The following is a 113249-nucleotide window of genomic DNA, read 5'->3' as shown; positions in this document are numbered from 1 at the left end:
TCATCCTCGAAGAGCTGAAGCCGGTCGAGCCGAGGGCGCTTCGCCGCGACGTGTCACTGATCGACCGCCAGCAGGCCTTCGGCTACACGCAGGAGGACACGAAACTCCTGATGTCGCCGATGGCGACGACCGGTCAGGAGGCAATCGGTTCGATGGGGACCGACACGCCGATTTCGGCGATGTCCAGCAGGCCGAAGCTGCTGTACACCTATTTCAAGCAGAACTTCGCGCAGGTCACCAACCCGCCGATCGATCCGATCCGAGAGGAGCTGGTGATGAGCCTCGTCTCCTTCATCGGCCCGCGCCCGAACATCCTCGACCATGAGGGCATGGCGCATGCGAAGCGGCTGGAAGTTCGCCAGCCGATCCTCACGAACGGCGACCTCGAAAAGATCCGTTCGATCGGCCACACGGAAGACCGGTTCGATACGAAAACCCTCGATTTCACCTATGACATCTCCCGTGGTGCCGAAGGGATGCCGGAAATGCTCGATCGCCTTTGCGAGCGGGCGGAAGCCGCGGTCAAGGGCGGCTATAACATCATCGTGCTTTCCGACCGGCAGGTCGGGCCGGATCGCGTCGCAATCCCTGCGCTACTCGCGACCGCGGCGGTGCACAACCACCTGATCCGAAAGGGCCTGCGCACGTCGGTGGGACTCGTGGTCGAGTCCGGAGAGCCGCGCGAAGTGCATCACTTCTGCCTGCTTGCCGGCTATGGCGCCGAGGCGATCAACCCCTATCTCGCCTTCGACACGCTCGTCGACATGCACAAGCGCGGCGAGTTCCCGAGGGAGGTGGACGCCAGCGAGGTCGTATACCGCTATATCAAGGCGGTCGGCAAAGGCATCCTCAAGGTCATGTCCAAGATGGGGATTTCGACCTACCAGTCCTATTGCGGCGCGCAGATCTTCGACGCCATCGGGCTGTCGTCGAAGCTGGTCGACAAGTACTTCTTCGGAACGGCAACCACGATCGAGGGCATTGGCCTCGAGGAAATTGCTGCCGAGACGGTTGCCCGCCACATGGCGGCCTTCGGCGCCGACCCGGTGCTTGCCAATTCGCTCGACATCGGCGGCGAATATGCCTTCCGCATGCGCGGCGAAAGCCACGCCTGGACGCCGGATGCGATTGCCTCGCTCCAGCATGCGGTCCGCGGCAATGCCGAGGATCGCTATCGCGAATTTGCGATGATGATGAACGAGCAGGCGCAGCGAATGAACACCATTCGCGGCCTGTTCACGATCAAGTGCGCCGAGAATGTCGGCCGCAAACCGATCCCGGTCGAGGAGGTCGAACCGGCATCGGAGATCGTCAAACGTTTTTCCACCGGCGCCATGTCCTTCGGATCGATCAGCCGCGAAGCGCACACGACGCTGGCGATCGCCATGAACCGCATCGGCGGCAAGTCGAACACCGGCGAGGGCGGTGAAGAGAGCGATCGTTATCTGCCGCTGCCGGATGGTTCGATGAACCCGGAACGTTCGGCAATCAAGCAGATCGCGTCCGGCCGCTTCGGTGTCACCACCGAATATCTGGTCAATGCCGATATGCTGCAGATCAAGGTGGCGCAGGGCGCAAAGCCAGGCGAGGGAGGCCAGCTTCCCGGCCATAAGGTCGATGCGACCGTCGCCAAGACCCGGCATTCGACGCCGGGCGTCGGGCTTATCTCGCCGCCGCCGCATCACGACATCTATTCGATCGAGGATTTGGCACAGCTGATCTTCGACCTGAAGAACGTCAACCCGGAGGCCGATGTCTCGGTCAAGCTGGTATCCGAAGTGGGCGTCGGCACCGTGGCTGCGGGTGTCGCCAAGGCGCGCGCCGACCACATCACCATTGCCGGCTTCGACGGCGGTACCGGCGCCTCGCCGCTCACTTCCCTGAAACATGCCGGCAGCCCGTGGGAAATCGGGCTCGCCGAAACCCAGCAGACGCTCGTCTTGAACGGCCTGCGCTCGCGCGTCGCACTCCAGGTCGACGGCGGCCTCAAGACCGGCCGTGACGTCGTCATCGGCGCGCTGCTGGGCGCCGATGAGTTCGGCTTTGCCACCGCGCCGCTGATCGCGGCCGGTTGCATCATGATGCGCAAATGCCACCTAAACACCTGTCCAGTCGGGGTGGCGACCCAGGATCCAGTGCTCAGAAAGCGTTTCAAGGGCACGCCGGAACATGTCATCAACTACTTCTTCTTTGTCGCGGAAGAGGTGCGCGAAATCCTGGCTTCGCTCGGGGTCAGGAAACTCGACGAGATCATCGGTCAATCGGAACTGCTGGAGCGCGACCGTATGATCGAGCACTGGAAGGCCAGGGGTCTCGATTTCTCGAAGATCTTCCATAAGGTAGAAGCGCCGAAGGAAGCGACCTACTGGACGGAGCGCCAGAACCATCCGATCGACGACATCCTCGACCGCAGGTTGGTCGAGAAGGCGAAGCTGGCGCTCGAAACGAAAGTGCCGGTTGCCTTCGAAGCCGAGATCAAGAACGTCGATCGCTCGGCCGGCGCAATGCTTTCGGGCGCGCTTGCCAAACGCTGGGGTCATAAGGGCCTCAAGGACGACACGATCCACGTGACGCTCAAGGGCACGGCCGGCCAGTCCTTCGGCGCCTTCCTCGCTCACGGCATCACCTTCGATCTCATCGGTGACGGCAACGACTATGTCGGCAAGGGTCTGTCGGGCGGCCGCATCATCGTCCGACCGCCGGAAAACGCCAGGATCGTGCCGCAGGAGTCGATCATCGTCGGCAATACGGTGCTCTACGGCGCTATCTCGGGCGAGTGCTACTTCAATGGCGTGGCCGGCGAGCGTTTCGCTGTGCGCAATTCCGGCGCGATCGCGGTCGTCGAAGGCGTCGGTGATCATGGCTGCGAATACATGACCGGGGGCGTCGTCGTCGTGCTCGGCGGCACCGGCCGTAACTTCGCGGCCGGTATGTCCGGTGGTGTCGCCTATGTGCTCGATGAGGCGGGAGATTTCGCCCGTCGTTGCAACATGGCCATGGTAGAGCTCGAGCCGGTGCCGGAGGAGGACGATATGCTGGAGAAGCTCCACCACCACGGCGGAGATCTGATGTACAAGGGCCGGGTTGACGTCTCAGGCGATATGACGCGCCACGACGAGGAGCGGCTTTATCAGCTCGTGTCGAACCACCTGCACTTCACCGGATCGGTTAGAGCCAAAGAGATCCTCGAACATTGGGCGGATTACCGGCCGAAATTCCGCAAGGTCATGCCGGTCGAATATCGCCGCGCCCTCGAAGACATGGAGCGCATGAGGATGTCGGAGGCGGCCGAGTAAAACCGGCCTTCGTGAAAGCGGCCCCCGATCCGTGGGGGCTATCACGCGCGCCGTCGTGGGTGCGGCTGTTTGAGATTTGAAGATATCAGGATCGCAAGATGGGCAAGGTTACTGGGTTTCTAGAGATCGATCGGCAGGTGGCGAAGTACCAGCCGGCATCCGACCGCATCCGTCATTTCCGTGAATTCACCATTCCGATGTCCGACCAGGAAGTGCAGAAGCAGGCCGCCCGCTGCATGGACTGCGGCATTCCCTATTGCCATGGGCCGACCGGGTGCCCGGTGCACAACCAGATCCCGGACTGGAACGATCTCGTCTACAACGGCAACTGGGACGAGGCGATCCGAAACCTCCATTCGACCAATAACTTCCCGGAATTCACCGGTCGCGTCTGTCCGGCGCCGTGTGAGGAAGCTTGTACGCTAAACCTCGAAGACGTGCCTGTGGCGATCAAGACAGTGGAGCAGGCGATTGCCGACAAGGCCTATGAAATGGGCTACATCGTGCCGCAACCGGCGGTCACCAAGACCGGCAAGAAGGTTGCGGTCATCGGTTCTGGGCCGGCGGGCATGGCGGCCGCCCAGCAGCTCGCCCGCGCCGGGCACGAGGTCCATGTCTATGAGCGCGAGTCGAAGGCAGGTGGGCTGCTCCGCTACGGCATCCCGGACTTCAAGATGGAGAAGAACTTCATCGATCGCCGCATCGAGCAGATGAAGGGCGAGGGGGTCACTTTCCACTGTGGTGTTAATGTCGGCGTGGACCTGCCAGTACAGCGGCTCCTCAATGAAAACGACGCCGTGCTCTATTGTGGCGGTTCCGAGACGCCGCGCGATGCAGCTATTCCAGGCGTGGAATTTGCCGGCGTTCACGACGCGATGCCTTATCTCGTCCAGCAGAACCGGCGCCTCGGCCGCGAGAATATCGACAGCGTCGGTTGGCCCTCCGAGCCGATTCTTGCCGGTGGCAAGCATGTAGTGGTCGTCGGCGGGGGCGACACGGCGTCCGACTGCGTCGGCACCGCCTTCCGCCAGGGCGCTGTCAAGGTGACCCAGCTCGACATCCGGCCGCAGCCGCCGGAAAAGGAGGACAAGCTCGCCGTCTGGCCGTTCTGGGCAACGAAGATGCGGACCTCCTCCAGCCAGGCGGAAGGCGCGGTTCGCGAGTTCCAGGTCGCGACGCTGGAGTTTGTCGGCGACGAGGATGGCAACCTGACCGGCGTCAAGTGCTGCCAGGTCGACGAACGCCGCAAGCCGGTCGCGGGCACCGAATTCGTCATCAAGGCCGATCTCGCCTTCATCGCCATTGGCTTCCGCGGGCCGTTCACCAACAGCGTCCTCAAGGACCTCGGGGACACGCTCAAGCTGGCGACCGACCGTCGCGGGTCGACGAATGTCATTGCCAACGAGCTGGACTATAAGACCTCCGTCGAGAAGCTCTGGACGGCTGGCGACGTCCGCCGCGGTCAGTCGCTTGTCGTCTGGGCCATCCGCGAAGGCCGTCAGGCGGCGCGCGCGATCGACGAGGAGTTGATGGGCGCGACGGTGCTGCCCCGGTAGGCAATGGACGCATTCTGCCCCTCACCCTGAGCCTCTCCCCGCGCGCGGGGAGAGGGGACTGAGACGCTGCGGCAGGCGGATGAGGGGCGCCGAAGCAGCGAACCTTTCAATGCGGTGATCACGGCCTGACCGGGATCGCTCAATTCCGCATCAGCGGCTGCTAATCACCGCCTTCGGCTTATCGAGGCGGAAATCGTCGACGCGGCCGGGTGGGGCTGCTACCACCTCGCCCTTTTCGACAAGCAGGTCCCTTGCGCTTTTGCCATTGCCTTTGGGCGGCTCTCTGGCGCCGAGGAGCGCGGTTGCGCCGTCGAGCGCCGGATCGGTGAGGCTGATCGGCGGCGTCCTTACGATGTCTTCGTTGGCAAGCGGAGCAGTGACGACGAGATCCTTCAGGCCGTCGGCACCGGGCATGTCGCTGTCGCTCGAGGCCGCCTCGCCGAGCAGCTTGCGGATATCCTTTTCGACGTAGAAGGCGAGCTTGCGCTTGCCGGCCTTTGTCAGATTGATGCCGTCCGAGCCGCGCAATCGGGCCTGTTGGCCATTAATGTCCGAACCGGTCAGCACGAACTTGCCTTGCTCGTCGACGAACCCGTCCCAGATGTCGATGAACTGTCCGCCGGCCTTTTCCACTTCCTCCCGATAGATGCCGTTGAATGTTACCATGTCGGCCGTCATCGCGGACGATTGGAAGGGCGGCATGCCGACCCAGAAGACCGGTAAATTGTCCTTTCTTGCGAGGGCCGCGAGCGTGCTGACGCGCCTGCGATATTCCTCTGTCCAGCGATCGGTCCGGAACTTTTCCTTGCTGTCGCCGATGCGCATCGTCTGGCGGTCATTGGCGCCGATGCTTATGACGATCGCCGCAGGATTGAGTTCGCCAATGTAATCGGGCAGGGTCTTCGGCCAGTCGAAATAGTCGTCGCGGACGAGGCCAGAGGAGCCACTGGCGCGGGTCTCGATCATGATGCCGGGTGTCTGCTCGAAAGCGACCTTCAGGCCGTCACCGAGGCTGTCGGCAACAAAGTCGCCAACGACCAGGACCTTCTTTGCATCCGGCGACTTCTCGACAACCGGCGCCGGCGGCGGCGTCTCGACGACGCGCGGCTTGGCGCGTGGGCGCCTTTGCTGGACGCCCGCGGGCTGTGGACGGCGTTTCTGTATCCGTCGTGGCCTTGGTGCCTCGGGATATAAGTATCGATCGTCGTAATAGATCGGTCGCTGACCGATGCCAAAAAGCCGCTGCAGCAGGTTACGTCGCGGAACGGGCTCCTGTGCCGCGACAATGGTGGTAAAGAGGCCGGCGACAAGCATCGCTGCAGCGCCTGTGAGGATCGGCGCAAAACGAAGCAGGCGCAAGAACTTGCCCTTTCCGCCGTGTCTGATCGTGAACATGCTTCTCACCGTCGGATGGCAGGTACCTCACCATACGCCGAATCGCGGCGATTTGGGACCACTCGATCGCAAAGCGCCGGGAACTTGCGCTTTGCGGTCACTTGCGCAATGCGCGCAGGACGTGAGGCGTCGGCTCTCCGTCAGGCGTCAGGCCGTTCTGTGCCTGAAATGCCTGGATCGCCGCCTTCGATCCCGATCCAAAATTGCCATCGACCTCGCCGCTGTAATAGCCAAGCTCCTTCAAGCGGTTTTGCAGTTCGAACTTCTCGCTGATGTCGAGGGAACCGTCCGGGCGTGGCCAGCGCTGCTGCATGCCGGCATAGCCGGCAATCTGGTCGGCGAGCAGCCCGACGCCGAGCGCATAGGAGTCCGACGCATTGTAGCGCTTGATGACAAAGAAATTCCTGGTCATCAGGAAACCCGGCCCACGACCGCCGCCTGGCAGCTTCAACTCGGCCCGCACGCCCGGGTTGAGGAAGCCTTTGCCGTTCGGGCGGACGAAACCGAGTGCCGCCCACTGGCCGAGCGTCTTCGTCTGGCCCGAAAACTTCGCAGCATTGGCCGGCGGGACCACTTCGTAGCCCCAGGTCTCGCCGGACCGCCAGCCGTTCTTCTTCAGGAGATTGGCGGCCGTTGCCAGCGCGTCTGGGACCGAGTTCCAGATGTCGCGATGTCCGTTGCCGTCCGCATCTACGGCGTAGAGCAGGTAACTCGTCGGAATGAACTGCGTATGACCCATGGCTCCAGCCCAAGAGCCGGTGAGCTCGCGTGGCGTCACATCGCCGCTCTGCAGGATCTTCAGCGCTGCAATAAGTTGCGTCCTGGCGAATTTCGCCCGTTTCGAGTCGGCATAGGCAAGTGTGGCGAGCGCGCGGGGAACATAGTGCAGCCGGTCATCCTTCTGGAGAATGGCACCGTAATTCGATTCCATCGACCAGATCGCCAGCAGCACGGTCTTGTCGACGCCAAAATGGCGTTCGATCGCATCGAGCGTGCGCCCATGTTTCACCGCCATCTCCTGCCCGATGCGGCGGGTATACGGATTGACTCGCGAGTCGATGTAGTCCCAAATCTTATGCTTGAATTCGGGTTGGTATTGGGCCTTCTCGATCACCGTCGGGTCGGGCGTCTTCACACCGGCAAAGGCCTTGCGGTAGGTTGCCTGGGTGATGCCATGCTTGGCCGCCGTCGCGTAGAAATCATTGATCCAGTTCTGGAAACCTGCATCTGCCCGCGCGGGCGAGGCACCGAGCGCGGCGGCAACCACGAGAGCGGCGGCAATATGTCGGAAGAACGTCCTGCGGTTTCTGATCATCTGCTGTCGGTTCCGTTTCTCGGCGGAGTGTTCAGCCGGCGTTCATGCCGGACCGACTACTCCGGATTTGGCGAATGTCGCCCGCAGCAATCCGCTGAAGGGGGCAGCATGCGGGGTCTTTTTGGGCCGAACGGCAGAGCCGTGTCGGACAGTGGAGAAGTCTACAGAAACGAAGTCAACAAAGTCTTTACCATGAAAATACCCAGGCGTCCTCCTTCGTAGACGATGGCAAACGGCGACCAAATCCAATTCAAATTTGCCTGTTCAGGCGAGACCAAAGAACCCACTGCAGGAGCTGTCCATGACCGAAAAGCGCAAAGTCCGCAAAGCCGTATTCCCCGTCGCGGGGCTGGGGACGCGTTTCCTTCCCGCCACCAAGGCTGTACCGAAGGAGATGCTGACGGTCGTGGACAAGCCGGTCATCCAGTATGTCGTCGACGAGGCGCTGGAGGCGGGCATCGAACATCTGATCTTCGTGACGGGCCGCAGCAAGGCGGTGATAGAGGACTATTTCGACATCCAGGTCGAACTGGACCAGACTTTGCGCGAGCGAAACAAGAAGGCGGAAATCGATCTTCTCGAAGCCATGCTGCCGAAAGCCGGTACAACCAGCTTCACCCGCCAGCAGGCGCCACTCGGCCTCGGACATGCGGTCTGGTGCGCGCGCGATCTCGTCGGCAACGAGCCCTTCGCGCTGCTGCTCCCCGACATGATCATGAAGGGCGAGAAGGGCTGCCTCAAGGGCATGGTCGAGCTATACGAGGAAAGCAACGGCAATGTCGTCGCCGTCGAGGAATGCGAGCCGGACCAGGCGCACAGATACGGCATCGTCGGCGTCGGCGAGCGGGTCGGCAACGGTTTCGGGATTACCAGAATGGTCGAAAAGCCCGCACCGGGCACGGCACCGTCGAACTTCTTCATCAACGGCCGCTATATCCTGCAGCCGGAAATCTTCCCGATCCTCGAACGCCAGGAGCGCGGCGCCGGCAACGAGATTCAGTTGACCGACGGCATGGTGAAGCTTTCTGAAACGCAGCCCTTCTCTGCCTATCACTTCCGCGGCGAGACCTTCGACTGCGGCGCCAAAGACGGCTTCATTCTTGCCAACGTCGCCTTTGCACTCGAGCGCGCCGACATTCGTCCCGTCGTGGAGGGGCCGCTCAAGGCGTTGCTCGAGCGGCTCAGGTGACCAGTCGCACGAAGCCGGCCACGTCTATGCCCGGTAGTTAGCGCCTCAGCGTGAGACCCAGCCCTACGCGGGCCGTCTCGCTCGACGGGCCGCTGTCCCTGTTGGTCCGCTCGTAGCTGACGTCTCCTGTAAGCGCGAGATAGCGGCTCATGTCATAGGTCAATCCGGCGCCGGTGCGCCAGGTCGTTTCGTCGGAGGCGGCAGCGCCCGCTGGAAAATTGCGAAGTGTCACGCTGTTCGAGAGTCTGGCGACGAGGTCTGACCTCAACCGATGCGTGACCACATTCGTCAGCTCGTAGTCGATCGATCCCGCCTCGCCGGCCGCAGTGGATGGATCGAGATAAGTCAGGAAACCAAGCAGGACATCAGTGCCGCGCTGAGGCGACCAATTGATGCGCCCGTCGACGGATAGGCCGCGAAGATCGCCAAGCCGCTCGTCGTCAAAACGGTATGTCTCGTACCCGACGGCCAGTTCGCCATTGAGTTTCTCGCCGAAATCGACCTCGAAACCGCCTCGACCGGCATAGCTCTGATAGGAGCGCTCGAAACCCGCCATGTCGCGCCGCCGGTCGTAAACCGATTTGCCGACGGAAGCCTCGAGGAAGGGAATGAGCGCAGGCGAAAGCTCATAGCCGAGCTGCGCGGTGAGCGTCGCCAGATTGCGGTCGCGGTCCTCCATCGAAAGCGTCGTGCCGTCGTCGAGCCTGACGTCGCCATAGGTATGCCGTTCGAAATCGATGCCGAGAGAGCCACGGATGATACCGAAGTCGCGCTCCGCTGCGGCGCCGACCCGATAGCTGTTGACACCTGACTGCGTCTCGGCACTCGCGATTGCGTTGGGGTCGTTGGTGTCCTCGCGCTCGAAGCTGTAACCGGCGCGCAGCCTTGCAATCGTTTCGTCGCTGAGGTCGAGGCGGAGTTCTGCTTCGAGGTCGGCGCGCGGCTCCTCCTCGCCTTCGCCCGAGACGTTGTGTTGCAGCACGCCTTCGCCAGTCACGCTCAATTGGTGACGTGACCAATCCGACGTGAGCGTTCCCTTGAGCCCGGTCTCGAGGAAGCTCCGGCTTTGGCTGGAGCCGCCGGTCTTCTGCCGTTCGTGGTTGATGGCTTCGCTGAGCGCCGGCTTCAGCACGAAAGTGCCGATGCGTATCCCCGTCGCCTCGTCGCCATAGGGATCAGGCCGTGCGCGCAACCCGTCGATCGTTTCCTCGCGACGGTTGAGGCGGTTGAAGTCCTCGTCGAGTGCGGGCGTGAGATCGGCACCGGAGACGGCGCCGGTCGTCTGTGGGTCGGTAATCGCCGGCGAGAGACGTCCGGTCTCATTCGCGGCGGGAGGCGCAAGAGCCGTCTCGCCGAGACTCTGCGCGGCAGCCGGCATGGCCGCAAGAACGGCAGCGCTCACCAATAGCCATTCCGGCATTTTCGCACGCAAAGCGCCCCCTGATCTCGAGCGTAAGGTATGGGGCGCCATCGATCGTCTGTCCGCGTCGCTGATTGCAATCCTTTCGCAATCGTAAAGGCACGTGGTTAAGCAATCGTTTCTTAAGAGAAAATCCGAAGACGGAGGCGCGCGGATGTCAGGCGCGCTCGACCGTCAGATGCCTTCCGCTGCTGGCTACGATGCGCACGCGCGTGCCCACGGGAAGATCCGGTCCCTGGACCGCCCAGGTCGTGTCGTCGAGACGCACGCGCCCATGGCCCTCCGCGATCGGCTGCTCGAGCACCGCGGTGCGGCCGACGAGACTTTCGGCACGCTTGTTGAGCAGAGGTTCGTCGCTCTCCTCCGAAGTGACGAAGAAGCGGCGTCCGATCAAGACCATGGTCAGCGAAAGAAGGGCGAAGACGATCAGTTGCACCTGCCACACCCACAGGGCGGCATCCCAAAGTAGCAGGGACAGAATGCCGGTCGCGAGCGCGGCAAGGCCTATCCACACCAGGAATACGCCCGGCACGACCACTTCTGCCGCTAAGAGCACGAGACCCAGGACCCACCAGCTCCAGGGGCCGAGTTCGAGGACGAGGCGGGCGATCATTGGTCTAACCTCAGGGCGTATCGGGGCCGGAAGCCGGACCGGTGCGTGGCGTGGACACACGTGGGCGCGAGGCGGCAGGCGGCTGCCCATCGGCGAACACCTCGCGGGCGATCGCGCCGATGCCGCCGAGCGTGCCGATCAGCGAGGCGGCCTCCATCGGCATCAGCACGATCTTCTGATTGTTCGCGGTGCCGATCGAAGCCAGCGCCTCGGTGTATTTCTGCGCGACGAAGTAATTGATCGCCTGAACGTCGCCAGCGGCAATCGCTTCGGAGACCATCCGCGTCGCCTTCGCTTCGGCCTCGGCCAATCGCTCGCGCGCCTCCGCCTCGCGATAGGCGGCTTCGCGCTGGCCCTCGGCCTGGAGGATCGCCGACTGCTTGGCGCCTTCCGCACGCAGGATCTGCGCATTCCTGGCGCCCTCCGCCTCCAGCACCTGTGCACGTTTCTCGCGCTCAGCCTTCATCTGCCGGGCCATGGCCTCGACCAGATCCGTCGGTGGCGCGATATCTTTGATTTCGACGCGCGTGATCTTGATGCCCCAAGGATTGGCGGCCTCGTCGACGACCCGAAGCAGGCGGTCATTAATCGTGTCGCGATTGGAAAGCAGTTCGTCAAGGTCCATCGAGCCCATGACCGAGCGGATATTCGTCATGGTCAGGTTGAGCAGGGCATTTTCGAGATTGGCCACCTGGTAGGCGGCCTGTGCGGCGTTCAGCACCTGGTAGAAGGCGACCGCATCGGCCGAAACGCTGGCATTGTCCTTGGTGATGACCTCCTGGGTCGGTACGTCCAGTACCTGCTCCATCACATTCATTTTCGCGCCGATCCGATCGAAGACAGGGATGATGATGTTTAATCCCGGCTCGATGGTCCTGATGTAGCGGCCGAAACGCTCGATGGTGTAGCGATAGCCTTGGGGCACGGTCTTGATCCCGGTGAGGAGGACGAGGACCACGAAGACCACGAAAGCGATGACCGCGATATCCATCCCACCCAATGCGATTCTCCGATTTTCAACTATAGCGTTTGGCGTGCCGCTGGAAATAACACGTGGCGATTCGCCGGGATATTTCAAGCCGCGGAAGGGGATTGCGAGACGTTTGGGCGAGAAAAGCTGTGCGTAATTCAGCGCGGCCTTAAGAAAGCTCAAACCAGTTTTCGCGCACGAGTGGCTTTCTCAAGAGCAGAACGCGGATGCTGCGCGTTCAATGGGATCTAGGGGCAGTCTGTCGGCAACCTTGCTTTCGTGAGTTTGCCGGGTTCAATGGGCGCATCTTTCGATCTGGTTTGCTCGCCTAGACCCAGCCCTGAAGTTCACGGCGTACGACATGATCGAGCACGGCCATCCCTTCGGCGCTATCGTTCAGGCAAGGGATATGGGCGAACTTCTCTCCGCCGTTGTGGAAGAAGCTTTCAGCCGCCTGGCCGGCAATTTCCTCCAATGTCTCCAGGCAATCGGAGACAAAGCCGGGGTTAAGCACCGCAATGCGCCTGACGCCGTTCTTAGCGAGTTTCTCGACCGTCTCATCCGTATAGGGCTGCAGCCATTCCTCCGGGCCGAAGCGGGACTGGAACGTGACCTTAAGCTTCTCTTCCGGCCAGCCGAGTCTTTCCCTGAGCAGGCGCGCCGTCTTCTGGCACTGGCAGTAATAGGGATCTCCGAGGTCGAAATAGCTTTTCGGAATGCCGTGGAAAGATGCAAGCACGACCTCCGGCTTCCAATCGAGCCCAGCCAGATGGCGCTCGATCGAGGTGGCGAGCGCATCGATATAGACCGGGTCGTCGTGATAGGGCGCAACGGTGCGCAGCGCCGGCTGCCAGCGCATCTTCTGGAGCGCCTCGAAAGCCTTGTCGTTGACCGTCGCCGTCGTTGCCGCCGCATATTGCGGATAGAGCGGGAAGACGAGGATGCGCTCGCAGCCCTGCTTCTGCAGCACCTCCAGCCGCGAGGCGATTGACGGCTGGCCATAGCGCATAGCCCAATCGACGATCACTTGCGGCTTGTCGGCGAAGCTTTCGGCCATCAGCGCCGCCTGGTTGCGGGTATAGGTGCGCAGCCAGCTTTCGTTTTTCTCCTTGTTCCAGATCAATTCATAGGCCTTGCCAACCTTTTGCGGGCGCGTGTTGAGCACGATGCCGTAGAGGATCGGGTACCAAAAGATGCGCGACCACTCGATGACACGCCTGTCGCTCAGAAACTCCTTGAGATAGCGGCGCATCGAGGCGAAGTCGGTGCCATCCGGCGTGCCGAGATTGACCAGTAGCACCCCTATCTTCCCGAAGTTCACGGGCGGATGAGCGGTGGTCGGTTCGGCGGTTGCGTCGGTCATCGTATTCCTCATGGGCGCTAATATGTTGAACGGCCCCTCTAGTTTCAAATCCTTCTAAAAAGAAAAGCCGGCGCGGGGAAGCCGCACCGGCGCCAAAACTTGAGGCAAATCGTCTTAGTTAGTCGGAATCTCAAGCTCGCGCCCGATTTCGAGCCTGCGCGGTGCCGGGTCGCCATTCGCGGCCGATATCCTCTTCCACTCCGCACCACTGCCGTAGAAGGACTCGGCAAGATCCCACAGCGTGTCGCCGCTGGCGACGACGTGCTTCTGCGGGCCGCCGGCGGGTGCCGTCGCATCGGGCGTTGCCATGGGGGGTGCGGGTGTGACGGCGGCGCCTTCGGCCGGCTCAGCCTTCTTCGCCGGTTCGCCCGTCGGCACGGCTGTCGCAGCGGCGATTTCCGTGATCCGACCGTCCGTGTACGGCTTGAACGGCTGATGCGTGGCGAGGTAATCGGCAAGCACCGTTTCCAGTCCCGGCCCATAGTCATAGGCGTTTTCACCCTTGCTCTCGAAAACGGAATAACCGTCTCCGCCGGAGCGCATGAAGTTATTGGTGACCAGCGAATAGGTCTTCTGCGGATCAAGGGCAGTGAAGTCCTCGCCCTCTTTCACTTCGACCGAAACCACCCGGTTTCCGGCCGGCTTGCCAGGATCGAACGTAAACTTGAGTCCCGCGACCTGGGGGAAGCGGCCGGCCCCTTCCTCGATTTGGCTAAGGCCGTTCTCCAGCGCCTCACGGATATCCGCGCCCTTCAACTGAAAGGTGGAAAGCGTGTTCTGGAAGGGGAGAACCGTGATCACCTCGCCCATCGTCACGTCGCCGGCGTCGATCGATGCCCTGAGGCCGCCGCCATTGGTGATGGCGATAGTGACCCCCTGGTCCTTGACACGGTCAAGCATGGCGTCGGCCACCAGGCTGCCCATCTCGCATTCCTTGGCGCGGCAATTCTCTCGCGACCCGTCGATCGGAGCCTCGGTCGTGGCGATGACCTTCGAGCGCAACTCTTCGATCGGTTTGGCAAGCTCCCTGACGCGGGCGACAACGGCTTCATCCGGCTTGACGGACGAGTCGATGAGGATCGGATCGCCTTTGGCGCTCTTCACGACGCCATTGTCGTCGAAGGTGACGACAAGATCGCCGAGGTATTTCGTGTACGCGCCCGCCTGCACGACCGGCACCTTGTAGCCGCCGGGATTGTCGACCATGGTCGGGTACAGCCCCTCCGCCTTCTCATCCGTGTTGGAAAGCAGACTGTGGGAATGGCCGCCGACCACGACATCGACATCCGGGATCTTGGCGATCGCCGCCAGATCGCGCGGATAGCCGACATGTGTCAGCGCAATAATCTTGTCTACGCCCTGCTTTTTCACCTCGGCCACGGCGCTGGTGATCGTCGCCACGTCTTCGCCGATCAGGATGTCCGGACCCGGAGAGGAAAGCTCGGCCGTATCGTTGGCGACAGCACCGACGATGCCGATCTTCTCGCCGCCGACATCGAGTACGATCGAGGGCTTGATCCGGTCGCCGATCTTCGATTTGCTGCTCGGCAGCACGTTGGCGGTCACGACTGGGAAGGTCACCTTGTCGAGGAAGCTTGCGAGCCCGTCCTCGCTCTCGTCGAACTCGTGATTGCCGACGGTCATCGCGTCGAATTTCATCAGGTTCAGGAACTCCGCCTCGGCCGCACCCTTGTAAGTCGTGAAGAAGAGCGATCCCTGGAAGTTGTCGCCGGCATTGAGCAAGAGCATGTTCTTGCCGGCGAGCTCCCGGCGCCTCTGTTCGATCAGGGCCTTCATGCGGGCGACGCCGCCGAAGCACTCGTTCTTTTCCTCTTCCTCGGCCGAGCAGGTTGAATCGAACTTGTTGATCGACTCGATGCGTGAATGGAGATCGTTGATGTGCAGAATGTTCAACTCGTAGTCGGCGAAGGCGGCGCCCGATGAAAGGGCGAGAAGGGATGCGGTGATGAGCCCGATCCGCACATGTCTGATCATGGTGTTCTCCTGTTTACCAGTCTTCTCGCCGAGCCGTTGCTACGCATCTCGTATAGCTTCGGCCGTTTGCCACGCCGGATGTTTTCACCAGTCATGGAAGACTGCAAGCGTTAAACGTGTCACGCTCCGTGCTGCTTCGAAGTAGAGTTAAGCGGCCAAGAAAAAGACAAAGCCCCCGGGTCGGAGGCTTTGGCGGCTGGCTGGTGGGGTTTGTTCGTTCAACCTTGACGCGCGAGTGAGAACTGGGCGCCGGAGTCCGTCGTGCAGTTCAACTGAGTGCTGGTCACCAGCGCGCAGTTGACCTTGGATTGGGTATTGCGCACCAGCGAGGTCATGTTGATCTCGACCAAGGTCGGGCTGACATTCACGTAGCTGCCGGAGGCGAGGAGCTGGTTCGTATCGGTGGTTCGCGTCGAAAACGTGCCGCCGGCGAAGGTGGAAACGATGCCGTTGGGGTCGACCCATGCGCCCTCCACGCCGGCCGGCCGGCTCGCCTGCGGTACCTGACGGACTTCTCGCGAAGTCGAATGGCACGATGCCAGCGCCGCGGCAGCGGCAAGGAGTGCAAGGGTGGCAAATGGCTTCATTGGCGTTTCTCCCGCGTCACGATTGGAGCGGATGCGAACGCAATACCGCTTCACACTTGTCCGCTCTAGCGCAAAAATCCTCAATCCGGAACCGGCTAAGAGTAAAATCAGGCAGAAATTCAAGGCGCTGCAGCGACGTTTTTGCACATGGGCAAGATGAGGAGCGCCGCCGCAGTGATGCGCAGACCATGCCGCGATCAGGAGTTGAAAGCAAGTGCGGGCGGAAATCCACCCGCACTGCCGCTTGGAAGCATGCGCCAATCCGCCTACAGCGCCGCGCGTCTTTTCAAACGCGCAAAGGCCGCTGTAACTCTTTGAATTTGCCCATCGAGCTTTCCGAAAATCGGGTAGATTTTCGGGCCGATGCGCTAGAGGCGCGGGGCGTCCTGACGCACAAAGCTCGCTCAGCATTTTGAGTTGCCGCGTGTCGGGCTCCAAGCAGGCATGCGGCAGGGTTTTCGCGGACGTCGTCAGCGAACGAGGATGTTCCTGAATTGCCAGGGATCCGCGGTGTCGATGTCCTCGGGGAAGAGGCCGGGGCGCCCGTCGAGCGGCGTCCAATCGGTATAGTGGCCTTCGACCGGACCGAGATACGGGAGTTGCACTTCAAGGCAGCGCTTGTAGTCCATCTCGTCGGCTTCGACGATGCCCGCAGCCGGGTTCTCCAGCGCCCAGACCATGCCGGCGAGCACGGCGCTCGTCACCTGCAGGCCCGTCGCATTCTGATATGGGGCGATGCGGCGGGTTTCGTCGAGCGACAGGCGCGAGCCGTACCAGTAGGCGTTCTTGGCGTGGCCGTAGAGCAGCACCCCGAGTTCGTCGATGCCGTCGACCAGTTCGTGTTCGTCCAGAACGTGCAGTTCCGGCTGCGCCTTGCCGCCATTTCCGAACATCTCATGCAGCGAGAGCACGGCGTCGTTCGCCGGATGATAGGCGTAGTGGCAGGTTGGTCGGTAGACGACGTCACCATTCTTGTCGCGGACGGTGAAGAAGTCGGCGATCGAAATCGATTCATTATGGGTGACGAGGAAGCCGTATTGCGGCCCGGGGGTCGGGCACCAGGTGCGAACGCGGGTGTTGGCGCCGGGTTGTTCGAGATAGATCGCCGCCTTGCAGCCCTTCTTGTGCCTTCTTGCGTTTTTCGGCATCCACTCCTCGTGCGTGCCCCAGCCGAGTTCGGCCGGTTGCAATCCCTCGGAGATGAAGCCTTCGACGGACCAGGTGTTCCAAAAGACGTTCAGCGGCTTTGGGTTCTTCGCCCGCTGGGTGTCGCGTTCGGCGATGTGGATGCCCTTGACGCCGACCTTCTTCATCAGCTTCGCCCAGCCTTCGCGGTCGTCCTGATGCGGCTCTTCGTATTTGATGCCGATATCTTCGGCGAGGTTCAGGAGGGCCTTCTTGACGAACCAGGAAACCATTCCGGGGTTGGCGCCGCAGGTCGAAATCGCTGTGGTGCCGCCGGGGTTCTTTTCCTTCTCACGGCGGACGGTCTCGCGCAGCGCATAATTGGTGCGGTCGGCATTGTCCATTTCGGCGTCGAAGTAGAAGCCGAGCCAGGGCTCGACCACCGTGTCGATATAAAGGACATCGAGCTTGCGGCAGAGCCTCATGAGGTCGAGCGATGAGGTGTCGACCGAGAGATTGACGCAGAAGCCCTGGCCGCCCCCTTCGGTGAGCAGCGGTTTCAGGATTTCTTTGTAATTCTCCTTGGTCACGTATTCGCGGACGTGGCGCACGCCATGCCGTGCGAAGATCTCCGCATCCTTCGCGTCTTCGCGGGGCTCCACCACGATCAGTCGGTTCTTGTCGTATTTGAAGTGGCGCTCGATCAGCGGCAAGGTGCCGTGACCGATCGAACCGAAGCCGATCATGACGATGGGACCGGTGATCTCGCCATAGACCGGGTAGGTGGTGTCTGACATTTTTGCGTGTCTCCTGGAAAAGCGGCTGAGGTGATGCTTGACCCGCAGAGATGCGAGCCGGGGTTAATCGGCCCTAGAGCACAGTTTCGTGTCACAATAAAGGGCCGGCGGGTCAACCGCGATCTCGGATCTTGCCGAACCGGCGATCGAGGCAAGCGCTGCGACGAGGGCATCGCGCTTGCTGACAAGGCCCTTGTAGGCCGCCTGAGGCAGCGTCAATTCATGGAGTTGGGCAATGAAGGATTGGGCCAGGGCGGGCGCATCCGATCGCCTTCTCAGTGCGGCAAGCGGATCGGAATAGATGCGGATGGTGAAGACGATTGCCCCCGTCTGCGGCAATTTGCGGAGCGTCTGCCTTTCGACGCGGATGAATGTCCGGTCCTCGGTGAGGGCGACGGCCCCGGTGCCTATACCTTCGGATTTCGACTTCGGCAGGTGCAGCGCGCCGTCGACATTGACCGCCCAGTTGAAGCGCTCGACGAAACGATCGGGTGACAGCCTGTCGAACATGCGGGTGATCAGTTCCGCGTTGCGCGTGCCCGCTTCGAAACCGGGAACAGGCGCATGGATTTCGTCCATTGAGCGGCCGAACTTCTCGGCAAGCGACCAGGAGGAGGGGAAGGCGACGTAGGCGGCGGTCAGACGCCATGCCCCTTCCTTCAATTCCAGGATGGCGAGGTCGTCCTGGATCAGCGAGCCGGCGGCGAGGATCGGTGCGTCACCGTCGAGCGCCACCTGGCGTCCGGCGATGACCATTCTGTTGCCCTCGCGCCGGTAGATGTGCGGGTAGCGGCGTACCAGATATTCGGTCAGATGCCAGAGCATTTCCTGCTGGGCAGCTTCGGTTCCGGGCTCCGCTGCAAAGACACTGTCCCGACGCGACGAGAGCAGCAGCTCCTTTTCCGACAAATAGAAGTCCAGTGCCTCGTCCGGCTCGATCCATCGGTCGGGATCGAGCTGGGTGAGCCCGATCGTGAAGGGCTTGGAGGAGCCGTCGAAGGGCGTATGGTTCATGAGCCTCAACTTTTCCTGCGCGTTTCGCCTTCGAAGGGAGTGCATGGTTTTTGCCCGCCATCCAGCGATAACTTCCGAAAATCGATCAAACGATTTTTACTCGATCCGACCCAAATCATCCTAATCATATGCGCTTGCTACGGGCAGTTCGTGCTATAGCTTAAAGGGAGCCGCCCGCTTCGCGCTCTGATTGGTGTTGTTCAAGCTGGAGCAGAACGACCGTGACCGGTGAACATGTCAAGGCCCTTATGGGTTTGCAGGCCAGAACGTCGGTGCTGATCTCGCTGTACGATCAGCACGGCCGCTTGCGATTTGCCAATGCGGCATTTCGTTCCGCCTATCATGTCGGCGTGGACGAAGCGCCGACCTGGGCGGAGATTACCCGCCGCAATCATGCGGCCCTCAGGGGGGAGGTGATCGAAACCAGCGACATAGAAGGCTGGATCATCTCTCATCTCGAGCGCCGCGGCAGCGCACCGTCATGCCAGGTGGAGACGGAACTGCACGACGGACGCGTGCTTTTCGCTACGGAGACGGTGGACGAAAATGGCTGGCTGCTCTCCATTGCGGTTGACGTCACTGCGATAAACGAGGAGGAGCGCAAGCACCGGCGGGATCGCGATTTCGCGCTGCGCGACTCGAATGTGGACGAACTGACAAGCGTGCCCAATCGGCGCCACACACTCGGCAAGCTCGCCGAGTTCATTCAGGATTGCGCCGAAAATCCGCAGATGTGGGGTTGCGTCGCCATTCTCGACATCGATTATTTCAAGGCCATCAATGACCGCCACGGCCCCCACCGCGCCGACGAGGTGCTGCTCGATTTCGCCCGGCAGATGCAGGGATTCGTGCGCCGAACCGACTGCTTCGGGCGAATCGGCGGCGAGGAGTTCATGCTGATCCTGCCCGATACCACTGTCAGTGAGGCAAATCTCATTCTCGATCGGCTCCTCGACAAGGTGCGTAACGCGCGGCCGCTCGCGAAAATTCCGGAATTCTATTACACCTGCTCGGCCGGGGTTGCCGAATATCGCGAGGGCGACAAGGTCAGCGATATCTATGCGCGTGCCAGCCGCGCGCTTCATCTCGCCAAGCGCGAGGGGCGCGATCGGGTGCGACGCTACACGCTGCCGGGCTCAGACCAGGAGTTCCGCCCGGATCAGACCTCGTAGCGAGTTGCCGACATAGAGGCTGCTGCCCGCCTTGAGAAGATCGGCCGGCGAGAGCCGTGCGACGCGGGCGCGCCGCGCACAGATGAGCTCATTGCGAAGAACGCCGGCAAGCAGGCCGCATGCGGTCGGCGGCGTCCTGAGCGTGCCGCTGCCGTCGTCGAGGAAGACCGAGCTGATGGTGCCCTCGCAGACCTCGCCCTTCTCGTTGAGCAGGATGACTTCGTCGGCCTCGGCAGGGGAGAACTCGCTGCGTGCGGCCTCGTAGACACCGCGTCGCGTCGTCTTCATCCGCAGCAGGCGATCGCCCGAATAGAGGTGTGTGGAGGCGATCCGCACGCGCCAAAGCGCATCGTCTGGTAGCGGTGTGAAGGGGGCGTTCGTCACCGCAATGGCGCCATCGCGATCAAGGGTGAGGCGGACGCGCAGCGGCCCGTCGGCCCCGGACACGGCCTCTTTGAGGCGCGCCTCGGCGGCTTCCGCACCCGCGAAACCCAAGCGCCCGGCCGAGCGCGACAAACGTGCAAGATGCAGGCGCAGCCGGAGAAACCCTGATTCCGGTTCGTAGCGCAAGGTCTCGATGAGCGAGAAATCCGTCATCGCGCTATCTCGGCACCGCCGACGGCGAAGCGGGCCTTCAGCAGGCATTCGTCATATTCGTCCTCGGCTTTGGAATCGAAGACGATGCCGCCGCCGACATTGAAGATCGCCCGGCCGTCTGAAAAGAGCGAGATGGTGCGGATCGCCACGTTGAAGCGCATGACGCCGTTTGGGGCGATGAGGCCGATCGCGCCGCAATAGGCATCGCGCGGGCCGCTTTCCAGCTCGTGCAGGATCTCCATCGCCCGCATTTTCGGCGCGCCGGTAACCGAACCGCAGGGGAAGAGAGCCGCGAAGATGTCGCCGATGCGGATATCGGGCAAAAGCTTCGCCCTGACGTGACTCACCATCTGGTGGACCGTCGGGTAGGTCTCGATCTCGAAGAGCTTCGGGACGTCGAGCGAGCCGACCTCGGTGATCCGCGAGATGTCGTTGCGCAGGAGGTCGACGATCATCCGGTTTTCGGCCTGGGTCTTCTCGTCGTCGCGCATCGCCCGGACAATTGCCGCATCCTCCTCGGCGTTCGCCCCGCGCGGCGCTGTTCCCTTCATCGGATGCGTCTCGATCCAGCCGTCCGCATCGACGCGGAAGAAAAGTTCCGGCGAGCGCGACAGGAGGACCGGCCCGTCGAGCGCCACCAGCGCGCCGTACTTCACCGGCTGGCGCTCGATCAGCGACCAGAAGGCGGCGAGCGGGTCGCCGGACCAGCGCGCGAAAATCGGCATCGTCAGGTTCGCCTGATAGCAGTCGCCCTGGCGCAGGTGCTGGTGGAGCCGCTCGAACCGTTGCCGATAGGCGGGGAAATCCCAGCCGGCGCGCGGTTCGGCGAGGAACGGCTCGTTCTCGATTCGCCGCTGCGGCACGGCGAGCGGGTGATCTTCCGCCGGTGCATCGAAAACGCCGAAGGACATGAGCGGCGTCTCGCGATTCTCCTCGGCAAACGGCGCGAGCTTCTGTTCGAAAAGGTGCCCCGCTTCATAGGCCATGTAGCCCGCCAGCCATTTGCCGGCGCGATGCGCGGTTTCGAGTTCGGCAAGGCCACGCCGGAACTCCGACCGCGTGCGCGCCGTGATCACGCGCAACGGTTCGGCGAAAACCGTCGTCCGGTTCTCGCTGTCGTCCCGGAAGAGGATGAATGGCGCGTGTTCGATCATCTGTCGTCGCTGTCAGTCGTCCCGAAGCTCCGCAGCGCGGGCGCTGCGGCGGGCTCACGCTCTATCAAGCGCCTCCAGCTCGTCGATCAGCCCCTCAACCATCGACAGGCCCTGTGCCCAGAACGACGGATCGGCGGCATTGAGCCCGAAGGGTGCGAGGAGCTCGGAATGATGCTTGGTCCCTCCGGCCTTCAGCATCTCGAAATATTTCTCCTGGAAGCCGCTCTCGGCATTCTGATAGACGGCATAGAGCGAATTCACCAGGCAGTCGCCGAAGGCATAGGCATAGACATAGAAGGGCGAGTGGATGAAGTGGGGGATATAGGCCCAGTAGCTCTCGTACCCCTCGGAGAGCCGGATAGCCGGCCCGAGGCTTTCGGCTTGGACGGAGAGCCACATCGCGCCAAGATCATCCGCGGTCAGCTCGCCTTCCTTTCGGGCGGTATGGACCTTGCGCTCGAATTCGTAGAAGGCGATTTGGCGCACGGCCGTATTGATCATGTCCTCCACCTTCTGCGCCAGCATCGCCTTGCGCTCGCGCCTGTCCGTGGTCCGCTCGAGGAGCGCACGGAAGGTCAGCATCTCGCCAAAGACAGAGGCCGTTTCAGCAAGCGTCAGCGGCGTTGAAGCCATGAGCGCCCCTTGTGCGCCGGCCAATACCTGGTGGACGCCATGCCCGAGTTCGTGGGCAAGCGTCATGACGTCGCGGGGCTTGCCCATATAGTTGACGAGCACGTAAGGGTGCACCGAAGGAACCGTCGGATGGGCGAATGCGCCGGGAGCCTTGCCGGGCCGGACGGGCGCATCGATCCAACGCTCGTCGAAGAAGCGCCTTGCAATCGCCGCCATTTCCGGGGCGAAGCCGTGATAGGCCGAGAGCACCGCGTCCTTGGCAGCATCCCATGGAATAAGCGCATTCGGGGTTTCGGGCAGGGGGGCGTTGCGATCCCAGAATTCCATCTCTTCCATGCCGAGCCACTTGGCCTTCATGGCATAGTAGCGGTGGGAAAGCCGAGGATGGGCTGCCTTCACCGCCGCGGCCAGCGCGTCCACCACTTCCCGCTCGACCCGGTTGGCGAGATGCCGGCTATCGGCGATGTCCTTGAAGCCGCGCCAGCGGTCGGAGATTTCCTTGTCCTTGGCAAGCGTGTTGGTGATGAGGGTGAAGGTGCGGATGTTCGCCTTGAACGTCTCGGCAAGTGCCAGGGCCGCCTTCTTGCGTTTCTCGGAAGATGGATCCTGCAGGAGGTTCAGCGTCACTTCGAGAGGCAGGGCTTCGCCATCGACCGAGAAGGTGAGCGAGGCGATTGTTTCGTCGAACAGCCGATTGAATGCGTTGGCGCCGGTCATCGACTTTTCGAGGAAGAGCTGCTCCAGCCTATCTTCGAGCTGATAGGGCTTATCCTTGCGCAGGTCGAGGATCCAGGGCTTGTAATGGGAAGCCAGGCCGTCGGCTTCAAGCGCCGCATCGATCACCGCGTCCTCGATGCGATTGAGCTCCAGCGAAAAGAACAGGAGATGCGCCGAGATGTCGGTCAGCTTCGATTGCACGTCGCCATAGAGCTTGCCATTGGCCGGGTTCGACGTATCGGAAAAATAGGTGAGCCCGGCAAAGGAGGCGATGCGGCCCATCAGTTCCTCGAGCGCCTCGAATTCCCTGACCGCCGCACCGATGCCGTCACCGCCGGTTTTCTCCGCGGCGGCTTGCGCAAGCCTGCCCTTCCACTTCGCCTCGAAGGCGAGCGCATCTGCCTCTGCCTTCGCCATGTCCGCGCGGAACGTTTCGGAGTCCGCGGCGGTATAGAGATCCTCGAGTCGCCAGGCGGGAAGCTCGCCGAGCCCTGCCGCCGCGCCCCCTGCCTGTCCTGGGTCGGGGTGCGCTGCGGAGCGGCCGAAGCCGGCGACAAGGGGGGAGGCGAAGTTCATCGGCGTTTCTCTCGTTTGGGTCTTCCGGCCGCACGGGCTGCTGGCAAGCGATATGGGGCCCATTGCTATCGCCGGCAATGGATAAAATGCAAGCGTTTCTCAAAACATGATGTTCAGCCCTCTGTGGCACGAATGATGGCATGAATTGGCACATGAAGTTGGCCAAGAGTACCCGCATGTCCAGAGCAGGAGGCTTTCGTGACATCCCATATTCTTGTCATCGATGACGATCCGGTGCAGCGTCGGTTGCTGACGAACATGATCGAACGGCTGGGCCATGTCGCACATGTGGCGGACAACGGCCGTAGCGGGCTCGAACTGCTGGGTCGCAAGGGCGGCATCGTCAACGTCATCCTGCTCGATCTCCTGATGCCCGAAATGAACGGGCATGGCTTTCTCGAAGCGCTCGCCGAACGCGGCGTCGATACCCCCGTCATCGTTCAGACGGGGCAGGGCGGCATCGAGACGGTCGTGCAGGCGATGCAGGCCGGCGCATTCGATTTCCTCGTGAAGCCGGTCTCACCGGAAAGGCTGTCGATCGCGATCGGCAATGCCCTGAAGATGGCAAGCCGCGACGGAAAGGTCAAAACCGCTCGCCGGCCGCGCGGCGGCGCGGTCGGCTTCGACGATATCGTCTCGGCCAGTCCGGCAATGATCCGGGTTCTCGATCTCGCGCGCCGCGCAGCACAATCGAACATCCCCATCGTGCTCGAAGGTGAATCCGGCGTTGGTAAGGAGATGGTGGCGCGGGCGATCCAGGCGGCAAGCGATCGGGCGAACAGACCGTTTGTGACGGTTAATTGCGGCGCCATTCCCAATAATCTCGTCGAGAGTATCCTCTTCGGTCACGAGAAGGGCGCATTCACCGGCGCCACGGAGAAACACGGCGGCAAGTTCGTAGATGCGGATGGCGGCACGCTGTTCCTCGACGAGATCGGCGATCTGCCGCTCGAGGTGCAGGTGAAGCTATTGCGTGCAGTCCAGCAGGGCGAGATCGAAACCATCGGGGCGCGTCAGCCGCAAAAGGTCGACGTGCGGCTGATCTCCGCCACTAACAAAGACCTGATCACCGAAGTGCGCGAAGGGCGCTTCCGCGAGGACCTCTACTACCGCCTCAACGTCTTTCCGATCACAATTCCTGCACTCCGCCGGCGCAAGGAAGACATCCCGGTGCTCGTGCGCGCCTTCGTGGAGCGCTTCGCCGCCGAACAGAGGCTCGATCAATGCCCATCGGTCTCGAGCGGAGCGATGGCATTGCTCACGGCCTATGATTGGCCGGGCAATATCCGCCAGCTCGAAAATGCGATCTTCCGCGCCGTAGTGCTTGCTGGAGGCAACGAGCTGACGGTGAAGGATTTTCCGCAGATCGCCGCCCAGATACCGGGCTATGTCATGGCTGATCGCGGCGGCATCTCCTGGGGCGAGGCGGGGCCGGAGCGGCGGGTGTTGGCCGAACTTTCCCCGGCTCCCCGGCCGGAGATGGCGGTGCCCGAAAAGCCCCGCCCGCGGGAACACATGCCGGAGGCGCGTCTCGAGAATGCCATCGCCAGCATTGACGAAGGCGGAAACGTGCGCAAACTTGCCGAAGTCGAAGAGGAACTGATTCGCTTTGCCCTGAAGTTCTATCGTGGTCAAATGAGCCAGGTTGCACGTAAACTCGGCATCGGTCGCTCGACGCTCTATCGCAAGCTCAAGGATTACGGCATCGATCCAGACAATCCACTGCGCGAAGCGGCCTAATACGAGCTATTCACAACCCGTTGCCGTGCCAACTAGCCACTACCCGTTTAGAGCTTGTTAGTAAACCGTTCACTATATTATAAGGAGCGGTGATCACTGTGGCATATATGCCATGCTGTCACCTTAATTGACAGTCATGTGACACAACAAAGCACGGTTGTCCGTCGGACGGGGATTGAATGCCATATTTGTTCGGTTTGGAGGAACCAGTCGGTTCCCTCGCGCGCAGACTCTGCTCGGCGGTCGTCCGAAAGGTTCCGCGGGTTCTCACCTCCATCGCCCTGGCATGCTCTCTGGTCACGCCCGGCATGGCACCTCCTGTGGAGGCTGCCGGCCAGACTCGCACCTTGAAGCTCTATTATATCCACACCGGAGAAAGGGCGCAGATCACCTTCAAGCGCAATGGCCGCTATGATCCGAAGGGCTTGGCTCAGATCAACCGGTTCCTGCGTGACTGGCGGCGCAACGAGCCGACCAAGATGGATGCGCGCCTTCTCGACCTCGTTTGGGAAGTCTACCAGAAGAGCGGTTCGCGGGATTACATCCACGTCGTCTCGGCCTATCGCTCCCCGGCAACCAACAGCATGCTGCGGTCGCGCTCGAAGGGCGTCGCCAAGAAGAGCCAGCACATGCTCGGCAAGGCGATGGACTTCTACCTGCCGGACGTCAGGCTGAAGACGTTGAGAGAGATCGGCATGAAGTTCCAGGTCGGCGGCGTCGGCTATTATCCGACGTCCGGCTCGCCCTTCGTGCATATGGACGTCGGCGGCGTGCGCGCCTGGCCACGCATGACGCGCAACGAACTCGCGCGGCTCTTCCCCGACGGAAAGACCATGCACATTCCGGCCGACGGCCGCCCGCTTCCGGGCTATGAGCAGGCCGTTGCCGATTACAAGCGGCGCGTCGGCGCGTCGGCAATCGAGGTGGCCGGCGGCGGTGCCAAGGGGCCGGGCGATGTGGACGGCAAGCGTCGCAACCTCTTCGCCATGCTCTTCGGGGGCGGGGACGAGGATGAGGAACCGACGGCAATCGCTGCGGGGCCCGCTGGCGGAGCCGCGACGACCCGTACTGCCGCATCGGAAGACCAGGAGGCTCTGCCGGGCGTCGCGGGTTCCGCGACCGCATCGGCCACCGAAGACCAGCAGGATTTCAATGCTCCGGTCCCGGCCGTACGCCCGGCCTTCAAGGAGGCACCGTCTGACAGCGGCGTAGCGGTCGCGCTCGTGGCGCAGCAACAAAACAGTGCCCAGGAGGCCCTGGCGGCAGCCATGCCGCAGACGGCGACCATTCCTTCGGAATTCACGGATCTCAGCACTCTTAAAGTGCCTGTTCCCCAGATGCCCGAGCGGCGTGACCTGAACGAGATCGTTGCCAACGAGACGCTTATGGCTTCCGCGGACACCGGGATTTCGGAACTGGGCTTCGTGCCTGTTCCCGGCATACGCCCTGCGGGCGAAGCGGCTCTTGCCGCCGTTGCCGGCGCCAAGATCGTGACCCCCGCTTTGACGGACCACCCGGTGGTCGCCTCGTTCGCTGCGCCGTCGCAGGAGCGGGCGAGCACTCAAGTGGCGCTGGCGGCGCCCGCTGTCGAAGAGCCGGCCGCTGCACCTCCGATCCGCTTGGCGGCCTACGCGCCGCAAAGCGAAAGCAACAGCCGCGCGTCGATCTTCGACAGCGCCTTCGACACCCAGGCGGATGCGCCGTCGAAGGGGGCGCGGCCGAAGAAGCACGACGCAGAAGCTCAGAGCCGGTCCCCCGTCCGCACCGAGCCGAAGCTTACGCAGAAGATAATTTCCGAATGGGCGCTCTCGACGGGCCGGGTGGCTACGCTCTCGAAGCCGGTCAAGGCCCCTCGCTTCGTCAGCAGCAAGCTCAGGGCCGCGCCGACTACCGTCTATGCCGCGGGCTTTTCGGCCGGTTCACAGACGGTTGATACCGCCCGCTTCAGCGGCACTGCCGTCAATTTCATGGAAGTGAAGCGGTTCAACTGAGCCGCGTTCGAAGAGCCCAAAAAAGCCCGCATCACGCGGGCTTTGTTATGGGCTTCGATGTGCTTTCGTCTTATGCGGCGTCTTCGGCAGCTGGGACCATGCCGAGCGCCTGCAGATAGGTGTCGAGGATCGCCTCCTGCTCCATGCGCTCGTCGTGGTCCTGCTTGCGGATCGAAATGACCTTGCGAAGGATCTTCGTGTCGAAGCCCATTGCCTTCGCCTCGCCGTAGACGTCCTTGATGTCGTCCGCGATGGTCTTCTTCTCTTCTTCCAGCCGTTCGATCCGCTCGATGAAAGCGCGAAGCTGATCGCGTGCGAAGCCTTGGGCATCCGACATGGTATCTCCTTGGGGAATTGTTTTCCGGGTGCCGTCACGTGCCGCGAACAGCAGCCAAGGTCAAGGCCCATTGCGCAACAGGCGGCGGTATTTCCTCGGAAACCCCGGTTTGCCGCCAGGCTATTCCTTGGGTCGATTGCGCTCGAAGGCCGCCTTCTGCTCGTCGGATGCATCTCTTTGATGGCGTGCCTGCCATTCGTCATAGGGCATGCCGTAGACGATCTCGCGCGATTCTTCCTTGCTCATCCTAATGCCCGAAGTCTCGGCCGCTTCGCGATACCAGTTCGACAGGCAATTGCGGCAGAAGCCGGCGAGGTTCATCAGATCGATGTTCTGGACGTCACTGCGCGTGCGCAGATGCGCAACCAACCGGCGGAACGCGGCGGCCTCGAGGGCGGTGCGCTGGTCCTCGCTGAGTTCGGTCATGACAGTTTCTCCTCTTCGTCCCCGTCATAGGCGCCCGTGCGCGAGGGGTGGCGCTCATAGGCATGGAGTTCCGGCATGGCGTTGAGCTCGGCGAGGATCGGGCCCAAGCGTTCGGCCCAGGTGGTAACACCTGCGTCATCGGCGATCAGGTCCTGCCGCACCTCTATGAGCGCATGCGGAATGCCCGCCATCATGCAGTGACGGTACATGGTATCGCCGCGCAGCGCTCCGTCATAGGGCTCATTGTTGCCGACCACAATGTCGCCGGCGGATTTCAGCCGTTCGACCAGCGGAAAGACGGCGCGCGGGTCATTGTCCCAGAGCACTGCCGTGTGCCATGGGCGCTGGTAGCCCTTCCAGGTGGGCGTGAAAGAGTGCAGCGAGATTACGAGCGGCGCCTTTCCGCTTGCCGCGGCGACCTCTGCGATCGTCTGAGAAACGGCCTGATGGTAGGGGCGGTGAAAGCGGTTCAGCCGATTCTGCCACTCCTCGTCGCTGATCGGATGATTTCCGGGCACGACAGCGCCATCCGAGATCTTCATGATCAGCGTCGGGTCGTCTTCACCGCGGTTGGGATCGATCAACAGGCGCGAGAAACAGCCGAGGACCGCGGGCGCATCGAGCGCTGCCGACAACCGCCGGGTGAGCGGTTCGATGCCGATGTCGTAGGCGATGTGTCTTTCGAAAACGCTTTCCGGCAGGCCGAGGCGGCCGTATTCCAACGGGAGCCGGTTCATCGCGTGGTCGGCAAGAAGCACGAGACCTTGCGCCGAATTGCCCTTGATGAGTTCGTAAGGGGAGTAATGCCGCATTCAGTTCCAGCTTCGGTTTCTGACGTTGCAACCTGATCGCACGCAAAGTCGCCCTCCGCAAGAAAAAGGCGCGGGCAGCGCCCCATCTGTCACAGGAATGGCGAATATAACCGATTAGAGTTGCGTTGACTTTCAAGGCTGGTCGTCGCAAGAAAGTCCCACGCAAAATCAAAACGGAGTTCCGCAGGAAGCCGTGTCTAGATATCCTTCTCCAAAAGTGAAGCCGTGGTCGAAGAGGTTGGGGGCTATCGCCCTGTCTTTCCTGGCGATTTCAGGCGCGGTTCTCTTTGCCGGCGACGCTCGCGCCGATTTTCGCGTCTGCAACGGAACGCAGACTCTTGTGGGCGTGGCGATCGGCTATCGGGCCAAGGAAGGCTGGATTACGGAGGGCTGGTGGCAAGTGCCGGCAACGACTTGCGCCACGCTGATCGAGGGCGAACTCCAGTCGCGCTACTATTATCTCTATGCGGAAGATGCGGCCCGGGGTGGTCGCTGGACCGGCGACATCAACATGTGCGTCGCCGAGAACGAGTTCAAGATCGTCGGCGTTGAGGACTGCTACGCGCGCGGCTTCCAGCGCATGGGATTCAAGGAATATGACACGGGACGGCAGGGGAGCTGGATGGTTCAGCTTTCCGATACGCCCGGCACGCAGGAAAGCCAGAATTGATGAGACGGAACAGAAAAGTCAAGATTCTCGCCACTCTCGGACCGGCCTCGGCCGAGGAGCAGATGATCCAGAAACTGCACGAGTCGGGGGCCGATCTCTTCCGTATCAACATGAGCCATGCAAGCCACGAACTCATGCGAACCCTGATCGGGCGAATTCGCAGCGTCGAGGCGCGTTGCGGCCGTCCCATCGGCATCCTGGCCGACCTGCAGGGGCCAAAGCTGCGCGTTGGGAAATTTGCCGAAGGCAAGGTCGATCTCAAGATCGGCCAGACCTTCACGCTCGACAACCGCGACATTCCCGGCGACGCGACACGTGTCTTCCTTCCACATCCGGAAATCCTCGAAGCCGTCAGGCCCGGCGATCGCTTGCTGATCGACGATGGCAAGCTGCACCTGCGCGCCGAAAAAACCAACGGCAAAAGCATCGTGACCACGGTGGTTTCCGGCACGAGGATTTCGGATCGCAAGGGCGTCAGCCTGCCGGATACGCTGCTCGGCGTCGGGGCCCTGACGGACAAAGACCGTACCGATCTCGACGCGGTGCTCGCGACGGGCGAGGTCGACTGGGTGGCGCTTTCCTTCATCCAGCGCCCTGAAGATCTTGCCGAGGTACGCAAGATCGCCCGCGGCCGCGTCGGCTTGATGTCGAAGATCGAAAAGCCGCAGGCGATAGAGCGCATCGATGAGATCATCGAACTCTCCGATGCGCTTATGGTGGCGCGCGGCGATCTCGGCGTCGAGATGCCGCTCGAATCCGTTCCCGGCCTGCAGAAGCAATTGACACGGGCCTGCCGGCGTGCCGGCAAGCCCGTGGTCGTCGCTACGCAGATGCTGGAATCGATGATCTCGTCGCCGGTGCCGACGCGTGCAGAAGTATCCGACGTCGCGACCGCGGTATTCGAGGGTGCCGACGCGGTGATGCTTTCGGCCGAATCCGCATCCGGCGAATATCCGGTCGAGGCGGTCGCCACCATGGCCTCGATCGCCAGCAGCGTCGAGCGCGATCCGCACTATTCTGGCATCATCTATGCCCAGCGCACGCCGCCGGAGGCGACCGGCGCGGACGCTATTTCGCTCGCCGCCCACCAGATTGCCGAGACGCTCAATCTGTCGGCGATCGTCTGCTACACCTCGTCCGGCGCCACCGGTTTGCGGGCGGCGCGCGAGCGGCCGCAGGTGCCGGTCATCGCCCTTTCACCGATCGTCGAGACGGCACGGCGCCTCTCGGTCGTCTGGGGGCTGCACTGCGTCGTGACGGAAGATGCGACCAATCTCGACGACATGGTCAACCGGGCCTGTCGCATTGCCGTCAGCGAGGGTTTCGCCCAACCGGGAGACCGTATCATCATCTCCGCCGGCGTGCCGCTCGGAACGCCGGGCGCCACGAACATGCTGCGCATCGCCTATATTGGCTCGGATGGGGTCACCGGGGTCTGAGTTGCCCGAGGCGACGAGGGGTTAGACTATAGTCATTCAACGCTTTTGGGCGCGGTTTGCCCCTCACCCTAGCCCTCTCCCCGCAGGCGGAGAGAGGGGACTGGGGCGTCGCCGCTTGTCCCTTCGCCCGCTTGCGGGGAGAAGATGCCGGCAGGCGGATGAGGGGCATTTCCTTGGTTGGCCTATGGCGTTTTCAGCCGAGCCCGCTGCACCAATCACGTCCGGCTGCCGGCCAGCTTCTCAGACAACTCACCGAGCTGCTCCTGCGCCTTGCGGTCCGAGGGGTAGATATCGAGAAACTGTTGCCAAGCGCGAAGGGCAAGCTCGTTCTTGCCGGCCGCCTCGAGCATGGTCGCCATCCCGGCGATCGCGCCGAAATGTCGGGGTTCGAGCGCCAGCACACGGTTGATGTCGGACATGGACTTGCGGAAGTTGCCCATCTGGTAGTGCAGCGTGGCGCGGCGGTTCCAGCCCTCGACATAGTTGGGGGCGAGGACGATCACCTGATCGAGCATATCGAGCGCCATGGTCTTCTTCTCGCCGGCGATCGCCTTTTCCGCCCATTGCATCAACAGGTTCACGGTGGCGCTGCCGGAATCCTGCCATTCGAGACGAATGCGATTGGCGAGCTCGCGCGCCTTTTCCTCGTCGCGCTCCCTTTTCAGGTCGGTGAACAGGGCATTGAGGCGCTGCTGGGGCGTGGCAGGGCTCGCCGCTTCCGTTTGCGGCTGCGCCGGGAGAAGCGGCTCTTCCGCCGCCGCGGACGCGACCAACGCGGAAGAGGCCAGAATCAAGGTGACGAAAATACGCATGGCGGGCATCGTAGCCCGCCATGGAACAAGATCAAAATCAATTATCGAGGATCGCGAACGACCGACGATCGCGCCGGCGGCAGAGCGCCGCCCACCGGGCTTCAGCCCTGGCGAGCCTTGAAACGCGGGTTCAGCTTGTTGATGATGTACACACGACCCTTGCGGCGAACCAGACGGTTTTCGCGATGGCGGGCCTTCAGCGACTTGAGCGAATTCTTGATCTTCATTTTTCCTGATCCGCAGGTTTCGGGGAATGAAAATTCGCCCGGTAATTCAACAGTCAAAAGCGCGCCATTCAGCGCGCTCTTTCAAGTAGGCAGGCACATAGCGTGTCGTCCCGAACGTGTCAACCGCGGGAGCGGCGATTTTGGCGCCTGGCTTACGCAAATCTGTGGGCTCGAGCACTTCGCGATGGAGCCTCTCATGCGGGGGCGCTCGGGTCTAATTGTTGGCGGCGAAGACCGCTGCAGGCGGCCGGTTGAGGCGTCAGCCGGCTCGGAGCAGGCGTGTGAAATGCCCCATCTTGCGGCCGGCCCGCGCTTCCGACTTCCCGTAAAGATGGACCAGCACATCGGGTTCCGCCAGCAGGCCGGCGACATCGCCGATCTCGTCGCCGATGAGGTTCTGCATCACACAGGAAGAGTGACGCGACGGGTAACCAAGGGGCAGCCCGGCGATCGCGCGGATGTGCTGCTCGAACTGCGATACGACACAGGCAGCCTCGGTCCAATGACCGGAATTGTGAACGCGCGGGGCAATTTCATTGGCGACGACGCTGCCGTCGGCAAGCACGAAAAACTCGACTCCGATCACACCGACATAACCGAGTGCGTCGAGAATGGCCGTGGCTGCTTTGTTAGCGGCTTCAGCCGTCGCCTGGCCGACCGATGCAGGCACGGTGGAGGTAAAGAGAATGCCGTTGCGATGCACGTTCTCGGCCGCATCGAAGCAGGCGGTCGTGCCGTCGGCGCCCCTGGCGGCGATGACCGAAATCTCCCGATCGAAGGCCACGAAGCTTTCCAGGATGAGCGGCACGCTTCCGAGTGCGGCATAGGCGCCCGAGGCATCGTCCTTTGTGGAACGGAAAACACACTGGCCCTTGCCGTCATAACCGAGGCGTCGGGTCTTGAGCACGCCGATGCCATTGAAATCGGCAAGCGCCGCGTCGAGATCGTCCTGGCTGTCGACGGCATGGAAGTGCGCGGTGGCGATGTCGCAGCCGTTGAGGAAGCGCTTCTCGACGAGCCGGTCCTGCGCCACCTCCAGCGCCTTCGGTGGCGGAAATACCGGCCTGGATGCCGCCAGTCGCTCCGCCGAGGCGACGGGGACATTCTCGAATTCGTAGGTGATCAGGTCCGAGACTTCGGCGAGCCGGTCGAGGGCCTGCGGGTCGTCATAGGCGGCGACGATCTGGTCATTCGCCACCTGGGCGGCCGGACAGTCCGCCTGCGGCTCAAGGATGGCGGTGCGGAAGTTCAGCCGGGCAGCCGCCATTGCAAGCATGCGGCCGAGCTGACCGCCGCCGATGATGCCGATCGTCTTCATTCCTCGTCCACCGGATATTCGGCAACCGAGACGGTCTGCTGTTCGCGCCAGTCGTCGAGGCGGTCGGCGAGATCCTGGTCTGTGAGTGCCAATACGGCGGCAGCTAGCAGGGCGGCATTGACGGCGCCGGCCTTGCCGATCGCCAAGGTGCCGACCGGAATGCCGGCCGGCATCTGCACGATCGAAAGGAGGCTGTCCTGACCGGAGAGCGCCTTCGACTGCACCGGAACTCCGAAGACCGGAAGTGGCGTCATTGCAGCGCACATGCCCGGCAGGTGAGCCGCCCCGCCGGCGCCGGCGATGATCACCCTGAACCCCTCGTCGCGGGCGCCTTTTGCAAAGCGGACCAGCCGATCGGGCGTGCGGTGGGCGGAAACGATGCGGGCCTCGTAGGGGATGTCGAGCGCCTCCAGCGTGTCGGCGGCATTCTTCATCGTCTCCCAGTCCGACTGACTTCCCATGATGATGGCGACGGGCGGAGTCGTGGTTTCGGTCACGTGTTCAGCATCCGTTTCAGGCAATGATGTCTTCAAGCGATGATATCTGGGATGATCTGGTCTTCGATCTTGGTGATCTTGTCCTTGATCGCCAGCTTCTTCTTCTTCATGCGCTGGATCCGCAATGCATCGCAGCCGGTTTGAATCATCGCGTTGATGGCAACGTCATAGTCCTCATGCTCCTGCCTCAGGCGCGCGATGGTCAGTCTGAGTTCGGCCTGGTCCTGGTCCGGCATGCGAATTCGATCCCCATGAGCCCGGTCGCGGTCGAGTCACGATCCGGTATTTCCTGCGCCCTCTATCACATCTTAGGCCGAGACGGGAAGTTACCCGACGTCATCATTTCGCCTTCGACAAATGAAAAATGGCGTGGCACATTAGTAAGGTTACAACCATGAAACATCCGGCATTTGCGTGCCGGATGCAAGCAAAAGGAAGGGAATGCCAATGACCATTGAGGCTCATCTTGCAACGCTTGAGAAAAAGCATGGCGCCCTGGAACAGGAGCTCCACGAAGCTCTCAATTCGCCCTCTTGCGAGGATGAATTGATCAGCGAACTCAAGCGGCGGAAGCTGCGCATCAAGGACGAAATCGAAAGACTCCGTTCCTCCGCCCACTGATCGCGAGCGGTACTCTTCCCGTCCCTCCCACCAGGGCGACCCTATCAATTGCGCCCGATGCTGCGACGGAAGGTCATAACAATCCCAACATGGAAGATGCGGAATGCTTGACCGGGCTTGGCCCGGTCGCTTCCGAAAGGCATTTCGCCTCGCTTAGCATTGTTTCCTAAGTGACCGGCACACCCCCAGCAGAGCGCCGTGTCTCAAGACCAGAACTGATCCAGCCAGAGATTGAGCCGATCGAAGCCCGGCCTGTGGATCGCGTATATCCTCCGAGTGCCGCTCGTCGACACAGAGACGAGGTTGCAATCGAGCAACGCCTTCAGATGCTGCGATACGGCCGGGCGGCTGATCGGCAATCCCTCGGCAAGTTCGTTGACTGTCCTCGGTGCACGCCGCAGCTCCTCCAGCAGATGGCGCCGGTTAGGGTCCGCAATGGCGTCGAAGGGGTCCGCGATCGTCATGCGCCCGACGTTAAGCGAATTCCTGCCGTGCGGCAAGAAGAAATTGTGCGCTGCGGTAGACTGTATTGCTCTGCAGCATCGAAGTGCTGTCCTCAGTTGCCCGGCAGGAGGCTGGACAAACCGTCCCAAACGAGCTTGGAGCCGGCAATGAACGCCATCGTGTACATGAACGGATAGAAGACCTGCGGCTTCATCCTCCTGACGATCCAGGCGCCGCAGGCGGTCGCAGCCATCGCCAGGGGAAAGAGTGTCGCCGATGTGGCGAGATTGCCGAGATCGAGTTGTCCGAGGGCGAAATAGGGGATGAGCTTCACCGCGTTTAGCGTGGCAAAGAAGCGCACGATGGTCCCGGTATATTCGCGCGGATCGAGTTTCAGCGGCAGCGCGTAGATCTGGAAGGGCGGGCCGCCGGCATGGGCGACGAAGCTGCCGTAGCCGGCGAAGCTTCCCCAAAGAGCGGCCGGGCCGAGGCGGTGCCGCTTCGGCGGGATCGGTGCGCCGCTGCGGCTCAGCCAGACGGTGTAGGCATAGCGCAGCACGAAAATCACCGTGATGAGGCCGATGATCAGCCTTAGCGCGTCGCGTGGCACGTGGGCGGCCGTCGCCCAGCCGATGGCGATGCCTGCGATCGCGCCCGGCAGCAGCATGACGAGCGTCTTGCTATCGCTATGCTTGCGCCAAATCCACAGGGAAACCATGTCCATGGCGATCAGAATCGGCAGAAGCAGCGCCGCCGCCTGAACGGGCGAAACCGCGAGCGAGAGAAGCGGCACCCCCATCAGCGACAGCGCCTCGCCCATGCCGCCTTTGGAGAGGCCGACGAGCAAAACCGCCGGGACGGCGATGAGATAGAAGTCTAGATCGGGAAGCATGGGCGACGGTTGATCCTTTGGTCATCTCCGTCTATCGGTTTTGCCAAACGAAATCGAGGGCGGGCTTCCACTTTGCGGCGGCCGCCAGGAACGGATGACATGAGCAACACCGAAAATCGCTGCCGGCTCGTGCTGGTCGCACCCGACATGCCTGACATCGCAGAACGGGCGAGAGTGGTCGGGGACGCATTGAAAGGTGGCGACGTGGCTTCTGTCATCCTGCCGCAATACGGGCTCGACGAGGCAGACTTCCAGAAACACGCCGAGGTACTCGTGCCAATAGTCCAGAAGGCAGGGGCCGCAGCGCTCATAGAGGGCGACACCCGCGTTGCCGGCCGCGCCAAGGCCGATGGGCTGCACGTTTCCGGGGGCGCGGACGCGCTCGCCGAGGCGATCGAGAGGCACGCGCCGAAGATGATCGTCGGTGGCGGCAACGCCACCGACCGCCACCGGGCGCTCGAGATCGGCGAACTTAGGCCTGACTATGTCTTCTTCGGTCGCATTGACGGCGACATCAAGCCGGAGGCGCATCCCAGGAATTTGGCGCTTGCAGAGTGGTGGGCCTCGATGATCGAAATTCCTTGCATCGTGATGGGCGGCACCGATTCTCAGTCGGCGCTCGCGGTGGCGGAGACCGGGGCCGAGTTCGTCGCCTTGCGTATGGCAGTGTTTGCCGATCCGGCGCAGGCACCATCGTTGGTCGCGGCTGTCAACGCCTTGCTTGACGAAAAAGCGCCACGGTTTGAAGATTAAGACGTGTGGATGCCGAGCCGTTTTCTCTTTAAATTCAGCCGGGCTGTTCCCCTTGCCTTGGCGGTCGTCCTGGCCGTGTTTTCGGCTCGGGCCGCAGAGCCGACATTCCAGGCGAGCACCGATGAGGCAAGCGCGCCGAAGCGCGGGCGGATCACGCCTTTCAATGGCGCCGCGCCGCCCGAGGAGGCGGAGGCGCCCGAGCCCGGTCAGTCAGCAAAGCCAAAGGCGGACGAAGGCAGCACGCCTTCGAAGGGCGTCAACGTCATCGACCGAATGGGCGCCGAGCTGCCGGCGCTTCCGGAAGAAAAACCCTTCACGGGGAAGCCCGACGAAGCCTACGGCGCCTTCCAGCGGGGCTATTACCTGACCGCGATGGAGCTCGCCCTGCCGCGCGCCCAGCTCGGCGATGCGGCCGCACAGACGCTTGTTGCCTCCATCCTCGACCAGGGCCTGGGCGTTGGGCGCAACCGTAAGGAGGCCGCCTTCTGGTATGGCCAGGCGGCTCAAAACGGCGATCCTGCGGCGATGTTCAAATATGCGCTGATGCTCATGGAAGGGCGCTATGTTGAACGTGACAGCAAGAAATCGGAAGAGCTGATGAAGAAGGCGGCCGACCTCGGCAATCCCTCGGCCCAGTTCAACTACGGGCAGACGCTTGTGGCCGACATGCCCGGCCCGAGGGGGCTGAAGGCCGCAATGCCGTATTATGAGAAGGCCGCCGAGCAGGGCATCGCCGATGCGCAATACGCGCTCTCGCAAATCTTCCTCAATGTCGAGGGGATCAATGACAGCAAGCGTGCGCGTGCACGCGAATGGCTGATGAGAGCCGCGCGCGCAGGCTACGATACGGCGCAGCTCGACATGGCCATCTGGCTGATCGAGGGCATTGCCGGTGACCGTAACCTCGACGAGGGCTTTGCCTGGATGAAGCGGGCGGCCGAGGGCGGCAACGTCGTCGCTCAGAACCGGCTTGCGCATCTCTATGTCAATGCCATCGGCACGCGCCCCAATCCGGTGGAGGCGGCAAAATGGTACGTGCTTTCGCGCCGGGCGGGCCTCAAGGACGACGCACTCGAAGATTTCTATCTCGGGCTCAACGAGGAGCAGCAGAAGTCGGCGCTTGCGTCGGCGAACAAGTTCCGCTCGTCCTGACGAAGGCTGAGGGGCGCCGGCCATTTGATCGCCGCACTCAATTTTGCTTGAATTCCGGGGGGTTTTATGGTCTTGAAGCCGCGGTTTTGTCCGCGGCTCCTCCACTCAGTATCTCCTGCGGACGGAGTGTCTTCTCACTCGGTTTTTTGACGATTGGTTCGCGAGCCTCGCCGCGAACCGTCAATGAGGTTCAATATCCGGTCGCGAAATTCGGCCGGCCTTCGTTTTCAGAGGATCGCCCTATGGCCCGTTCTGCCCTTCTCAATGTCATGGTCCAGGCCGCTTTCAAGGCCGGCAAGTCGCTGGCGCGCGACTTCGGCGAAGTACAGAACCTGCAGGTCTCGCTGAAGGGCCCGGGCGATTACGTTTCCCAGGCGGATCGCAAGGCAGAACAGATCATTCACCAGGAACTGATGAAGGCGCGTCCGACCTATGGCTTCCTCGGCGAAGAGGGCGAGGAGATCAAGGGCACCGACGGCGCCCATCGCTGGATCGTCGATCCGCTCGACGGCACGACCAATTTCCTGCACGGCATACCGCATTTTGCCGTCTCGATCGCGTTGGAGCGTCAGGGCGAGGTGGTCGGCGGCGTCGTCTTCAACCCGGCCACGGACGAGCTCTACACCGCTGAGCGCGGCGGCGGCGCCTTCCTCAACGATCGACGGTTGCGGGTCGGCGCCCGCCGCAACCTATCCGACGCGGTGATCGCCACAGGCACGCCGCATCTCGGCCGCGGCAACCACGGCAAATACCTGATCGAGTTGCGTCACGTCATGGGCGAAGTCGCAGGCGTCCGCCGCTTCGGCTCCGCTTCCCTCGACCTTGCCTATGTGGCCGCCGGCCGCTTCGATGGTTATTGGGAGCGCGATCTCGCCGCCTGGGATATCGCGGCCGGCGTGCTGCTCATCCGCGAGGCTGGCGGATGGGTGACCGATGCCAACGGAGCCAACAAGCCATTGGAGGACGGTTCGATCATCTGCGGCAATGAATACATCGCCAAGGCGCTGCAGGAGGTCGTTTGCCGTCCGGTTCCAAACAAGTAACCGGATCGTGCAGGGCGCCCGGCCGGCGTCGGACTGCGTGCCTCGTCTTTGTCAAGCGATGTGGATCCGGCTGGCAGAGCCCTGCAGTTATGTTCGGTGGGGCGCTTGTTTTCCTTCAAGTTGGCACAAAGTTCCACTACGGCGCCGCGCGTCTAATCAGATGCACAAGCGACGCTGTAAGTCTTTGAATCTGCGTATCGTGCTTTCCGAAAAATCGGTTCCGATTTTCTGACCGATGCGCTAGGCTCCGGGCCTGCGCGAATGGCCTTCGGCCTTGCGTGGCATTGCTTCTGCGGGCCGAGAATGGCCGATGATTCAGAGCCTTGCGGCGCTCGCCTTGCCCAAAAGGCCCGGCGTCGCCCGCAAACCGGGAGACTGGCAAACTTATGACGAAATTGAACCTGTCTGGCTGGAGTGACGGGCAAGGCGCGGAGGAGAATTACAATCCTCACAAACTCTCGAGCCCCATGCCCTATTTCTGGACGATGGCCATATTCCTGATCATCGTCGGTTTCGTCGCCGCTATCCTATTCCGCCAGGCGAGCGATGCATTCTTCGGTAATCCCGGTCTCAATGGGCTGATCCTTGGCGTTTTGCTGATTGGCATCCTTCTGGCGTTCAACCACGTTCTTGGCCTCAGGCCGGAAGTCCGCTGGTTCAATTCATTCCGCGCCGCCGGGAGCGCGGCCAAGGTCGGGCGCGATCCGGTGCTGCTTGCGCCGATGCGGGCACTGATCGGCGAGCGACACAATACAGGCATCTCGACGATTGCGCTTCGGTCGATCCTCGACTCGATCGCCACGCGCCTCGACGAGTCGCGCGACACCACCCGCTATCTCACCGGTCTTCTCGTCTTCCTAGGGCTGCTCGGCACCTTCTGGGGTCTGCTCGGCACCATCGGCTCGATCAACACCGTCATTCAATCGTTGGACGCAGGCAGCGGCAGCACGGAGGACCTTCTGGGATCGTTGAAAAGCGGCCTGTCGGCGCCGTTGACCGGCATGGGGACTGCCTTTTCGGCTTCACTGTTCGGCCTTTCGGGTTCGCTGATCCTCGGCTTCCTGGACCTTCAGGCGGGCCGCGCGCAGAACCGTTTCTACACCGAACTCGAAAACTGGCTGTCATCGGTCACCGATGTTGGCACCGGGGTTTCGACGCCGCTCCAGGTGGTGGACAACGCACCGGCCGAGGAGTTGCGGCGCCTGACCGACCAGATTGCCCGAATAGCTCATGACGGCGGCGTAAATCAGCGGACGACCGCGGCGATGGCGAGCCTTGCCGAGGGCATCCAGGGCCTCGTCAAGAACATGCGCGGCGAGCAGCAGATGCTGCGCGACTGGATCGAGGCGCAGCAGGAGGAAGCGAAATCCATGCGCAAGACGCTGGACAGGCTGAGCGCGCGCATCGGCCAAGCGGACCGGATCGCGGTACACAGCGAGAAAGCGCTTTCGCAGCCCAAGCTCCACGCCGATGATGGGGGTGATTGATCCATGGCACTTGTTCGAAGGGGCCGCAATGCGCGGGCGATCAATTACTGGCCGGGCTTCGTCGATGCGCTTTCGACCTTGCTCATGGCGATCATGTTCCTGCTTAGCGTCTTCGTTCTGGCGCAGTTTCTGCTCGGCAGGGAGATCAGCGGTAAGGACGAGGTGTTGAACCGGCTGAACAGCCAGATCAATGAGCTGACGCAACTGCTAGCGCTCGAAAAGAGCGGCAAGCAGGATCTGGAGGATTCACTTGCCAATCTCCAGGCGTCGCTCGCGCAGTCCGAAGGCGAGCGCTCCCGCCTGCAGGCATTGCTGGACAAGGGCGCCGGCAGCGTCGACACGGCCAATGAGAAGATCGGCCGGCTGGGATCGGAGCTCGAGAACGAGCGGCAGATCAGCGCCCGCGCGATGAGTCAGATCGAGCTCCTTAACCAGCAGATAGCGGCACTGCGCAGCCAGATCGCCGCCATCGAGGGCGCGCTTCAGGCATCGGAGGCGAAGGACCAGGCTTCGCAGGCCAAGATTGCCGATCTCGGTCGTCGGCTGAACGTCGCACTCGCTCAGCGCGTCCAGGAGCTCAACCGTTATCGCTCCGATTTCTTCGGGCGGCTGAGGGAAATTCTGTCCGATCGAGAAAACATCCGCATTGTCGGCGATCGCTTCGTCTTCCAATCGGAGGTGCTTTTTTCTTCCGGCAGCAGTGATCTCAATCCCGAAGGCCAGGCGGAGATGAGCAAACTCGCCGTGGCGCTGCTCGATCTTGCCAAGGAAATCCCATCGGAGATCAACTGGGTCCTTCGCGTCGATGGGCATACGGACAATGTGCAACTGTCGGGAACCGGGCGATTCCGGGACAATTGGGAGCTTTCGTCGGCCCGTGCCACTTCGGTCGTCAAGTTCCTGATCTCCAGGGGCGTTCCGGCCGATCGCCTGGTGGCGGCTGGTTTCGGCGAGTATCAGCCGATCGCCGATGGGGAAAGCCTGGAGGCACGGGCGCAGAACCGCCGCATCGAGCTCAAGCTCACCGAGAAATAGGCGCGCAGCACCGCGTTTGATCCTGACGCATGACGCATGGGCGAGAATTGGGAAATCGGTTCCGATTTCCCGGGCCGGTGCGCTGGCTTACCGGTGCGTGGCGACGAAAAGCCCCTCTGCCCCATGGTCGAATTGCAGCCGGGCGAGCTTGGCGTAAAGCCCACCCTGGCGGATCAGCGAGGCGTGGGTGCCTCCCTCTACGATGCGGCCGTTTTCCATGACGAGGATGCGGTCCGCCTTGAGCACGGTGGCGAGCCGATGGGCGATCACGAGGGTGGTGCGCTCGCGCATCAGCCCCTCGAGCGCCTTCTGCACCAGCTTCTCGCTCTCGGCGTCGAGAGCCGAGGTCGCCTCATCGAGGAGCAGGATCGGGGCGTTGCGAAGAATGGCGCGCGCAATCGCGATGCGCTGGCGCTGGCCGCCTGAAAGGGTCACGCCACGCTCGCCAACCAGCGTATCGTAGCCATGGTCGAACTTGGCGATGAATTCATCCGCCTGCGCGGCGCTCGCGGCCGCTTCTACCGCCGTGCGACTTGCGTCCGGTGCACCAAAGGCAATGTTGTCGTGCACCGAAGCGGCGAAAATCGTCACATCCTGTGGCACGATCGCGATCCGCTCGCGCAGTTCTTTCGGGTGGACTGTGCGGATGTCGGTGCCATCGACGAGGACATTCCCCTTCGCCGGATCGTAGTAGCGCAGGAGCATGGAAAAGACAGTGCTCTTTCCGGCGCCCGAGGGGCCGACAATCGCCACCGTCTCCCCGGGCTCGACCGTGAAGCTCAGGCCCTTGAGGCTCTTGTAATCCGGACGTGCCGGATAGGCGAAATGCACGTCCGTAAAGGCGACCGCCCCCTTCGCCGGCACAGGCAATGGCGCCGGATTTTCCGGCGCGCGGATCTGGGGCACCTCGCTCAAGAGCTCGCTCAGCCGCTCGGCGGCGCCGGCGGCCTGGGAAAGTTCGCCCCATACTTCGGACAGCGCACCGAGGCTGCCGGCGGCGAAGAGCGAATAGAGCAGGAACTGGCCGAGCGTGCCGGCGGAAAGCGTTCCGTTGAGCACGTCTCTTGCGCCGAACCACAATACGGCGACGACGCTGCCGAAGACCATGGTGATGGCGAAGGCGGTGAGGGCCGAGCGTGCCTTGATTGCCGCGCGTGCGGCGTCATAGGCGTCCTCGACCGCCGCGCCGAACCGCCGATTGGCGCTCTCTTCACCGTTGAAAGCCTGCAAGGTACGGGTGGCTGCGATCGCCTCGCCGGCATAGGCGGAGGCAGCGGCGAGCGTATCCTGCGCTCCACGGGCGCGGCGGCGGACCGAGCGGCCGAAGCCGACCAGCGGGAAGACGATCAGCGGAATGGCCGCAAGCACGAGGCTGGAGAGCTTCGGGCTGGTATAGACCATCATGGAAATGGCGCCGAGACAGAGAATGAGGTTGCGCAGCGCGACCGACGCCGTCGCCCCAACCGCCGACTTGATCTGTGTCGTGTCGGCGGTGAGCCGCGAAACGATCTCGCCCGACTGGTTGACATCGAAGAAGCCGGCGGAAAGCGCCGTCACTCGCGCGAACACCTCGCGTCTGAGGTCGGCGACGATGCGCTCCCCGAGCGAGATGACGAAATAATACCGGGCGGCACTCGCCAGCGCGAGTACGATCGCCAGCACCATCAGCATCGAGAAGTAGGTGTTGATGAAGGCGGAATCGGAATTGGAGAAGCCGTGGTCGATCATACGACGAACGGCGAGCGGCAGCACCAGCGTCGTGACAGCGGCGATCGTCAGCGAGATCGCCGCGCCGCACACTAGCCCGCGATACCGCGCGACATAGGGTAGCATCGTGGCCAGCGGACGGATGGACTTGCGCGTTGGCGGTCGGTTCTCTTGTCTAGCCACGTAACCCCCCGATGGCCTGTAACGGAGGGGTTTAAGTCTTCCGCTCGGCACTTGTTATCCCGCGGTCCTTCATGTATAGGCACGGCATCGAATTGGGAAGCCGTGGCCCGAGAGCGGTCTGCGGCTTCATTTACGTGTTCGGTCCCGAAGTCGCAATGCCTTGCGACAATTGGACCCTGGAACTCTAGGAAGATTGTTATGAAGGCAGACATCCATCCCGACTACCACATGATCAAGGTGGTCATGACCGACGGCACCGAATACGAGACCCGCTCGACCTGGGGTGCGGAAGGTGCGACGATGAACCTGGAAATCGATCCGAAGTCGCACCCGGCCTGGACCGGCGGCAACCAGCAGCTCGTCGACCGCGGCGGCCGCGTTTCCAAGTTCAAGAAGCGCTTCGAAGGCCTCGGCCTCTAAGCCTCCAGATGATTGCAAAAAAAGCCCGGCTGATGCCGGGCTTTTTTGTTGTCCCTCGTCCTGCAGACAAAAAACCCGGCGCGTCGGCCGGGCTCAAATTCATGGACGGATCTCAGTTGGTGCCGAAGGCGGTTTGCAGCAGCTTGATCTGCGCCTTGACGCCGTTCTGATTGTCGGGGAGGAAGGCTGCCGCTTCCTGGGGTCGGTAGATCTCGCGGTCGAGCAGGGCGACGCGGTTCTGCAGGCGGAGCGATCGCTCGATCAGGTCGCGGAACATGTCCGGAAGGTCGTTCCAGCCGGGCGCGCTGCGGTCGACATTGAAGCTGTCGAGGCGAACCTTATTCTTTTCCGACAGGACCTGATCGCGGCTCATCTCGCCATTGTTGACGGCGCGCTGCAGGAGAAGCCAGGAGGCAACTTGCATCAGTCGGGTGGTCAGCCGCATCGACTCGGCGGCATAAAGCACGGAGGCCATACGCGGCAACACCTTTGAAGCCGCCCGGCCCGGCCCGTCGAGGTAGCTCGCCGTTTCCTCGACAAGACCCATGCCTTCCGCATACAGAGCCTTGAACTGCGCCGAGGACGCAGCGTGTCCCGCGAAACTGACGGTATTCAATCCTCTCTCGGACATGCCTGTGTTATCCCTGGTTCAAACGCATCACGGTCAGGTAACGGCGAGGCCATGGGAAAAGTTTCCTTGGGCCCGTCTATGCTGAAAGAATGATCTGATACCGCATTCCGCGCAAGAGTATTCTTAAGAAAGGGTTAATCTCCACAATTCTTTGAATTGCCTTTGCTGAAACAAAAAAAGAGCCGCACGGAGCGGCTCTCAAGGTAAAACAGGGAGAAAATCAGACCCATTCGCCAGTCGGTGAAAATGTCTGAGCCCGGACGCATCCGGATGATCCGACAATCGCAGAAAATGCTTAATTTGCCGTTAAGCCCTGCCTTTTCCGGGGCGGTCGCGTTGCCTGGGCGTCAGCGGAAGAGGCCTTCGGCCGCCGAGCGGCTGGCGGATTTGCGGGCGCGTTCGGCCTCGAGCCTCGCGATTTCTTCGGTCAAGAGCGCGATGCGCGCCGACAGTTCATCGACCGAGAGCTGCGAGAGGTCGCTGCCAATCTCATGGGCGGTCTTCTTCTTCGGCTGATGGTCGTCAAACAGGCTCATTCTCCTTCTCCTCCTCCTCCAGCTTATCTTCGTCCTCCTCATCCACGCCGCCGTTCTGAGGCTCGTCGACCGGCATTGCGCGCGGGGAAAGCTGCAAGCTTTCCGGCGTCGTCGGCGCGCCGGCATTGACAGGCGAGAATGTCTCGCGTTCGGCGACCGGTATCGGTGCGCGCCGCCGGCTGCGGACGATCGCATAGGCAGTGATCAGCATATGCGCTGCGGCTGTGATCATGAAGAGGCCATAGGGCCCGGCGGCGGTCATCACCGGTCCGCCGATCGTCGGGCCGATAATCGTGCCGATGCCGTAGAGGAGGAGCAGGCCGCCCGATACCTTGACGAAGTCCTCGGGCGTGGCGAAGTCGTTGGCATGCGAGACCGCGATCGGGTAGAGCGCATTGGCAGCGGCGCCATAGATGGCGATCAGCGTCATCACGATCCAGACCTGGCTCGGCTCGGCGACGAACAGCAGGAGTCCCGCGGAGGCCCCCACAGCGGCGAGGGCGGCGAGCACATAACGGCGGTCGACGCGGTCGGAGACGCGGCCGGCCGGCAACTGCATCACCGCGCCGGCGAATATCGCCACGCTCATCATGGTGGCAACTGTGCTGTCGGAAAGGCCGGCCTGGCGTCCGAAGACCGCGCCAAGTGTGCCGAAAGCGCCATTGGCAGTGCCGATCAACAGGATGCCGAGGAAAGAGACAGGCGAATTGCGGTAGAGTCCGCGAAGGTCGAGCCGCACCTGCTTCAGCGGCTGCGGCGAGGCGGCCTTCGACAACAGCGTCGGCAGCATGGCGACGCAGTAGAGAATGCCGCAGATCATGAAGAAGAAGGTCGTCGACGTTTCGCCGAAGGGAATCATCATCTGGCCGCCAACGACGCCGACGAGCGTGATGGCGATATACAGCGAAAAGATCACGCCGCGGCTTTCATTGGTGGCGCGCTCGTTCAGCCAGCTTTCGATGATCATCGATGTGCCGGCCGTCGCAAAACCGGTGACCGCTCTCAATGCGACCCACCAAATCGGATCGATCAGCACGCCGGTCATGAGCGAGATGATCGCGATCAGCGCGGTGAAAACGCTGAAGGCGCGCACATGGCCGATGCGCTTGACGACATTTGGTGCGAAGAAGCAGCCGAGCACGAAACCCGAGGCCCAGGAGGTGCCGAGAAAACCGAGAATGTTGGTCGGATATCCTTCCGCCGTGCCGCGCACCGGCAGCAGCAGACCTTGCAGACCGTTTCCAAGAAAGAGGAACAAAGTGCCGAGCAGGAGCGCGGCCACGGGAAGAAGCAGGTTCTTTCTCATCATTCACCCGAAAAACGTTCTGCCATCGGCAAGTGGCGACAATGCGTACGCGCTGAAAGCCAGATTCGAAACTGCCGGTCATTGCAAATCGGCGGTGAAAACAATAGCCCTCTATGCGACGAAAAGTGACGGCCGTATGACGTGAGGGCCTTGGAACTTCTCCGGATGGAGCGAATGTCGAAGATACTGCCGATCCTGCTGCTTCTTGCCATGTGCGTGCAAATCATCAAGCCGCTCGGATATCCGGGGCTCCGGCAGCGCCGGGACTTTTGGAAAATTGCCGTCTTCGCCATCGCGGTCATGATGATCACGGTGCTCGTCAGGCCATAGGCGAAGCCGGCATTTGCCTGGAAGTCCGCCTCGCACCGCCATCCTCCTCTTTTTCGGTTTCGCATGCACGGCTGCCAGCGGCGACGCGGCGGTTCCCTTTGAAACAGCTCGGTTTTCAAGGTCGGGCTATCGTTGCGGCCGATCGGCGCTTCAAGCGCATCAGCGGCTTTCGCGCGATTGGAAGCGCGGTGGCGCATGTTGCAGTCTCTGCGGGACAGGATGCCAAGAAAGGGTTAAATTACCGTGCTCGGCCACAAGATGAAGAACGAGGTCCTGTTGGAACGCCGCCTGACCGCCATTCTCGCTGCCGATGTCGTGGGCTACAGCCGTCTCATGGGGACCGACGAGACGGGGACGCTGGCCGCGCTCAAACGGCACCGCCGAGAATTCGTGGAGCCGAAGATCGCCGAGCACAGGGGCCGCGTCGTCAAGCTTGCCGGTGACGGCATGCTGGTCGAATTTTCGAGTGTGGTGAACGCGGTCGCCTGCGCTGCCGAGATTCAGCGCGGCATGCTCAGCCGCAACGAGGGCTTGCCGCGCAGCCACCGCGTCGAACTCAGGATCGGCGTCCATCTTGGCGACGTCATCGTCGAGGACGGAGACATCTTCGGCGACGGCGTCAACGTGGCCGCGCGACTCGAAGGGCTTGCCGACCCCTCTGGCATTGCCGTTTCCGCCTCCGTGCGCGACCAGGTCGGCTCCAGGCTCAATCTCGATTTCGTCGAAAAAGGCGAATTCAGCCTGAAGAACATTGCACCGAGCATCCGCGTCTATACGGTCGCCTTCGGCGACGACGCTTCCAGGCAAGAGGCCGAGCATGGGGCGCCGAGGGTCGATCGCGGCTACGAACTGTCGATCGCGGTCCTGCCTTTCACGAACATGAGTCACGATCCGGAGCAGGAATATTTCTCCGACGGCATTACCGAGGACATCATTACCGATCTTTCAAAGATCTCGCGTCTGCATGTCGTCGCGCGCAATACCGTGTTCACTTACAAGGGCAAGGCCGTGAAGGTTAAGCAGATCGCCCATGAACTCGGCGTGCGCTACATCCTGGAGGGCAGCGTGCGTAAGGTGGGCGAGCGCGTGCGCATCACCGGTCAGTTGATCGACGCACAGACCGGCGGCCATCTTTGGGCCGACCGCTACGATCGCGATCTCACCGACATCTTCGCCATTCAGGACGAGATCACCCACGCCATCGTCAACCAGCTAAAGATCAAGCTTCTACCGGAAGAGAAGAAAGCGATTGAAAGTGATCCGACCACGTCGGTCGAGGCTTACACCTATTATCTCCGCGGCCGGCAGTTCTCGCACGCCTGGACGCGCGCCTATATGCTCTTGGCACGCCGGATGTTTTTAAAGGCTGTCGAACTCGATCCGAACTACGCCCGGGCCTATGCCGGCATTGCCGACTGTGAATGCGCCATCAGGGACTGGCACGTACAGGATTTTCCGCTCGAAAGCATTCTCGAGATGAGCGCCCGCGCCCTGGCGCTCGACCCCAATCTTGCCGAGGCGCATGCGTCCCGCGGAATGGCGCTGCACCAGAGCGGTCAGTCGGACGAAGCCGGTCGTGAGCTCCGCGAGGCGCTGGCTCTCGACCCACTACTCTACGAGGCGAATTTCCACTACGGCCGCTATCTGTTCATGCAGGGCCGGTTCAGCGAGGCGGTCGAATCCTTCAAACGCGCCGCCGAGATCCGGCCGGACGATTACCTTTCCCCGATCCACCTGATGAGTTGCTATCGCTCGCTCGGCGTTGAGACGGAGCGGCGACGCTGGGCCCGTATCGGGATTGACCGCGCCGAACGCGCGCTCGAGGAGCATCCGGAGAATTCCGGCCCGGCGCACCGCGGCGCCCTGGCACTCGCGCATCTCGGCGAGCCCGAGCGGGCGAAGGAATGGGCGGCACGTGCGCTGGCGATCGATCCTGACGACCTCGTCGCCCAGTATAATCTGGCCTGCGTCTATTCGCTTGTCGGCGAGGGCGAGCGTGCGCTCGACCTCCTGGAGATCGTCGTGCCGCAGAGCTCCAACTACCACCTTCTCTGGTTCCAGCAGGATTCCGACCTCGACGCCATTCGCGACCATCCGCGTTTCCGCGCACTCCTTCACGGGGACTGCGAGGCAGCTACGGCGCCGTGATGCTCATCAGAACCACAAAGGTCGAGCGGCCCCTGTAGAGAAATTCAAACCTCGATCGTTCCGCGCATCGCCGTTATACAGTCGCCCGAGATGCCAACCTCGCCGAGAGCGCCGTTCCGCTTGTTGACGAAAACAGTTATCACGCTCCGGCGGCGCATCTCCACGCCTTGCTCGATCGTCAACTCGACATCGGCATCGTCGTCGGGGAGAAGCGAACCGAGATAGGCGCCGAGCGCCGCCGAAGCGCTTCCGGTCGCCGGATCCTCGATGACATTGTCTAGAGGCGCGAACATGCGCGCACGTATATGCCAGGGGTGCTCGCGCGTCCGGGCATAGAGAAACAGGCTGAATGTGTCCTCGGCATGCGGATAGCACGCGTTCGCCTCGTGGAAGGCGCTGACATTCGGCCGTGCCCGTGCAAGCGCCGCGACGTCCTTGATCTCGGCGACGGCGAAGGGAAGGCCGACGGAAATACGCACCGGCTTGTGGTTGCCGTCGGACAGGTCTTCGAGGCCGATCGAGGCGCAGGCCGCGATCGTCACCGCATCGATCTCTGGGCCGACGGCGAGCGGCCGGGGCGCGACGATGCGCGCGCCGGTGACGATGCCGTCCTGACGCCGCAGCGCTACTTCGACGAGCCCGGCCTTTTCCTCGAAGCGCAGATTGTCGCCCACGGTCCTGCCGAAGACATGCTCCTGGCGACCAAGCACGAAGGCGGTGCCGACATTGGGGTGCCCGGCAAAGGGCACTTCCGCCGCCGGCGTGAAGATGCGCACGCGCACGGTGTTGGACGGATCGTCGGGCGGCAGGACGAAGGTGGTTTCGGAATAGCCAAACTCGCTGGCGATCGCCTGCATTTGAGCGTCGCTCAAACCGCGCGCGTCCGGGATGACCGCAAGCTGGTTTCCGGCGAAGCGCTCGGCGGTGAAGACATCGACGGTGACGAAAGAGATGGTGTTCATGAAAGCCTCGGGTTGATCCCCATGGCGAAGATGTAGAACCGTTGCGGCGGTAGCCGAAACAGCGAACTTGTCTCCATGACAATTGCGCTGGTTGCAGCGCGGGCACAAAAAGACTCGGCGGCGTCGCTGCCGCCGAGTCTTTCCTCTCTCCCCTCTAAGTCGTCAGGCGGCTTGTTCGAGATCCTTCTTCCAACTACCCTTGGCGGCGAGGCTGCACATCTTGGCGCGATGGGTGAAGGCGCGCTGGCCGGCGGCGACATTCTCCGCCTTGCCTTTCCAAGCGTTGAGGGCTTCCTGCTGCAGGGCGCGGCCGTAGGAGAAGGTGAGCTTCCACGGCAAGTCGTGAACGGTGTTCATCGCGGAAAGATGCGCCGTTGCCTCTTCCGTCGACTGGCCCCCGGAGAGGAAGGCGATGCCGGGGACGGCGGCGGGCACAGTGCGCTTCAGCACCTTGACCGTGCGCTCGGCGACCTCCTCAACCGTGGCCTTGCGCGCCTTTTTCCCGTCGATCACCATGCTCGGCTTCAGGATCATGCCCTCGAGCTTGATCCGTGCGTCGCCGAGTTCCTCGAAAACGGTGCGAAGTACCCATTCGATTACTTCTTCCGAACGCTCGATCGAATGATCGCCGGGGGCGCCGTCCATCAGCACTTCCGGCTCGACGATCGGCACGATCCTCGCTTCCTGGCAGAGTGCGGCATAACGGGCGAGCGCATGGGCGTTGGACTTGACAGCACCCCAGGTCGGAAGCGTGTCGGAGACGGCGATCACGCCGCGCCACTTGGCGAAGCGGGCACCGGCCTCGTAGTACTTCGCCAACCTGCCGGCGAGCCCGTCAAGGCCCTCTGTGATCGTCTCATTGGGGAAATAGGGCATCGGCTTGGCGCCGGCATCGACTTTGATACCGGGGATGGAGCCGGCATTCCTGATGATGTTGACAAGCGGCGTGCCGTCGGCCGCTTTCTGAAAAAGGGTCTCCTCATAGAGGATGACGCCGGAGATATAATTACGCATCGCCTCGTCGGAGCGCAGCAGCATCTCGCGATAGTCGCGGCGCGAGCTTTCCGTAGATTCCAGCCCGATGCCGTCGAAGCGCTTCTTGATCGTCCCGGTCGACTCGTCGGCTGCAAGAAGCCCCCGGCCATTGGCAACCATGGCAACCGCAATATCTTCCAGTCTTTCGCTCATCTTGTTCTCCTACACACAGCGCCGATCACGGCGGAGCAGCGAATGAAACACTCTCTCGGTGTCGGCGCGCGAAAGCTTGTTCCGCGCTGCCGAACGGCGCGCGTTAACAGAAGATACCGTGCGTGAGAATGGCAGTAAAATCGGCTAAAACGATTTAAATAATTTTAATCGGTTGAAATATCGCAATTATTCTCGTCCCGGCCCGCAGTTTTGTCGGGCCGGGACGCAAGTCGTTATTTCTGCTGATGCAGGATATCGACGCCCGGCAGGGGCTTACCTTCCATCCACTCGAGGAAAGCGCCGCCGGCGGTCGAGACGTAGGTGAAGTCGTCGGCGACCTCGGCATGGTTGAGTGCAGCAACCGTATCGCCGCCGCCGGCGACCGACACGAGCGAACCCTGGCGAGTGCGGGTTGCCGCGTGCTTGGCCGCGGCAACCGTCGCCCGGTCGAAGGGCGCGATTTCGAACGCGCCAAGCGGGCCGTTCCAGACAAGCGTCTCAGCGCGCGAGATCCAGTCATTTACTGCGGCGACAGAGTTCGGGCCCACATCCAGTACCATCTGATCGGCGGGGATCGCCTTGATGTCGACGACTTCGCTGTCGGCACCGGCCTTGAACTCACGGGCGACGACACCGTCGTCCGGCAGGACGATGGTGCAGCCGGCGGCCGATGCCGCGCTCATGATCGACTTCGCAGTCTCGGCAAGATCGTGTTCGCAGAGCGACTTGCCGACGTCGATGCCTTGGGCAGCCAGGAAGGTATTGGCCATGCCGCCGCCGATGACGAGAGCGTCCACCTTCTCAACCAGGTTCTGCAGAAGATCGATCTTGGTCGAGACCTTGGCGCCGCCGACTATGGCGACGACGGGGCGCTTGGGATTACCGAGACCCTTCTCAAGCGCTTCGAGCTCGGCCTGCATGGTGCGTCCGGCATAGGCAGGAAGAAGATGCGCGAGACCCTCCGTCGATGCATGGGCGCGGTGGGCGGCAGAGAAGGCGTCGTTGACATAGATGTCGCCATTGGCGGCGAGAGCCTCGACGAAGGCCGGATCGTTCTTCTCCTCGCCCTTGTGGAAGCGGGTGTTTTCGAGCAGCAGCACATCGCCGTCATTCATGTCGGCGATCGCATTGGCTGCCTTCTCGCCGATGCAGTCGGCGGCGAAATAGACCCGCTGATCGAGAATTTCCTCGACCGCGGGCGCGATCGCCTTCAGCGACATTTCGGGCACCGGCTCGCCCTTCGGGCGGCCGAAATGGGCAAGCAGGATGACCTTCGCGCCCTGTTCGGAGAGCTCGCGGATCGTCGGCGCCACACGCTCGATGCGGGTGGTGTCGGTTACCTGACCGTCCTTGACCGGCACGTTCAGGTCGACGCGCACCAGCACGCGCTTGCCGGCGATGTCGTTGAGATCGTCGAGTGTCTTGAAAGTCATCAGATTGTCTCCGGTGAAAGTCTTCGGAAAAGATAAGGGTAGTCGATGACGAGCCCGTCCTCATCGACCGGAAGGTCGGCGGTGAAGCTGTCGTCATTTTCCTCGAAGCGGTAAAGTTTGCCGTCCTCGAGGCAGGTGTAGCGCTGAACGTCGACGGTAGGTTCGAAGCTATCGAACGGCACATAGAGCATTTTGAGCTTCACCGTGCCGGCATCGCGGACGAGCCCAAGCCGTCGGATCGGGAGTGTGTTGGTGAAGGGCGTGGCCGAGAGATCGATGTCGATGCAGCCATCGAACTGAGGGAGGGAGGTGCCTTCGGCCGTGCGCCAGTGGCCGCCGCCGTCGGAACGAAGATGCAGTCCTCGCCCGTCCGTCGTCTCGACGATAAAAGAGCTGACGCGCCAGCCGGCATCACAATCGATGCGGTAGCGGACTCCGTAGGCTGCGCCGTCACGCTCGCCTATGACGACGCTTTCGGCGCGGATCGCCGCGCCGACGAAGGCGTCCAAGGGTCTGATCGTCAGATGTTCGAGCCCCTCCCCCTCGATCGGGCGCCAGCGCACCGTCGTTGAGGAAAGGGCCCGAAACATCGGTCTTAGAGCAGCTTGCCGAGGGCGACCGCCGTATCGGACATGCGGTTGGAGAAGCCCCATTCGTTGTCGTACCAGGTCAGGATCGACACGAACTTGCCTTCCATCACCTTGGTCTGATCCATATGGAAGACCGAGGAATGCGGATCATGATTGAAGTCGATCGAGACGTTCGGGGCGAGCGTATAGCCGAGAATGCCCTTGAGCGGGCCTTCGGCGGCAGCCTTGATCGCGGCATTGACTTCTTCCTTGGTCGTCTCGCGTTTGGCGACGAACTTGAGGTCGACGACCGACACATTCGGGGTGGGCACACGCATGGCGAAGCCGTCGAGCTTGCCCTTGAGTTCCGGCAGAACCAGACCGACGGCCTTGGCGGCACCGGTCGAGGTCGGAATCATCGACAGCGCCGCGGCGCGGGCGCGGTAGAGATCCTTGTGCATCTGGTCGAGGGACGGCTGATCGTTCGTGTAGGAGTGGATCGTCGTCATCATGCCGTGGTCGATGCCGATGGCGTCGTTCAGCACCTTGGCGACCGGTGCAAGGCAGTTCGTCGTGCAGGATGCGTTGGAGATGACGAGGTGGTCCTTCGTCAGCTTGTCGTGGTTGACGCCGTAGACGACGGTGAGGTCGGCGCCGTCGGCCGGTGCCGAGACGATCACGCGCTTGGCGCCGGCTTCAAGATGGGCGGCGGCCTTGTCGCGTGCGGTGAAGATGCCGGTGCATTCCATCGCGATGTCGACGCCGAGTTCCTTGTGCGGCAGTTCGGCCGGATTGCGGACGGCCGTTACCTTGATCGGTTTGCCGTTGTTGATGACGATCGCGTCACCTTCGACCTTCACATCGGCCGGGAAGCGGCCATGAATGGAATCGAAGCGCAGGAGGTGGGCGTTGGTCTCGACCGGGCCGAGGTCGTTGATGGCGACGACTTCGATATCGGTGCGGCCGGATTCGACGATGGCGCGAAGCACGTTGCGGCCGATGCGGCCGAAACCATTGATGGCGACTTTCACTGTCATGTCGGGTCTCTCCCTGTCAGAATGGCATGTACGAATGGAGGACGCCCGCAAGAGCTCCCTCCGGCTTTAAATCAGGACAACTTGGCTTCGGCGGCCGCAACCACGGCTTCCGGCGTAATGCCGAAATGCTTGTACAGATCCTTATAGGGACCGGAGGCGCCGAAGCTCGACATACCGATGAAGGTGCCATCACTGCCGATCAGATGATCCCAGCCTTGGCGGACACCGGCTTCGACCGCGATCTTGACCGGCGAATTGCCGATGATCGCCTTTCGATAATCCTCGCCCTGCTCGTCGAAGAGCTCGAAGCAGGGAACGGAAACGACGCGCGTCGAAATGCCCTTTGCCGTAAGCGCCTGACATGCCTTGACGGCGATCTCGACTTCCGAGCCGGTGGCGAAGATCGTCACCTTGGCGTCGCTGGCGGTGATGAGGTCGTAGGCGCCGCGGGCGCAGAGGTTTTCGTCCTCGTATTCCGTACGCACCGCCATCAGGTTCTGGCGCGTGAGTGCGATCGCCGACGGATGCTTGCGGCTCTCGAGCGCAAGCTGCCAGCATTCGGCGGTTTCCGTCGCATCCGCGGGGCGGAACACTAGTAGATTGGGGATTGCGCGAAGCGCGGCGAGGTGCTCGACCGGCTGGTGGGTCGGGCCGTCTTCGCCAAGCCCGATCGAATCATGGGTCAGCACATGGATGACGCGGATACCCATCAGCGCTGCAAGCCGGATCGACGGGCGGCAATAGTCGGAGAAGATCAGGAAGCCGCCGGAATAGGGGATGAGGCCGCCATGCAGCGCCATACCGTTCATGGCAGCGGCCATACCGTGTTCGCGCACGCCGTAATGGATGTAGCGGCCGGCGAAGCTGTCCGGTGTGATCGAATGGGTCTGGCTCGTCTTCGTATTATTGGAGCCGGTGAGGTCGGCCGAACCGCCGATCGTCTCGGCGAGTATGCCATTGATGACTTCGAGCGCATCCTCGGAGGCCTTGCGGGTCGCCGGCGACGGTCTGGTTTCCGCAAGCTTCTGCTTGTAGGCGCTAATGGCGGAGGTGAGGCGGCCTTCGAGTTCGCCGGAGAAGCGGCGGATGAACTGTGCCTTCTTCTCGGTTTCGGAGCCATCCAGACGTTCTTCCCATTCCTTACGCGCCTTGGTCGAGCGAAGCCCAGCGAGCCGCCAGGCATCGAGCACGTCGGAAGGGACGGTGAAGGCCTCGGCTTCCCAGCCGAGCGCCTTGCGGGTCGCGGCGATTTCCTCGGCACCGAGTGGAGAGCCGTGCACTTTGTGCGTGCCGGCCTTGTTCGGTGCGCCGAAGCCGATGACGGTCTTGCAGGCGATCATCGTCGGCTTGTCGGACTTCTGCGCCTCTTCAATGGCCGCGGCGATCGCGTCCGGGTCATGGCCGTCGACGGCGATCGTGTGCCACTTGCAGGCGCGGAAGCGGGCGTGCTGGTCGGTGGAATCGGCGATCGAGATCGGTCCGTCGATCGAGATATTGTTATCGTCCCAGAAGACGATGAGCTTGTTGAGCTTCAGGTGGCCGGCGAGCGCAATCGCCTCCTGGCTGACGCCCTCCATCAGGCAGCCGTCGCCGGCGAGCACATAGGTATAGTGCTCCATCAGCTCGGCGCCGAATTCCTCGCGCAGCTTCCGCTCTGCAATCGCCATACCGACGGCGTTGGCGATGCCTTGGCCGAGCGGTCCCGTCGTCGTCTCGATACCGGCGGCATGGCCGTATTCCGGATGTCCGGCAGTCCGCGAGCCGAGCTGGCGAAAGTTCCTGATCTCGTCGATGGTAATATCTTCGTAACCGGTCAGATAGAGGAGCGAATAAAGCAGCATCGATCCATGGCCGGCCGACAGGACGAAGCGGTCGCGGTTCGGCCAGTTGGGCTGCTTCGGGTCGAAGCTCAGGTAGCGGGTGAAGAGAACCGTTGCTATGTCGGCGGCACCCATCGGGAGACCAGGGTGGCCGGAATTTGCCTTCTCGACGGCGTCCATGGAGAGGAAACGGATCGCATTCGCCATCCGATCGTGTTTTTCGCGAGAGATCATGACTGTTCCGTTTGGGTTCGGTGGTCAGGGACGGCCTCTATCCTCCAAAGACCGTATGAGAAGCGGCCGACACATAGCAGGTGCGCCGCGCGAGTCAACAAATACGGGCTTTTCAAGACGAAATGGCGGCGATCTATCGCGCCTGTTTTTCTAGGCCGAGATCCGACTGCGAGGGGTGCATTTGCCGGCCATATGGACGATCCACAGCTTGCGGCCAGCAAATGTCACGCCTGCCATTGTTGAGACTAAGGTATTGGGTTTAAAAAGGGCAATTCCGACAGCCAGGGAATACGGCGATTCGGAGGGAGGGCTGTCCGCGGACGCGAGAGCTCTGCCACTTTGTTGAGGGCAACGAAGAGGCCGTTTGGCGGCTTCCCATTCCGCTCGCGTGAGGTTTCGAAAGAGATGCCGGCAAAGACGGTCAAGGCAGCGATCGAGGAGTTGCAGAGCGCGGTTCAGTCCCTTGAGATCGCGCTCGACGGCCGCTTTGACAAGGAAAGGGACGTGGGCGAGTTCGAAGAGGAGGTCCGACGGGTCAATGAGGATCGGTCGCGGCTGGCGCAGGAGCTCGACCAGTCGCAATTCCGGGCGAACCGTCTGGAAGAGGTCAATCGCGAGGTTTCGCGTCGCCTGGTAACGGCAATGGAAACCATTCGGGCAGTGCTGGATCGCTGAGGTTCTCGAGCATGGCGCAGGTGACGGTAACGATCGACGGCAAGGCCTATCGAATGGCCTGCGAGGAGGGGCAGGAGGACCACCTCAGCGCCCTTGCCGTGAGGTTCGACCAATATGTCGGCCATCTCCGAGGACAATTCGGCGAGATCGGCGATCTCAGGCTTACCGTGATGGCGGGCATCATGGTAATGGACGAATTGAGCGAGGTGGAAAAGCGGCTGAAGAGCCTTGAGGCCGAGATCGACAACTTGAGACAAGGTCGCGAAGCAGTCCTTTCCGACCAGATGCGGAGCGAGGAGGTGGTCGCCTCGGCGCTTTGCGAGGTGACGGCGCAGATCCAAACGATCGTCGCCAGGCTCAACGGTCGTCCGACGCCGGCGAATTGATCCTGCCGAGAGCGTGATTTGAGCGGCATTCTTGCAATCGCGCTCTGGCGGAAATCGTAAGGACGTTCTATATCTGCTATGCGGTCTGCGCTTCCCGACAGGAACCACAATCCCCGGGGCCATACACGATCTCAAGGGAGCTGTCCCTGGCCGGACTCGTGGGTCCGGGCATACGGTGCCCACCTACCTAGTAGGCGCCCGGGATCGTAAACAATCCATCGGTCGTCGTGGATCGCACTTCTGTTTCTCGTTCCGGAATATCGACCCGCGGGGCGGCGTGTTCCTTCTGGGCAAAACTCCTTCCCACAAGGGGAGGGCTCATCTGCCGCACGCTCTTCGCCCCAACTCGCGCTTTTCGTTTAGACGTAATTAGTTGAAATCACTGGGACGCCGCGAGCGCCTGGCCCCTTTCCCTTACGGGGAGGGTGGGGTCTTGCAGATGTTCGCTACAGCGCCGCGCGCCGTTTCAGACGCGCAAAGGTCGCTGCAAACTCCTTGGAATCCGCGCGCTTCCCGGGCTCCCACTTTCGGGCCAAGCGCCAAGCGCCTTCGTCAATTCATCCCCGCCCTGAAAGCCCGGCGAATCGCCTCGGCCATCGCGTCGATCGTCTCGGACCGGGTTCCCGGCCTTGTCCGCAGCACGACGTTGGAAAGGTCGATGATGCCAAAACCGTCCTCCTCGGCGAGTTCCCGGCAATTGGGCGGAATGGCGCTGCGCGAGAGCGGCGCGACGGCGAGGCCGGACAGAACGGCGGCGATGAGGCCGCTGGTCGTCCGGCTCACAAAGGCGATGCGGCTCTCGATATCGCGTCTTTTCAGGCTTTTCATGGCGAGGTCGTCGCACCAACCGCCTTCGATATAGGTGTAGGTGGCGATCGGCAGGGGCTGGCGCATATGTGTGCCGTGCTGGTCGGAGGTCACCCAGACGGTTGGGTCGACCATGAGCACTTCGTTCCTGCTTCGTCCGCCCGGCTCGAAAACGACGGCAATGTCGATCTCTCCCGCCTCAAGGTCGGCCAGATTGGACATCGACGTGCCCTGCTGGACGGTGACCTCGACGCCCGGATGGATTGCGGCGAAGGCGCCTAAGGCCGTGGGAAGCGTGGAGTTGATGTATTCCTCCGAAATTCCGATCCTGACCGAGCCGCCCAAGGCGGGCTGTCGCATCGCCGTTGCCGTGTCGTCGAGGAGGGTGACGATATGACGGGCCTTGTCGACCAGGCGCAGCCCGTCTGTCGTTAGCACGACCCCGCGGGAATGCCGCTCGAACAGTGGCAGGCCGACCAAGTCCTCAAGCCGCTTAATCTGCATGCTGACTGCCGACTGCGTGCGCCGGACGATGTCGGCGGCGCGCGTGAGATTGCCGGCGTCGGCAACCGCCAGAAATGTCCTGAGCAGATCGCTGTCGAGGGGCAGAGACAAGTTTTCCGCCATTAGAAAAACTGATGATAGCCATGTTTGCAATTCGTTTGCCGCATGTCAACCGATGATGGAGAATCGCCAGGACGTATATGGAAAGGCGCTCGCATGCGTGTCCTGGTAGTTCCAGCACTCCATCCCGGCCGACAGTCCCGGTCACTCGAAGCTGCGCTTGCACATTGCCGGCTCTGGATTGCGATCCGAGCTCAGTGGGTCCTCGTCCTTCATCGCGGCGATCGGCGCCTGCTGGCGGATGCCGGAGCCACGGATATGCCCGATCGGCCGGGCGGCAATGGGCCGACGCTGCATCAGTCCCATTGGATGTTGTGAATCAGCTTGAGCCTGAGGGCGCGGCAGACCGCTTCGGCGAGATTGCCCGCCTTCAGCTTTCGTGTCGCCTCGGCGAGCGCCCCGTCGATCCGATCCAGCGGGATGTCCGTTTCCCGCATTATGTCGAGCCGAGCACGGCCGAGGGCTGCTAGCGCAAGGCAGCGCAGTTCGAGCGGCGTGAGTTGATCGAAGGCGTCCATCATGGGCCTTGTCCCCTGCGAGACTTCGGCGATCAGCCGATCATGTCTCTGGTCAATCGCGAATTTGATTCCACAGTCGACGCGGCGCGCGAAGCTGAATCACAGCAAATGGTGAATGCGCAGCTAAAGCACGTCGCGCTAAAAACTATTCGCGACGCATTCGCACGACGCACAGTACAGCGACCGTCCCGCCTCTGAACAGACGCGCGAAGCTCGCTGTAGCACTTTGTATTGCTGTATGTCCTTGTTCTTAGATCGAGATCGATTTTAAGGAGACATGCAGTGGATGGCCTGGTTCATATGGGTCGTTGTCTCAGAACCTGCGGCACACTCACGCGGAGGTGGAGGATTGTCGCGAAATATTGCAAAAGCGACGGTGACATGGTTCCGGCGGATGGGCGCCTTGGGTTACGTCTTCCGCGAAACTGCTTTGCCGGGAAAGGTTTGATCGATGTCGCCGAAGGATTTGAAGGCCGCACTGAGGAAAGAGCGTCTCGCGTTGCGAGACGCAATGTCGGCTGAGGTGCGCATCGAGTCGAGCCTCGCCATGGCCGACCATGCCGGCGACATTATCGCACTCGATCCCGGCCACGTCGTCTCGGGTTTCTGGCCGATCCGCTCGGAGCCCGACATCCGGCCGCTGATGGTGCGGCTAAGGGATCGCGGCGCGAGGCTCTGCCTGCCGGTCATCCTGGACAAGAAGACGATCTTATTTCGCGAGCTCCTCGACGGCGTGGCGGTGGTCGAAACCGGCTTCGGCACGACCGGACCCGGACCGGATGCGCCGGAAGTCGATCCGGACATCATGCTGGTGCCACTTTCCGCCTTCGATGCGACCGGCCATCGAATCGGCTACGGCGCCGGCTACTACGACCGGGCGATCGACCGTCTGCGCCGCAAAGGCCATATGCCACGGCTGATCGGGATTGCATTCGACTGCCAGGAAGTGGCATCAGTGCCCGCTGAAGCGCATGACGTGGCACTCGACGCCGTGCTAACGGAAAGCGGGTTTCGGCATTTTTGAGTGGGAATGAAAAGCAGTTAGCGATCCCCGCATCCCGCTCCAACATATGAGATCAAGGCAGGATTGACGGCATGCGACTTCTGTTTCTGGGAGATATGGTTGGCAGGTCGGGCCGCATGGCGGTCTGGGAGCGCCTCCCTGGACTGATCGGCGACCTGAAACTGGATTTCGTCATCGTGAACGGCGAAAATGCCGCGGGCGGTTTCGGCATAACCGAGGAAATCTTCCTGGAGACAATCAATGCCGGCGCCGATGTGGTGACCACCGGCAATCATGTTTGGGACCAAAAGGAGGCCGTGGTCTTCTGCGAGCGGCACGATCAGTTCCTGCGCCCAGCCAACTATCCAGCCGGCACTCCGGGGCGCGGATCCAACCTCTACTTCGCCCGCAACGGCGCCCGCGTGCTCGTCGCCAATGTGATGGGCCGCGTCTTCATGCATCCCGAGCTCGACGACCCCTTCACCTGCGCCGAGGCGATCCTGGAAGCTTGCCCGCTTGGCGAGCATGCCGATGCTGTTGTCTTCGACTTTCATGCCGAAGCGACGAGCGAGAAGCAATGCTTCGGGCATTTCGTCGACGGTCGAGCCAGCCTCGTCGTCGGCACGCACACCCATGTGCCGACCGCCGACCACCAGATCCTGAACGGCGGCACCGGCTATATCAGCGATGCCGGCATGTGCGGCGATTATGATTCCTCGCTCGGCATGGATAAGGAAGAACCGCTCAACCGTTTCATCTCGAAGATGCCGAAGGGCCGTTTCGAGGCGGCCTCGGGTCCAGCTACCATCTGCGGCGTCGGAGTGGAGATCTCCGACCGCACGGGGCTCGTCGAGAAGATCGCACCGCTCAGGCTGGGGCCGCGGCTTGGCGAAACCGTCCCCGAATTCTGGTCTTAACGCAGCCGTTTTCATGACCTGCGCCTCTTCAGCAGGTCCGGCGCCACCCGGGCGGCTTTTCAAAATGGCTTTTTTCAAGTGACAGCCGTTGCAAATGGTGGCAGGTTAGCACCCAAAATCAGAGCCGCGTCGAGCGGCCGCTACTCGCAAGTTTCCATGTCGATCTGAAAGCCAGAGCCGCATGCGGGTTCACGGACCGCGTGTGCACTTCCTCAGCCGCTCTGGTGCTGCCCCGCTGGCGCACGTCTCGGGGTCAAAAAATCGCCACGGCAGCAGATTGAACCCGCTGCCGGACGATCCTGATGGTCAAGTGCCTGGAGAGCGTGCATGTTGCGAAAGTGGCGTCTGCCGGCGATCGTCGGCATTTTCATCTCCCTTTTCATCTCGGTTCCCGGAGCATCGCAAGAGTCGCAGTTGCCGACGGTCACGGTCGCCAAGCCCGTGGTGCGCGACGTCATCGACGCCGATGAATTCATCGGCCGTTTCGAGGCGGTCGACGAGGTTTCCGTCCGCGCGCGTGTCGGCGGCTACCTCGATCAGGTTTTCTTTACCGACGGTGCGATGGTGAAGAAGGGCGACAAGCTCTTCATGATCGACCAGCGCCCGTTCACCATGGCGCTTTCACAGGCGGAAGCGACGCTCGCCTCGGCGCAGTCGACACTCGATTTCGCCGAAGCGCAGTTCAAGCGTACGGAGTCGCTCGCGGGCACAGGCACGCTCTCCGCATCCAAGCTCGATGACGATCGCCGAGCGCTCCTGGCAGCGCAGGCGAACGTCCGCGGAGCGCAAGCCGCGGTGGAGCGTGCCGGGCTCGATCTGGAATATACGACAATCACCGCGCCGATCAGCGGCCGCGTCGATCGGCGGCTGCTTTCGCCGGGCAATCTCGTCCAGGCGGATGAGACGGTGCTGACGACGATCGTTTCGCTGGATCCGATCGACTTCTATTTCGATGTCGACGAGCGCCGCGTGCTCGCCTACGCGAGCACGGCGCGCGAGCGGGGAAGCGCATTGCAGGAAGGTGCCGGATCGCTTTCCGTGCTCGTGACGATAGCCGATGCAAACGAGGCGCCCTTTGAGGGCAAACTCGATTTTTCGGAGAACCGTGTCGACGAGCAGACGGGCACGATGCGCTTGCGCGCTCGCTTCCCTAACCCCAACCTTATTCTTCAGCCGGGGCTGTTCGGCCGCGTAGAGGTCGAGGGTTCCGATACATACCGGGCAATCCTCATTCCGGATGAATCGATCGCTGCCGACCAGAATGAGCGCGTCGTCTATGTGATCGGCGAGGACGGCAACGTCACCGCTAAGCCGGTGCGGCTCGGTCCGCGGCTACACGGCTACCGCGTCATCCGCAGCGGCATGACGGGAGACGAGACGATCGTCGTCAACGGGCTCATGCGCGTGCGTCCCGGAGTCAAGGTTAAGCCGGAGCTCGTCGTGCTGCCGCAGGAGGCCGCGCAGGCGGCGGAGGCACGCCGATGAGATTTGCGCATTTCTTCGTCGACCGGCCGATCTTCGCCTCCGTGCTGTCGCTGGTTTTTTTGATCGTCGGCGGCATTGCCTACTTCCAGCTTCCGGTCGCGCAATATCCGGAAATCGCGCCGCCGACGATCGTCGTCAGGGCCTCCTATCCGGGGGCGGATGCCGAGACTGTCGCCAATACCGTTGCGACGCCGCTCGAGCAACAGATCAACGGCGTCGAGAACATGCTCTACATGTCCTCCTATTCGACCGCCGACGGCTCGATGTCGCTGACGATCACCTTCAAACTCGGCACGGATCTCGATCAGGCGCAGGTGCTGGTGCAGAATCGCGTCGCAATTGCCGAGCCCAGACTGCCCGAAGAGGTGAGGCGCATCGGCGTCACCACGGCCAAGAGCTCGCCGGACCTGATGATGGTGGTTCATCTCCTGTCGCCGAACGACCGTTACGATCAGCTCTATGTCTCCAATTACGCGCGCACGCGCATCCGCGACCTCCTCGTCCGGCTGGACGGGGTTGGCGACGTCATTCTTTTCGGCGAGCGCGAATATGCGCTGCGCGTCTGGCTCGATCCGCAGAAGCTTTCCGCCTATGCCATGACCGCAGGCGACGTCGTCGCAGCTTTGCGCGAGCAGAACGTCCAGGTCTCGGGCGGGGCGATCGGCGGCCCGCCAATGTCGGGCGACGCTGCCTTCCAATACACGGTGACGACCGACGGGCGCTTCAGCGACGCCCGGCAGTTCCGCTACGTGATCGTCAAGGCAACGGAAGACGGCAGGCTCGTGCAATTGCAGGATGTCGCCCGCGTCGAGCTCGGCGCGCGCGAATACGTCACCAACAGCTATCTGAACGGCAGTCCAGCCGTCGCGCTCGGCATTTTCTCGCGGCCCGGCACCAACGCGCTGGCTGCAGCCGAGGCGATAGAGGCGACGATGGCCGATCTTGCGCGGGATTTCCCGGAGGGTCTCGAGTACCGGATCATCTACAACCCGACGGAATTCATCTCCGAATCGATCGACGAGGTCTACAAGACGATTGGCGAGGCGGTCATCCTCGTCGCGCTGGTGGTTATCGTCTTCCTTCAGTCCTGGCGTACGGCGATCATTCCGATCGTCGCCATTCCCGTGTCGCTGATCGGCACCTTCGCACTGCTCTACGCCCTCGGCTTTTCTCTGAACATGCTGACGCTGTTCGGTCTGGTACTGGCGATCGGCATCGTCGTCGACGACGCAATCGTCGTGGTCGAGAATGTCGAACGCAATCTTGCGCGTGGGCTGTCGCCGCGAGAGGCGGCGCATGTGACAATGGACGAGGTGGGCGCGGCGGTCATCGCGATCTCGCTGGTGTTGACGGCCGTCTTCGTGCCGACCGCTTTCATCCCGGGCATTGCCGGCCAGTTCTATTTGCAGTTCGCCGTGACCATCGCGGTCGCGACCGTGATCTCAGCGTTCAACTCGCTGACATTGTCACCGGCGCTTGCGGCCATTCTCCTGCGCCCGCACGAGGATCACCCGCATGAGCGGCGCAATCCGCTCACGCGGTTCGGTCGCGGACTCGCCAACGGCTTCAATGCCGGCTTCGACCGCATGGCCGACGGCTATGCCTGGGTGGTGCGCCGCTTGGTCGGGACAGGGCTCGCGATTGCCGCTTCCCTCGTCGTCTTCGTCGGCCTGCTTGGCGCTACATGGTACATGGCGCAAGCGGTTCCGAGCGGCTTCATTCCGACCATGGATCAGGGCTATGCGATCGTCGTCATCCAACTCCCCGAGGGGGCTTCGCTCGAGCGCACCGATGCCGTCGTCCAGCGCGCATCGACGATGATCCGCGAGGTTCCGGGTGTGCGGGATGCGGTCGCCTTTGCCGGATTCAACGGCGCGACCTTCACCAATGCTTCCAATTCCGGCGTGATCTTCACTCCATTCGACAGTTTCGAGGAGCGGCTCGAACACGGGCAGAGCGCGGACCAGATCATCGGCCAGATCTTCGGCGCGATGCAGAGTATCCAGGAGGCATTCATCATCGCAGTGCCGCCGCCCTCCGTGCGGGGTATCGGCAACTCGGGCGGGTTCAAGATGCAGATCATGGACCGCCAGAGCGCCGACATGCGGCGTGCGCTGGCGCTTGCCCATCAGATGATGGGCGCCGCCAACCAGACAGAGGGTCTCGTGGGTGTCTTCACGACGTTCTCGGCCTCGAGCCCGCAGTTCTTCCTGGCGATCGATCGAGACAAGGCGCGGGCGCTGAACGTGCCGATCCCAAATATCTTCGAAACGCTGTCGATCAATCTCGGCGCCTCCTACGTCAACGACTTCAATGCGTTCGGTCGTGTCTACCAGGTTCGTGCGCAGGCCGACCAGCAGTATCGGATGGAGCGCGAAGACATTCTGGCCCTGAAGGTGCGCTCTGCCTCCGGTGCGCTGGTGCCGCTCGGGACGCTCGTCGAAATCCGTGATACGAGCGGGCCTGCCCTCGTCCAGCGGTACAACATGTATGTCTCGGTACCCCTACAGGGCAATCCGGCACCCGGTGTGTCGACCGGCACCGCACTCGACAAGATGGAGGCGCTCGCCGCCCAGATGCTGCCGCAGGGCACCACCTTCGAGTGGACCGAACTTGCTTTTCAGGAGCGCCAGACCGGCAACACCGCAGTGTTCATCTTTGCTCTCTCGGTGATCTTCGTCTTCCTGGCGCTCGCGGCGCAATACGAGAGCTGGGTCCTGCCGCTTGCCATCATCCTGATCGTGCCGCTTGCCGTCCTCGCCGCGCTTATCGGCGTGTCGCTGCGCGGAATGGACAACAATGTGCTGACCCAGATCGGCCTCATCGTGCTGATCGGCCTTGCGGCGAAGAATGCAATTCTGATCGTCGAATTCGCACGCCAGGGCGAGGAGGAGGGCAAGACACCGATCGAGGCGGCGATCGAGGCAAGCCGGCTTCGCCTGCGGCCGATCCTGATGACGGCTTTCGCCTTCATCCTCGGCGTGGTGCCACTGGTGATAGCCACCGGACCGGGTGCCGAAATGCGCCAGTCGCTCGGCACGGCGGTCTTTGCCGGCATGCTTGGGGTCACCTTCCTTGGCCTGTTCCTGACGCCGGTCTTCTATGTGGCGCTGCGTTCGATGCGCAGGAAGCGCGTGCCGGCGGCGGAGGTAGCGGCTGCGCCGGGGGAATGATCCGGAGGCCCGCCCAATGACGCGATTGTGAGCGGCCGGCTGCCGCTCCGCGCTGGACGGCGTAGCAACCTTGAACGATCCTGCCTTCCGCTGGAAACGTGGGGGTCAAGGATGCTGCCGCTCAGATGCCTTGCCTATGCTCTCGCCGCCGTCTGGTTCGTTCATGCATTTTGGCCGCAAGCGGCTCATGCACAACAGTCGCCCGCGGCCGTCAGCCAATGCCAGGCGATCGCGCAAGCCGCGCCTTCGGCGACGTTCGTGAGCTTCTCCGCGCCGCCGGTCACGCCGGCCGCGGTGAGCGCGGGGGAGGTAAGCATCACCCTTCTCGGCCATTCGACCTTTCTGATCGAAACGCCCGGCGGCGTCTCGATCGCCACGGACTATAACGGCTGGTTCCGCACGGCGACGCCGCCGACCGTCGTGACGATGAACAAGGCCCATTCGAGCCACTATACCCTGGCACCGGACCCGGCGATCCGCCACGTGCTGCACGGCTGGGGTGAGAATGGCGAACCGGCCGACCACGACCTCGTCGTCGGCGACACCTATATCCGCAATGTGGTGACGGATATTCGCTCCGGCTTCGGAGGCATGGAGCCGAACGGCAATTCGATTTTCATCTTCGAGGTCGCGGGGCTTTGCATCGGCCATCTCGGGCATCTGCATTACGAGCTCGACGACAGCCATTATCGCGCGATCGGCCGGCTCGATGTGCTGATGGTGCCGGTCGACGGCGGCTTGACCATGGGGTCGGAAAGCATGAGCCGCGTGGTTTCCAGATTGCGCTCGGCATTGATCCTGCCGATGCATCGGCGACCGCTGATCAACGACTTTCTGGCGATGTTCGGCGACGATTACGACAAGAGCTTTGCTGCTGGTCCGACGATCAAGGTCTCGCTCAGATCCTTGCCGCCGAAGCCGCTGATCTATGTCTTGCAAGATGTTTGACGTCGGTCGGCACCGGTCTCGCATCACGGAAAAGGCAGAGCCCCCTGCTGGACGGAACGCTACGAGGAAACTATAAGGCGCCCCATCCCAACGAAATCATTGGATGCAGAGGGCGCCATGGCTGGCCATTCACAGTTCAAGAACATCATGCACCGCAAGGGCCGTCAGGATGCGGTGCGCTCCAAAATGTTTTCCAAGCTCGCGCGGGAAATCACCGTCGCCGCGAAGACCGGCCTGCCCGACCCTGGCATGAACCCGCGACTGCGACTGGCGATCCAGAACGCCAAGGCGCAATCGATGCCGAAGGACAATATCGAGCGCGCGATCAAGAAGGCTTCCGGCGGTGACGCGGAGAACTACGAGGAAGTCCGCTACGAGGGCTATGGCCCGGGTGGCGTCGCCGTCATCGTCGAAGCACTGACCGATAACCGCAACCGCACCGCCTCCAATGTCCGGTCGATCTTCACCAAGGCGGGCGGCGCCCTCGGTGAAACCGGCTCGGTTTCGTTCTCCTTCGACCGCGTGGGCGAAATCACCTACAAGCTCGCGGCCGGCGACGCCGACAAGGTGATGGAAGCCACGATCGAAGCGGGCGCCGACGACGTCGAGACTGACGAGGAAGGCCACACGATCATCTGCGGCTTCGAGGATATCGGCGAGGTTTCGAAGGCGCTCGAAGGCGTGCTCGGCGAAGCCGAAACGGTTAAGGCGATCTGGAAGCCGCAGAACACCGTGCCGGTCGATGAGGAAAAGGCGCAATCGCTGATGAAGCTCATCGACAATCTCGAGGACGATGACGACGTCCAGAACGTCTATTCGAACTTCGAAGTCTCCGACGAAATCCTGGAAAAGCTCTCGGCCTGACGGCTGAATACTTGGATTTCCAAGAACAGTCGGCCCGCATTGTCCTAGCAGTGCGGGTCTTTTGTTTCACCGGCAGCCATCGTCGTCTTGGGTTTGAGGCAGCCGCCACAATCCAACCCTGCGGGCCGGTTGAAAATGGCGACTATCTGCGTCGGATGACTTGCCCGGTGAACCACATCGAGCCGCGCCATTCTCCTACCCTGTCGCCATTTTGAACCGGACCGCAGGGCACAAGGAGTGTGAGAAATGCGGACTAGAGATTGCTGCCCAAGGCAAGCGTCAGCGAGTTGTCGATATGCTCCTTGAGGGCGGCGATCGCATCTGCCTCCCTGCCGTCCCTCAGGGCCTCGAGGAAGGCCAGATGTTCCCCGATCACGCGCAAGGCGTTGGACGGGGTCACGCGGATGCGTGACTGGACGACCATGCGTATCTTGATCGCCGTGACCCGGTAGACGTTGTCGATCAGGGCATTTCCCATCGCGCCGACCAGCCATGCATGCATCTTCCAGTCGAGCCTCTGGAATCTGTTTGCCAGGTCGGGATCGGCCTCACGCGCAAGTCTCTCATGGGTTTCCCGGTGCTCGGCAATCCACGCGTCAATCTCAGCGGAGGTCAGGAACTTGAGTGCATAGGATACCGCGCTGGTCTCGATCATGGACCGCATTTGGTAGGCATCGCGCACGAAGGCGACGTCGAGGCTCGGCACCATCAATCCGCGTTTAGGGAGTGTTTGGAGCAGCCCTTCCGCTTCCAACCGCGGTATGGCTTCGCGCACTGCTGCCAGCGTGGCGCCGGTTTTTTCAACCAATTCCCGCTGCGATACCACTTGGCCCGGCTTCAGCTCGCCTTCGTTCAGCAGATCTTCGATCCGGTCATAAGCGGCTTGACGCAGCGGCGGATTGCTTGAGAGCCGCGTCAAGGTCCGTCTGTTCAGCTCGTTCGCATGTGCCATTGCATCGCCGTCCTGGTTCAAAAACCGCGTTGACATACTACTAACATGTTAGACACTTGTCATCCGTGGATTAATGTTTATCCTATGACGCATTCCGGCCGCAGGAGGAGAGGCGACCGGACCCGATCATAAGCGGAATGCCAGAGAAACTGCCCTGCGGGCACAGCCGGCCGCGGTCAAGGGACCCGGCGTTTTGAATGGGAGGAAAACATGACAACGAACTTCACGCGCCGTTCCGTGCTCGCCATGTCGGCGGTTGCAAGCGCCTTGCCGCTGATCTCGCGCACGGCTTTTGCCGCGGACAAACCGGTATTCAGGCTCTCCACCCCAGCTTCCGACACCGACCAGCGTTCCGTCGCCCTGATGGAGAAGTTCGCCCCCGGCATTGCCGATTTCGCGACCTTCGAGCCGCACTGGAATGCAACACTCTTCAAACAGGGCACCGAGCTCGAGGCGATTGCCCGCGGCAACTTGGAAATGGCCATCACCTCCGCACAGGAACTCGCGGTGTTCCTGCCGGAGTTTTCGATCTTCTCGGCGGGCTATGTCCACAAGGATGCGGCCCATCAGGTAAAGGTCTTCAGCGACCCGTTCATGGAGCCCCTAAAGCAGAAGGTCGAGGACGAACTCGGCGTCAAGCTGCTGGCCGTCATGTATCTCGGCCGCCGCCAGCTTAACCTGCGCGCGTCGAAGGAAGAGCGCACCGTGATGACGCCCGCAGACCTCAAGGGCGTGACGCTGCGCATGCCCGGCACCGATGCCTGGCAGTTTCTCGGCAAGGCGCTCGGCGCCAATCCGGTACCGATGGCCTTCACGGAAATCTATACCGGCCTGCAGACCGGAGCGATCGACGGCCAGGACAATCCGCTTCCGACCGTGGTCGACGCCAAGTTCTACGAGGTCACCAAACAGATCTGCCTCACTTCGCATCTCGTCGACCTCAATTATCTGGCCATCTCCAAGAAGGCCTTCGATGCCCTGACGTCGGACCAGCAGGCGGCGCTGCAGAAGGCTGGCGACGATGCCGCCGAATTCGGCCGCCAGAACCAGCTCAAGAAGGAGGACGAACTCGTCGCATTCCTGAAAGAGAAGGGGCTGGACATCTACGAACCGGATCTCCCGGCCTTCCGCGACCACGTGCAGAAAATGTTCCTGGAAAGCGAATTCGCCGCCGCATGGCCTGCCGGCATGCTGGACAAGATCAACGCACTCGCGAGCTGACGCACCAAGCCGCATCCGGGTCTTTCTCCCCGGATGCGGAACTTGTCCTGGAGATCCCGATGACCAGCATGTTCAACTGGCTGCGAAAAGGGGCCGAAGCCATCGGCGCGCTGATGATGCTGGCCCTTTTTGCCACCTTCCTGCTGCAGATATTCTCGCGCTACGTCATGGACCAGCCTTTCGGCTGGACGCTGGAGCTCTGCCTGATCCTGTGGGTGTGGATCGTGTTCTTCGGCTGCGCCTTCTTCGTGCGCAACGAGGACCACATAACCTTCGATCTCCTCTACCGTTCGACTTCGCCTGGTCCCCGCCGTATCATGGCCGCAATCTCGGCTCTGGCGATCGTCGCGGGCCTCTCGTGGTCCCTTGTGCCCACCTGGGACTGGATCGATTTCCTCCGCATCAAGAGGAGCCCAACGCTGCGCGTGCCCATGCGCGACGTCTATTTCATCTACGCAGTGTTTCTCGTCGCTGTGATCGCCGCCTATGCCTGGAGACTTGTCCGGATATTAAAAAACGAGGCCGTCGACGAGGATGCACCTGAATATGATGAGGCCCGGCTGTGAGCGTCGCCCTTTCCCTTTGCCTCCTGGCCATCATGGTTCTTGCTGCCATCGGCACGCCGGTTGCCTACTCCATTCTGGTCGGCTCCATCGTTTATCTTGCGGTGAAAGGGCAGGATCTCGCCATTGCCGGCGAGCAGATGGCCTCCGGCCTCTATGACAGTTTCGTCCTGCTCGCGGTACCGCTCTTCATTGTTGCTGCCAACATCATGAATGCAGGAACCATCTCCGAGAGGCTCCTGAAATTCTGCGTGGCGACTGTCGGGCGGTTCCGCGGCGGCCTCGGCCATGTGAACGTCGTCTCGTCGATCATCTTCTCCGGCATGTCGGGTTCGGCGGTCGCCGATGCGGCGGGTGTCGGGCGCATCGTCACCGAGATGATGAGGAAAAGCGGCCACTATTCGCGCGGCTATGCGGCGGCGCTGACGGCGGCATCCGCCACGATCGGCCCGATCATTCCGCCGTCGATCCCGATGGTGCTTTATGCGCTCGTTTCCAACACGTCCGTTGGATACCTCTTCCTCGGCGGGCTTACTCCCGGGCTGTTGATGGGCGTGGTGCTGATGGGCATGAACATCCTCTACGCTCACCGGCGCGGCATTTCTGCCGACGAGGCGGTGCCTCTCAGCGAAGTTCCGCGCCTCACCCTCCAGGCCTTTCCAGTCCTGCTGATGCCAGCAATCCTGCTCTACGGCATCTATGGCGGCATCGCCACGCCGACGGAAGCAGCAGCAATAGCCGCGGCCTATGCGCTACTGCTCGCAACCGTGTTCTATCGGTCGCTGACGCTCAAGGCCTTCTACCAGGTTCTCGTTGACAGTGCCCGCCCCTCAGCCGCCGTGGGTCTCGTGATCGGCGGCGCACTGGTGCTGAACTATATCGTGGCTTCGGAGAACATCGGCACGATGATCGCTCAGGCGCTCACCGGCATCAACGTTTCGCCGCTGGCCTTCATGTTCGGCATCAATCTGCTGCTCCTCGTTCTCGGCTGCGTGCTCGATGCCTCGACAATTATTTTGGTCATCATTCCGCTGTTCATTCCCACCTGCCGTGAACTCGGCATCGACCTCGTCTATTTCGGTGTCGTGGCGGTGGTGAACACCATGATCGGCCTGATCACGCCTCCTTACGGAATCCTGCTCTTCGTCATCAATGCGACGACGCGCATTCCACTCGCCGAGATCATTCAGGAAATCTGGGCCTTTATCGCCGCACTTATCTTCGCGTTGATCCTGATGATCCTTTTCCCCGACATTATTCTCTGGCTGCCGAACATCTTCGGCTATGCCGGGTGAAATCCCTGGAGCCTCAAGTGTTCAACCGCGTCGCCGGCATAATCCCCGTCATGATCACCCCCTTCGGGCCAGACGGCAAAATCGATTGGGATGGCTATGAGGCCCTTATCGAATGGTACATCGCCAATGGTTCGGAGGCGCTCTTCGCTGTCTGCCAGTCCTCCGAGATGCGGTTTCTGTCGCTCGAAGAAAGGGTCGATCTGTCGCGCTTCGCGGTCGAAAAGGTCGCCGGCCGCATACCGGTCGTCTCGTCCGGGCATGTTGCGGACGGTCTCGGCGAGCAGATTGCGGAACTGACGGCCATTGCCGAGACGGGGGCGGATGCGGTGATCCTCGTCACCAACCGACTCGCGGCGGAGACGGGCGGCGCGGCGGACGTTCGCGCCTCCTTTGATGCGCTGCTCGCCTCCCTGCCGAAGGAGGTACCGCTCGGACTTTATGAGTGCCCGGCACCCTATCGTCGTCTGCTCAGCGATGATGAGATCGAGTTCTGCGCTCAGTCGGGCCGCTTCATCCTGCTCAAGGATGTTTCCTGCAATCTCGAAACCGTCAGGCGGAGGGCAAAGATCACGGAAGGCTCGCCGTTCCTCATCTGCAATGCCAATGCCGCGATAGCCTATGCGGCCATGCAGGCAACCGGCGCCGGTTTCTGCGGGGTGATGAACAACTTCCACCCCGACCTTTACCGCTGGCTGCAGGACCATGGACCGGAATACCCGGAACTCGCCGAGGAACTTTCGGTCTTCCTGGTGCTTTCGGCGCAGACGGAGCCGATGGGCTATCCGAAGCTCGCCAAGCTCTATCATCGGCGGCTCGGCACGTTTTCGGGCATATCGAGCCGTGCAGTGCCCCACGACATCCATGAGAAATTCTGGGCACTCGAAGCGGTCATCGACCGGATCGTGCAAGGGACGGAACTGTTCCGCGCGAGGATCAAAGCGCTAAGCGGCGCTGATGTTTAACCGGACCTTGGCATGGCAATGCCAAGCTCAGTCAAGCCAAAGGTAGCCCGATCGCCTTCCGCGGGCGAAGCGCCTCTGCTGTGTAATGTTTTTGTTTTGTTCACTTTTCCCTGGCAGCCTCCTTTCGACCGACATAGGGTGAGGCATGCAAACGACGATTCGCATCATCGGTATCGACCCGGGCTTGAGGCGCACCGGCTGGGGCATAATCGAGACGCTCGGCAATTCGCTGCGCTTCGTCGCCTCAGGCACAGTGACCTCAGATGGCGAGATGGACCTTGCCTCGCGCCTCTGCCAGTTGCATGACGGGCTTGCCGACGTGGTGCACAGCTTCCAACCGCACGAAGCAGCGGTCGAACAGACCTTCGTCAACAAGGATGCGACTGCAACCTTGAAGCTCGGCCAGGCACGCGGCATCGCCATGCTGGTTCCGGCCCGGGCCGGATTGCGGGTCGCCGAATATGCGCCCAACGCCGTCAAGAAGGCGGTGATCGGCGTCGGCCATGGCGAAAAGCAGCAGATCCACATGATGTTGAAGGTGCTGATGCCGAAAGCCGAGTTCAAAGGCAACGACGCCGCCGACGCGCTCGCCATCGCCATCTGCCACGCGCATAACCGCCAGGCGATCACGAGCCGCCTACCGGCGCTTGCGGGGTAGGGCGGACGTGGCGCCCTCAAGTGCGTATGGAGAAACGAGAGCAAGATGATCGGTAAACTCAAGGGCACGATCGATGAAGTCGGCGAGGATTACGTGGTCCTCGACGTGCATGGCGTCGGCTATGTCGCGCATTGCTCGGCGCGCACGCTCGCAAAGCTAGGCTCGGCCGGCGAAGCGGCCGTGCTCTTCATCGAGACCTATGTGCGCGAGGATCAGTTGAGGCTCTTCGGCTTTTTGACGGCGCTGGAGCGCGAATGGTTCCGCCTGTTGCAGACCGTGCAAGGGGTGGGATCGAAGGTGGCGCTGGCGCTGCTTTCGACGCTGACGCCGGCCGAACTCGCCAACGCCATCGCACTTCAAGACAAGACCTCGGTTGCGCGCGCTCCCGGCGTCGGCCCGAAGGTGGCGGTGCGGATCGTGACCGAGCTTAAGAACAGGGCGCCGGCCTTTGCCGGCGAGATGTCGAGTTCCATCGGCCTCAAGCAGGAGCTCGGCGAGGGAGCCGCGGCCGCGCCGGTCGCCGATGCGGTGTCGGCCTTGACCAATCTCGGCTATTCGCGCGATCAGGCGGCAAATGCCGTTGCGGCGGCCCTGAAGAATGGCGGTGAGGGTGGCGACAGCGCCAGGTTGATCCGGCTGGGATTGAAGGAGCTGGCGCGATGAGCCTTTCTGCGGCCGCATTCGCGTCGGAATGAGGACCTGCCGGCACGATCAGACTGGATCGGCGGCCGCGCTCGCACTATGGTTGAGAGCTGTACGGTGCCATCGGATGGCCGTGCGACCCAGCCCGCAAACGGAAATTTGAAATGAATGAAGCCGCACGCCTGATAGCGCCGGAAAAGCGCGGTGAAGACATCGATGCGACCCTGCGCCCGCAGTCGCTCGACGAGTTCACCGGCCAGGCGGAAGCTCGTGCCAATCTCAAGATTTTCATAGAGGCGGCGCGCAATCGCGGCGAGGCGCTCGACCACGTTCTTTTCGTCGGTCCGCCTGGGCTCGGAAAAACGACGCTGGCGCAGATCATGGCGAAGGAACTCGGCGTCAATTTCCGCTCGACCTCCGGGCCGGTGATCGCCAAGGCCGGCGACTTGGCGGCGCTTCTTACGAATCTTGAAGAGCGTGACGTGCTCTTCATCGACGAGATACATCGCCTGAATCCGGCGGTCGAGGAGATCCTCTATCCGGCGATGGAGGATTTCCAGCTCGATCTCATCATCGGCGAGGGACCGGCGGCGCGATCGGTCAAGATCGATCTTTCCAAGTTCACACTGGTCGCGGCAACGACCCGCCTCGGCCTCTTGACGACGCCACTGCGCGACCGTTTCGGAATCCCGGTGCGGCTCAATTTCTATACGGTCGACGAGTTGGAACTGATCGTGCGCCGAGGGGCGCGGCTGATGGGCCTCGGGATGACCGACGAGGGCGCGCGCGAAATCGCCCGCCGGGCTCGCGGCACGCCGCGCATCGCCGGGCGCCTGCTGCGGCGGGTGCGCGATTTCGCCGAAGTCGCCCGGATGGAAGCGGTGACGCGCGAGCTTGCCGACGAGGCGCTGACGCGCTTGCTTGTCGACAATATGGGGCTCGACCAGCTCGACCGCCGTTACCTGACGATGATCGCCCAGAATTTCGGTGGCGGGCCCGTCGGCATCGATACGATCGCAGCCGGGCTCTCCGAGCCGCGTGACGCAATCGAGGATATCATCGAGCCCTATCTGATCCAGCAGGGTTTCATCCAGCGCACCCCGCGCGGCCGCGTGCTGACAGCCAATGCCTGGAAGCATCTCGGCCTCAATCCGCCGAAGGATGTCGAGGCGACGCAGTTCCGGCTCACGCTCGAGGACGACTGAGATGATCACCCGCCGCGATTTCATGAAATTGGCCGGCGGCGGTTTTGCAAGCGTTGCCGCGCTCGGCGGCTACGCCTTTGCCGTCGAGCCGCTCGCGCGCCTCTCGATCGTGCGCTATCGTCTCACCCCGCCCGGCTGGACGCCTGGGCTCAAGCTCCGGCTCGTCGCGTTAGCCGATCTACATGCCTGCGAGCCCTGGATGTCGGCCGAGCGCATCGTCTCCATCTGCAAGCGTGCGAACAGCCTCGGCGGAGACATCACCGTGCTTCTCGGGGACTATGCCTCGAGCATGAATTTCGTCACGCGCTACGTCCACTCGAGCGAATGGTCGCGGGCCTTGTCGACGCTTAGCGCACCGCTGGGCGTGCACGCGGTCATGGGTAATCACGACTGGTGGGAGGACAGGACCGCCCAGATGAACGGCGGCGGCGAGACTTTCGCTCACCGGGCGCTCGCCGGCGTCGGTATCGAGGTCCACAGCAATCGCGCTGTTCGTCTGGAGAAGGACGGTTTCGGCTTTTGGCTCGCGGGGCTCGAAGACCAGCTTGCGCTTCGCCCTGGCAAGATCTGGAGTCGGCGGCGCATGACCGGGCTCGACGATCTCGACGGGACGCTCGCGCAGGTGAGCGACGATGCGCCGGTCATCCTGCTTGCCCACGAGCCCGACATTTTCCCGCGAGTGCCGTCGCGGGTCTCCCTCACACTCTCCGGCCACACCCATGGCGGCCAAGTGCGCTTCGCCGGCCTTTCTCCGGTCGTGCCTTCCCGCTTCGGCGATCGTTATGCCTATGGCCATATCATCGAGGAGGATTGCCACCTGATCGTCTCCGGCGGTCTCGGCTGCTCGGTCGCGCCGATCCGCTTCGGCGTGCCGCCAGAGATCGTTGTTGTCGATCTTGGGTAGCGGTGGCTGCATTACCGGCACTGTCACCCTCAATCGCCCTTGCGGGAGAGGATTGGTCGGCAATGCCAAGGTAGCGACGTCCGGCACCTGTTTTTTATCGCACACCCTCAGCCAATTCCCGGATCGTCGCGGCCAATCGGTGGCTGCCGCCCGGTGCCCATCCAAGCGCGCGCAGTCGGTCGGTGGACATCTCCTTGAAGCCATTCGGATCGGCCGTCGGCGGCAAAGCATGCGGACAGCCAATTGCCGATTGAAGCACCGCAAGGATTTCACGATTGTCCGTCAGAACGTCCGAGACATTGAAGACCATGCCGGAGACCTTCGCCGCATCCGTTTCCAGCAACAGGCGCACGGCCTGGGCGACGTCATCGCCATGGACTTCGGTGCCGATCCGGGGCGACACGGGCCTGCCGTCGAGATAATCGGCGAAGAGGCCGCTCCATTTGTGATGTCGACCGTGGCCGGCCGGACCATAGACCCCGGTCACACGCAGGCTCGCCGTGATGAAGCCGGGGGTGGTGAGCGATTTGAGCGCGTTTTCGGCAGCGAGTTTCACCTCGCCGTAAAGCGTGTCCGGTTCGGGCTTCGTCGCCTCGTCGAGGACGGGGGAAGAGGTTCTGCCATAAACCGCGCGGCTGGAAAGAAAGACTGAACGACGCACCCCGGCGGTTCGCGCCTCTTCGAAGAGGCGGACGGAACCGTCGAGGTTCGAGCGGCGGAAGCCCAGCGGGTCGTCGCCTTCGCCGCCCCGATATCTGCCCTCGATATGGTCGAAGGCGGCATGGACGAAACAATAGACGTCGTCAAAGGCGGCGATTTGATTGCGATCTGGATCGAGACAAAGCGGGATAAAGACAACCGGCCCGGAGAAGAAGCTTGCCGGGGGCGGCGTGCGGCCGCCGACCGTCAGCTTATAGCCACTTGCAAGCAGATGTTCGACGATGAAGCGGCCGACGAATCCGGTGCCGCCGGAGACGAGGACGCGCGTCACGATGGCGTGCCGGCGCGTGCCGGGTTCTCGAGGGTAGCAATGTCGGGGATGTTTTCGCCCGTGAAATAGGCGTGCCAGAGTTCGATCAGGGGGTGGAGTATATGCGCTCGCGGATGACCCTGCTCCCATGGCTTCTCATACTGGTAATGAAGCACCCCGATCGAGCGCCAGTCCCAGAGAGCGGGCAGGTTGAACCAGACATATTGCAGCATGTTCATCGTCACTGGCAGGCCGTGCCAGTCGGGAAAGAATTGTTGCAAGAACGTCTGGTCTGTCCGGGGCCAGAAAGCCTCCGGCGCGTCGAGTGCGACGAGCATCCTCTCGAATGTCGAAAGCGACGGTTCGGCGACGAAGACACCGGAGTTCAGCCGGTGGAAATCGGCGAGGCTCTCGTACACATTCGGCGCCGCTGAAAACTCCGGGTAGCGAAATAGCTTGTCAATGTTGTGCAGAACAAGCGCGTCGGCGTCTATGAAAACACACCGGTCGTATTCGGTAAGCTGCCAAAGCCGCAGCTTGCAGAAATTGTCGAGCGGAGAGTGGAATGCGGGCTTGCGGCCTTTCGCGAAGGGCGCCTTTTCATGCACGTTACGCCGCGCGTGTCGGGCGTTGAAATCGTCGGAGAGCGGCAGGAGCTCCGTTTCGATCAGGCGACAGCCGAAATCAGTAAGCGGCTCGAGCGCAGAAATATCAACTCCGCCCGTATGCAGCACCACGATCTCCGCCATCGTATCCGTGAGGCGGAGGGAGCGGGCGAGCGCCCGCGCGCCGAGCGCGTAATCGCCATTGGTGACGAGGGTCACGAAAGCGTGGCGGGCGCGGGGCGGGGAGGAGGGGCGGAGCCCTTCCGAAGCGGTCTTCACGATCATGAAACGGATTTCAGCCGCTTGCCCTCCGGATCATGATTGATCAGCGGAGCGATGTCCTTGGTCCAGGCGGAGACGGCCGGCACGCGCGAGCGGTCGACGCGATAGGCGAATTTCTTCGCGACGTCGACGATCTCAGAAAGCAGCCCGTCCTCCAGGCGGATGGGCTCAAGCCCGAGCGCCAGGAACTTCTCATTGTGCACCACGAGCTCGTTCTCTGCAGCTTCCTTGCGCGGGTTCGGCAGCCAGGCGATCTCGGAGCCGGTCTTCTTGGCAATCATCTCGGCGAGGTCGCGGACGCGATGCGTCTCGGTCATCTGGTTGAAGATCTCGACGCGGCTGCCGCGGACTGGCGGGCTCTTGAGCGCGAGCTCGATGCAGCGCACCGAATCCTGAATATGGATGAAGGCGCGCGTCTGCCCGCCGGTACCATGCACGGTCAGCGGATAACCGATCGCCGCCTGGATCAGAAAGCGGTTGAGCACGGTGCCGTAATCGCCGTCATAATCGAAGCGATTGATGAGCTGCGGGTGCCGGCGCGTCTGCGCCGTATGGGTGCCCCAGACGATGCCCTGATGCAGGTCAGTGATCCGGATGCCGTCGTTCTTGGCATAGAACTGAAAAAGCAGCTGATCGAGGCACTTTGTCATGTGGTAGATCGAGCCCGGATTTGCTGGGTAGAGGATCTCCTGGCTCACCGTCTCCCCGCCCACGGTGTCGATCCCGACCGGCAGATAGCCTTCGGGGATGGCCGCACCGATCGTCGAATAGCCGTAGACGCCCATAGTACCGAGGTGCACGAGGTGGGCGTCGAGGTCGAGCTCGACCAGCGCGTTCAGGAGGTTATGAGTCGCATTGACGTTATTGTTGACGGTGTAGTTCTTGTGCCGGTCGCTCTTCATCGAGTAGGGGGCGGCGCGCTGCTCGGCGAAGTGCACGATCGCATCCGGCCGATGATGATCGAGCCATTTCTTCAGAAGCTCATAGTCGCGGGCGAGGTCGATCAGGTTAAAATGGATGCGCCGGCCCGTCTCCGCGTGCCAGATGCGGGTGCGCTCCTGGATGGAATCCATCGGAGTGAGGGATTGCACGCCGAGTTCTGTGTCGATCCAGCGGCGGGAGAGATTGTCGAGAATGTGGATGTCGTGGCCCGCATCGGACAAATGCAGAGCGGTGGGCCAGCCGACGAAACCGTCACCGCCGAGGATTGCGATCTTCATGCACGATTCTCCTGATCGGGAGGAAGGGACAGGGATCAGATAGGACAGGATTGTGACAAAGCTGCAATACTTGCAAATGTCTTTTTGTTCCTGCACAGAAGCGGAAATCCTCCCGGAGAATGCCATGTCACTGATTTCGCTCGCCGGCGAGCTGACGGAAACCGGCCATCGACTGATCCAGCGGGTCTATTACGAGGACACCGATTTTTCGGGCGTCGTTTATCATGCCCGCTACCTTCACTTCATGGAGCGGGCTCGGACGGATTATCTCAGGTTGCTGGGCGTCGAACAGGCAACGCTTGCCATCGAAGGCGATTCGGAGGGGCTTGTCTTCGTGGTGCACCGAATGGAGATCGACTTCAAGGCGCCGGCCCGCATGGACGACGTGTTGACGATCGAGACGACCACCGAGAAGGCCGGCGGCGCCAAGATGGTGCTGCAGCAGCAGATCCGCCGCGGCGAGACGCTCTTGATCGCAGCCAAGGTGATCATCGCGGTGATCAACGGCCAAGGCAGGCCGCGCCGGCTGCCGGAAGGGCTGGCAGTGAAGTTCCTGGCGGGTGCAGTGGCATAAGCACGGTTGGTGAACCGCTGGCATGCGGCTTTAGCTTTCCACCGACTGCAATATAGACTTCGTCAGCGACTGCTTCGCCTTGCCGAATTCGCGCCAGGGGTCGATGTCGCTTTCGATGCGGTCGACGATCTCCGCAATGTGGAAGCAGTTGGCGGCATCGAGCTCTTCGAGCTCGTCCCAGCCAACCGGCGTGGCGATCGGTCCACCTTCGCGCGCGCGGCTGGAGTAGGGGGCGATCGCCGTCGAGCCGCGGTCGTTTCTCAGCCAATCGATGAAGATCCGGCCCTTGCGCTTGGCCTTCGACATGGTGGCGACGAATTGGTCGGGATCGCGATCGGCGAAGCCTTGGGCGATCGCCTTGGCGAAACGCTTCACCTCGTCCCAGGCAGCGCGGCGCACGAGTGGCACGACCACATGGACGCCCTTGCCGCCGGTCACCATGGCAAAGGACTTGAGGCCAAGTTCGGCGAGTTCGTCACGCAGCGCCGTGGCGGCACGCTTCACAGTCGCGAAGCCGACGCTCGGATCGGGGTCTAGGTCGAAAACCAGGCGGTCGGGCTGCTCCAGCCTGTCGATCGTCGAACCCCAGATGTGAAATTCAAGCGTGCCCATCTGAACGGCGGCAACCAGGCCCTTGGCGTCGTGGACATACATGTAGTTCTCGGTTCCGCCCGAAGATTCGGTGATTGGGACCTCCCGAATGTCCTTCGGAAAGCCGTCGCTCGCATGCTTTTGATAGAAGCATTGGCGCTGTCGTCCTTGCGGGCAGCGCACCAGAGAGAGCGGATGATCGGCGGCGAGCGGCAGCATCCTTCCGGCTACGACGGCGTAGTAGCGGGCAAGATCGATCTTGGTGATTCCCTGGCCCTGGAAGAGCACACGATCCGGGTGCGAGATACGTATGCCAAGGACCTCCTCCTCGCCTTCCCGCGATCGTTTGGCGGTCTTTTCGGGCGTGGGTTTTCCTTTGCTTGTCTCGGCCTCTTTTTTTTGCGCCTGCGGCGTCTCCAGTTTCACGGTCGAAGCCTCCTTATCTTCACGAAGCCCCTGGAACGAGCCGTGGCGGATGTGCCCGTCATCGGTGAATTCGGCGAAATCGACTTCCGCCACCAGGTCGGGTTCCAGCCACACGGCATCGCGGTTCCTTTCCCGCGGCACTCGCGCGAAGGGCGACGTCCGGCGTTTGCGCAGGTCGAAGAGAGCGGCGAGTTCCCCCAGCGTTCGTCCGGTGAAGCCGGTGCCGACGCCGCCGCGATAGATGAGTTTGCCGTTCTCGTAGGTGCCGACGAGCAGCGAGGCGAAGGGTCGGCCTTTCTTGTCGGAAGGCGTATAGCCGCCGATCACAAATTCCTGGCGCTTGGTGCATTTCACCTTCAGCCAGCTTCGCGTGCGGCCGCTCTGATAAGGCGCATCTGCGTCCTTGGCGATGATCCCTTCCTGTCCGGCCTTGCATATGGCCGCTAGCACATGCGCGCTGCTGCCGCGCACATGCTCGCTGTACTGAACGGTTGCCGTCGTCCCAAGGGTGTCGAGGAGTTCCTTCAGCCGCTCCTTCCTGGCGACGAGCGGCTTTCGACGCAAATCCTCGCCGTCGAGTTCGATGAGGTCGAAGGCGTAATAGCGGGTATCGGCGCCGGTCTTCAGCGCCTTCTGCAGGGCAGAAAAAGTCGAGCCTTTCTCGGCAAGCGCGACGACCTCGCCGTCGATCAGCGCCGATTGGCAATCGAGCTCTGCGAGGGCGGCAGCGATCACGCGGAACTTGTCGGTCCAGTCGAGTCCGTTTCGCGTGTAGCAGCGGACGGTGTCGCCACCGACGGCGGCCAGCACACGGTAGCCGTCGAACTTGACCTCATTCAGCCAGCCATCGCCCGAGGGGGCTTTCGTCACCAGCGTCGCGAGTTGCGGCGGCCTGAAGGGGGGAGGCTTGGCGGATGATTTTGGCGCCCGGCGTTTTTGTCGCCTGACCTCCTCGGCAATCGCACCGGCTTTGAGATTGGCGGCGATGCTCTTGTTCGAGTGCCAGATGCGTGCCTTCCCTTCGCCCTTGCCGGCGGCGATCTCGTCCATAGTGCGGCCGGTGCGTACGCTCGTGACATGTCCCTCCACGAGCGCTTCTCCGTCCTCGGAGGCGACTTCGTCACTCTGTTTCACCAACAGCCAGCTCTCCCGCTTCTCGCCATCGCGCGGTCGCATCCGCACGAGCGCCCAACCGCCTTTCATGCGGCTGCCATGCAACTCGAAGCTGAGCTTGCCCTTCTTCAGGCCTTCGGCCGGATCGCCCTCCGGCTCCCACCAGCCGGTGTCCCAGAGCATGACCGTTCCGCCGCCATACTCGCCTTCCGGGATCGTCCCCTCGAAGTCGCCATAAGCGAGGGGATGATCTTCCGTCCGCACGGCGAGGCGCTTGTCCTCGGGGTTGAGGCTCGGACCCCGCGTCACCGCCCAGCTCTTCAACACCCCCTCCCATTCAAGGCGGAAGTCGTAGTGGAGCCGCGTCGCGTCGTGCTTCTGGACGAGAAAGCGCTTCCTGCCGTCATGGCTGGGAGCGACGGCCCCTTTGGGCTCGCGCGTCTTCTTGAAGTCGCGCCGCCGGTTGTATTCGGAGAGAGGTTCGCTACGCGCGGCCATTCCTCATCCTCACGCCGATTTCCGCCGGCTGCGAGAGCCGTAGGTGCCATTCCACGTCTCAAGAAGCACACGGGCTGGGCTGTCGCGCCGGTTTTCGGCGCATGGACCAGGAGCGAAACGTGCAATCGCGGGCAAGGTTCCGCACGGCCGCGGCGCTTCAATCGGCCTTTGGTAACGCTCTTTTAACCATAACAGTGTCTTAATCCGTGTATCAGGATTTGTGCAGTGCACGTCATCCTTTGACCAAAATTGACGGCAAGAAGGCAGGCTGAAGCAATAGATCGCAATGCCGCGATTGGTGGCAATGCCGGGGCATACTTGCAAAAGATCGTTTGGGCGACCCGGTTATGAGCATGAGAAGCTCTGCCGGGTATTTGGATTCGGGGACTGAGATCGATGGAACAGGTTGGATTGGCCGCGACAAGCGACGTGACACTCTGGTCGCTGTTCATGCAGGCGGGCCTTGTCGTAAAACTGGTCATGCTGGGCCTGATCGGGGCCTCGGTCTGGACCTGGGCGATCGTCGTCGACAAGTCGCTGAACTACGGGCGCGTTCGCCGTCAGCTCGACAATTTCGAGCAGGTCTTCTGGTCCGGCCAGTCGTTGGAGGAGCTCTATCGCACGCTTTCCGATCGGAACACGACCGGCATGGGAGCGATCTTCGTTTCGGCGATGCGCGAATGGAAGAAAAGCTTCGAACGCGGCGCCCGGGCACCGATCGGACTGCAGATGCGCATCGACCGGGCCATGGACGTGACGCTCGCGCGTGAATCCGAGACGCTCGAAGCGCGGCTCGGTTCACTTGCCACAATCGGCTCGGCGGCTCCCTTCATCGGCCTTTTCGGTACGGTTGTCGGTATCATGACCTCCTTCCAGGCGATCGCCGGTTCAAAGTCGACCAACCTTGCGGTCGTCGCACCGGGTATCGCCGAGGCATTGCTCGCGACCGCTATTGGCCTGCTCGCCGCTATCCCGGCCGTAATCGCCTATAACAAGTTCACCGCCGATGCCGGCAAGTTGACGGCACGCATGGAGGCCTTCGCCGACGAGTTCTCCGCTATCCTGTCGCGGCAGATCGATGAAAAGCTGCAGCCCTCGCGCCAGGCCGCGCAATAACCCCGAGCACGGAGACAACGCTTATGGGTATGGCAGTTGGCGGAGCCAAGGGTTCGGGCGGCGGTCGCCGCCGGCGCGGCGGCCGGAGAAGCACGATCAGCGAGATCAACGTGACGCCGCTCGTCGACGTGATGCTGGTGCTGTTGATCATCTTCATGGTGGCGGCTCCGATGATGACGGTCGGGGTGCCGATCGACCTGCCGGAAACACAGGCGAAGGCGATGAATGCCGAAACCCAGCCGATCACCGTTTCGGTCAATCCGGCCGGCGAGATCTTCCTGCAGGAGACGCCGATCGGCATTGACGAGGTCGTGCCGAAGCTCGAGGCGATCGCCACGACCGGCTATAACGAGCGCATCTACGTGCGTGGAGACACCAACGCCGATTATGGCACGGTGATGAAGGTCATGGCGCGCATCTCGGCGGCCGGCTTCAAGAATCTCGGGCTTGTGACACTTCAAGAACAGGAAAAGTGATCTCCGGTCATGAAGGGCAGTCTTGCCACATCTGCTGTCCTCCACGCCCTGGTGCTGACCTGGGCGCTGGTGTCACTCGGCAGCCCGGCCGAATTCGAGGTCGCGGATGTCGAGGCTCTGCCGGTCGATATCGTGCCGATCGAATCGATCACCCAGATCCAGCAGGGCGACAAAAAAGCGCCGGCTAAGGAAAAGGCATCGCCCGTTCCAACCAAGAAGCCCAACCCGGTCGAGAATGCCGAGAATGTCGGTGACAACGACATCGACCTCAAGTCGCCGCCGAAGCCTGACGCCAAGCCCCTTCAGAACGAATCGGCGGCTGCCCCGGAAAAGACGGAGAAGGCTCCGCCGAGCCCCGATCCGGTGAAGGAGGAAATCCAGAAGGTCGGAGAGCCGACGCCTGCCTCCGAACCGGCAACGGAAGTCGCCGCCCTGCCCGAGCCGAAGCAGGAGGTCGAGCCCGATCCCAAGCCGGAGCCCGCCCCTGCCGAAGAGACGCCGGCGGAGAATCCGGCGGCCGAAGCCCTGCCTGAGAAGGTGCCGACGCCGATGGCCAAGCCTAAGGTCGAAAAGCCGGCGCAGACGGCCAAGACGCCCGAGCGCAAAAAGGAAGAGGCGAAGAAGGAGCAGAAGAAGGCGAGTTCGCAGAAGGAGAGCGACTTCAACGCCGACGAGATCGCGGCGCTGCTCAACAAGCAAGAATCCTCCGGCGGCGGCGCCAAGCGTTCGACCGAGGAGGCGGCGCTTGGCGGCAAGAAGACGACCTCCGGTGAAAAACTTTCGCAGAGCGAGATCGACGCCTTGCGCGGCCAGATCCAGAACAATTGGTCGATCATTCCGGGCATGGCCGATGCCACCGACGTCCGCATCACGGTGAGGATGAAACTCGACCCGAATGGCGAATTGATTGGAGAACCGGAAGTCGAGGCGACCGGCGGCTCCGATGCAGCGCGCCGGGCACTGATGGGTGGCGCGCGACGCGCTATCCTCAAATCGGCACCCTTCCAGGGCTTGCCGGCCGACAAATACGACACGTGGAGTGAGGTCGTCGTCAATTTCGACCCAAGCTCGATGCTCTAAATGAAACGCTGAAAGGCTTCATGGAAATGCTGAGACGCAATATTTTCCGTCTTCTCATGCTGATGTTTGCAGGTGCGCTGTTTGCCGCGCCGGCGAACGCAGTTGTGGAGATCGACATCAACAAGGGCAACGTCGAGCCGCTGCCGATCGCTGTCACGGACTTCCTCGAGGGTGAACTCGGCCAGAAGATCTCCGACGTGATTGCCGCCGATCTCAAGCGGTCGGGCCTTTTCGCGCCTATAGACAAGGGCGCGTTCATCGAGAAGATTTCCAATCCAGATGGCGCCCCGCGCTTCGAAGACTGGAAGGTGATCAACGCCCAGGCACTCGTCACCGGCCGCGTTACCCAGGAGGGTGATGGACGGCTGAAGGCAGAATTCCGTCTGTGGGACACCTTCGCCGGGCAGCAGATGCTTGGCCAGCAGTTTTTCACCCAGCCGGAAAACTGGCGCCGCGTCGCCCATATCATCGCCGATGCGATCTATGAGCGGATTACCGGCGAGAAGGGTTATTTCGATACCCGGGTCGTCTACGTCGCCGAGAGCGGACCGAAGAATGCGCGCAAGCGCCAGCTCGCCATCATGGACCAGGATGGGGCCAATGCTCGCGCGCTGACCAATTCCAACGACATCGTCCTCACCCCGCGCTTCTCGCCGAACCGCCAGGAAATCACCTACATGTCGTTCGAGAACCAGCAGCCGCGCGTTTACCTGCTGCAGCTCGAGACCGGACAACGTGAGGTGGTCGGCAACTTCCCGGGAATGACGTTCGCGCCGCGCTTCTCGCCGGACGGGCAGCGGGTGATCATGAGCCTTCAGCAGGACGGCAATGCCAATATCTACACGATGGACCTGCGCTCGCGCACGACAACGCGGCTGACCAACACGGCCGCGATCGATACTTCTCCGTCCTATTCGCCGGACGGCAGCCGGGTCGTCTTCGAAAGCGATCGCGGCGGCAAGCAGCAGCTCTACGTCATGGGGGCCGATGGCTCCGGCCAGACGCGTATTTCCTTTGGCGACGGCTCCTATTCCACGCCGGTCTGGTCTCCGCGCGGCGACCTCATCGCGTTTACCAAGCAGTCAGGCGGCAAGTTCTCGATCGGCGTCATGAAGCCGGACGGTTCGGGCGAGCGCATCTTGACTACGGGCTTCCACAATGAAGGTCCGACCTGGGCGCCGAACGGCCGCGTGCTGATGTTCTTCCGCCAGAACGCCGGCGCCGGCGGGCCCCAGCTCTATTCCATCGACCTGACGGGCTACAACGAGCAGCTCATTCCGACGCAGGGTTTTGCGTCCGACCCTGCCTGGTCGCCGCTGATGGAGTAGGCGGGAGGCGGCGTCGCGCGCATCGCGCGTTTGTCCAAAAGCTTTCCACAGACGCGGCGGGGATTGTGGCGAATGTGCCGCTTTCTCGCCGCAAAGTGCTGGTCTAGCAGGCCTCCGACGCAAATTGTCGATTTGTTAACCATATCCATTGAAGAGCAATTAACCGCCCCCGGTTACAGTCTGGCAACCGTGAATTCAGACACTTCTCTTAGACAGTCCTCAAGGAGACCCGGCCCCATGAGCCGAATTGACACCCCGGCCGCAAGCCGACTGCAGACCATTGCCCGCAATCCGGTCATGATCGCCCTCGTTATGACGCTTGCCGTCGCCGGCTGCGCGTCGAAGAAGAATCTGCCGAACGATGCCGCCGGCCTCGGCCTTGGCGCAGGTGCGGCAACCCCGGGTTCGCAGCAGGATTTCACCGTCAATGTCGGCGACCGCATCTTCTTCGATACTGATTCGAGCTCGATCCGCGCCGACGCACAGGCCACGCTCGATCGTCAGGCCCAATGGCTGGCGAAGTATCCCAATTACGCGATCACCGTCGAAGGGCATGCCGACGAACGCGGCACGCGCGAATACAACCTCGCGCTCGGCGCCCGCCGCGCCGCCGCGACGCGCGACTATCTAATCAGCCGCGGCGTTCCGGCCAACCGCATGCGCACGATCTCCTACGGCAAGGAAAAGCCGGTCGCCGTTTGCGACGATATCTCCTGCTGGTCGCAGAACCGCCGCGCCGTCACCGTTCTCGGCGGCGCCGGAAGCTGATTTTCAGCCTGCAAATCGCGATTATGGAAGGGCGGCTCAGGCCGCCTTTTCTTTTTTACCACACTTTGGCCGAACTCCGTTGCTTTTTCACCGCAATTGGAAAACTGTGCGGCTCGCCCCCATGGAACCGCCAAGATGGCGGTCGGGGGTGCGAGTAAATCCGTATCGAACAGGACAATTGGGATGAAGAAATTTGTCGTGGCAGGACTGATTGGTCTGACGGCCCTTTCGGGGCTCGGCCCAACGGCCAATGCCATGCCGCTTTCCGGGCTCCTTGCTCGGACGACTGGAGCCGGTAAAGGCGACTTGCCGGTGATGAAAGTGCAATCGGCCGACGTGGGTCGGATCGGCCAGCTCGAGGAACAGATCCGCTCGCTCAACGGGCGTATCGAGGAAATGAGCTTCCAGATCCTGCAGATGCAGGAGCAGATCCGGAAGTTCCAGGAGGACAACGAGTTCCGCTTCCAGGATCTCGAAAACGGCAAGTCCTCCACGCAGAAAAGCGGCGCGCTCGACGCGCCGAAGTCCGGCGACCAGGCATCCGTCACCCCCGAGGTGACGGACAGCCCGGCAACGGCTGCGCCCGACAACGGCGATATGGCCACGACATCATCGGCAACGCCCGGCGCTGCAGCGCCGCCGACCACGCTCGGCCAGATCGTTTTCGACGAGAACGGCAATCCGATCGGGGCCACGGCGGAGGCCGAACCGGGCGCCAATGCCACGCTGCCGGGCGTCGAAACGGGCGTGGCCGACCAGAGCGGCACCGGTTTCGGCGGCAACAATGGGGCAGACGGCCAGCAGACGGCTTCGCTCGGCAATGCTGGCGATCTCTATCAGTCCGGCTATAGCCATGTGCTTTCCGGCGATTATGGCATGGCCGAGCAGGAATTTCGCGGGTATCTCGAGGCTTTCCCGGAGGGCGACAAGGCAGCGGACGCCAGCTTCTGGATGGGCGAAGCGCAATATTCGCAAGGCAAATACAACGAAGCGGCGAAGACTTTCCTCAACGCCCACCAAACCTATGGCAAGTCGCCCAAGGCACCGGAAATGCTGCTGAAGCTCGGAATGTCGCTTGGCGCCGTCGATAACAAGGAAACCGCCTGCGCAACACTGCGCGAGGTGAACAAGCGTTATCCCAAGGCATCGGCCGCCGTGAAGGCGAAGGTCGCCAGCGAGCAGAGCCGTTTCGGCTGCTGAGGCCAATCCATGTCCGACGCCGTTCTCGACGCGGCCAGAATTTTTCTCAATTCCTTTATAGAACCTCGCAGGCTTCTCGTCGCCGTGTCCGGCGGCAGCGATTCCAAGGGTCTCCTTCTCGCACTTCACCATGCGAGTCAGACGGAGGCGCGGAAGGGCTTTTCGCTCGTTGCCTGCACGATAGACCACCGCTTGCGGCCGGAGTCCGCAAGTGAAGCCGAGGCGGTTGGTGCTTTCTGCACTTCGCTAGGCGTTCCCCACCGCATCTATCGCTGGGAAGGCGATAAGCCCAGGACCGGCCTTCAGGCCGCGGCGCGCAATAAGCGCTACGAACTGCTCGCCGAAGCGGCTGGCGCGCTCGGTGCCGAATGCATCGCCACCGGGCACACGCTCGACGACCAATACGAGACGATCGCGATGCGCGGTGCGCGCGGCGCTGAAGGCGGGCAAGGCCAGGGCGGCGCAGGAATGGCGGCAACCGTGCTCTACGGGCGGAGGATCTGGGTCCTTAGACCGTTCCTCGGCTTGCGCCGCACTGCGATCCGCGCCTTCCTCGAAGCGGAGGGCGTGGGCTGGTCCGACGATCCAAGCAACGTCAATCCCGTGTTCGAGCGGGCCCGCGTGCGTGCCGATCTTGCAGCGTCCGGCGATGTGCCGGCACTGCGCTGGAGCGCCGCGCAGCGCTCCGCCTCGTCGGTAAGGGCTGCGGCCCTGATCAGCGGGCACGTCCGTGTATATGGCGCCCTGGTCGCCGAGATTGCCGTGCCGCTGGCGGGAAAGATGGACGACCCGGACTGGTGTCGGGGGATGATGTCGCTCGCCGCAGTCCTCGGCGGGCGCGATCACCTGCCCGCGGGTGCGACGGTCAAGCGGCTCTCCGGCTTTCTGAAATCGGACCATCCTGGCCGGATGACGGCAGCGCGGGTGGTCTTCGACCGCCGTTCGAGCGGCCTTTATCTCTATCGCGAGCCGCGCAATCTTCCCGTGCTCGATCTTAGGCCGGGCGAGCGTGGGCTCTGGGACGGCCGCTTCACCATTGCCAGCCTGGATTCCGCCCTGACTGTGAGCGCGGGGGACGGCGGCGTTTGGCAGCAGAGGCTTATTGACGCAGGCTTGCCGAAGGGGGTTGCCATGAGGGCTTCGCAAGTGGCACCTCACATTGTGCCAGCGGAGGCCGGAAACACCGGAGGCGACACGGCGAAGGTAGAGTGCCGCATAGGGCTTTACGACACCTTTTTGCCGGGTTTCGACAGGATTATGGCGGATGCCATCGCCGTGCTGTTCGGTCGCGATCGATACCCCGCGCCGCCGGTTCACGATGTTTTGACGGAATTGGAAGGGTAGCCGGCGGTTTGCCTTGGCAAGGCAGCGGCGGAACCCTATGTTAGGGAACAAGAGTGTAGCCCGGCGAAGGCCCGGCTGCGGAGGTTCCGGGGAGTTCGATGAACCCTAATTTTCGAAATTTTGCCCTCTGGGCAATCATAGCGCTTCTCCTGATTGCGCTATTCAGCATGTTCCAGCAGCCCACCGAGCGCACGGGTTCGCGCGAAATTCCCTTCTCGCAGTTCCTGAAGGACGTCGACTCCAATCGCGTCAAGGAAGTGGTGATTACCGGCTCCAAGGTGATCGGCAGCTATTCCGAAAGCGGCGCGACCTTCCAGACCTATGCGCCTGCCGTCGATACAGCTCTGACGGAGCGGCTTGAAGCCAAGGACGTCACCGTCACCGTTCGCCCCGAGACCGACGGCTCCTCCGGCTTCCTGAGCTACATCGGAACTCTTCTGCCGATGTTGTTGATCCTCGGCGTCTGGCTGTTCTTCATGCGTCAGATGCAAGGCGGATCGCGTGGCGCGATGGGGTTTGGCAAGTCCAAGGCAAAGCTCCTGACCGAAGCGCACGGCCGCGTGACCTTCGAGGATGTCGCCGGCGTCGATGAAGCCAAGCAGGACCTCGAGGAAATCGTCGAATTCCTGCGCGACCCGCAGAAGTTCCAGCGGCTCGGCGGTCGCATCCCGCGCGGCGTGCTGCTCGTCGGCCCGCCCGGCACCGGTAAGACGTTGCTTGCCCGCTCCGTCGCGGGCGAGGCGAACGTCCCCTTCTTCACCATCTCCGGCTCGGATTTCGTCGAGATGTTCGTCGGTGTCGGTGCATCGCGCGTCCGCGACATGTTCGAGCAAGCGAAGAAGAATGCACCCTGCATCATCTTCATCGACGAGATCGACGCGGTCGGCCGTCACCGCGGCGCGGGCCTCGGCGGCGGCAACGACGAGCGCGAGCAGACGCTGAACCAATTGCTGGTCGAGATGGACGGCTTCGAGGCGAATGAGGGGATTATCCTTATCGCTGCGACGAACCGTCCCGACGTGCTCGATCCGGCGCTGTTGCGCCCGGGCCGCTTCGACCGCCAGGTCGTCGTGCCGAACCCGGACATCAACGGCCGCGAACGGATCCTCAAGGTGCATATTCGCAACGTGCCGCTTGCGCCGAATGTCGATCTCAAGGTGCTTGCCCGGGGCACGCCCGGCTTCTCCGGCGCGGATCTCATGAATCTCGTCAACGAGGCGGCACTGATGGCGGCGCGGCGCAACAAGCGCCTCGTCACCATGCAGGAGTTCGAGGACGCCAAGGACAAGATCATGATGGGCGCGGAGCGCCGTTCCTCCGCCATGACCGAGGCCGAGAAGAAGCTCACCGCCTACCACGAGGCCGGCCACGCGATCGTGGCCCTCAATGTCCCCTCGGCCGATCCGCTCCACAAGGCGACCATTATTCCGCGTGGCCGCGCTCTCGGCATGGTGATGCAATTGCCCGAGGGCGACCGCTATTCGATGAGCTACAAGTGGATGATCTCGCGCCTTGCAATCATGATGGGCGGGCGGGTTGCCGAGGAACTGACCTTCGGCAAGGAGAACATCACTTCCGGGGCTTCCTCCGATATCGAGCAGGCGACGAAGCTCGCGCGGGCTATGGTCACGCAATGGGGCTTCTCCGACCAGCTCGGTCAGGTCGCTTATGGTGAAAACCAGCAGGAGGTCTTCCTCGGTCATTCCGTCGCACAGCAGAAGAATGTATCGGAAGCGACCGCCCAGAAGATCGACAACGAGATCCGTCGCCTGATCGACGACGCCTATGAAGCGGCGCGCAAGATCCTGACGGAAAAGCACCACGAATTCGTGGCCCTTGCCGAGGGGTTGCTGGAATACGAGACGCTGACCGGCGACGAGATCAAGGCGCTCATACGCGGCGAGAAGCCGGCACGCGATCTCGGCGACGACACGCCGCCGCACCGTGGTTCCGCGGTCCCGTCTGCCGGCACGAAGAAGGAAGTCGGGGCCAAGGGCGAAGAACCCGAGGGCGGCTTCGAACCGCAGCCTCAGTAACGCCAGCTGTGGAACATCAATTGGCTTCGAAGGCCGCCGCTTCCACGGAAGCGGCGGCCTTTTTTGGAGGTCAGCCTTACTTCAGCGCAGTTGGTAACGCGGTGTAATGATTTCTGATGATAGGATTGCTGCCGTTTGTTGTGCATATGTGCCAAAGATGGCGCAAAGCCGCCTCAATTCGTGTTTTGACGGGGAGTTGCATGGCATGAAGGCCGGAGCAGAGAGCGGAAATCGCCGCTCATCTCTTCCGCAACAAGGGCTGCAGGCGAGGTCCCGGGCATGAAGACCAACCGAGGAACACGCAACAGAACGCGGGCTACGAAAGAAATCCTGCAGAAGCAGGACGATGGAGTTTTTATGAAGCGCAAATATTTCGGCACCGACGGTATCCGCGGCCAGTCCAATATTTTTCCGATGACGCCGGATCTTGCGATGCGGGTCGGCATTGCCGTCGGGACGATTTTCCGCAACGGCGCCCACCGCCACCGGGTGGTGATCGGCAAGGACACGCGTCTTTCGGGCTACATGCTTGAAAACGCGATGGTCGCCGGCTTTACCGCCGCAGGGCTCGATGTCTTCCTGCTCGGCCCGATCCCGACGCCCGGCGTGGCCATGCTGACGCGGTCACTACGCGCCGACATCGGCGTGATGATCTCCGCCTCTCACAACCCCTTCCGCGACAACGGCATCAAACTTTTCGGGCCTGACGGCTACAAGCTTTCCGACGGGATAGAGGAGAAGATCGAGGAACTGCTCGAACAGGACATGTCCTCGCAGCTTGCCAAGCCTGAGGATATCGGCCGCGCCAAGCGCGTCGACGGCGACATATATCGCTATATCGAACAGGCGAAACGCACGCTTCCGCGCGACGTGACTCTGCAGGGGCTGCGGATCGCTATCGACTGCGCCAACGGCGCTGCCTACAAGGTCGCTCCGTCCGCGCTCTGGGAGCTCGGCGCCGAAGTGGTGACGATCGGCACCGAGCCGAACGGCGTCAACATCAACCTCGAATGCGGCTCGACCCATCCGGCGGCACTGCAGAAGAAGGTTCACGAGGTGAGGGCGGACATCGGCATAGCGCTGGATGGCGATGCCGACCGGGTATTGATCGTCGATGAAACCGGCAAAGTGATCGACGGCGACCAACTGATGGCGGTGATCGCCGACAGTTGGGCTGCCGACGGCATGCTCCAGGGCGGCGGCATTGCCGCCACAGTCATGTCGAACCTAGGCCTCGAGCGATACTTGCAGGCACGCGGACTCAAGCTGCACCGCACCAAGGTCGGCGACCGCTATGTTGTCGAGCAGATGCGCCAGGACGGACTGAATGTCGGCGGTGAGCAGTCGGGCCACATCGTGCTCTCCGACTTCGGCACGACCGGCGATGGCCTTGTGGCGGCACTGCAAATACTCGCCGTGGTCAAGCGGCAGGGCAAGTCCGTCAGCGAGGTTTGCCAGCGATTCGAGCCGGTGCCGCAAGTGCTAAAGAACGTGCGCGTTTCCGCCGGCAAGCCGCTGGAGCATGACGCCGTGCGGCAAGCGATCGCCGATGCCGAGGCGGAACTCGCCAGGAGTGGCCGCCTCCTCATTCGTCCCTCAGGCACCGAACCGCTGATCCGCGTGATGGCGGAAGGCGATGACCGCGGCAAGGTCGAACGCATCGTCGATGAGTTGGTCAATGTGATCGGCAGCGTTCGCAGCGCGGCCTGATCCGTCGCTCTTCAGGTTCCGCGGCGCCACCAGTCATCCAGACGGCAGGCGGCGCCGCAGCTTTGAAAAACCTTGCGGCGGGGTACCCCCTCTGCTGACCGCGTCGCCTTGCCAGTTTCATCGTCGCGGCGTCGGATCGGTGCATCCAAGTCGGTGGTTGAAATACCGGTCCCACCTCCCGTTCTGCCAATACTGGCGAAAGTTAATGTTCAGGGTAAATTTTTGTAGTTAATCGGGATTTAACCTTTCCCATCCATCATCCTGGCAAGCATCCACTAAGTCCGCAACACATGCGTCCGGACGGGTTGGAGTATTCGAATATATTGGGGTGGGGCATGAAAAAGGTTTTGAAGGGCGTTGCTGTGGCTCTGCTCAGCGCCGCGCCGGCTTACGCCGCGGATATCTATCAGCCGCCGGCAGCGCCGCCATACGTCGAGCAACCGGTCGCAGTCGTCCAGACCAGTGGCTGGTACCTGCGCGGCGATGTTGGTTATGCCTGGAATGATCTGCGCGGCGCGCATTTCTTCCAGGGATCCAATGGCAACCTGGTTGACTTCGATAGAGCCGATCTCGATGACTCCTACGTCCTCGGTGGTGGCGTCGGGTACCAGATCAACAACTATCTGCGCACCGACGTCACGCTTGACTATCTCGGGGAGGCCGATTTCAGCGGCTCGACCAGCGGGAGCTGCGGCGTTGCTGGCAACTGTGTGTCGACCGACATCGCCACCATGTCCGCCTGGAGCTTGCTCGCCAACGCCTATGTGGATCTTGGGACCTACGGCTCCTTCACGCCCTATCTCGGCGCCGGTATCGGCGGCACGCGCGTGAAATGGGGAAGATTGCGCAACACCAGCTGCGACGTGACCGATCCCACGAACTGCGATCCGACAGTCGAGCACGACGGCAAGGCCAAATGGCGCTTTACATATGCGCTAATGGCCGGCACTGCGGTGGATCTGACCTGCAATCTCAAGGCCGACGTCGGCTACCGCTTCCGTCACATCAATGGCGGCGACATGTTCGGTTTCAATGCCGGCAGCGGTCCCGGCTTCGACAAGGACATCTATATCCACGAGGCGCGGGCGGGTTTGCGTTACTCCTTCGGCAGCCCATGCGAAGCGGCCTATGTGCCGCCCGTCGAGCCGATCGTTTACAAGTAAAGCACTGCATCTGCCCTTGGATCGGAGCCGATCTAAGGATTAAAACCTGCAGCAATCGCTACAGCGACCTTTGTGCATCGGGAACGATGCGCACGCCGTCGGAACAGCAGATGTCGCGCATCGTCGGGCCGCCCACTGGGGCGGCCTTTTCCGTTTCGTGGAGGTGCAACATCGCTGCAGATTCCTAACATACATGGTTAACCCGTGGTTAACCCGTGCCTGCAATAGTTAACGCCGATGGGCAGTCTGCGTCGTGGAGCCGCGCCGTTGACGGTCAAAGGCGAAAGGGCATGGAATGGGCTGGCGGCAGGGAATTTGGAGCGTTGTATTCTGCGCCGGTCTGCTGGCAACGGGTACAGCAAGGTCCGCCGACGAGGAACTGATCGATGCGCCGGAAATCGCCATTTCTCCGGCAGCCAGCGACGGCGGTCGCCTCTATCTGCGCGGCGACATCGGCTATACGGGCTGGCTCGGTGAGGGCGATCCCTTCTATCGCGCGTTCGACAGCGGTACCGGCAGCTACAGCAAAACTTCGTTCGACAGCGCTCGCTTCGACAAACCTCTCTCCGGCACGGTCGGCATCGGCTATCAAGTTACCGATATTTTCCGTGCCGATCTGTCGGCCGAGTATTTTGAAGGCCGCTTCGACGGCTCTTCGTTCTCCGCAACTCCCTGCATCGGCGAAGGGGCAGGTACATCCTGTGCCTTCTCTCACCATGCCAATTTCTCCGCGCTCGGGTTGATGGCGAACGGATATGTGGACCTGGCGACGCTGGCGGGTTTCACGCCTTACCTCGGCGCCGGCATCGGCGCCACGCGGATCGACTGGAAGACCGTCCATGAAAGCTCGGCCTGCGTCGCCGGTGGTGGAGCCTGCTCCGGAGCTGCGGGCGAGGCGTCCTATCAAGGGGAGGACAGCTGGCGCTTCACCTATGCGCTTATGGCCGGCGTTTCCTATGATATTACCGACCGGCTGAAATTCGACCTCGGCTATCGCTACTCGCACACAGCAGGCGGCGACATGTTCGGCTTTGGAGCGGAGGCGCTTGCCGGTGCGATCGGTGCCAAAGGACGCGACGATGGCCTCTCGCGGCACGAAATACGCGCTGGCTTGCGCTTCGCCTTGTGGTGACCCGCCCATTTCGCCGAGTTGGCTGATTTGCTCGGAACGCCAAAAATTTTATCAAAAGCGACGCAGGGCACTTGACTTCCTCTCCGCTCCACAATATTGCCGGCGGCGGGACACCCCTCCCCAACGAGGGGCTTCTATCTGAGAGGATAGCAAATGACGAAGCCTGCCCAGCCGGCCGTGCGCCCGGCAAATACCCATTTTTCTTCTGGTCCTTGCGCGAAGCGCCCCGGCTGGAAGCTCGAAGCCCTTTCCGATGCCGCACTCGGTCGCTCTCACCGCGCCAAGATCGGCAAGGCGAAGCTGAAGCAAGCCATCGATCTTACCCGTGAAATTCTCGAAGTGCCGGCCGACTACCGCATCGGCATCGTGCCTGCTTCCGATACCGGTGCCGTCGAAATGGCGCTTTGGTCGCTGCTCGGCGCCCGCGGCGTCGACATGCTCGCTTGGGAGAGCTTTGGTGCAGGCTGGGTCACCGACGTGGTCAAGCAGCTGAGGCTCGCCGATGTCCGCCGCTTCGAAGCCGACTATGGCGAACTGCCGGATCTCTCCGCGATCGATTTCGACCGCGACGTCGTCTTCACCTGGAACGGCACGACGTCGGGCGTACGGGTGCCGAACGCCGATTTCATCCCGGCGGACCGCAAGGGGCTGACTATCTGCGATGCGACCTCGGCCGCTTTTGCGCAGCAGCTCGATTTCGCCAAGCTCGATGTCGTCACCTTCTCCTGGCAGAAGGTGCTGGGCGGCGAGGGCGGCCATGGGGTGCTGATCCTGAGCCCCCGCGCCGTCGAGCGACTCGAGAGCTATCAGCCCGCTTGGCCGCTGCCAAAGATCTTCCGCATGACCAAGGGTGGCAAGCTGATCGACGGCATTTTCACCGGCGAGACGATCAACACGCCCTCGATGCTCTGCGTCGAGGACTATATCGATGCGCTTCTCTGGGCGAAGTCGATCGGCGGTCTCAAAGCGTTGATCTCGCGTGCGGATGCCAATGCCGAGGTCATTCACCGCTTCGTCGCGGCCAATGCGTGGCTCGCCAACCTGGCGGTTGCGCCGGAAACCCGGTCCAACACCTCGGTCTGCTTGAAGATCGTCGACGAGAATGTCACGGCACTCGGCGCGGACGCGCAGGCTGCCTTCGCCAAGGGGGTGGTTGCGCTGCTCGAAAAGGAAGCCGTCGCTTACGATGTCGGCCACTATCGCGATGCTCCCTCGGGCCTGCGCATCTGGGCCGGCGCGACGATCGAGTCCGCCGACATCGAAGCGCTGATGCCGTGGCTCACCTGGGCTTTCGAGACCCAGAAGGCAACGCTTTCGCAGGCTGCCGCCTGATCGATACCTTGCTTCGCTCTGCGTGGGCGAAGCTATCCGAATTCGTTCAGACCTGATTTTTGAAGGAGGCCTTCATGGCACCTCGCGTTCTCGTATCCGATGAACTGTCGGAAACCGCCGTCCAGATTTTCCGCGATCGCGGCATTGAAGTGGATTTCGAGCCGAAGCTCGGCAAGGACAAGGAGCGTCTTGCCGAAGTGATCGGCAAGTATGATGGCCTTGCCATCCGCTCCGCCACAAAGGTGACCGAAAAGCTGATCGCCGCCGCCACGAACTTGAAGGTGGTCGGTCGCGCAGGCATCGGCGTCGACAATGTCGACATCCCCGCCGCCTCGCGCCGCGGCATCATCGTCATGAACACGCCCTTTGGCAACTCGATCACCACCGCTGAACATGCGATTGCGCTGATGTTCGCGGTTGCGCGCCAGCTTCCTGCCGCCGATACATCGACGCAGTCCGGCAAGTGGGAAAAGTCGAAGTTCATGGGCGTCGAGATCACTGGCAAGGTGCTCGGCGTTATCGGCGCGGGCAATATCGGCTCGATCGTCTGCGCGCGCGCCATCGGGTTGAAAATGCACGTGCTTGCCTATGATCCCTTCCTGTCGAAGGAACGAGCCGAGGAGATGGGCGTCGTTAAGGTCGAACTTGACGAACTGCTCGCCCAGGCCGACTTCATCAGCCTGCACGTGCCGCTGACCGACAAGACGCGCAATATCCTGGGTGCGGAGGCGATCGCCAAGACGAAGCCGGGCGTGCGCATCATCAACTGCGCACGCGGCGGCCTAGTCGACGAGAAGGCCCTTGCCGAGGCCTTGAAGTCCGGCCACGTCGCCGGCGCGGGTTTCGATGTGTTTGAGGTGGAACCCGCAACCGAGAGCCCGCTCTTCGGCCTGCCGAATGTCGTCTGCACGCCTCACCTCGGCGCCTCCACAACGGAAGCGCAGGAAAACGTGGCCCTGCAGGTCGCCGAACAGATGTCGGACTATCTGGTAAAGGGCGCGGTCACAAATGCCATCAATATGCCGTCCATTACGGCCGAAGAGGCGCCGATCCTGAAGCCCTTCATCCGGCTTGCCGATGTGCTCGGCGCCTTTGTCGGACAAGTGACGGAGAGCGCCATCAAGGAGATCGAAATCCTTTATGACGGTTCGACCGCTGCGATGAACACGAAAGCATTGACCAGTGCCGTGCTCGCGGGGCTCATCCGGCCCCAGGTGGCCGACGTCAACATGGTTTCGGCACCGATCATGATCAAGGAGAAGGGCATCATCCTTTCAGAGGTCAAGCGCGACAAGACCGGCGTCTTCGATGGCTACATCAAGCTGACGGTCACGACGGCGAACCAGACGCGTTCGGTCGCCGGCACGGTCTTCTCAGACGGCAAGCCGCGCTTCATCCAGATCAAGGGCATCAATCTGGACGCCGACGTGGGCAACCACATGGTCTACCTGACCAATACCGATGTGCCCGGTATGATCGGCTTCATCGGCACGACCTTGGGCGATGCCGGCGTCAACATCGCCAACTTCCAGCTCGGCCGCGAAAAGCAGGGCGGCGACGCGATCGCCCTCCTCTATGTCGATGGTCCGGTTTCCGAGCCCGTGCTCGACAGGCTGCGCGCCAATCCGGCGGTCCGCCAGGCGAAGCCGCTGGTGTTCAACGTCGACTGAGCGGCTCTGCCGACGCTTCCAAACCTTCAGCCCTCCCCTGTGGGGAGGGCCTGGGAGGAGTCTACTCTCCCCATATGTCACTTCGGCGGCTTAGGCCGCCCGCGCTCGGCGATGGCGATGCCACCAAGGACGAGCAGCATCGCCGCCAGATGGAACAGCTGGAAGGTCTCGCCGACAAGCAGTACGGAAAGCAAGGTGCCGAAGACCGGGATGGCATTGATGAACAGCCCGGCGCGATTGGAACCGATCATCTCGACGCCGCGAACATAGAGAACTTGTGACATCAGTGACGGGAAGATCGCGGCATAAAGGACGATTGCCCAGCCGGTCGCATCCGGCACGATCGCGTTGCCGCTTTCAAATTCCCAAGCGAGCAGCGGAACGGAACTGATGAGCGCGCCGAAGGCGGGAACGGCGATGAAGCTCTGCCAGTGGATGGCCGGTCTCCAGCGCAATGCGACAGTGTAGACGGCGTAGACGATGCAGGCGAGAATCATCAGCGCGTCGCCGAAATTGAACTGCAGCCGGAGGAGGCTTGCAAAATCGCCGTGCGCCGCGGTGGTGAGTACGCCGATCAGCGTCACGGTGAAGCCGATGACCTGGGCGATCGACGCCTGCGTGCGGAAGAGCGCGAAATTGAAGAGGAAGATCAGCATCGGGATGCCCGCCTGCAGGATGACGGCATTGATCGCGCTCGTGTACTTCACGGCCGAATAGAGGAAGGCGTTAAATAGGGTGAAGCCTACCGCGCCATAGGCGAGCAGTTGCAGCCAGTGCTGGCGGATCTTTTCCCAGTCGCGGCGGATTTGCGGCGTCATCAGCACAAGGATCACGGCGAGTGCGATCAGCCAGCGCAGTGTCGTCAGCATCATCGGACTCACATGACCGACGGCCATCTTGCCTGCAACCGAATTGCCGCCCCAGAAAAGCGACGTGATACAGAGATAAAAATAGGCTTTGGGGTTCACGCGGCTGAAGATCCGTTTGGAGACATGGGCAGGCGGGCGCGCCCTAGGGTATAGGCGGTAAGGCCGCCATTTGTCATGCAAAAAGGCCCTGCCCCGGGGCACATCGGGGTCGCTTTCCGCAAGACAACACAGTATAGATGCGCGGGTTTGAGAACAGCGCAATGCCTTGTTGCGCGCGTGAACAGGAAAAAGATGATGACGAATGTCGTGGTGGTCGGATCCCAATGGGGTGACGAGGGCAAGGGCAAGATCGTGGATTGGCTCTCGGAGCGCGCCGATATCGTCGTGCGCTTTCAGGGCGGTCACAATGCCGGCCACACCCTGGTGATCGACGGCGTCAGTTACAAGCTGTCGCTGCTTCCCTCCGGCGTCGTCAGGCCCGGCAAGCTTGCCGTCATCGGCAATGGTGTGGTGATCGACCCGCATGCCTTGATCGCAGAAATCGACAAGCTTTCCGCGCAAGGTGTCAAGATCACGCCCGAGAACCTGCGCATCGCCGACAATGCGACACTCATTCTTTCGCTGCACCGCGAACTCGACGGTATCCGCGAGGATGCTGCCTCAAACAGCGGCACCAAGATCGGCACGACCCGCCGCGGCATTGGACCGGCCTATGAGGATAAGGTCGGCCGGCGCGCCATCCGCGTCATGGACCTCGCCGATCTCGACACGCTGCCGGCCAAGGTCGATCGGCTCCTGACGCACCACAATGCATTGCGCCGTGGTCTCGGCGAGGCAGAAATCAGCCACCAGGCGATCTTGGACGAGCTGTCCGCCGTCGCGGCGCGGATTCTGCCGTACATGGACACCGTCTGGCTGCTTCTCGACCGCCAGCGCCGCAAGGGCGCACGCATCCTGTTCGAGGGGGCACAAGGCACGCTGCTCGATATCGATCACGGTACCTATCCCTTCGTCACCTCGTCGAACACCGTTGCCGGTCAGGCGGCTGCCGGCTCCGGTATGGGGCCGGGCGCACTTGGCTATATTCTCGGCATCACCAAGGCCTATACCACGCGTGTTGGCGAGGGCCCGTTCCCGACTGAACTCGAAGATGAGGTCGGCCAGTTCCTCGGCGAGCGCGGCCATGAATTCGGAACGGTCACCGGGCGCAAGCGACGCTGCGGCTGGTTCGACGCAGCGCTCGTGCGCCAGTCCGTGGCCGCCAACGGCATCACCGGCATCGCCCTCACCAAACTCGACGTGCTCGACGGCCTCGACGAGTTGAAGATCTGTGTCGGCTATACGCTCGATGGACAGGAGATCGAACACCTTCCCGCAAGTCAGGCGCAACAGGCGTCTGTCAAGCCCGTCTACATTACGCTCGAAGGCTGGAAGGAATCGACGGTCGGCGCGCGCAAATGGGCCGATCTGCCCGCACAGGCGATCAAATATGTTCGCCAGGTCGAGGAACTGATCGGCGCGCCGGTCGCCCTGCTTTCCACGAGCCCGGAGCGCGACGACACAATACTTGTGACGGACCCTTTTGAGGACTAGTGTCGGCGCAAATGCGGCGGCATGGTAATCGTCGCCGCGTGTCTGAGAATTGAGAAAGTTTCTGATGGCGGATTTTGTTGCAGTTATTCGCAGGACCGTTGACGGCCTGTCGGAAAACACACTGGAAATGCGAGAAAGGGTCTACGAGAAGGCGCGCGGTGCCGTGCGCCGCCAACTCGAGAACATGAACCCGCGCCCATCGGACGAAATGATCAACCGCCAGCTCAGCAAGCTGGAATCGGCCATTACCGAAGTCGAGAGCGAATACACCGAGGCATTGCCGGCGCTCGAGGAGCCGGTGGCGATCGAACCGGAGGCAGTCGAACAGGAGACCATCGCGGTTGCGCCGGAGGCGGAAACCTCGCCGGTGCCGGTGACCGAGCCGGAAGAGGCAGTGCCGGGGGTGCCGGCCGATGAGGATCAGCCGGGCGAGCCCGCTCCCGCGCCTCCCGCGCCCGAGGTGGAAACGGCCAGCGAGACAATCGAGGCGGCGCCAGCCGAGCAGGTGCCGGAGCAACATTGGGAAAGCGAGCCGGAAACCGTCACCTCTCCCGTCGAAGAATATCAGGAAGCGCCCGCTGAGCAGGAAGAACCGGAAACGGCTCCTGCCGTCTCCGAATGGCCGGAGCCGGTTGAAGAGCCGATGGCGCACGCCGACCAACCGGATGCCGAGGAAATCGGACCGGCGGAACCTCATGCCGAAGAATTCCATCGCGAACAGCAAGAAGCGGAGCCTGCTCCTGCCGAGCCGGACGAGGCATTCCGGCCGGCCGAGGCCGTGGCGGAGCGACCAGCGCCTTCCGAGTGGGCGCTGCCCGAGTGGGATGATGGCGCCGTCGACGCCGGGAGCGAGCCGCAGGAGCCCCAAGCTCCGCAGCAAGAAGAAGCCGCGGCCGAGCCGGAACGGCTGGGCCTCCATCCGACCGCGCCAGCGGCGGCCGAGCCCGGCCGCGCCGCCGAGACTGAATCGGCGTCGACCTGGACCTTCGACGACAATGATCCGTTTGCAGTCTCCACGCATGCCAAGGACAAGCAGCCTGACCCGGATGCGTCCGAATGGTCCTGGCCGGTGGAAAAGGCGCCCGCCGCCGCAGCCGAGGAGGAGCGCGCTGGCAACGCCTGGGACCATATCGATGACCTGCTCGGTTTCGAAGAGGCGGGCCGGGTTCAAAAAATTGCCGCGGCATCCGCCACGAGCGACGATACGGAGACCGGCGCTGTGCCGGCGGCTGAGCCGCCACGGCCAGCGTCCTACCGCGCCACGCCGAAGGAATCGCGGTTCAGCATCAAGCGTTTGGTGATTGGCCTCGTCATCGTGCTTCTCCTCGGTGGAGGCGGCTATGCCTATTGGGTGAACCGGGAAGCTGGCAATGCCTGGCTTTCGGACATGATCACCAGGCTGATGCCCGGCGGCGGGGACGTCACGCCCCCCGCCGAAGAGAACGCGCCCGCCGGCCAGCCGGGCGAGCAATCCGCTAAGCAGGACGGTGCCGCTGCGCCCGAGCCTGACTCGACCAAATTTACGCAGCGGCTGCTCGCCGATGGGACCGAACGGGACGAAGGGCCGGCCGGCACGAATGGCAAGGACGCATCGCAAGAGGGCAAATCCGTCGCCGCGCAGACCGAGGCCGGTCGATCGAAGGACGTCGAGGAACCGCAGCAAGCATCGCCATCCCAGGCGGCGGCTGAGGAAAATGCTCCGGCCGACTTGCCCGAGATCTCCGTTGCCGATGGCGAGAAGATGTTCCTTTACGAGGAGCGGCTCGGCCAATCCTCGCCGACCGCGATCCCCGGTACCGTCTCCTGGTCGATCAAGGAGGAATCGCCAGGCGGCGACGCCAAACCCGAGCCGGCGATCCAAGCGCAGATCGTGGTGCCGGATCGCGGCCTGACCGCGCTGATGACGATCAAGCGCAATGTTGATCCGTCGCTGCCGGCGAGCCACGTCATCGAGTTTGTGTTCTCGCTACCGCCAAACTTCGAAGGCGGCAGCATCGAAGGGGTACAACGCGTGTCGATGAAGCGCACGGAACAGGACCGCGGCGATTCGCTGATCGCGGTCCCGGCGAAGATCACCGACGATTTCCACATGATCGCGCTTAATGACTTCGCGGAAGCGGCCAAGGGCAATTCGGAGCTCCTGCGCAGCCGCAGCTGGATGGATATTCCGATCACTTACAGGAACGGACGCCGCGCCTTGCTGACGCTCGAAAAGGGCACCACCGGCGCCGAGGTCTTCAACAAGGTGCTGCAGGCCTGGAGCGGTGTCGGCAGCACGGCGGCAAGCGGCCAGTAGGAAAAAGAAGAGTCCGGACCGGACGAGAGAAGCCCGGCAAAATTATTATTTGCCGGGATTCTAACTTAACTTTTCGAAGGGCGGGGCTGAGGGTTATACCGACGGCGGTAGCTTCTTACGCGCCCTCGACGACGCGGAGCGCATTGGCGCGTTCGATCGCGGCCTTGCGGACGGCATCCTGCACCTTCTCGAAGGCGCGGACTTCGATCTGCCGCACGCGTTCGCGGCTGATGTCGAATTCGCCCGACAGGTCTTCGAGTGTCACGGGGTCCTCGGTGAGGCGGCGGGCCTCGAAGATGCGGCGTTCCCGGTCGTTCAACACCTTCATGGCGCTCGCGAGAAGCGCCCGGCGGCTATCGAGCTCATCCTGCTCAATCAGGATCTCTTCCTGATTGTCGTTCTCGTCGATCAGCCAGTCCTGCCATTGGCCCGAGTCGCCCTCACTCGCCTTGATCGGCGCGTTCAGCGACGCGTCGCCGGACAGGCGACGATTCATCGAAATAACCTCGTCCTCGCTGACCTTGAGGGTCGTGGCGATTTCCTTCACCTGTTCCGGCTTGAGATCGCCCTCGTCGAGGGCCTGGATACGGCCCTTCAGCCGACGCAGATTGAAGAACAGCCGCTTCTGATTGGCGGTCGTGCCCATTTTGACCAGAGACCACGAACGCAGGATGTATTCCTGGATCGCCGCCTTGATCCACCACATGGCATAGGTCGCCAGGCGAAAGCCGCGATCCGGCTCGAACTTCTTGACCGCCTGCATCAAACCGACATTGCCTTCCGAGATGACTTCGCCGATCGGCAGTCCGTAGCCGCGGTAGCCCATCGCTATCTTGGCAACCAGGCGCAAGTGGCTCGTCACCAGCTTGTGGGCGGCTTTGCGGTCGTCATGCTCCTGGTAGCGCTTGGCGAGCATGTACTCTTCCTGCGGCTCGAGCATGGGAAATTTGCGGATTTCATCAAGATAGCGGCTGAGGCCGCCCTCTCCAGCAGCAATGGTCGGCAACGTGTTGCGGGCCATGAAGCACCCCCTTTTGAACTCCGGACTCCGGGACGGCAGGCCGGGCGTGGGTCTTCGTCTAGACCCCACGAGACTAGAACATAAGTACGGCGAAAGCATGATTCAAGGAGTCCGGTTTCACGCTGCCGTGATACCGGAAGGGAGGATGTCGCGGTTCGAGACGTCTATAAGATTGGATTTCCAGATCGCAATTTCAAGGGCAATCAAGCGTGCGCATGCAGAGCTGCAATGAGCTCCTGCATGTCTGCGGGCACCGGTGCTTCAAAACGCATGGTTTCGCGGCTCGAGGGATGTTCGAACTGCAGCATGAAAGCGTGCAGGGCCTGCCTGGGAAAGCGGTTCACCACAGTTTTCGCCGGCTCGGGCAACAGATTGGCCTTGGTGCGGAAGGCCGCGCCGTAATCGGGGTCGCCGATGAGCGGATGGCCGATATGGGCCATGTGCACGCGGATCTGGTGGGTCCGGCCAGTCTCCAGGTGGCATTCGACCATGGAGGCGAGACAGGTGCCGTCCGGCCGCTCGTGATAGCGTTCGACGACTTCATAATGGGTGATCGCCTCGCGCGCGTCGTCGCTCTCCTCCCGCCGGACTGCCCGTTTCGTCCGGTCTCCCGCCCGTCCGAGCGGGGCGTTGATCGTGCCCCTCAGTTGGCGGGGTCGACCCCAGACAGCCGCCTGATAGGCGCGTTCGAGCGGGCCGGTGCGACCGTGGTCGGCGAATTGATCGGAGAGGTGGCGGTGAGCAGCATCGTTCTTCGCCACGACCATGACGCCGCTCGTGTCCTTATCGAGGCGATGCACGATGCCCGGCCGCCTCACACCGCCGATGCCGGAAAGGCTTGCGCCGCAATGATGGATCAGCGCGTTGACAAGCGTTCCCGTCCAATTGCCGGCGCCCGGATGCACGACCAAGCCGGCTGGCTTTACAAGGACGATCAGGTCCTCATCCTCGTGGAGCACATCGATCGGAATTACTTCGCCCTTCGGCTCCGGATCCTCCGGCTCGGGCAGGGCGATCTCGAACGTGTCGCCGGGGTGCACCTTCCGCTTCGCTTCGAAGACGGTCGCCCCGTTGACCGAGACGGCGCCTTGCTCGATCAGCCCCTTGATGCGGCTACGGGAAAATTCGCCCGAAAGCGCGTCGGTCAGGAAAGCGTCGAGCCGCCCGGCGGCAGCCTCATTGGCCTTGAGGACTTTCCTATTGCTGGTGGCTTGTTTAAAGGGATCGTTCATTCCGTTTCAATTCCGATGGAAAGCCAGCCATGACCGCAATCGAGCCCGAAGACAATCAGGAAGAAAAGCCGCTCGATCCGGCGATGGAGAATGTCCGCCGCAAGATGGTGCGCCTGCAGCTCGTCTCGGCCGGCGTGATGCTGATCATGCTTATGGCCGTCCTCGGGACGATTGTCTACAAGCTGACGAGCACATCCGAAGACACGGAGGCGTCCCAGACGGCCGTCGGCATTCCGGCCGAAGCGCCAGTCAATGCGATCGCGGCGCTGCCGGCAGGGTTTTCGGTAAGTGACGTGGCGCTTTCCGGCTCGCAAGTGCTGTTCTACGGCAGTCTGGCGGGCGCCGAACCCCGCGCGATCGTCTTCGACATCAGGGCCGGGCGCATCGTTGCGGACATCACCGTCAGGACGAAATGACGTATGATTGCGCCTCCGATCCGGATCGACGACCCATCGGACCCGCGCATTGCGGGATTCGTCTCGATCAAGGAGCGTGATCTCACCGGAAGGCAGGGCCGTTTCATTGCCGAAGGCACCGTCGTGCTGCGCTTGCTTGCTGCGGCGCATCGCTCAAGTCGCGGCATCGTGGCCGAAGCCATCCTGCTCTTGGAGAACCGCGTCGCCGGCCTTCGCGAACTGCTTGCCGAGTTCCCAGAGGACGTTCCGGTCTACGCGGCCGACGCCCGTGTGTTCGACGCCATCGCCGGTTTCAACATGCACCGCGGTGTGCTGGCAATCGGCCGTCCGGACCGAGTGCCCAGCCGGGATGCGCTCCTCGCCAGCCTTCCGGCCTCGAGCCTCGTCCTTGCCGCTTGCGGCATCTCCAATCACGACAACATGGGATCGCTGTTTCGCAACGCCGCCGCCTTCGGCGTTGACGCGGCGCTGATGGATCAATCGAGCTGCGATCCCATGTACCGCAAGGCCATCCGGGTTTCGGTCGGATCGGTGCTGGTGCTGCCTTTTGCGCGCGAAGGGACGGCGGCGGAGCTGATCGACCAGCTAAACGCAGCCGGCTTCTCAATCTGGGGTCTGTCTCCGCGCGGCGAAACCGACATCGCCGACATCCCGCCGGCACCGCGGACCGCGCTTCTGGTCGGCACCGAAGGCGAGGGCCTGTCGCCGGCCATCCTGTCTGCCGTCCGCACGGCGCGTATCCGGCAGCGGCCGGGTCTCGACAGCCTGAACGTAGCCATGGCCGCGGGCATCGCTCTCCATCAGGTGGCGCGCGTCAACGGACGGATTTGAAGTTGTCTGCACTTGGAGACGGGCAGGCCGGATCAGGGGTGGTTGTCCCGCCCCGTCGTTACTTTGACGGCAGCAATTCCTTGGCCCGCCGTGCTAGGCTCTTGCCAGTCTGCTTCTCTGCGTCCTCGCCGGCAAGGAGCCTGTTGATCGGCGAAGGCTCCCCTTCCCGCATCGCGGTGAGAGCCACCATGCGAGCGGCGATCTCGGCCACTTCCTCACGCAGCGCTTCGTCGTGGACTTCGGTTTTCGAGTTGGTGAGCCGCTCGGACAACGCCGTCGCACGCATGCGCAGATCGTCGGAGAGGCGGTCCCTATCTGGACCTTCCAGCGGCTCCTTCCGTTTGCCGCCGGCGCCTGATGTGGCATGGCTGGCGGCCGCCGGCTTCGGCAGTTTCACGCCGGCCGCACGAAGCGCTTTCGTCGCTTCGCGGATTTCCTGATTGGCCGTCTTGACGCGCGTCTTCAATCTTTCGATTTCCTCTGCGCGGTGTTCAAGCGCGCTCTCGCGGTCGGCATTGGCGGCGGCTTCCCGGGCAAGCTTTGTCTCAAGCTGGCGGATCCTGCCCTCGTCCCTGCCAAGGCGGAGTTCCATTTCGCGGGCGCGCGCAGTTTCTGCCTTCAGGTCCGCCGTCAGAGCTTCGCGCTCGTCGCGCAGTCCCGCAGCGTGGCTCTTCAGATGCTCGATTTCGGTCTCCCGCGCCGCAAGATCTATGCGAAGACTGTGAAATTCGGCCTCATGCTTGTCCAGCTCAGCGCTCAGACGCCGGATCGTTTCGGCCTTGGCGCTGTCGTCGCGCTGCAGGTTCTCATAGGAGGCCCGCATATTCGCCATCCGCAGCTCAAGCTCACGGATGGCCGAGCGCATTTCGGTTACCTCGATATTCATGTCAGCCATCTGCGCCTGCAGATCAGTGTTTTCTGCAGTTAATCGAGTCGCTTCCTGGTGGATCTTCTCTTTCTGCAGCATCAGCTCGACGCCCTTGTCGCGCTCCCGGCGCAGCGCCTGCATGGTCTTGGCGTTTTCGGCGGCGTAGGTCGCGCGCGCGGCATCCTTCTGCGCGCGTACCTCCTGCGGACTCAGAGGCATGGTCGCCTTCAGGCGGTCCTCCGCGAAACGCACGATGCGCCGCTGGATAGCGGGCGCGACCATCAGGCCGAGAAGGCCTGCTGTCAGGAAGCCCAGGGCAAAGAGGAGGGCGTATTCAATCACGTGCTTGCCGTTTCATCTGGACCGATCCGCTACCCGTCGAGGCGGCTCCGCCATACTATCTGCCGCAAAGATGGTGTCTGCCGCAAGAATTACTTTCCAGATCGCCCGGCATTGGTCCCCGTGTCGTTACTGTCAGAAGGGATTCCAGGTCGGCTGCTGTGTCAGCTTCAGGTAACCGACGTTGACGCCGAGTCTTGCGCCGATGCCGGTGCGGATCGGCACGACGATCACGTGTTCATCCGTCAGCACGGTCATGCCGACGCCGGCGACCACATAAGCCGAGCCGGAAACGCCGCCGAAGCGCTTGTAAAGCGACGGAACGCTCGGCAGGTTGTAGACGAGCATCATCGCACGGCTGCCCTGGCCGCCCCAGTCGAGCCCGAGCGACGGTCCCTGCCAGAAGACAGGATGCTGCCCGACATTCTTCGTATGGAGCTCGCCCTCCCCGTAGGTGAGGCCCGCGATGAAGGCGCCGGAGCCCTCCTGCCCGAGAATATAGCCGTTCGGCAGCCCGTAACGCTGAAAGGCATGTTCCACCACCTTGGCCAGTCCGCCGGAAGTTTGGCCGAAAAAACCGTGGCCGGCATCGATGATTTCCTGCATCGTATACTGGTTTCCGTTCGCCGACTGGGCGTTTGCGACGGATGGCGCACCAGTCGTCAGGGTGAGGGCAATCAGCATTATCGTGGTCAGCATGGCGCGGACAGCCATTGCGGTTGCCTTCATCATCGGCTGCATCGTTTCCTCCGTCGGGCGCGAAATGCGACTCGCGCGGGCCGCGGCCGGCTTCACGAGCGCACCTCACTCGCTTCAGTCATCCCTCGCGAAACCAGGGCCATGACAATTTGAACCGATGATCTTAACAATCGGTTTACCAAATGTGATGTCATTATGGCCGATAGAGAAAAGGTCGTGCTCGACGGCTCGCATGGGCAAGCCCATGGTCAGGCGAGCTTCGCGGGCATTGTGCAGGGCTCGGCTGCAACCGGACAAGGATGAAAAATGGCGAAGAATCCGAACCTGACGTTGACGGGACACGATCTGGCGGCGCTGCTCTGCAGCCGGGTTTGCCACGACATCATCTCGCCGGTCGGCGCCATCAACAACGGCCTCGAACTGCTCGATGAGGGCGGCGCCGACTCCGACGCGATGGATCTCATTCGCACCAGCGCCTTGAACGCCTCGGTCCGGCTGAAGTTCGCCCGCCTCGCCTTCGGTGCCTCGGGATCCGTCGGCGCTTCGATCGATACAGGCGAAGCGGAAAAGGCGGCCAAGGACTTCGCCGCGGCGGAAAAGAAGACGGAGGTAACCTGGAGTGGTCCGCGCGCCATCATCGCCAAGAACCGGGTCAAGCTGCTCTTGAACCTCTTCCTCATCGCCTATGGGGCTATCCCGCGCGGCGGTTCAATCGAGATTACACTGGAAAATCCGGAATTCGACGCGATCTTCACGCTCGCCGCCAAGGGCCGGATGATGCGTGTGCCGCCGAAGCTCGTCGAGCTCCTCTCCGGCACGCCGGAGGAGGCGATCGACGCCCATTCGATCCAGCCCTACTATACGGTGCTGCTCGCCGAAGAGGCGGGCATGACGATCGACGTTGTTTCGACCGGCGAGGAGATCGTCTTCACTGCGCGCACCGGCGCCTCATCCTGATCATCGGCCCAAGAATCGGAGCCGATTCTTGGAAAAACGTGGACTCAAGGATGTACGGCCGCCGCGCGTCTTTGTCCGACGCGCAAAAAAGCTCCAGCAGTTTGAATTGCCGCATGGCTTCCCTATAGCGAGAGCGGTTCAAGGGGACATGCGAATAGCTGCGCGGCGAGAGAGGCGTCAGGTACCGAGGTAACGGTTTCTTTGCCAAATCCGTATAGCATTGTTTATGGACGCGTTTTCCGTGTGCGAGGCGTGAAGGAGTTGAATATGCGCCGCTTGATGATCGCTGATGGCTCGGACGTTGTAAGGAAAGTCGGGAAACGCATCCTGTCGGGCATGGGCTTTCTCGTGTCCGAGGCGCCGAGCGGCCTTGACGCCCTGGTGCGTTGCGAGGCGGAGATGCCGAATATCCTCGTAGTCGACGCGGGGCTCGACGGGGCGCTAGACCTCATCGCCAACATCCGCGGCATGCCCGAGGGCGCGTCGGTCAAGATCTACTATTGCGTCGTTGAGGCAGACCTCAGGAAGATGATGGCCGGCAAACGTGCCGGCGCCGACGACTTCCTCTTAAAGCCCTTCGACCGAAAGATCCTGACGAGCGTCTTCGCCAGCCAGTCGATGGCCGCCTGATCCCTCCTCCCAAGGGTAGCTCGCCGCGGCTTTGCCGCGGCTTTTTTGTAGCGCCAGGCATGGCAGGTAGTGCCTTGGCTGGGCCTACCCAAGTCGTTGTGGTGGCGGTCGCGACCCGCTTCTTGTCAGACGCATATCCAAGACGCGGGGCGCTTTCCAGATTCTGGCTCCGATGATGCTGTCGCGCATCCGGTCCGAACGACAAAACCCGCCGAGGGGCGGGTTTCGGGACGGCGGCCGACGGGCTTGCGGCAAGCGAAATCAGGCAGTTTCCAGGTAGTCGTTGCCCTCGGGCTCACGCAGCACGTAGCCGCGGCCCCAGACCGTCTCGATGTAGTTGGCGCCGCCGGCGGCGTTTGCGAGCTTTTTGCGCAGCTTGCAGATGAACACGTCGATGATCTTCAGTTCCGGCTCGTCCATACCGCCATAAAGGTGGTTGAGGAACATCTCCTTGGTGAGCGTCGTCCCCTTGCGAAGCGACAGGAGCTCCAGCATCTGGTATTCCTTGCCGGTCAGATGCACGCGCTGGCCGCCGACTTCCACAGTTTTTGCGTCGAGATTGACGATCAGCTCGCCGGTGGCGATGATCGACTGGGCATGGCCCTTCGAACGGCGCACGATCGCGTGGATGCGGGCTACCAGCTCGTCCTTGTGGAAGGGCTTCGTCATGTAGTCGTCGGCACCGAAGCCCAAACCCCGAACCTTGTCCTCGATGCCCGCCATGCCCGAGAGGATGAGGATTGGCGTCTTCACTTTCGACAGGCGCAGCGTTCTCAACACTTCGTAGCCGGACATGTCCGGCAGGTTCAGATCGAGAAGAATGATGTCGTAATCGTAAAGCTTGCCGAGATCGACGCCTTCTTCACCGAGGTCGGTGGTGTAGACATTGAAACTCTCGGACTTAAGCATCAGCTCAATGCTCTGAGCCGTCGCGCTGTCGTCTTCGATCAGTAGAACCCGCATAGTCTTCCCCTTTTCCGCCGCCCAAGGTCGTCATGGCCCCCTTACGCGATACGGATCCAGTCGTTGCCTGATTTGGAGGCTGCCATCAAATGGTTAACAAATTCTGATTCACTCTGGCAAGGTGTATCGAAGGTGTTAAATATTTTTAGCAGTCTCCTGATTCCAAAGGTAAATCTGAAACAGCATTCTTCATGCGATGCTTGAAGAAGTGCCGCTATCCGACTCTGCAGACTCGCAAATGCGCCGTGTGCCACATTTCATGCCTCAGCATTTACGGAGCCTTAAATCATCGCGACTATGATTAACGATGCCCGTAAACGAAAGGTTACCAGCGGTAGGCATTTGTTAAGGCCGCAGGAGTTTTTTGTTTCCGGCCCTCATTGGGCCGGCATGGCGGGCTGGCGCGTGCTTGCCTGAATCGGCGCCGATTCAGGAACAACATGCGGCAGGTTGAGAATGCTGCAGTGGCTGGATGCTCGTTTCGAACGACGCGTGGCGCTGCAGGATCGGTAGCCGGGGTCTCGCCATCCACGGGAGTATTGCGTATGAAACCACGTGAGAGCCTTGTCCGCCTGAAAGAGTTTCAGGTTCGTGAGAAGCAACGCCAGTTGAACCAGCTTCAGACGATGATGACTGAGTTCGAGCGAATGACTAAGGAACTAGAAACCCAAATCGTTTTCGAGGAGAAGAAGTCTGGCATTTCCGATCCTTCGCACTTTGCCTATCCCACCTTCGCGAAGGCGGCCCGCCAACGCGCCGACAATCTGCAGGTATCCATTCGCGAGCTGAAGGTGCAGCAGGACGCAGCCGAGCTCGCTCTTGCCGAGGCGCAAGCCGAATATGAGAAGGCGAGCGCTCTGGAAGAAAGGGACTCGGCTACTAGGCTGCGCGCCTGAGAGAACCAAGGGCAGACGAAATTGCCGGCCATGCGTAGGCCCGCCCCCTTCCCGGGAGCGGGCTTTCCTTTGCAGGCCTTGTACAGCGCCATGCGCAACCGTCGCCGTGGCATTTTGAACTGCACATCCTTCTCCTTCAATCGAGGTCGATTGAAGAGGCATGGCAGTAAGTCATGTGGATAGTTATTCGAGCCAGGATCATCGCGGCGACCGGCGTCCCAATGGCGCAGGCCCAAGCGGCACAGAGCGTCCGAAACGAAACCGGCGGCTCAGGAACCCCCCGAGTCGCCGGTTTCGAACTATGGCCCTGCTGAGGGGGAATTCAGTGGCGATACTGCTGGATGCGCGTGGTGCGCAGGCCGGCGAGACCGTGGTCGTTGATGGAGGATTGCCAGGAAAGGAATTCCTCGACGGTTAAGGTGTAACGCTCGCATGCCTCTTCGAGGCTCAAGAGGCCGCCACGCACGGCTGCGACGACCTCGGCCTTCCTACGGATCACCCAGCGCCGGGTGTTGGCCGGCGGCAGGTCCGCGATCGTCAGAGGACTGCCATCGGGGCCGATGACATATTTTACGCGTGGACGCATCATTTCGGTCATGGGACTCTCTACACAAACTCAAGACCATATGGACCCGACCTTAGCTTTCCACATTTAATATTTGCCTAAGCGGCCGAGAACAATTTGTTCATAATTTGAGACACTTCCGCCGCTTGAAAGTGGGATTTTGCGGGCGCCTTCACCACCGGAGCCTTGCAATTACCACATTTCATTCGGAGTGAGATCGCGCATAACGGGACGCCCCCATAGGAAGGAGCGCCCACCCGTGCGCTTCGGATTCCCGGTTTTGCATGGGAACTTGCCGGTCTGGCCGCGCTCGGCGCCACATGACCGGGTCGAACATTCTTCGGCGCAATGTCCGAGTGCGGAGCTCTTGTGTCGGCCGGCGGCGAAGCCGGTGAAACGGTGCATCTGGAATGATGGAAACGAACAAACCGGCCTTGCAGTGCGAGGCTGCCTTGGACATGCTTTTCGACGTCGAACCCGGCTCGGTTCGGACGGAATATGAGGTCCTCCACCTGATGCGGCGGCTCATTTCCTGCTTCGGCTACTCGCATTTTGTTGTCGCGCGGCTACCCATGGCTGAGGAACAGCGCTTTGCCGAATGCCTCGTGCTCAGCAACTGGCCTGCCGAGCTGGTGCGCCAGTTCGATGCGGCGGCGATCTTTCCGAAAAGTCCGCTTGCCGAGCGTCTGCGTCGAACGAAACTGCCGGTAACGGGCGGGGAGGAACTCCTGCAGGCGGCGGGAACGGGCGAGGGGAGGGAGGCGGTCCGCCCTGTCCAGCTCCATCCGGAAATGGCCCGCCACTTCGCGGTGCTCCTGCATACCACCTCCGGCGAGCCATTCTTGACGATGCTTTCGGGGAGGCGGGAGGAGCCGGCTGGCGCGGAGCGCGCGATGATCTATCTGGCGCTCGTCCAGGCCTTCGAGTGTCTCGAGCGCACCTTCGAGTCCGGCG

At 62.1% G+C, this 113249-nt stretch carries 101 protein-coding genes, 1 other RNA gene and 2 pseudogenes (2 of these 104 running past the window's edge); 56 read left to right on the top strand and 48 right to left on the bottom strand.

Features of this window, described 5'->3' with window-relative positions; translation table 11 throughout:
* Together gltB and J2Z31_RS18950 are read left to right on the top strand one after the other, a co-directional pair.
* Nucleotides 1–3296: the 3' portion of a glutamate synthase large subunit gene (gene gltB, locus J2Z31_RS18955; RefSeq protein WP_209603396.1), read on the top strand. It extends 1429 nt beyond the left edge of the window; only the last 3296 of its 4725 coding nucleotides appear in the window; the start codon falls outside the window, past its left edge; the stop codon is at nucleotides 3294–3296.
* Nucleotides 3297–3394: 98 nt separating this feature from the next.
* Nucleotides 3395–4852: a glutamate synthase subunit beta gene (locus tag J2Z31_RS18950; protein WP_209603394.1), complete on the top strand. Its 1458-nt coding sequence runs from the start codon at nucleotides 3395–3397 to the stop codon at nucleotides 4850–4852.
* Between the two features lie 150 nt (nucleotides 4853–5002).
* On the opposite strand, the gene J2Z31_RS18945 is transcribed toward J2Z31_RS18950, so the two are convergent.
* The gene (locus J2Z31_RS18945; RefSeq protein ID WP_209603392.1) at nucleotides 5003–6247 is read right to left on the bottom strand and encodes an SGNH/GDSL hydrolase family protein; all 1245 of its coding nucleotides are present in this window, start codon (nucleotides 6245–6247) and stop codon (nucleotides 5003–5005) included.
* Between the two features lie 97 nt (nucleotides 6248–6344).
* Complete coding sequence (locus J2Z31_RS18940; RefSeq protein WP_209603389.1) at nucleotides 6345–7562, bottom strand: lytic murein transglycosylase; 1218 nt, start codon at nucleotides 7560–7562, stop codon at nucleotides 6345–6347.
* A 301-nt stretch (nucleotides 7563–7863) separates the two neighbouring features.
* Between J2Z31_RS18940 and galU the strand changes: the two genes are divergently transcribed.
* Entirely contained in the window at nucleotides 7864–8751 is an 888-nt protein-coding gene (gene galU, locus J2Z31_RS18935) for a UTP--glucose-1-phosphate uridylyltransferase GalU (protein WP_209603388.1), read from the top strand.
* Nucleotides 8752–8788: 37 nt separating this feature from the next.
* On the opposite strand, the gene J2Z31_RS18930 is transcribed toward galU, so the two are convergent.
* The 8 genes from J2Z31_RS18930 to J2Z31_RS18895 all read right to left on the bottom strand — a co-directional run bounded on the left by J2Z31_RS18930 (nucleotide 8789) and on the right by J2Z31_RS18895 (nucleotide 18635).
* A complete protein-coding gene (locus J2Z31_RS18930; protein ID WP_209603386.1) occupies nucleotides 8789–10222 on the bottom strand; it encodes an outer membrane beta-barrel protein in 1434 nt (477 codons plus the stop codon).
* Between the two features lie 106 nt (nucleotides 10223–10328).
* A complete protein-coding gene (locus J2Z31_RS18925; RefSeq protein WP_209603378.1) occupies nucleotides 10329–10784 on the bottom strand; it encodes an NfeD family protein in 456 nt (151 codons plus the stop codon).
* 10 nt (nucleotides 10785–10794) lie between these two features.
* Nucleotides 10795–11784: an SPFH domain-containing protein gene (locus tag J2Z31_RS18920; RefSeq protein WP_209603376.1), complete on the bottom strand. Its 990-nt coding sequence runs from the start codon at nucleotides 11782–11784 to the stop codon at nucleotides 10795–10797.
* A gap of 298 nt (nucleotides 11785–12082) precedes the next feature.
* On the bottom strand, nucleotides 12083–13117 hold the full coding sequence (hemH, locus tag J2Z31_RS18915) for a ferrochelatase (protein WP_209603374.1): 1035 nt from the start codon (nucleotides 13115–13117) through the stop codon (nucleotides 12083–12085).
* 114 nt (nucleotides 13118–13231) lie between these two features.
* Nucleotides 13232–15112 carry a 5'-nucleotidase C-terminal domain-containing protein gene (locus J2Z31_RS18910; protein WP_209603372.1) on the bottom strand — a complete coding sequence of 627 codons (1881 nt, stop codon included), beginning with the start codon at nucleotides 15110–15112 and terminating at the stop codon, nucleotides 13232–13234.
* 218 nt (nucleotides 15113–15330) lie between these two features.
* On the bottom strand, nucleotides 15331–15699 hold the full coding sequence (omp10, locus tag J2Z31_RS18905; protein WP_209603370.1) for an outer membrane lipoprotein Omp10: 369 nt from the start codon (nucleotides 15697–15699) through the stop codon (nucleotides 15331–15333).
* A gap of 470 nt (nucleotides 15700–16169) precedes the next feature.
* Nucleotides 16170–17621, bottom strand: a complete 1452-nt coding sequence (locus J2Z31_RS18900) for a homospermidine synthase (RefSeq protein WP_209603368.1) — start codon at nucleotides 17619–17621, stop codon at nucleotides 16170–16172.
* 63 nt (nucleotides 17622–17684) lie between these two features.
* The gene (locus tag J2Z31_RS18895; protein WP_234939523.1) at nucleotides 17685–18635 is read right to left on the bottom strand and encodes a heme-dependent oxidative N-demethylase family protein; all 951 of its coding nucleotides are present in this window, start codon (nucleotides 18633–18635) and stop codon (nucleotides 17685–17687) included.
* A 221-nt stretch (nucleotides 18636–18856) separates the two neighbouring features.
* Here J2Z31_RS18895 and J2Z31_RS18890 point away from each other — a divergent pair, with 221 nt between their 5' ends.
* Nucleotides 18857–19807: a GGDEF domain-containing protein gene (locus J2Z31_RS18890; RefSeq protein WP_209603364.1), complete on the top strand. Its 951-nt coding sequence runs from the start codon at nucleotides 18857–18859 to the stop codon at nucleotides 19805–19807.
* On the opposite strand, the gene J2Z31_RS18885 is transcribed toward J2Z31_RS18890, so the two are convergent.
* From J2Z31_RS18885 to J2Z31_RS18875, 3 genes are read right to left on the bottom strand one after another with little or no spacing between them, the layout of a single operon-like run.
* Nucleotides 19772–20404 carry an aminotransferase class IV family protein gene (locus tag J2Z31_RS18885; protein WP_209603355.1) on the bottom strand — a complete coding sequence of 211 codons (633 nt, stop codon included), beginning with the start codon at nucleotides 20402–20404 and terminating at the stop codon, nucleotides 19772–19774. The genes J2Z31_RS18890 and J2Z31_RS18885 overlap by 36 nt on opposite strands.
* The gene (locus tag J2Z31_RS18880; RefSeq protein ID WP_209603353.1) at nucleotides 20401–21558 is read right to left on the bottom strand and encodes an aminodeoxychorismate synthase component I; all 1158 of its coding nucleotides are present in this window, start codon (nucleotides 21556–21558) and stop codon (nucleotides 20401–20403) included. The genes J2Z31_RS18885 and J2Z31_RS18880 overlap by 4 nt, the downstream gene beginning before the upstream one ends.
* A gap of 54 nt (nucleotides 21559–21612) precedes the next feature.
* A complete protein-coding gene (locus J2Z31_RS18875) occupies nucleotides 21613–23484 on the bottom strand; it encodes a M3 family oligoendopeptidase (protein ID WP_209603351.1) in 1872 nt (623 codons plus the stop codon).
* 198 nt (nucleotides 23485–23682) lie between these two features.
* Between J2Z31_RS18875 and J2Z31_RS18870 the strand changes: the two genes are divergently transcribed.
* Nucleotides 23683–25224 (top strand): sigma-54-dependent transcriptional regulator, encoded by a 1542-nt coding sequence (locus J2Z31_RS18870; protein WP_209603349.1) that lies wholly within the window; start codon nucleotides 23683–23685, stop codon nucleotides 25222–25224.
* A gap of 179 nt (nucleotides 25225–25403) precedes the next feature.
* Nucleotides 25404–27215 (top strand): DUF882 domain-containing protein, encoded by a 1812-nt coding sequence (locus J2Z31_RS18865; RefSeq protein ID WP_209603347.1) that lies wholly within the window; start codon nucleotides 25404–25406, stop codon nucleotides 27213–27215.
* 70 nt (nucleotides 27216–27285) lie between these two features.
* Here J2Z31_RS18865 and J2Z31_RS18860 read toward each other — a convergent pair whose 3' ends face one another.
* The 3 genes from J2Z31_RS18860 to J2Z31_RS18850 form a co-directional block, all read right to left on the bottom strand.
* Entirely contained in the window at nucleotides 27286–27552 is a 267-nt protein-coding gene (locus J2Z31_RS18860; RefSeq protein WP_209603345.1) for a DUF2312 domain-containing protein, read from the bottom strand.
* Nucleotides 27553–27672: 120 nt separating this feature from the next.
* Nucleotides 27673–27978 carry a DUF1244 domain-containing protein gene (locus tag J2Z31_RS18855; protein WP_209603343.1) on the bottom strand — a complete coding sequence of 102 codons (306 nt, stop codon included), beginning with the start codon at nucleotides 27976–27978 and terminating at the stop codon, nucleotides 27673–27675.
* Nucleotides 27975–28790 carry an N-formylglutamate amidohydrolase gene (locus J2Z31_RS18850; protein ID WP_209603341.1) on the bottom strand — a complete coding sequence of 272 codons (816 nt, stop codon included), beginning with the start codon at nucleotides 28788–28790 and terminating at the stop codon, nucleotides 27975–27977. The genes J2Z31_RS18855 and J2Z31_RS18850 overlap by 4 nt, the downstream gene beginning before the upstream one ends.
* 289 nt (nucleotides 28791–29079) lie before the next feature.
* On the opposite strand from J2Z31_RS18850, the pseudogene J2Z31_RS18845 reads away from it, so the two are divergent.
* Nucleotides 29080–29460 (top strand): annotated as a pseudogene (locus tag J2Z31_RS18845) (DUF1036 domain-containing protein); the annotation flags it as partial.
* A complete protein-coding gene (gene pyk, locus J2Z31_RS18840) occupies nucleotides 29460–30899 on the top strand; it encodes a pyruvate kinase (RefSeq protein WP_209603340.1) in 1440 nt (479 codons plus the stop codon). The pseudogene J2Z31_RS18845 and the gene pyk, both read left to right, overlap by 1 nt.
* A 215-nt stretch (nucleotides 30900–31114) precedes the next feature.
* Here pyk and J2Z31_RS18835 read toward each other — a convergent pair whose 3' ends face one another.
* The 5 genes from J2Z31_RS18835 to J2Z31_RS18815 all read right to left on the bottom strand — a co-directional run bounded on the left by J2Z31_RS18835 (nucleotide 31115) and on the right by J2Z31_RS18815 (nucleotide 33989).
* Complete coding sequence (locus tag J2Z31_RS18835) at nucleotides 31115–31720, bottom strand: tetratricopeptide repeat protein (RefSeq protein ID WP_209603338.1); 606 nt, start codon at nucleotides 31718–31720, stop codon at nucleotides 31115–31117.
* 92 nt (nucleotides 31721–31812) lie between these two features.
* Nucleotides 31813–31938 carry a type B 50S ribosomal protein L36 gene (gene ykgO / locus J2Z31_RS18830; protein ID WP_034855034.1) on the bottom strand — a complete coding sequence of 42 codons (126 nt, stop codon included), beginning with the start codon at nucleotides 31936–31938 and terminating at the stop codon, nucleotides 31813–31815.
* A 259-nt stretch (nucleotides 31939–32197) separates the two neighbouring features.
* Nucleotides 32198–33256, bottom strand: coding sequence for a 5-(carboxyamino)imidazole ribonucleotide synthase (locus J2Z31_RS18825; protein ID WP_209603336.1), 1059 nt, complete (start codon nucleotides 33254–33256; stop codon nucleotides 32198–32200).
* Nucleotides 33253–33717, bottom strand: a complete 465-nt coding sequence (purE, locus tag J2Z31_RS18820; RefSeq protein WP_209603753.1) for a 5-(carboxyamino)imidazole ribonucleotide mutase — start codon at nucleotides 33715–33717, stop codon at nucleotides 33253–33255. Before purE ends, J2Z31_RS18825 begins: the two co-directional genes overlap by 4 nt.
* A 68-nt stretch (nucleotides 33718–33785) precedes the next feature.
* Entirely contained in the window at nucleotides 33786–33989 is a 204-nt protein-coding gene (locus J2Z31_RS18815) for a YdcH family protein (protein ID WP_209603333.1), read from the bottom strand.
* Between the two features lie 211 nt (nucleotides 33990–34200).
* Between J2Z31_RS18815 and J2Z31_RS18810 the strand changes: the two genes are divergently transcribed.
* Nucleotides 34201–34374 carry a YdcH family protein gene (locus J2Z31_RS18810; RefSeq protein WP_209603332.1) on the top strand — a complete coding sequence of 58 codons (174 nt, stop codon included), beginning with the start codon at nucleotides 34201–34203 and terminating at the stop codon, nucleotides 34372–34374.
* 203 nt (nucleotides 34375–34577) lie between these two features.
* Here J2Z31_RS18810 and J2Z31_RS18805 read toward each other — a convergent pair whose 3' ends face one another.
* Nucleotides 34578–34838 carry an ArsR/SmtB family transcription factor gene (locus tag J2Z31_RS18805; RefSeq protein WP_209603330.1) on the bottom strand — a complete coding sequence of 87 codons (261 nt, stop codon included), beginning with the start codon at nucleotides 34836–34838 and terminating at the stop codon, nucleotides 34578–34580.
* A 92-nt stretch (nucleotides 34839–34930) separates the two neighbouring features.
* Nucleotides 34931–35710 carry a sulfite exporter TauE/SafE family protein gene (locus tag J2Z31_RS18800; protein WP_209603328.1) on the bottom strand — a complete coding sequence of 260 codons (780 nt, stop codon included), beginning with the start codon at nucleotides 35708–35710 and terminating at the stop codon, nucleotides 34931–34933.
* A 99-nt stretch (nucleotides 35711–35809) separates the two neighbouring features.
* Here J2Z31_RS18800 and J2Z31_RS18795 point away from each other — a divergent pair, with 99 nt between their 5' ends.
* The 5 genes from J2Z31_RS18795 to J2Z31_RS18775 all read left to right on the top strand — a co-directional run bounded on the left by J2Z31_RS18795 (nucleotide 35810) and on the right by J2Z31_RS18775 (nucleotide 41180).
* A complete protein-coding gene (locus J2Z31_RS18795; protein ID WP_209603326.1) occupies nucleotides 35810–36463 on the top strand; it encodes a thiamine phosphate synthase in 654 nt (217 codons plus the stop codon).
* Nucleotides 36464–36472: 9 nt separating this feature from the next.
* A complete protein-coding gene (locus J2Z31_RS18790; protein WP_209603324.1) occupies nucleotides 36473–37615 on the top strand; it encodes a tetratricopeptide repeat protein in 1143 nt (380 codons plus the stop codon).
* Between the two features lie 242 nt (nucleotides 37616–37857).
* Nucleotides 37858–38658, top strand: a complete 801-nt coding sequence (locus J2Z31_RS18785; RefSeq protein WP_209603322.1) for an inositol monophosphatase family protein — start codon at nucleotides 37858–37860, stop codon at nucleotides 38656–38658.
* A 386-nt stretch (nucleotides 38659–39044) separates the two neighbouring features.
* The gene (locus tag J2Z31_RS18780) at nucleotides 39045–40145 is read left to right on the top strand and encodes a MotA/TolQ/ExbB proton channel family protein (RefSeq protein WP_209603319.1); all 1101 of its coding nucleotides are present in this window, start codon (nucleotides 39045–39047) and stop codon (nucleotides 40143–40145) included.
* Nucleotides 40146–40148: 3 nt separating this feature from the next.
* Nucleotides 40149–41180 (top strand): peptidoglycan -binding protein, encoded by a 1032-nt coding sequence (locus tag J2Z31_RS18775; protein WP_209603317.1) that lies wholly within the window; start codon nucleotides 40149–40151, stop codon nucleotides 41178–41180.
* Nucleotides 41181–41267: 87 nt separating this feature from the next.
* Here J2Z31_RS18775 and J2Z31_RS18770 read toward each other — a convergent pair whose 3' ends face one another.
* Complete coding sequence (locus tag J2Z31_RS18770) at nucleotides 41268–43070, bottom strand: ABC transporter transmembrane domain-containing protein (RefSeq protein WP_209603316.1); 1803 nt, start codon at nucleotides 43068–43070, stop codon at nucleotides 41268–41270.
* A gap of 198 nt (nucleotides 43071–43268) precedes the next feature.
* Between J2Z31_RS18770 and rpmE the strand changes: the two genes are divergently transcribed.
* A complete protein-coding gene (rpmE, locus tag J2Z31_RS18765; protein ID WP_153436416.1) occupies nucleotides 43269–43490 on the top strand; it encodes a 50S ribosomal protein L31 in 222 nt (73 codons plus the stop codon).
* 112 nt (nucleotides 43491–43602) lie between these two features.
* On the opposite strand, the gene rcdA is transcribed toward rpmE, so the two are convergent.
* The 3 genes from rcdA to J2Z31_RS18750 form a co-directional block, all read right to left on the bottom strand.
* Nucleotides 43603–44121 (bottom strand): protease adaptor protein RcdA, encoded by a 519-nt coding sequence (rcdA, locus tag J2Z31_RS18760; RefSeq protein ID WP_209603314.1) that lies wholly within the window; start codon nucleotides 44119–44121, stop codon nucleotides 43603–43605.
* Nucleotides 44122–44468: 347 nt separating this feature from the next.
* Nucleotides 44469–44657 (bottom strand): DUF1192 domain-containing protein, encoded by a 189-nt coding sequence (locus J2Z31_RS18755; RefSeq protein WP_209603312.1) that lies wholly within the window; start codon nucleotides 44655–44657, stop codon nucleotides 44469–44471.
* Complete coding sequence (locus J2Z31_RS18750) at nucleotides 44644–45963, bottom strand: MFS transporter (RefSeq protein ID WP_209603751.1); 1320 nt, start codon at nucleotides 45961–45963, stop codon at nucleotides 44644–44646. Before J2Z31_RS18750 ends, J2Z31_RS18755 begins: the two co-directional genes overlap by 14 nt.
* Before the next feature lie 174 nt (nucleotides 45964–46137).
* On the opposite strand from J2Z31_RS18750, the gene J2Z31_RS18745 reads away from it, so the two are divergent.
* On the top strand, nucleotides 46138–46293 hold the full coding sequence (locus J2Z31_RS18745) for a hypothetical protein (RefSeq protein ID WP_209603308.1): 156 nt from the start codon (nucleotides 46138–46140) through the stop codon (nucleotides 46291–46293).
* A gap of 258 nt (nucleotides 46294–46551) precedes the next feature.
* Entirely contained in the window at nucleotides 46552–48441 is a 1890-nt protein-coding gene (locus J2Z31_RS18740; RefSeq protein ID WP_209603748.1) for a TPR end-of-group domain-containing protein, read from the top strand.
* A 44-nt stretch (nucleotides 48442–48485) separates the two neighbouring features.
* Here J2Z31_RS18740 and J2Z31_RS18735 read toward each other — a convergent pair whose 3' ends face one another.
* From J2Z31_RS18735 to tkt, 6 genes are all read right to left on the bottom strand, one after another.
* A complete protein-coding gene (locus J2Z31_RS18735; protein WP_209603306.1) occupies nucleotides 48486–49403 on the bottom strand; it encodes a PhzF family phenazine biosynthesis protein in 918 nt (305 codons plus the stop codon).
* A gap of 162 nt (nucleotides 49404–49565) precedes the next feature.
* Nucleotides 49566–50591 (bottom strand): class I fructose-bisphosphate aldolase, encoded by a 1026-nt coding sequence (locus tag J2Z31_RS18730; RefSeq protein WP_209603304.1) that lies wholly within the window; start codon nucleotides 50589–50591, stop codon nucleotides 49566–49568.
* Nucleotides 50592–50824: 233 nt separating this feature from the next.
* Nucleotides 50825–52024 (bottom strand): phosphoglycerate kinase, encoded by a 1200-nt coding sequence (locus J2Z31_RS18725; RefSeq protein ID WP_209603302.1) that lies wholly within the window; start codon nucleotides 52022–52024, stop codon nucleotides 50825–50827.
* Complete coding sequence (locus tag J2Z31_RS18720) at nucleotides 52024–52614, bottom strand: putative glycolipid-binding domain-containing protein (RefSeq protein ID WP_209603300.1); 591 nt, start codon at nucleotides 52612–52614, stop codon at nucleotides 52024–52026. Before J2Z31_RS18720 ends, J2Z31_RS18725 begins: the two co-directional genes overlap by 1 nt.
* A 5-nt stretch (nucleotides 52615–52619) precedes the next feature.
* Nucleotides 52620–53630, bottom strand: coding sequence for a type I glyceraldehyde-3-phosphate dehydrogenase (gene gap, locus J2Z31_RS18715; RefSeq protein ID WP_209603298.1), 1011 nt, complete (start codon nucleotides 53628–53630; stop codon nucleotides 52620–52622).
* A 71-nt stretch (nucleotides 53631–53701) separates the two neighbouring features.
* Nucleotides 53702–55684: a transketolase gene (tkt, locus tag J2Z31_RS18710; RefSeq protein WP_209603296.1), complete on the bottom strand. Its 1983-nt coding sequence runs from the start codon at nucleotides 55682–55684 to the stop codon at nucleotides 53702–53704.
* 405 nt (nucleotides 55685–56089) lie between these two features.
* Between tkt and J2Z31_RS18705 the strand changes: the two genes are divergently transcribed.
* The 3 genes from J2Z31_RS18705 (at nucleotide 56090) to ssrS (ending at nucleotide 56983) form a co-directional block, all read left to right on the top strand.
* Entirely contained in the window at nucleotides 56090–56359 is a 270-nt protein-coding gene (locus J2Z31_RS18705; RefSeq protein WP_209603294.1) for a DUF4164 domain-containing protein, read from the top strand.
* Nucleotides 56360–56370: 11 nt separating this feature from the next.
* Nucleotides 56371–56745 carry a cell division protein ZapA gene (locus J2Z31_RS18700; RefSeq protein WP_209603292.1) on the top strand — a complete coding sequence of 125 codons (375 nt, stop codon included), beginning with the start codon at nucleotides 56371–56373 and terminating at the stop codon, nucleotides 56743–56745.
* A gap of 79 nt (nucleotides 56746–56824) precedes the next feature.
* Nucleotides 56825–56983, top strand: a non-coding RNA gene (gene ssrS / locus J2Z31_RS18695) — 6S RNA.
* A gap of 314 nt (nucleotides 56984–57297) precedes the next feature.
* Here ssrS and J2Z31_RS18690 read toward each other — a convergent pair.
* The 3 genes and pseudogenes from J2Z31_RS18690 to J2Z31_RS18680 form a co-directional block, all read right to left on the bottom strand.
* A pseudogene (locus J2Z31_RS18690) lies at nucleotides 57298–58201 on the bottom strand (LysR family transcriptional regulator).
* Between the two features lie 119 nt (nucleotides 58202–58320).
* Entirely contained in the window at nucleotides 58321–58482 is a 162-nt protein-coding gene (locus J2Z31_RS18685; RefSeq protein ID WP_209603287.1) for a hypothetical protein, read from the bottom strand.
* Nucleotides 58473–58697, bottom strand: a complete 225-nt coding sequence (locus tag J2Z31_RS18680; RefSeq protein WP_209603285.1) for a helix-turn-helix domain-containing protein — start codon at nucleotides 58695–58697, stop codon at nucleotides 58473–58475. Before J2Z31_RS18680 ends, J2Z31_RS18685 begins: the two co-directional genes overlap by 10 nt.
* Nucleotides 58698–59145: 448 nt before the next feature.
* On the opposite strand from J2Z31_RS18680, the gene J2Z31_RS18675 reads away from it, so the two are divergent.
* The 6 genes from J2Z31_RS18675 to J2Z31_RS18650 all read left to right on the top strand — a co-directional run bounded on the left by J2Z31_RS18675 (nucleotide 59146) and on the right by J2Z31_RS18650 (nucleotide 67084).
* Nucleotides 59146–59718 carry a 5-formyltetrahydrofolate cyclo-ligase gene (locus tag J2Z31_RS18675; RefSeq protein ID WP_209603283.1) on the top strand — a complete coding sequence of 191 codons (573 nt, stop codon included), beginning with the start codon at nucleotides 59146–59148 and terminating at the stop codon, nucleotides 59716–59718.
* A 71-nt stretch (nucleotides 59719–59789) separates the two neighbouring features.
* Nucleotides 59790–60614, top strand: a complete 825-nt coding sequence (locus tag J2Z31_RS18670) for a TIGR00282 family metallophosphoesterase (RefSeq protein ID WP_209603281.1) — start codon at nucleotides 59790–59792, stop codon at nucleotides 60612–60614.
* A gap of 327 nt (nucleotides 60615–60941) precedes the next feature.
* On the top strand, nucleotides 60942–62099 hold the full coding sequence (locus J2Z31_RS18665) for an efflux RND transporter periplasmic adaptor subunit (RefSeq protein ID WP_209603279.1): 1158 nt from the start codon (nucleotides 60942–60944) through the stop codon (nucleotides 62097–62099).
* The gene (locus J2Z31_RS18660; protein ID WP_209603277.1) at nucleotides 62096–65272 is read left to right on the top strand and encodes an efflux RND transporter permease subunit; all 3177 of its coding nucleotides are present in this window, start codon (nucleotides 62096–62098) and stop codon (nucleotides 65270–65272) included. Before J2Z31_RS18665 ends, J2Z31_RS18660 begins: the two co-directional genes overlap by 4 nt.
* Before the next feature lie 114 nt (nucleotides 65273–65386).
* On the top strand, nucleotides 65387–66220 hold the full coding sequence (locus J2Z31_RS18655) for an MBL fold metallo-hydrolase (RefSeq protein ID WP_209603746.1): 834 nt from the start codon (nucleotides 65387–65389) through the stop codon (nucleotides 66218–66220).
* 117 nt (nucleotides 66221–66337) lie between these two features.
* A complete protein-coding gene (locus tag J2Z31_RS18650; RefSeq protein WP_209603275.1) occupies nucleotides 66338–67084 on the top strand; it encodes a YebC/PmpR family DNA-binding transcriptional regulator in 747 nt (248 codons plus the stop codon).
* A gap of 253 nt (nucleotides 67085–67337) precedes the next feature.
* On the opposite strand, the gene J2Z31_RS18645 is transcribed toward J2Z31_RS18650, so the two are convergent.
* On the bottom strand, nucleotides 67338–68036 hold the full coding sequence (locus tag J2Z31_RS18645; protein ID WP_209603273.1) for a GntR family transcriptional regulator: 699 nt from the start codon (nucleotides 68034–68036) through the stop codon (nucleotides 67338–67340).
* 210 nt (nucleotides 68037–68246) lie between these two features.
* On the opposite strand from J2Z31_RS18645, the gene dctP reads away from it, so the two are divergent.
* The 8 genes from dctP (at nucleotide 68247) to J2Z31_RS18605 (ending at nucleotide 75486) form a co-directional block, all read left to right on the top strand.
* Nucleotides 68247–69257: a TRAP transporter substrate-binding protein DctP gene (dctP, locus tag J2Z31_RS18640; RefSeq protein ID WP_209603271.1), complete on the top strand. Its 1011-nt coding sequence runs from the start codon at nucleotides 68247–68249 to the stop codon at nucleotides 69255–69257.
* A gap of 59 nt (nucleotides 69258–69316) precedes the next feature.
* Entirely contained in the window at nucleotides 69317–69823 is a 507-nt protein-coding gene (locus J2Z31_RS18635; protein ID WP_209603269.1) for a TRAP transporter small permease, read from the top strand.
* Nucleotides 69820–71115: a TRAP transporter large permease gene (locus J2Z31_RS18630; RefSeq protein WP_328243613.1), complete on the top strand. Its 1296-nt coding sequence runs from the start codon at nucleotides 69820–69822 to the stop codon at nucleotides 71113–71115. The genes J2Z31_RS18635 and J2Z31_RS18630 overlap by 4 nt, the downstream gene beginning before the upstream one ends.
* A gap of 17 nt (nucleotides 71116–71132) precedes the next feature.
* Complete coding sequence (locus J2Z31_RS18625) at nucleotides 71133–72077, top strand: dihydrodipicolinate synthase family protein (protein WP_209603267.1); 945 nt, start codon at nucleotides 71133–71135, stop codon at nucleotides 72075–72077.
* A 145-nt stretch (nucleotides 72078–72222) separates the two neighbouring features.
* Nucleotides 72223–72735: a crossover junction endodeoxyribonuclease RuvC gene (gene ruvC, locus J2Z31_RS18620; RefSeq protein WP_209603264.1), complete on the top strand. Its 513-nt coding sequence runs from the start codon at nucleotides 72223–72225 to the stop codon at nucleotides 72733–72735.
* A 45-nt stretch (nucleotides 72736–72780) separates the two neighbouring features.
* Nucleotides 72781–73398: a Holliday junction branch migration protein RuvA gene (gene ruvA / locus J2Z31_RS18615; RefSeq protein ID WP_209603263.1), complete on the top strand. Its 618-nt coding sequence runs from the start codon at nucleotides 72781–72783 to the stop codon at nucleotides 73396–73398.
* Between the two features lie 143 nt (nucleotides 73399–73541).
* Nucleotides 73542–74582 (top strand): Holliday junction branch migration DNA helicase RuvB, encoded by a 1041-nt coding sequence (gene ruvB / locus J2Z31_RS18610; RefSeq protein WP_209603261.1) that lies wholly within the window; start codon nucleotides 73542–73544, stop codon nucleotides 74580–74582.
* Nucleotide 74583: 1 nt separating this feature from the next.
* Nucleotides 74584–75486: a metallophosphoesterase gene (locus J2Z31_RS18605; protein ID WP_209603259.1), complete on the top strand. Its 903-nt coding sequence runs from the start codon at nucleotides 74584–74586 to the stop codon at nucleotides 75484–75486.
* 94 nt (nucleotides 75487–75580) lie between these two features.
* On the opposite strand, the gene J2Z31_RS18600 is transcribed toward J2Z31_RS18605, so the two are convergent.
* Genes J2Z31_RS18600 through J2Z31_RS18590 form a run of 3 tightly spaced genes read right to left on the bottom strand, consistent with a single transcriptional unit; the run spans nucleotide 75581 to nucleotide 78563 of the window.
* Nucleotides 75581–76477 carry an NAD-dependent epimerase/dehydratase family protein gene (locus J2Z31_RS18600; protein WP_209603257.1) on the bottom strand — a complete coding sequence of 299 codons (897 nt, stop codon included), beginning with the start codon at nucleotides 76475–76477 and terminating at the stop codon, nucleotides 75581–75583.
* The gene (locus J2Z31_RS18595) at nucleotides 76474–77346 is read right to left on the bottom strand and encodes a glycosyltransferase (RefSeq protein WP_209603255.1); all 873 of its coding nucleotides are present in this window, start codon (nucleotides 77344–77346) and stop codon (nucleotides 76474–76476) included. Before J2Z31_RS18595 ends, J2Z31_RS18600 begins: the two co-directional genes overlap by 4 nt.
* Entirely contained in the window at nucleotides 77343–78563 is a 1221-nt protein-coding gene (locus tag J2Z31_RS18590) for an NAD-dependent epimerase/dehydratase family protein (protein WP_209603253.1), read from the bottom strand. Before J2Z31_RS18590 ends, J2Z31_RS18595 begins: the two co-directional genes overlap by 4 nt.
* Nucleotides 78564–78687: 124 nt before the next feature.
* Between J2Z31_RS18590 and ybgC the strand changes: the two genes are divergently transcribed.
* Nucleotides 78688–79137, top strand: coding sequence for a tol-pal system-associated acyl-CoA thioesterase (gene ybgC / locus J2Z31_RS18585; RefSeq protein ID WP_209603251.1), 450 nt, complete (start codon nucleotides 78688–78690; stop codon nucleotides 79135–79137).
* A 30-nt stretch (nucleotides 79138–79167) separates the two neighbouring features.
* On the opposite strand, the gene ligD is transcribed toward ybgC, so the two are convergent.
* Nucleotides 79168–81765, bottom strand: a complete 2598-nt coding sequence (ligD, locus tag J2Z31_RS18580) for a DNA ligase D (protein WP_209603249.1) — start codon at nucleotides 81763–81765, stop codon at nucleotides 79168–79170.
* A 396-nt stretch (nucleotides 81766–82161) separates the two neighbouring features.
* On the opposite strand from ligD, the gene tolQ reads away from it, so the two are divergent.
* The 13 genes from tolQ to serA all read left to right on the top strand — a co-directional run bounded on the left by tolQ (nucleotide 82162) and on the right by serA (nucleotide 98120).
* On the top strand, nucleotides 82162–82881 hold the full coding sequence (tolQ, locus tag J2Z31_RS18575; RefSeq protein WP_209603247.1) for a protein TolQ: 720 nt from the start codon (nucleotides 82162–82164) through the stop codon (nucleotides 82879–82881).
* Between the two features lie 23 nt (nucleotides 82882–82904).
* Nucleotides 82905–83357, top strand: a complete 453-nt coding sequence (tolR, locus tag J2Z31_RS18570) for a protein TolR (protein ID WP_209603245.1) — start codon at nucleotides 82905–82907, stop codon at nucleotides 83355–83357.
* Nucleotides 83358–83366: 9 nt separating this feature from the next.
* Nucleotides 83367–84437 (top strand): cell envelope integrity protein TolA, encoded by a 1071-nt coding sequence (locus J2Z31_RS18565; protein ID WP_209603243.1) that lies wholly within the window; start codon nucleotides 83367–83369, stop codon nucleotides 84435–84437.
* A gap of 20 nt (nucleotides 84438–84457) precedes the next feature.
* Nucleotides 84458–85765: a Tol-Pal system beta propeller repeat protein TolB gene (gene tolB / locus J2Z31_RS18560; protein WP_209603241.1), complete on the top strand. Its 1308-nt coding sequence runs from the start codon at nucleotides 84458–84460 to the stop codon at nucleotides 85763–85765.
* Between the two features lie 237 nt (nucleotides 85766–86002).
* The gene (pal, locus tag J2Z31_RS18555; RefSeq protein WP_209603239.1) at nucleotides 86003–86533 is read left to right on the top strand and encodes a peptidoglycan-associated lipoprotein Pal; all 531 of its coding nucleotides are present in this window, start codon (nucleotides 86003–86005) and stop codon (nucleotides 86531–86533) included.
* Between the two features lie 183 nt (nucleotides 86534–86716).
* Nucleotides 86717–87733, top strand: a complete 1017-nt coding sequence (gene ybgF, locus J2Z31_RS18550; RefSeq protein WP_209603237.1) for a tol-pal system protein YbgF — start codon at nucleotides 86717–86719, stop codon at nucleotides 87731–87733.
* Nucleotides 87734–87742: 9 nt separating this feature from the next.
* The gene (gene tilS / locus J2Z31_RS18545) at nucleotides 87743–89077 is read left to right on the top strand and encodes a tRNA lysidine(34) synthetase TilS (protein WP_209603235.1); all 1335 of its coding nucleotides are present in this window, start codon (nucleotides 87743–87745) and stop codon (nucleotides 89075–89077) included.
* Between the two features lie 98 nt (nucleotides 89078–89175).
* On the top strand, nucleotides 89176–91113 hold the full coding sequence (gene ftsH / locus J2Z31_RS18540; protein WP_209603233.1) for an ATP-dependent zinc metalloprotease FtsH: 1938 nt from the start codon (nucleotides 89176–89178) through the stop codon (nucleotides 91111–91113).
* Nucleotides 91114–91470: 357 nt separating this feature from the next.
* Nucleotides 91471–92823, top strand: coding sequence for a phosphoglucosamine mutase (gene glmM, locus J2Z31_RS18535; protein WP_209603231.1), 1353 nt, complete (start codon nucleotides 91471–91473; stop codon nucleotides 92821–92823).
* Between the two features lie 335 nt (nucleotides 92824–93158).
* A complete protein-coding gene (locus tag J2Z31_RS18530) occupies nucleotides 93159–93986 on the top strand; it encodes an outer membrane protein (RefSeq protein ID WP_209603229.1) in 828 nt (275 codons plus the stop codon).
* Between the two features lie 295 nt (nucleotides 93987–94281).
* The gene (locus J2Z31_RS18525) at nucleotides 94282–95118 is read left to right on the top strand and encodes an outer membrane protein (RefSeq protein WP_209603227.1); all 837 of its coding nucleotides are present in this window, start codon (nucleotides 94282–94284) and stop codon (nucleotides 95116–95118) included.
* A gap of 153 nt (nucleotides 95119–95271) precedes the next feature.
* Nucleotides 95272–96450 (top strand): phosphoserine transaminase, encoded by a 1179-nt coding sequence (locus tag J2Z31_RS18520; protein WP_209603226.1) that lies wholly within the window; start codon nucleotides 95272–95274, stop codon nucleotides 96448–96450.
* Between the two features lie 74 nt (nucleotides 96451–96524).
* A complete protein-coding gene (gene serA / locus J2Z31_RS18515) occupies nucleotides 96525–98120 on the top strand; it encodes a phosphoglycerate dehydrogenase (protein ID WP_209603224.1) in 1596 nt (531 codons plus the stop codon).
* 77 nt (nucleotides 98121–98197) lie between these two features.
* Here the strand turns inward: serA and J2Z31_RS18510 are convergent, their stop codons facing one another.
* Nucleotides 98198–99088: a DMT family transporter gene (locus J2Z31_RS18510; RefSeq protein WP_209603222.1), complete on the bottom strand. Its 891-nt coding sequence runs from the start codon at nucleotides 99086–99088 to the stop codon at nucleotides 98198–98200.
* A gap of 195 nt (nucleotides 99089–99283) precedes the next feature.
* Here J2Z31_RS18510 and J2Z31_RS18505 point away from each other — a divergent pair, with 195 nt between their 5' ends.
* Nucleotides 99284–100582, top strand: a complete 1299-nt coding sequence (locus J2Z31_RS18505) for an adenylosuccinate synthase (RefSeq protein WP_209603220.1) — start codon at nucleotides 99284–99286, stop codon at nucleotides 100580–100582.
* 64 nt (nucleotides 100583–100646) lie between these two features.
* Nucleotides 100647–102878: a hypothetical protein gene (locus tag J2Z31_RS18500; protein WP_209603218.1), complete on the top strand. Its 2232-nt coding sequence runs from the start codon at nucleotides 100647–100649 to the stop codon at nucleotides 102876–102878.
* Between the two features lie 115 nt (nucleotides 102879–102993).
* On the opposite strand, the gene rpoH is transcribed toward J2Z31_RS18500, so the two are convergent.
* Both rpoH and J2Z31_RS18490 read right to left on the bottom strand, forming a co-directional pair.
* Entirely contained in the window at nucleotides 102994–103899 is a 906-nt protein-coding gene (rpoH, locus tag J2Z31_RS18495; protein WP_209603216.1) for an RNA polymerase sigma factor RpoH, read from the bottom strand.
* Between the two features lie 203 nt (nucleotides 103900–104102).
* Entirely contained in the window at nucleotides 104103–105131 is a 1029-nt protein-coding gene (locus J2Z31_RS18490) for an RluA family pseudouridine synthase (protein ID WP_209603214.1), read from the bottom strand.
* A gap of 29 nt (nucleotides 105132–105160) precedes the next feature.
* Here J2Z31_RS18490 and J2Z31_RS18485 point away from each other — a divergent pair, with 29 nt between their 5' ends.
* Nucleotides 105161–105547 (top strand): hypothetical protein, encoded by a 387-nt coding sequence (locus J2Z31_RS18485; RefSeq protein WP_209603212.1) that lies wholly within the window; start codon nucleotides 105161–105163, stop codon nucleotides 105545–105547.
* A gap of 3 nt (nucleotides 105548–105550) precedes the next feature.
* Nucleotides 105551–106378 (top strand): TrmH family RNA methyltransferase, encoded by an 828-nt coding sequence (locus tag J2Z31_RS18480; protein WP_209603210.1) that lies wholly within the window; start codon nucleotides 105551–105553, stop codon nucleotides 106376–106378.
* A 58-nt stretch (nucleotides 106379–106436) separates the two neighbouring features.
* Here the strand turns inward: J2Z31_RS18480 and J2Z31_RS18475 are convergent, their stop codons facing one another.
* Nucleotides 106437–107588, bottom strand: coding sequence for a coiled-coil domain-containing protein (locus J2Z31_RS18475; RefSeq protein ID WP_209603208.1), 1152 nt, complete (start codon nucleotides 107586–107588; stop codon nucleotides 106437–106439).
* A 132-nt stretch (nucleotides 107589–107720) separates the two neighbouring features.
* Nucleotides 107721–108326: a DUF1134 domain-containing protein gene (locus tag J2Z31_RS18470; RefSeq protein ID WP_209603206.1), complete on the bottom strand. Its 606-nt coding sequence runs from the start codon at nucleotides 108324–108326 to the stop codon at nucleotides 107721–107723.
* 264 nt (nucleotides 108327–108590) lie between these two features.
* Here J2Z31_RS18470 and chpT point away from each other — a divergent pair, with 264 nt between their 5' ends.
* Both chpT and J2Z31_RS18460 read left to right on the top strand, forming a co-directional pair.
* Nucleotides 108591–109241: a histidine phosphotransferase ChpT gene (gene chpT, locus J2Z31_RS18465; RefSeq protein WP_209603204.1), complete on the top strand. Its 651-nt coding sequence runs from the start codon at nucleotides 108591–108593 to the stop codon at nucleotides 109239–109241.
* 267 nt (nucleotides 109242–109508) lie between these two features.
* Nucleotides 109509–109871, top strand: a complete 363-nt coding sequence (locus tag J2Z31_RS18460; RefSeq protein ID WP_209603202.1) for a response regulator — start codon at nucleotides 109509–109511, stop codon at nucleotides 109869–109871.
* A 261-nt stretch (nucleotides 109872–110132) separates the two neighbouring features.
* Here J2Z31_RS18460 and ctrA read toward each other — a convergent pair whose 3' ends face one another.
* Entirely contained in the window at nucleotides 110133–110834 is a 702-nt protein-coding gene (gene ctrA / locus J2Z31_RS18455) for a response regulator transcription factor CtrA (RefSeq protein ID WP_209603200.1), read from the bottom strand.
* 545 nt (nucleotides 110835–111379) lie between these two features.
* On the opposite strand from ctrA, the gene J2Z31_RS18450 reads away from it, so the two are divergent.
* Nucleotides 111380–111730: a flagellar export protein FliJ gene (locus tag J2Z31_RS18450; RefSeq protein ID WP_209603198.1), complete on the top strand. Its 351-nt coding sequence runs from the start codon at nucleotides 111380–111382 to the stop codon at nucleotides 111728–111730.
* Between the two features lie 322 nt (nucleotides 111731–112052).
* On the opposite strand, the gene sciP is transcribed toward J2Z31_RS18450, so the two are convergent.
* Nucleotides 112053–112328, bottom strand: coding sequence for a CtrA inhibitor SciP (sciP, locus tag J2Z31_RS18445; RefSeq protein WP_003527546.1), 276 nt, complete (start codon nucleotides 112326–112328; stop codon nucleotides 112053–112055).
* Between the two features lie 425 nt (nucleotides 112329–112753).
* On the opposite strand from sciP, the gene J2Z31_RS18440 reads away from it, so the two are divergent.
* A protein-coding gene (locus J2Z31_RS18440) for a helix-turn-helix transcriptional regulator (RefSeq protein WP_234939533.1) crosses the window boundary here: on the top strand, nucleotides 112754–113249 show its 5' portion. It continues 203 nt past the right edge of the window; the window shows 496 of its 699 coding nt (coding positions 1–496); its start codon is at nucleotides 112754–112756; its stop codon lies off the right edge, out of view.

Origin of the sequence: Sinorhizobium kostiense (assembly GCF_017874595.1) — a bacterium.
GTDB lineage: Bacteria > Pseudomonadota > Alphaproteobacteria > Rhizobiales > Rhizobiaceae > Sinorhizobium > Sinorhizobium kostiense.
The sequence above is the reverse complement of the archived record's forward strand: the minus strand, read 5'-3'. Positions and strand labels throughout refer to the sequence as shown.

What these genes read in the sequence shown, in the direction of transcription:
- J2Z31_RS18950 (WP_209603394.1), top strand. Translation starts at nt 3,395, where the DNA reads ATGGGCAAGGTTACTGGGTTTCTAGAGATCGATCGGCAGGTGGCGAAG.
- J2Z31_RS18945 (WP_209603392.1), bottom strand. Translation starts at nt 6,247, where the DNA reads ATGTTCACGATCAGACACGGCGGAAAGGGCAAGTTCTTGCGCCTGCTT.
- J2Z31_RS18940 (WP_209603389.1), bottom strand. Translation starts at nt 7,562, where the DNA reads ATGATCAGAAACCGCAGGACGTTCTTCCGACATATTGCCGCCGCTCTC.
- galU (WP_209603388.1), top strand. Translation starts at nt 7,864, where the DNA reads ATGACCGAAAAGCGCAAAGTCCGCAAAGCCGTATTCCCCGTCGCGGGG.
- J2Z31_RS18930 (WP_209603386.1), bottom strand. Translation starts at nt 10,222, where the DNA reads ATGGCGCCCCATACCTTACGCTCGAGATCAGGGGGCGCTTTGCGTGCG.
- J2Z31_RS18925 (WP_209603378.1), bottom strand. Translation starts at nt 10,784, where the DNA reads ATGATCGCCCGCCTCGTCCTCGAACTCGGCCCCTGGAGCTGGTGGGTC.
- hemH (WP_209603374.1), bottom strand. Translation starts at nt 13,117, where the DNA reads ATGACCGACGCAACCGCCGAACCGACCACCGCTCATCCGCCCGTGAAC.
- J2Z31_RS18910 (WP_209603372.1), bottom strand. Translation starts at nt 15,112, where the DNA reads ATGATCAGACATGTGCGGATCGGGCTCATCACCGCATCCCTTCTCGCC.
- omp10 (WP_209603370.1), bottom strand. Translation starts at nt 15,699, where the DNA reads ATGAAGCCATTTGCCACCCTTGCACTCCTTGCCGCTGCCGCGGCGCTG.
- J2Z31_RS18900 (WP_209603368.1), bottom strand. Translation starts at nt 17,621, where the DNA reads ATGTCAGACACCACCTACCCGGTCTATGGCGAGATCACCGGTCCCATC.
- J2Z31_RS18895 (WP_234939523.1), bottom strand. Translation starts at nt 18,635, where the DNA reads ATGAACCATACGCCCTTCGACGGCTCCTCCAAGCCCTTCACGATCGGG.
- J2Z31_RS18885 (WP_209603355.1), bottom strand. Translation starts at nt 20,404, where the DNA reads ATGACGGATTTCTCGCTCATCGAGACCTTGCGCTACGAACCGGAATCA.
- J2Z31_RS18880 (WP_209603353.1), bottom strand. Translation starts at nt 21,558, where the DNA reads ATGATCGAACACGCGCCATTCATCCTCTTCCGGGACGACAGCGAGAAC.
- J2Z31_RS18875 (WP_209603351.1), bottom strand. Translation starts at nt 23,484, where the DNA reads ATGAACTTCGCCTCCCCCCTTGTCGCCGGCTTCGGCCGCTCCGCAGCG.
- J2Z31_RS18865 (WP_209603347.1), top strand. Translation starts at nt 25,404, where the DNA reads ATGCCATATTTGTTCGGTTTGGAGGAACCAGTCGGTTCCCTCGCGCGC.
- J2Z31_RS18860 (WP_209603345.1), bottom strand. Translation starts at nt 27,552, where the DNA reads ATGTCGGATGCCCAAGGCTTCGCACGCGATCAGCTTCGCGCTTTCATC.
- J2Z31_RS18855 (WP_209603343.1), bottom strand. Translation starts at nt 27,978, where the DNA reads ATGACCGAACTCAGCGAGGACCAGCGCACCGCCCTCGAGGCCGCCGCG.
- J2Z31_RS18850 (WP_209603341.1), bottom strand. Translation starts at nt 28,790, where the DNA reads ATGCGGCATTACTCCCCTTACGAACTCATCAAGGGCAATTCGGCGCAA.
- pyk (WP_209603340.1), top strand. Translation starts at nt 29,460, where the DNA reads ATGAGACGGAACAGAAAAGTCAAGATTCTCGCCACTCTCGGACCGGCC.
- J2Z31_RS18835 (WP_209603338.1), bottom strand. Translation starts at nt 31,720, where the DNA reads ATGCCCGCCATGCGTATTTTCGTCACCTTGATTCTGGCCTCTTCCGCG.
- ykgO (WP_034855034.1), bottom strand. Translation starts at nt 31,938, where the DNA reads ATGAAGATCAAGAATTCGCTCAAGTCGCTGAAGGCCCGCCATCGCGAA.
- J2Z31_RS18825 (WP_209603336.1), bottom strand. Translation starts at nt 33,256, where the DNA reads ATGAAGACGATCGGCATCATCGGCGGCGGTCAGCTCGGCCGCATGCTT.
- purE (WP_209603753.1), bottom strand. Translation starts at nt 33,717, where the DNA reads ATGGGAAGTCAGTCGGACTGGGAGACGATGAAGAATGCCGCCGACACG.
- J2Z31_RS18815 (WP_209603333.1), bottom strand. Translation starts at nt 33,989, where the DNA reads ATGCCGGACCAGGACCAGGCCGAACTCAGACTGACCATCGCGCGCCTG.
- J2Z31_RS18810 (WP_209603332.1), top strand. Translation starts at nt 34,201, where the DNA reads ATGACCATTGAGGCTCATCTTGCAACGCTTGAGAAAAAGCATGGCGCC.
- J2Z31_RS18805 (WP_209603330.1), bottom strand. Translation starts at nt 34,838, where the DNA reads ATGACGATCGCGGACCCCTTCGACGCCATTGCGGACCCTAACCGGCGC.
- J2Z31_RS18800 (WP_209603328.1), bottom strand. Translation starts at nt 35,710, where the DNA reads ATGCTTCCCGATCTAGACTTCTATCTCATCGCCGTCCCGGCGGTTTTG.
- J2Z31_RS18795 (WP_209603326.1), top strand. Translation starts at nt 35,810, where the DNA reads ATGAGCAACACCGAAAATCGCTGCCGGCTCGTGCTGGTCGCACCCGAC.
- J2Z31_RS18790 (WP_209603324.1), top strand. Translation starts at nt 36,473, where the DNA reads ATGCCGAGCCGTTTTCTCTTTAAATTCAGCCGGGCTGTTCCCCTTGCC.
- J2Z31_RS18785 (WP_209603322.1), top strand. Translation starts at nt 37,858, where the DNA reads ATGGCCCGTTCTGCCCTTCTCAATGTCATGGTCCAGGCCGCTTTCAAG.
- J2Z31_RS18780 (WP_209603319.1), top strand. Translation starts at nt 39,045, where the DNA reads ATGACGAAATTGAACCTGTCTGGCTGGAGTGACGGGCAAGGCGCGGAG.
- J2Z31_RS18775 (WP_209603317.1), top strand. Translation starts at nt 40,149, where the DNA reads ATGGCACTTGTTCGAAGGGGCCGCAATGCGCGGGCGATCAATTACTGG.
- rpmE (WP_153436416.1), top strand. Translation starts at nt 43,269, where the DNA reads ATGAAGGCAGACATCCATCCCGACTACCACATGATCAAGGTGGTCATG.
- rcdA (WP_209603314.1), bottom strand. Translation starts at nt 44,121, where the DNA reads ATGTCCGAGAGAGGATTGAATACCGTCAGTTTCGCGGGACACGCTGCG.
- J2Z31_RS18755 (WP_209603312.1), bottom strand. Translation starts at nt 44,657, where the DNA reads ATGAGCCTGTTTGACGACCATCAGCCGAAGAAGAAGACCGCCCATGAG.
- J2Z31_RS18750 (WP_209603751.1), bottom strand. Translation starts at nt 45,963, where the DNA reads ATGAGAAAGAACCTGCTTCTTCCCGTGGCCGCGCTCCTGCTCGGCACT.
- J2Z31_RS18745 (WP_209603308.1), top strand. Translation starts at nt 46,138, where the DNA reads ATGTCGAAGATACTGCCGATCCTGCTGCTTCTTGCCATGTGCGTGCAA.
- J2Z31_RS18740 (WP_209603748.1), top strand. Translation starts at nt 46,552, where the DNA reads ATGAAGAACGAGGTCCTGTTGGAACGCCGCCTGACCGCCATTCTCGCT.
- J2Z31_RS18735 (WP_209603306.1), bottom strand. Translation starts at nt 49,403, where the DNA reads ATGAACACCATCTCTTTCGTCACCGTCGATGTCTTCACCGCCGAGCGC.
- J2Z31_RS18730 (WP_209603304.1), bottom strand. Translation starts at nt 50,591, where the DNA reads ATGAGCGAAAGACTGGAAGATATTGCGGTTGCCATGGTTGCCAATGGC.
- J2Z31_RS18725 (WP_209603302.1), bottom strand. Translation starts at nt 52,024, where the DNA reads ATGACTTTCAAGACACTCGACGATCTCAACGACATCGCCGGCAAGCGC.
- J2Z31_RS18720 (WP_209603300.1), bottom strand. Translation starts at nt 52,614, where the DNA reads ATGTTTCGGGCCCTTTCCTCAACGACGGTGCGCTGGCGCCCGATCGAG.
- gap (WP_209603298.1), bottom strand. Translation starts at nt 53,630, where the DNA reads ATGACAGTGAAAGTCGCCATCAATGGTTTCGGCCGCATCGGCCGCAAC.
- tkt (WP_209603296.1), bottom strand. Translation starts at nt 55,684, where the DNA reads ATGATCTCTCGCGAAAAACACGATCGGATGGCGAATGCGATCCGTTTC.
- J2Z31_RS18705 (WP_209603294.1), top strand. Translation starts at nt 56,090, where the DNA reads ATGCCGGCAAAGACGGTCAAGGCAGCGATCGAGGAGTTGCAGAGCGCG.
- J2Z31_RS18700 (WP_209603292.1), top strand. Translation starts at nt 56,371, where the DNA reads ATGGCGCAGGTGACGGTAACGATCGACGGCAAGGCCTATCGAATGGCC.
- J2Z31_RS18685 (WP_209603287.1), bottom strand. Translation starts at nt 58,482, where the DNA reads ATGGGACTGATGCAGCGTCGGCCCATTGCCGCCCGGCCGATCGGGCAT.
- J2Z31_RS18680 (WP_209603285.1), bottom strand. Translation starts at nt 58,697, where the DNA reads ATGATGGACGCCTTCGATCAACTCACGCCGCTCGAACTGCGCTGCCTT.
- J2Z31_RS18675 (WP_209603283.1), top strand. Translation starts at nt 59,146, where the DNA reads ATGTCGCCGAAGGATTTGAAGGCCGCACTGAGGAAAGAGCGTCTCGCG.
- J2Z31_RS18670 (WP_209603281.1), top strand. Translation starts at nt 59,790, where the DNA reads ATGCGACTTCTGTTTCTGGGAGATATGGTTGGCAGGTCGGGCCGCATG.
- J2Z31_RS18665 (WP_209603279.1), top strand. Translation starts at nt 60,942, where the DNA reads ATGTTGCGAAAGTGGCGTCTGCCGGCGATCGTCGGCATTTTCATCTCC.
- J2Z31_RS18660 (WP_209603277.1), top strand. Translation starts at nt 62,096, where the DNA reads ATGAGATTTGCGCATTTCTTCGTCGACCGGCCGATCTTCGCCTCCGTG.
- J2Z31_RS18650 (WP_209603275.1), top strand. Translation starts at nt 66,338, where the DNA reads ATGGCTGGCCATTCACAGTTCAAGAACATCATGCACCGCAAGGGCCGT.
- J2Z31_RS18645 (WP_209603273.1), bottom strand. Translation starts at nt 68,036, where the DNA reads ATGGCACATGCGAACGAGCTGAACAGACGGACCTTGACGCGGCTCTCA.
- dctP (WP_209603271.1), top strand. Translation starts at nt 68,247, where the DNA reads ATGACAACGAACTTCACGCGCCGTTCCGTGCTCGCCATGTCGGCGGTT.
- J2Z31_RS18635 (WP_209603269.1), top strand. Translation starts at nt 69,317, where the DNA reads ATGACCAGCATGTTCAACTGGCTGCGAAAAGGGGCCGAAGCCATCGGC.
- ruvC (WP_209603264.1), top strand. Translation starts at nt 72,223, where the DNA reads ATGCAAACGACGATTCGCATCATCGGTATCGACCCGGGCTTGAGGCGC.
- ruvA (WP_209603263.1), top strand. Translation starts at nt 72,781, where the DNA reads ATGATCGGTAAACTCAAGGGCACGATCGATGAAGTCGGCGAGGATTAC.
- ruvB (WP_209603261.1), top strand. Translation starts at nt 73,542, where the DNA reads ATGAATGAAGCCGCACGCCTGATAGCGCCGGAAAAGCGCGGTGAAGAC.
- J2Z31_RS18605 (WP_209603259.1), top strand. Translation starts at nt 74,584, where the DNA reads ATGATCACCCGCCGCGATTTCATGAAATTGGCCGGCGGCGGTTTTGCA.
- J2Z31_RS18595 (WP_209603255.1), bottom strand. Translation starts at nt 77,346, where the DNA reads ATGATCGTGAAGACCGCTTCGGAAGGGCTCCGCCCCTCCTCCCCGCCC.
- J2Z31_RS18590 (WP_209603253.1), bottom strand. Translation starts at nt 78,563, where the DNA reads ATGAAGATCGCAATCCTCGGCGGTGACGGTTTCGTCGGCTGGCCCACC.
- ybgC (WP_209603251.1), top strand. Translation starts at nt 78,688, where the DNA reads ATGTCACTGATTTCGCTCGCCGGCGAGCTGACGGAAACCGGCCATCGA.
- ligD (WP_209603249.1), bottom strand. Translation starts at nt 81,765, where the DNA reads ATGGCCGCGCGTAGCGAACCTCTCTCCGAATACAACCGGCGGCGCGAC.
- tolQ (WP_209603247.1), top strand. Translation starts at nt 82,162, where the DNA reads ATGGAACAGGTTGGATTGGCCGCGACAAGCGACGTGACACTCTGGTCG.
- tolR (WP_209603245.1), top strand. Translation starts at nt 82,905, where the DNA reads ATGGGTATGGCAGTTGGCGGAGCCAAGGGTTCGGGCGGCGGTCGCCGC.
- J2Z31_RS18565 (WP_209603243.1), top strand. Translation starts at nt 83,367, where the DNA reads ATGAAGGGCAGTCTTGCCACATCTGCTGTCCTCCACGCCCTGGTGCTG.
- tolB (WP_209603241.1), top strand. Translation starts at nt 84,458, where the DNA reads ATGGAAATGCTGAGACGCAATATTTTCCGTCTTCTCATGCTGATGTTT.
- pal (WP_209603239.1), top strand. Translation starts at nt 86,003, where the DNA reads ATGAGCCGAATTGACACCCCGGCCGCAAGCCGACTGCAGACCATTGCC.
- ybgF (WP_209603237.1), top strand. Translation starts at nt 86,717, where the DNA reads ATGAAGAAATTTGTCGTGGCAGGACTGATTGGTCTGACGGCCCTTTCG.
- tilS (WP_209603235.1), top strand. Translation starts at nt 87,743, where the DNA reads ATGTCCGACGCCGTTCTCGACGCGGCCAGAATTTTTCTCAATTCCTTT.
- ftsH (WP_209603233.1), top strand. Translation starts at nt 89,176, where the DNA reads ATGAACCCTAATTTTCGAAATTTTGCCCTCTGGGCAATCATAGCGCTT.
- glmM (WP_209603231.1), top strand. Translation starts at nt 91,471, where the DNA reads ATGAAGCGCAAATATTTCGGCACCGACGGTATCCGCGGCCAGTCCAAT.
- J2Z31_RS18530 (WP_209603229.1), top strand. Translation starts at nt 93,159, where the DNA reads ATGAAAAAGGTTTTGAAGGGCGTTGCTGTGGCTCTGCTCAGCGCCGCG.
- J2Z31_RS18525 (WP_209603227.1), top strand. Translation starts at nt 94,282, where the DNA reads ATGGGCTGGCGGCAGGGAATTTGGAGCGTTGTATTCTGCGCCGGTCTG.
- J2Z31_RS18520 (WP_209603226.1), top strand. Translation starts at nt 95,272, where the DNA reads ATGACGAAGCCTGCCCAGCCGGCCGTGCGCCCGGCAAATACCCATTTT.
- serA (WP_209603224.1), top strand. Translation starts at nt 96,525, where the DNA reads ATGGCACCTCGCGTTCTCGTATCCGATGAACTGTCGGAAACCGCCGTC.
- J2Z31_RS18505 (WP_209603220.1), top strand. Translation starts at nt 99,284, where the DNA reads ATGACGAATGTCGTGGTGGTCGGATCCCAATGGGGTGACGAGGGCAAG.
- J2Z31_RS18500 (WP_209603218.1), top strand. Translation starts at nt 100,647, where the DNA reads ATGGCGGATTTTGTTGCAGTTATTCGCAGGACCGTTGACGGCCTGTCG.
- rpoH (WP_209603216.1), bottom strand. Translation starts at nt 103,899, where the DNA reads ATGGCCCGCAACACGTTGCCGACCATTGCTGCTGGAGAGGGCGGCCTC.
- J2Z31_RS18490 (WP_209603214.1), bottom strand. Translation starts at nt 105,131, where the DNA reads ATGAACGATCCCTTTAAACAAGCCACCAGCAATAGGAAAGTCCTCAAG.
- J2Z31_RS18485 (WP_209603212.1), top strand. Translation starts at nt 105,161, where the DNA reads ATGACCGCAATCGAGCCCGAAGACAATCAGGAAGAAAAGCCGCTCGAT.
- J2Z31_RS18480 (WP_209603210.1), top strand. Translation starts at nt 105,551, where the DNA reads ATGATTGCGCCTCCGATCCGGATCGACGACCCATCGGACCCGCGCATT.
- J2Z31_RS18470 (WP_209603206.1), bottom strand. Translation starts at nt 108,326, where the DNA reads ATGCAGCCGATGATGAAGGCAACCGCAATGGCTGTCCGCGCCATGCTG.
- chpT (WP_209603204.1), top strand. Translation starts at nt 108,591, where the DNA reads ATGGCGAAGAATCCGAACCTGACGTTGACGGGACACGATCTGGCGGCG.
- J2Z31_RS18460 (WP_209603202.1), top strand. Translation starts at nt 109,509, where the DNA reads ATGCGCCGCTTGATGATCGCTGATGGCTCGGACGTTGTAAGGAAAGTC.
- ctrA (WP_209603200.1), bottom strand. Translation starts at nt 110,834, where the DNA reads ATGCGGGTTCTACTGATCGAAGACGACAGCGCGACGGCTCAGAGCATT.
- J2Z31_RS18450 (WP_209603198.1), top strand. Translation starts at nt 111,380, where the DNA reads ATGAAACCACGTGAGAGCCTTGTCCGCCTGAAAGAGTTTCAGGTTCGT.
- sciP (WP_003527546.1), bottom strand. Translation starts at nt 112,328, where the DNA reads ATGACCGAAATGATGCGTCCACGCGTAAAATATGTCATCGGCCCCGAT.